This is a genomic window from Porticoccus litoralis (genome assembly GCF_030676955.1).
Classification (GTDB): domain Bacteria; phylum Pseudomonadota; class Gammaproteobacteria; order Pseudomonadales; family Porticoccaceae; genus Porticoccus; species Porticoccus litoralis.
On record NZ_JAUUUU010000006.1, the window covers coordinates 1 to 115,343 of the forward strand.

The following is a 115,343-nucleotide window of genomic DNA, read 5'->3' on the forward strand; positions in this document are numbered from 1 at the left end:
GGGTTCTACCCCGAATTTACGGACACTTTAAAGAAGGCCATAATCATGGCTAAGGAGTGTTTGTTATGTCTAAACGTAGAAAATATAGCCCTGAGTTTAAGCGGGGCGCAGTCGAGCAGCTAAATCAACCTGGTGTCACTTGCGCTCAGGTGGCTAGAGAACTGGGTATAGCCCAAAACATGCTTTCTAGATGGCGTAGTCAGATAGAAGAAGCTGGTTCAGAAGCTTTCAGTGGAACTGGTAGTCCTCGAGATCAAGAAATGGCAGCTCTCAAGAGAGAGCTATCTCGCGTTAAAAAGGAGCGGGATTTTTTACGCGAAGCGGCGACGTACTTTGCCAGGGAATCGAGCTGAAGTATCAGGCGATTCGACGTTGCTGCGGACAATATCCTGTCAGGCTTATGTGCCGCTGTTTAGGTGTTTCACCTAGTGGATATTACGACTGGTCTAAAAGACCCTTGTGTAAGACTAAGCTTGAAAATAAGCGCCTACTAAGCAAGATCGAAGATATTCATGAAGATAGTCGAGGCATTATTGGTGCGCCTAGAATGCATGAAGATTTATTGGATGATGGAGAGTCTGTTAGCTTAAATCGAGTGGCTAGAATCATGGCCACAAATGGACTGCAAGGCTGGCCTAGAAGAAAGAAGCGCAGCATGCGTGGCAAGGTGCAGATGTACTCCCCTGCAGTTGCAAATCATCTTAACCGTGATTTTTCAGCACTAGAACCAGAGACCAAATGGGTCACTGACATTACTGAGATGAAAACGGATGAGGGCAAATTGTACTTATGTGTCGTCATGGATTTATATCACAAGATAATTGTTGGTTGGTCTATGCACCATAGGCAGGACCGTCACATGGTACTCAAGGCTGTTGAGATGGCGCATTGGCAGAGACAGTCCAGCGATAAAGTCATATTGCATTCAGATCGTGGAAGTCAGTTTAGAAGCTACGTCTATCAACGATTCTTGAAGGAGAAGAATATAGTCAGTTCAATGAGCGCAGTTGGACATTGTGGTGATAATGCGGCTTGTGAGGGCTTTTTTGGAATGATCAAACGTGAACGATTAAATCATACACGTTATCCAACTCGAGATGCTGCTAAGGCAGATGTTTTTAATTACATAGAATTGTTTCATAATCCGAGGATGCGACGCCGAGTGGCTAAGCAAGATTTAAGGATTCAATCTTTATTAAACCGTCCGTAAAAACGGGGTAGAACCCGTGTCAAACACTAAGGCATTAAACGATATGTCTGTTTGGGTGATTGGAGGTTCATTTACATTAGCAATCAGACCTTATATTGAGGCCTCTTTTAGAGATGTTCGATATATCGATCATTGGCGCCATAAGTTAGACGTACTGCCATCAGAATTAGCGTTGTCTGCTGAAAAACCAGATTTAATTTTAGTTGTAAGGGTTGAACGATCATTTTAGTAAGAAACCTTTCAGTCGCCTTTCAGCTAACGTATTGATACTATTTATTTCTATTAAGCCCCTTCGCACTTACTAATGAGTGGATTAGTTAGAAACCTGTTGGAGAGTGAAAATAAATGTTATATAAATCAATGTTTTGTGCCAATGCTTTTATTCAGTGGGAATAAGTCGCAGAGCGCAGCATCGGGTAATAGAGGTTATGATGGCGCTGGTTGCCGGAGCACATCGTGATATCTGCAATTCGCGGACAGCGTATAAAAAGTTCTGACTCCTCTTCTATAAACTGCTCTTTCTGCGTGGATGATACGAACTGGACATCCATATAATCCGCCGCATCTTGGCGAGCTATAACATTTGCAATCAGCCCTGCTACCATTGATCACTACAAGGTCGCCTTGATTGGTTTGTTTGCGGGCGGTAGTGCTCACCAGGATTCATAGGAGAACCCCCATGAAGTTTTTATTGCTGGCTGCCGCCGTTCTGGGCGTGATTTATATGGTATTTATTGAAAGCAAACGTTCGCCTGGAACAGATGAGCGACCGGAGGCGGTGTATCAGAGGGAAGTTGAGAAAGTACAGAACCTCGACAAATTGATGCAGGATGCTGTGGATCAGCACGGCGAGGAAATGGATCGCATTAAGTGATTCCTGCAGCGTGATACAACCGATGACTACAAAAAACTACACCGCTTCAGATCTGGAGTGGATGTCGAAAGCCCTGCAACTGGCAAAAAAAGCCGGTGAAGCAGGGGAAGTACCCGTGGGTGCAGTATTGGTTAAAGATGGCGTCTGTGTTGGCGAGGGTTGGAATCAGCCGATTGGCTGCAGTGATCCCACCGCCCACGCGGAAATTAATGCAATACGAGCGGCAGCTGAAAGTTTGAAGAATTACCGCCTGCCTGGCACTACGCTTTATGTGACCATTGAACCCTGCACCATGTGCATCGGCGCCATACTCCATGCCCGCGTAGGCCGCCTGGTTTATGGGGCTGAAGAGCCACGGGCAGGGGCCGTTGTCAGCCAGCTGAAGCTACCGGAGTGCAGTCACTATAATCATCGGTTAGATGTTGTGGGGGGAGTGATGGCTGATCGATGTGGATCGCTGATTAGTGATTTCTTTCGGGCCAAGCGTGGGGGCAGTCAGTCAACATGCTCATAGCCCCTGATTACAGTGACAGCATGGAACCTTCATGCCAGTCACTGGCATTGGGAATGTCGAGCCGCTGATTGCGTTCCTGGCGGCGTTGTTCTTCAAGGCTATGCCAGCCCAGAACGGACTGGTAATGACGAATGTTTTTCACATAGGCGACTGGTTCGTGTCCACGGGCATAGCCATGTTTCACCGTACTGTAGTATTTCTTCTGTTGTAGTAGCGGCAGGAACTCTCTCACATCCTCCCATAGATCCGGGTTTTTACCTGAGCGATCTGTGAGTACCCGGGCATCTTCCAGGTGCCCCATGCCGACGTTATAGGCTGCAAGAGCAAGCCAGGTGCGATCCGGTTCGGTAATATCACTGGGAATACGTGATCGGGTTTCCAGAAAATATCGGGTACCACCATCAATACTCTGCATGGGGTCCAGGCGGTTATTGATGCCCATTTCCTTGGCAGTTGGGAGGGTCAGCATCATCAGGCCGCGAACCCCTGTGGGAGACGTAGCCTTATGGTTCCAGTGGGACTCCTGATAGGCGATGGCTGCGAGGAGCTGCCAGTCAAGACCATATCGAGTGGCTATTTCCTGGAACATTTCCCGGTATTTCGGTAGCCGTGTTTTAACCCGGGATATAAATAGTTGTGAGCCACCCTGGGTAAACTGGTTGGTTTGGCTCAATACTTTGGCTTTCAATTTGGCCAGCTCCCCTGAGGCTTCAAACTCTTTCAGGAAGGCATTGGCTGCATCGATAAGTGTTTGATCCCCGTGTTTTGGGAACGCCCAGGCAATGGGTTGCGGTTCCGAGAGGTTGAAGGCAGCTCGGGCCTGGGGGTAGATGCCTCGGTCAACCTGATAGGAGTTGGAATCCACCACTGCGTAATCTGTTTCGCCCGAATCCACCATAGACATCAGATCGAGCATTTCCAGGCCATCCATTTCCTGCCAGTGTAGTTCAGGGTAGTCCTTTTTCAGTTCCTGCAGACGCTCGCTGTGAGAGCTTTTGGGGATGACTAGCAGTTCTCCGTCAACGAGGTCCTCGACCTTTCTTGGGCGTTTGTTGCCGTTGCGATAAATGACTTTCTGGGAAACTTCGTAATAAGGGTAACTGAAGCGGAAGCGTTTTTTCCGTTCCGGGGTTGCCGTCAGCCCGGCAGCGGCGAAGTCTCCCAGAGGGCCGCCGATGCTGACCAGTACACCGGCAACAGAATCCCTGGCAGACACTTTCAACTCAACGCCGAGATGCTTGGCAAATGCCTTGCTAAGCCAGTATTCAAACCCACCCTGGCCCTTGGCGTTTTTAAAATAGGTCGTAGAGCCCATCAGCGTGACTACCCTTAGCTCACCCCGATTTCTGACTTCTTCCAGGGCAGTGGGAGCACGACTAGCAGTGAGCGTCATGGCGACCGTAAACAGCAGAGAGCCGTAGAGAATACGCTTTGTGGTTTTTTTGAGATGAAAATAAAAGCCTAGCATTCACCTACCCAAAAAATGTGCCAGTGACGGAAGTATGCTCTCGCTTAGACACCGCCCGCTACTGTTATTGGAGACGGGCCAACCCCTTATTTTTCTGTTCGTGAACGGGGTATCGGAAAGGTTATCACGTGTATTTACAGATTTCTCATGTTGAGGAGCTGGAAATGGTGATGAGCAACCAAATCGGGACTGCACTTCCCCTGACGATAGCCGTGCAATTCCATTACAATAGCCGCCTTTCCGTCAGTCCCAATCGAGTTTTTAACATGCAGATCTTTCGTGGCACCCCAGCACTTTCCGAGTTTAGAAAACAACAGCTGCTTCGTGAGTTACAGGAGGTTGATGCCGGGGTTGAAAGTCTCTATGCCGAGTACCTGCATTTTGCTGATTTGGAGCGTCCCCTAAGTGGTGAGGAAGCGGCGACCCTTGAATCCCTGCTTAAATACGGCCCGAGGCTAGAGCCTGAGTCATTACGTGGCCAGTTAATGCTGGTGACGCCACGTCCCGGCACGATTTCTCCCTGGTCCAGTAAGGCAACGGACATCGCACACAACGCGGGGCTGGATGCGATCAGGCGTTTGGAGCGTGGTGTGGCTTATTACCTGAGAGGCAGCCTGACACCTGGCAAACAGCAAGCGCTCAAAGCCTGTTTACACGACCGGATGGTCGAAACCGTACTCGACGCGGAGGACAATGCAGTCCAGCTGTTCAAGCACCAGCAACCCCAGCCGATGACTTCCGTTCCTGTCATTTCTCAGGGCAAACCGGCGTTGGCCGAAGCCAATGTTAGCCTGGGGCTGGCGTTGGCTGATGACGAGATTGACTACCTGGTGAACAGTTTTAATGAGCTGGGCAGGGACCCAACAGATGTCGAGTTGATGATGTTTGCCCAGGCTAATTCTGAGCATTGTCGCCATAAAATCTTTAATGCCAGTTGGACGATTAATGGCCAGGATCAGGAACTGTCACTGTTTTCCATGATCAAGAACACCTACGAGCTGGGTGGGGACAATGTTCTTTCGGCCTATGCGGATAACGCCTCGGTAGTGGTTGGCAGCACGGCGGGACGCTTTTACCCTGATCCGGACACCCAGGTTTATGGCTACAGTCAGGAAGCTATCCACCTGTTAATGAAGGTTGAAACCCATAATCACCCGACGGCTATTGCGCCTTTTTCCGGCGCTGGTACGGGCTCTGGTGGTGAAATTCGAGATGAAGGTGCGGTAGGCCGCGGTTCCAAACCAAAGGTCGGTCTTACCGGGTTCACCGTTTCCAACCTGCAAATACCGGGTTTTCTGAGGCCATGGGAACAGCCCTATGGAAAGCCGGATCGTATTGCCAGCGCGCTGGATATCATGATTGAAGGCCCCATCGGTGGCGCTGCATTCAACAATGAATTTGGCAGGCCCAACCTGTGCGGGTATTTCCGGTCTTTTGAAGAGCAATTTGATGGCGAACGGCGCGGCTATCATAAACCCATCATGATCGCCGGTGGCTATGGCAACATTCGCGCCGAGCATGTCGACAAACCGCCGTTTCAGGCGGGCTGTCAACTCATTGTACTGGGTGGCCCGGCGATGTTGATTGGCCTCGGTGGTGGTGCTGCATCGTCCATGGCATCAGGCAGCAGCGCCGAGGATCTCGATTTTGCCTCGGTACAACGCCAGAACCCCGAAATTGAACGCCGTTGTCAGGAAGTGATTGACCGCTGTTGGCAGTTGGGAGGCAGTAACCCCATTGCGTTTATTCACGATGTTGGAGCGGGGGGGTTATCCAATGCATTCCCGGAACTGGTAAAAGATGGTGGTTGCGGTGGTCGCTTTGAGCTTCGGAATGTCCCCAATGATGAACCCGGCATGTCGCCGCTTGCTATCTGGTGTAACGAGGCACAGGAGCGATATGTTCTGGCCGTCAAACCAGAAGATCTGGCCCGGTTCGAGGCTATCTGTCAGCGTGAGCGATGCCCCTATGCGGTTGTGGGTGAGGCTACGGATGAAAAGCATTTGCTGTTGAACGATACCCATTTCGCGTCTAAACCCGTGGACTTGCCCATGTCTGTGCTGTTTGGCAAGCCGCCGAAAATGCACCGTTCTGCCGAAACCCGTTCAATTCCGGTTCAGCCATTCAGCGGTCTGTCCATTAGTCTTGACGATGCTGTCGAGCGTGTACTGAGCCATCCCACGGTGGCCAGTAAAAGCTTTCTGATTACCATCGGCGATCGATCAGTAACGGGCATGGTGGCACGTGACCAGATGGTTGGGCCCTGCCAGGTTCCTGTGGCTGACTGTGCCGTCACTACCGTGAGTTACGACAGTTATGCCGGTGAGGCGATGGCCATGGGTGAGCGAACGCCTCTGGCGTTGCTGGATGCCCCGGCTTCAGGTCGTATGGCCATTGGTGAAGCCATCACCAATATCGCCGGCACCCCGATCGCCCAGCTATCTGACATCAAACTATCTGCCAACTGGATGTGTGCCGCCGGACACCCCGGAGAGGATGAAAAGTTGTTCCGCACGGTTGAAGCTGTGGGTATGGAGTTATGTCCCGCGCTGGGTATCACCATTCCGGTAGGCAAGGACTCCATGTCCATGCGCACCACTTGGTCCCAGGACGGTGAAGACAAGGCGGTGACTGCCCCTATGTCACTGATCATTTCGGCATTTGCTCCGGTGCAGGACGTCCGCAAGACCCTGACACCGGAATTGCGGGCCGATCTGGGTGAGACGGTTTTGCTTTATATTGACCTGGGTGACAATCGCAATCGTCTGGGTGGTTCCATTATCGCTCAGGTCTATAACCAGATGGGCGATACTCCGCCGGATGTGGTCAGTGCCGCAAAACTGAAAGCATTTTTTGAGCTGATTCAGTCTGCGAATCAGGCGGGGGATATTCTGGCGTATCATGACCGTTCCGATGGCGGTCTGTTCACAACACTGGTCGAAATGGCTTTCGCCGGTAATATCGGCTTGAACATCTGCCTGGATGAACAACCAGGAGATGCGTTTTCTGTTCTGTTTAATGAAGAATTGGGCGCAGTGGTACAGGTGGAGACTCACCGGGTTGAGTCCTTCAAGCAGCGCTTTATGGAAGCGGGTATTGCCGTCACCAAGGTCGCGACGCTGGATCGCGGCGACGCCATAGAGATTATGCAGGACGGGGCGTACCTGTTCAGCTCAAGCCGGGTTGAACTGTTGCGTCGCTGGAGTGAGACCAGCTACAAGATTCAGGCTCTCAGGGATAATGAGGACTGTGCCCGCCAGGAGTTTGATGGGTTGTTTTTTGACAACCCGGGTTTGAGTGCCAACCTCAGCTACGATATTAATGAGGATGTGGCGGCTCCGTTTATCAACACCGGTGTTCGCCCTGCCATAGCCGTGTTGCGAGAGCAGGGTGTAAATGGCCACGTGGAAATGGCGGCCGCTTTTGATCGTGCCGGCTTCAGTGCAGTGGATGTCCACATGAGCGACCTGCTCAGTGGTCGACATCATTTGCAGGACTACAGGGGCCTGGTGGCTTGCGGTGGTTTCTCATACGGCGATGTGCTGGGGGCGGGAGAGGGCTGGGCTAAAACCATTCTGTTCAACAGTGTTTTACGCGACCAGTTTCAGCAGTTTTTTGAGCGCCAGGATACCTTCACCTTTGGTGTCTGTAACGGTTGCCAGATGCTCTCTAACCTGAAAACACTGATTCCCGGTGCGATGCAGTGGCCTCGCTTCGTGCGCAATGTCTCGGAGCAATTTGAAGCGCGCTTCTCGCTGGTAAAAGTGAGTCCATCACCATCGATTATGCTCGCCGGGATGGAGGGGTCGTATATGCCGATTGCTATGGCCCATGGCGAAGGTCGCGTTGAATTTGGACCTGATCAGGATGTGGATGCCTTTGATGCTTCTGACCGTGTGGCGTTGCGTTATCTGGATAATTATCTGGATGTCGCCGAGAGCTATCCGGCCAACCCGAATGGTTCTATCTACGGTATTACCGGCGTTACCAGTGACGATGGCAGAGCAACTATTATGATGCCTCACCCGGAGCGGGTATTCAGAACGGTGACCAACTCATGGCACCCGGATGACTGGGGAGAAGATGGTGCCTGGATGCGCCTGTTCAGAAATGCCCGAGTTTTCGTGGGTTAATCTGTCATAGTCGGCACAACGGCATATGCTCAACAATAAAAAAGCCCGGCAATAGCCGGGCTTTTTTGTGTCTATAGCATTGTATAGACAGTATCTTTACGAGACTCCTAGCACAGCTCACCCCATCATTTGCGGCCGTGCACAGGCAGTCTTTTTACAGGCTGGAGTAATAAGCAGCCAGATCATCAATATCCGGATCGGACAATGTTTTGGCCATGCTGCTCATCACAGGGTCGCTGCGAGTGCCGTCGCGGAAGGCCTTGAGTTGTTTAACCAGGTAACCGGCTTTTTGGCCCGCCAGGTTAGGCCAGATTTCATTGCTGCTAATGCCGGCAACACCATGGCAGGCCACACAGGCCATGGCCTTGGTCTTACCCTCGTCGATGTCGCCGTCTGCCATTACTTGACCAGCGGTGACAGTCAACGCCGCGAATACCAATGTTCCAATCATTTTTTTCATGCCATTGCTCCATAACAGGGGGAATAAACTGGGGAAATTATACCCGATACTTTGCTCTGTCTACATTATCAGTCGTTAAAGAAAAACCTTTTGGGTGATTTTTTGTTGGTCTTTGATCATCAGTGTCTCATACGATGTGTGGTATAGAGTACTGCAGTGAAAAGTAGTACAGCACCGCCCTGGTGGGCCGCTGCGAGGGGGACTGGCACATGCAGCAATAGCGTAGAGATACCAAGAGAAACCTGGATAACCAACAGCGTTAGCATCAGCTTCAAGCCTCTTTTGGCATCATCCTGGATGCCGACTTGGCTGAACGCTTTCACAGCAAAAACACTGATCAGTACGATAATCAGATAGGCAAAGATACGGTGGTTAAACTGTATGGTGGTGAGGTCTTCAAAGGCAGCAAGCCACATGGGGTCTGTAGCATAAAGACCAGGTGGGAAAAAACTGCCTGCCATCAAGGGGAATGTGGGGTAGGCATGTCCAGCATGTGTACCAGCGACCAACCCTCCCGATAGAATCATCAGGAAGACCAGTACCGTCAGCGTGCTAGCGTATCGCTGTAGCCCCTGGCTGGCTGTTGGTGTGCGACTCGGATAGCGCAACCCCCACGCAACCCAGAGGATATAGGCATAGATAAAAACAGCGGTGCCCAAGTGGGCAGTCAGTCGGTATTGGCTGACTCTGGGGTTGTCTACCAGCCCGCTTTTCACCATATACCAGCCCAGCAATCCTTGAAGGCCGCCAAGTACAAACATGCCCGCCAGTTTTGGAGTCAGTCCTGCCTTGATTCGACCGGTGAAATAGAAGAACAGGAACGGAACAAGAAACAGGAGGCCAATCAGCCTGCCCAGCACCCTGTGCAGGTACTCGAACATAAAGATTTCTTGGAATTGAAACAGACTCATGCCCTTGTTGATTTTCTGGTACTCGGGGAATTGTTTGTATTTTTCAAAGACTTCCAGCCAAGCTTCTTCGCTGAGCGGTGGGATAATGCCCATCAGGGGTTTCCACTCCACCATAGAAAGCCCGGAGCGGGTGAGGCGGGTGACGCCCCCGAGTAGAATCATGGTCACAATGATGGCGGCGCAAATGATCAACCAGGTGGCGATCTGCCTGTCATAACGAGCCTGCATGTTCATAACTTCGTCTCTACGTCTTTGAGTAATCTTCAGTGGGACTGTATTTTGGCTCGGGAATGTTACCAAAACCGGCTATGTTTTGCCGGGGAATTTTGGCCGTTATGAAAAAGTTGTCGCCGCCCGACCTGGGGCTGGCTTGCCTGTCATCAGCTTATCCGGCAAAGTCCCATGACGTTCTAAGAGGAGAATAAGGTCATGCCTGAAGCTAGGATCAATGGGGTGTCCATAGCCTACGTAGATGAAGGGCAGGGGGAACCACTAATCTTGCTGCATGGGCTCGGTGTGAGTCGCAAGGATTGGGGGCCGCAAATCGATTTTTTCAGTCAATCGAACCGGGTGATTGCACCCGACTTCCGGGGGCACGGGGATTCAGACAAACCCGATGGCCCGTACAGTGTCCCGATTCATGCGGCAGATGTGATTTCCCTGATGGATGTTCTGGGTATTCCTTCAGCCCATATTGTTGGTCTGTCCATGGGTGGCATGGTGGCATTTCAGTTGGCTGTCGATGCGCCGGAGCGCCTTCTCAGCATGACCATTGTTAATTCAGGTCCGGCATTGCCCAATGACACCTTTGCCGCCAGAAAAATGCTCTGGACTCGCTTAGCAGCGATTCACCTGCTGGGCATGAAGGCCTACGGACGCAAGGTGGCTACAACCATGTTTCCCGGAGAGGGGCGGGAAGAGCTGATCGATATGTTGGCCAAACAAATTGCCTCAAACCCTAAAAAGGTATATCTAAAAAACTTGAAGTCACTGTTCGGGTGGGGCGTACTGGAACATCTGACGGCGATACAGACGCCAACACTGATGTTAACCGGTGACCGGGACTACTCTCCGGTGGCCGTTAAACAAGCGGTCGTTTCAGCAATGCAGAATGCCAAGCTGGTGGTTATAGCAGACTCCGGGCATGGCACTCCCATTGAAAAACCGGAAGAGACCAATACAGCCATTGCCGAGTTTATCCGTGGTGTTTCTCCCACAGCGTGATTTTTCGTTTGAGGTTGCTCTTCGTGGCCGTTGCCTGTTTGAAGATTTCATTTGCCCGGTAGAATCCCAGCATTTTGACATTGACCACGCTGGGCTCTATGTAGATTTCAGGCGGTGCTTTCTCGAGTTTTTCGCGAATAATGCTCTTTTGCATAATCTGGTAGGTATTGAACACGGCTTCAGATAGTGATGGCATTTTTTCCGTATCGGAACGCTCCCCGATCACATCGACCGCGATTCTCAGGTCGCAGCTGTCCGGTAGTAGATCAAAGGGCACGGGGTTCACTGCACCGCCATCTATGAGGATACGTCCGCCTACTTTAACCGGTTCAAACAGGCCAGGCAGGGACATGCTGGCACGAATGGCGGGGATTAGAGCGCCTTTATCCAGCACAACTTGCTGGCGATTCCAGAAATCGGAAGCGACAACCTTGAGTGGAATCTCCAGTTGAGTGAAACGTTTGGCTTGCACAGATTCAAACAGGTAGGAGATCAGATTTTCCACGCGAATCAGGCCACGGCCACGAAACTGAGGGCCGATAAAATCCATCCATTTGAAAATGTGTTTTTTGGTGACCAGATGCTTGATGGACTCGTTGTCCTTCAGGCTGAATTCCAGAAAAATCTCTTTGATGTCCTGTGTTGGCATCCCCGCACAGTACATGGCACCAATTAAAGCACCGATGCTGGTGCCAGTGACATAGGCTGGCTTCAGGTCCAGTTCTTCCAGCGCTTCCAGTATGAGAAGGTGGCTCACACCTTTCGCGCCACCGCCACCCAGAGCCAGACCAATTTTCTTCACAGACATTCCATCAGGTTAACCGCGTGGTTTAAGGTTCTCGTTACGGTGAAGGTTGATTCGGATCGAAATATCCGGTTTATTGCAGCCTGACCCATGATAACCGGAATGACAGCGTGGAAGACAAGCGAAAAATACATCTGCACGCCAGCTGGCTGGATGTTATGGCCGATGAATTTGATAAGCCGTATATGGCGACGCTTAGGGACTATCTGGCCGAGCAAAAACAGCAGGGCAAAATCATCTACCCTGCAGGCTCAAACTGGTTTGCAGCGTTCAATTTCACGCCATTTGATGCGGTGAAAGTGGTGATATTGGGGCAGGACCCATACCATGGTCCCAATCAGGCTCACGGACTCTGTTTTTCTGTCATGCCTGGGATAGAGATTCCTCCGTCCTTGCGCAATATCTACCAGGAATTGCATTCCGATCTGGGTTTCAAGTCACCATCTCATGGCTGTCTGGCCCATTGGGCAGAGCAGGGTGTGCTGCTACTCAATTCCACGCTGACAGTGGAGCAGGGTAACGCTGGGGCCCACCAGGGTAGGGGTTGGGAAGAGTTTACCGATCGGGCAATACATGAGCTCAATGCTCGCCGTGATGGTCTGGTTTTTCTGTTGTGGGGAAGCTATGCCCAGAAGAAAGGGGCGTTCATTGATTGCAGTCGCCATCTGGTGTTGAAAGCGCCACACCCGTCACCCCTTTCGGCTTACCGGGGATTTTTCGGCTGTCACCATTTTTCCAGGGCCAATGAGTACCTGCGTCAGCACGGGAAAAATCCTATTGACTGGCAACTACCAGCGACTGTTTCGCCAGATCAGTTAAAGCCAGAAACATCTATCGGGTGACCTACAGTTCGATAGGTGGTTGATGGCGTTTGCTCCTCAGCCAATTAAGCCCTTTCAGAATGCTTGGGTGGCCGACAATACGTCGTTCCAGTGAGAACTTGCCCGGGTAATCCATCAGCAACAGCCCCACTGCGATAGTCAACAGTCCCTGACCCGGCAAAAAAAGCATGAGTATTCCGCCGCATAACAATGCCAGTCCCAGTAGGTTTTTCCCGCAAAGCATCAGGAAGCGAATCACCGGATGTCCCTTTTTTAAGGGTGCAGGCTGTCTTTCCTGGTGCTGAAAATAGTCGGCGGGAATCAATGAAACCAGCCAGGGCAGCGCCATAAGGCTGACCACAAAGGTCACAAGGGAGATAACACTGAGCCATGTTAGCAGGGTCTGGTGTTCGTTAAGCCACTCAAGCATTGCTGCACCTATATGTTAAAAACCACATTACAATAATCATATAACTCTATAATTTATATAGAGTATGGAAGGTCATTTTTAGTGATTTCAGATCGGACTCCGTCAATTACCAGATAAGCACTGCTGATGGCCTCGTCCGTCAGAACAACCAGTAGTTCATCATTTTCACCATTACGTACGGCGGTAACCACATTGCCAATGCTCTGCCCACTGTCGGCCAGATAACAGGGTGCCCCGGGTCCGGGTAGGCTGTCCATGTGGGGGATAGTAATCCAGTACATATGCCGTTTCAGCTTGCCCAGATATTTCATGCGAGCAATGACTTCCTGCCCGGTGTAGCACCCTTTTTTGAAGCTGATGGCATCGACAGACTGCAGGTTGAGCATTTGCGGGATAAACAGGTCCGTCGTATCTGACTGAATGTGTCCTAGCCCTGCTTGTATGTCGAGCAATTGCCAGTATTCAGTACCTACCGGTGTGGCCTGATTTGATAGCGCTTGCCACGAGATTTCAGTGCCAATGGCATCGATTAGGAGTATCTGACGGCCATCGTCCAGGTTTCTGACAGCAGAGTAGTGTAAGTCGCTATCCTTAAGGTTTTTGACGCAGTTGCATAGGCCCAGCAAGGAAAACTGTTCAGTGGCGTCACTCAATGTCGCTTTGAAGAAAACAGCATATTTTTTTAAGTGCTCAAGTGTTTGTGCCACCAGGCTGCGATGTAGCTGCAGTACATAACGGTGTTCAGAGACACGATAGAGATAGAAATCGGCCAGCATCCTCCCTTTGGGGTTGCAACACGCGCCGGGTTGACTATCGCCCACCTCCAGTTTGAAAACATCGCAGGTCAATTGCCCCTGAAGAAATCGACTGGCGTCGATGCCGTCAACGACAATAAGACCTTGATGATAGAGGGGGGTTACAGTGGGCTTTCCCAGCAGTTCTTGATATTGGGTGGGTAGTTCGCCAAAACTCAGGGATAGGGATTCCTCTGAGAATACGGCAATATCGCCGAGACAGCCTTGCCAGTTAGCCATGGTTAACCCTTTGAAACACAGGGCAGATATCTTAGTGTGTTAACCTGCGCTGATCCACTATAATGGCGCCCCAACGCAATCTCGGGGGTATCAGCAAATGGATAGAAATCGACTTTTCTGGGCGAGCAGGCGAGGCATGCTAGAGCTGGACCTGGTGCTTCTGCCATTTCTCGACAAAATCTATCCCGACCTGGATGAAGAGGATAAGCAGCGTTACCATCGTCTGCTGGATTGTGAAGATCAGGATATGTTCGGATGGTTTCTGCGCAGGGAAGATCCAGAAGATCCGGATCTGCGAAGGATAGTGACTATTATTCGTGACACTCGCCCCCAAACCCGTTGAGCTCGAGATTCAACCTTCCAGGTTATTGCTGGCCTGGTTGCTGATAATTCATTTTTCTGTCGTTCTCATGTTGTTGGTTTCACCCATACCTCTGCTGATATCAGTAGGGCTGGCCATCATGGTTTGCTGTGGTGGATATCTTTGTATACAACGTTGGCATCGGCAAGGGGTTCAATACCTGGGTTGGCGAGATGGCATCTGGATGCTGGAAATGAACCAACTTACTGATGAGGTTGAACTTCAGAGTTACCTGATTTTTCCGAGCCTCATACAGCTTGTATTTCTCCGCGAAGGGCAAAGTCATCGGCTGTTCATTTTCCCAGATAGTGTTAGTCGGGAAGCACAAAGGCACTTGCGACAGAGACTGACACTGGTTGGTGTCAGTTCTTCCGAACAATCACGTTTTGAGCGGCAAAATTGATGGGCACCATAATGGTGTCCTTGGCGATATCGGACGTTTTCGGATAATCCAGCGTGTAGTGCAGGCCCCGGCTTTCGGTGCGTTGTTCTGCAGACCGGATAATCAGGTCCGCCACTAGGACCAGGTTGCGTAGTTCCAGTAGATCGCGGCTGATTTTGTAATTGGTGTAGTACTCCTGAATTTCCTTTTGCAGCAATTTAACCCTGTGGTGGGCGCGCTCCAGTCGTTTGCGGGTACGGACGATGCCGACGTAGTCCCACATGAAACGGCGTAACTCATCCCAGTTGTGAGAGATCACCACATCTTCATCGGAGTGTGTGACCCGGCTTTCATCCCATGCCCGTGCTGGTTCCGGTTCGTCGATATTTTCGATACTGTCGCGAATGGCCTGTGCAGCAGCCTGACCGTAGACCACGCATTCCACCAAGGAATTACTGGCCATGCGGTTGGCGCCGTGTAGCCCGGTAAACGCGGTTTCGCCAATCGCATACAGGTTCCAGAGGTCGGTCTGGCCACTTTTGTTGACCATGATACCTCCACAGGTGTAGTGGGCGGCGGGGACCACAGGAATGGGTTCCCTGGTGATATCAATGCCATAGCTCAGACACTTGGCCTTGATGGTGGGAAAGTGGCTTTCCAAGAATTCTTCCGAACGGTGAGAAATATCAAGAAACAGGCAATCACTACCGAGACGCTTCATCTCATGGTCAATGGCCCTTGCTACGATATCTCTGGGAGCCAGCTCACCGCTGGGGTGGAATTTGTCCATAAACCGCTCCCCATTGGGAAGCTTTAGCTGTGCCCCTTCGCCACGAAGTGCTTCGGTAATCAGGAAAGCTTTGGCGCTGGGGTGGTAGAGGCAGGTGGGGTGGAACTGGTTAAATTCCATGTTGGCAACACGGCAGCCACGGCGCCAGGCTACAGCGATGCCATCGCCGGATGCACCATCCGGGTTGGTGGTATAGAGGTACGCCTTGCTGGCACCCCCCGTAGCGAGCACCACCACTTTGGCCTGAAAAACACAGACACAGTCATTACCGTCATCCAGTACATAGGCGCCAGTACAGCGTACACGGCTGGAGTTGCTGTCGGCCTGGGTAATGAGGTCCACTACAGTGTGGTCTTCGTAGACATCAATAGAAGGATGTTGCAGCACCTGATCAGCCAATGAAGAAGAAACTTCGCGTCCTGTGGCATCCGCTGTATGCAGGATGCGACGGTGGCTGTGACCACCTTCCTGGGTGAGGTGGTAGTCGTCGTTGTCGCTGTTTAATGTGAATTTGACCCCTTGTTGGACCAGCCAGCGAATGGCCTCTGGTCCTTGTTCTACCGTATAGCGGACAGTGTCCTCGTGGCAGAGTCCCGCGCCGGCAATAAGGGTATCCTGAACATGTGACTCAATGGAGTCCTCGTTGTCGAAAACGGCAGCTATGCCTCCCTGGGCATACCAGGTGGAGCCAGATTTGAGAGCACTTTTGCTGAGAAGGGCAATGCGGTATTTGTCGGCTAATTGCAGAGCAACTGTCATGCCAGCCGCACCACTGCCAACGACCAACACATCGTGGTGGTGCGTTTTCTTCATCGACGAAACTAAGTCCTAGAATGGATAATTTGGCATGATAGTATAGCGGGCTAAAAATGAATACAGGTGCAGTTGGCATCTGCGTCCCACGAACTATTTATGATTGCGATTGTCTAGCAATTGCCTGAAGGCACGTGGGTAATTAGTGGAGCAGTTATGGAAGCCGAGCAGGCAGCAGACAGTGACAAGCTTTTAGTCGCCCGTGTTCAGAAGGGTGATAAGCGTGCCTTCGATTTGCTGGTCATGAAATACCAGTACAAAGTACATGCGATTGTCAGCCGCTATATCAAGGACTTTGATGAGGTGAACGACGTCGTACAGGAGGCGTTCATCAAGGCCTACCGAGCACTGGCAAAGTTCCGTGGAGAAAGTGCTTTTTACACCTGGCTGTATCGCATTGCCGTTAATACAGCGAAAAATTATCTGGTCGCCAAAAACCGGCGACCACCGGCCAGTGATGTGGATGCAGAAGAAGCTGATTTTTATGAAGGCAGTGAGCGCTTGCGTGACATTGATTCACCAGAAAATCTTCTATACAGAGATGAACTGGAAATCGCGGTGGACCAGGCCATAAAAAATCTACCTGAAGATCTTAGAACAGCGGTAACTTTACGGGAATTTGAGGGTCTCAGTTATGAGGAAATTGCCGAGGTGATGGATTGCCCGGTAGGTACAGTGAGGTCGCGTATTTTCCGTGCGCGAGAGGCGATTGATGAGAAAATAAGATTGTTGGAAGGCTAACCATTTTAGGTTTGAACCTTTTTATAATCTTCTGGTCTTATCAGTGACTTCCAGACTCGGTAAGCGTTGTACATGGCTAGGAAGCGATAATTGTAGTGCGCTGCTACTCGGTGTGGCAGACTAACAATAACCGCAAATAAGGCAGGTTAAGTATGAGTGACCATAACATGCGCGAAAAAGAGTCTCTTTCGGCACTAATGGATGGTGAAACCGATGAGCTGGAGTTTCACCGAACACTTAAAGTGACTTCCGAATCAGATGAGCTTCGCGACACTTGGCGTCGCTATCAACTTGCCGCTTCTGCCATGCGCAGAGACTTGCCGGTACAGATAACCGACTACTCGGCTGCTATACGGGCCGCACTCGATGATGAGCCAACACATGGAGCCCGGGCTGCAGTGTCCCGTATGGCCAAGCCTCTGGGACGTTTTGCTATAGCAGCTTCTGTAGCCGCATTAGCAGTTCTCGGTGTACAACAATACAGTCAACCCAGCGCGGTTACGGCCCCTGTAGCTTCGGTGGATGACGTACAGATGAATTTTGTTAATCCTCAACTAAGAACAGCTGCTGACTTTGGCATTCCCGCAGTCACCGCACGCAATGTCAGTGCCAGCACTGAGTCCGATGGTTACCGTTCACCCCAGCCTGTTATTGTTGTTCAAGAAGTCGTGCCCGATGATGTGACTCGCGAGCAGGTTCAGGCCTATCTCAACAAGCTGATGACACGTCATACGGAACACGCGGCATTTAATACCAATCAGGGAATGCTGCCCTTCGCACGCATGCCAGCCAGTCAGGACTATTGATTTTAAGACGTTGTATGCGTTTACCAAGGTGTTTTGTCGTTATCCTTGCCAGTGTTTTATTGCAAACACATGTATACGCCATAGAACCTGAAACCTCTGGAGGAGAACTGCTCCAGAGGATGGCTGAAGCAAACCGTCAGCTCGATTACACCGGAATATTCACTTACGAGCATGGCGGCACTCTGAAAACTGTCAAAGTTTTTCATGCTATCCAGGATGATCGCGAGGTCGAACGCCTGGTTCTCCTAAGTGGTCCCAAACAGGAAATTCTACATCGCGGCAATGATGTCAACTGCGAACATATGGGTAATGCCATATTGCGCGGTAATGCCGCCAGCCTTGCTACTATTCCTGAGCAAACACTCAACAACTACTTCAGCGTACAGATAAAATCCGACGACCGTGTGGCTGGACGGGATGTTGCAGTTCTTCATGTTGTTCCCAAAGATGAACACCGATATGGCTATGTTCTTGGGATTGATAAAGAGACTGGGTTGCTGCTGCAGTCGCTTCTGGTCGGCAACAAAAATCGTGTGCTGGAGCGTTTTCAATATGTGGATATCAATATCGGTAACACCGTGAACGCTGAAGATTTATTGGCTTCCAGCGACTCCATGCACGTTGTTTCTCCGGGCAAATCAAATTGTCTGAACAGGGGAGGCATGCCAGACAGACAATCAGGAGCATGGCGTGCAGGTTGGCTACCTCCCGGTTATACGATGGCAGGACTTGAACTCACACAGGACAACACAAGGGAAACGCTGATTTACACAGATGGTCTGTCAGTTTTCTCACTCTTTATCGACTCTGAGATGCCAGCTAATCTGCCTCAGATGCAAGCTCAGAGAGGGGCGACAGTGGCCTATCTGTCGCGGGTTACCGTTGACGGGCGCCACTACACCATATGCGTTGTCGGTGAAATACCCGTTGAAACTGCCAAGCTGGTGGCCCAATCTGTTTCCCCAAGACAGTCAACACCCTAAGTATGGCCATGACCGGCCCATAGGGCTGGGTTATAGTGCCAGATAATTTTACTGGAGTAGACGCCGCCTTGATTAAGGAAACCGGCAAAGTAGTTGCACTCGAAAATGATGGTCTCTGGGTAGAGACTGTCCAGCGCTCTGCATGCCACGTATGTGCGGTGCAAAAGGGATGTGGACAGGGTGTGTTGGCACGCTTTGTGGGAAACTCTGCAGTTATCAGGGTGTTACCCGGCGAATGTGACCTGAAAGATATCCAAGCTAATGATCAGGTCGTTATTGGTATCCCTGAAGATGTTCTGGTACGGGGGACCTTGCTACTTTATTTTTTACCCCTGTTGATGTTGGTAACAGGGGCAGTATTGGCTGCTATGTTTTCCACCTCAGACGTTTTTGTTGCTATGGGTGCCTTGCTTGGTCTACTTGGTGGAGGCTTGATCGCCAGACTACATTCGCTGATCAATAAAAATAATATACGGATACAACCACAATTGTTGGCGCACTTGCCCGCTATAGAACTGGTGTAACGTTGTCGCCATTGCCCATGCCAGTGGGAGATATTGATGTTTCATAGTTTGTTCGTCAGGTTGGTCTATGTTCTCGCCGTTTGTTTTTCAGCCGGCGCATTAGGGCACGGCTGGCCAGACTTTAACCAGCTTATTACCGAATCATCTCCCGCTGTTGTTCGCATCGACACCTATTCCGGGCAAATGGCCATGGGTGTTTCCACGTCGTCTGGCACCTATCAGGATTTTTTTGAACATGGCCCCAATCGTGACGGTAATGTTCCTGGTACGGGTTCAGGCTTTCTCATTTCAGAAGATGGCTATGTGCTGACGAATCAGCACGTTGTGCAGGATGTCGCCTATATCACTGTTAAGCTCATAGATCATCGTGTGTATGAGGCCAAGGTGGTTGGTGTTGATGCCCGATCAGATCTGGCGCTGCTTAAAATCGATGAGACAGATCTTCCTGTTCTGGAGTTTGCGGACCCTGAAACGATCAAAGTCGGGCAGTGGGTGATCGCCATTGGTGCGCCTTTTGGCCTGGATTACACAGCAAGTGCAGGAATCATCAGTGCTATAGGGCGCAGTATTCCGACAGCAGGCGGGGATAGTTATGTGCCTTTCATTCAGAGCGACGTGGCCATTAACCCGGGTAGTTCTGGTGGACCATTGCTTAATCTGGAAGGCCGGGTAGTTGGCGTCAATTCCCAGATTTTCTCCAGGCCTGGTGGAGGCTCTATTGGCTTGTCCTTTGCCATCCCTTCGAAAGTTGCCACCTCTGTCATACATCAACTGAGAACGACTGGTAGGGTGGCGCGTGGTTGGCTGGGTGTGTATGTGCAGTCTGTCGATGCGTCTTTGATGAAATCTTCAGGCCGCAACCAGAATCTCGGCGCATTTATCGCCCAGGTTCAACCAGGCAGTCCTGCAGCAGATGCGGGGGTCATGGCAGGGGACATCGTCCTTAAGTTGAATGGAGAAGCGATATTTCAGCCCGGTGATCTCCCACAGGTGACGGGCATGCTCTCACCCGGTGATAAGGTGGTTGTGGACATTCTCAGGGATGCCAAACCCATGTCTCTGGTCGTCAATATTGGTGAGTTGCCGGAACCCACCCCCTTGAATGAGGTTGAATAAAGATCAGTTTCCGGTAACAGCAAATGCCCATAGTATTCTATTCAGGTAATCGCTCATTTCATGGCGTGTCATAGGTAAATACGCTAGACTGCACGGCCTGAATTTAACCCTCGGACAAACCCTGTCCCCTAGCAGAATAAGTAGCGTGTCAGACCTCAGTCACATCCGAAATTTTTCCATCATCGCCCATATTGACCACGGAAAGTCCACCATTGCAGACCGTTTTATTCAGGTTTGCGGAGGCCTCTCAGAACGTGAGATGGCTGCCCAGGTGCTTGATTCCATGGACATTGAGCGAGAGCGCGGTATCACCATCAAAGCCCAGAGTGTGACCCTGGATTACACGGCGCGAGATGGCAAAACCTATCAGCTCAATTTTATTGATACGCCTGGCCATGTGGATTTTTCCTATGAAGTTTCCCGCTCGCTGGCGGCGTGTGAAGGGGCTTTGTTGGTCGTGGATGCCGGGCAGGGGGTTGAAGCCCAGTCAGTTGCCAACTGTTATACCGCGATTGCCCAAGGACTCGAGGTGATTCCGGTCTTGAACAAAATGGATTTGCCGCAGGCCGATCCAGACAAGGTGATTGCTGAGATAGAAGATATTATCGGCATCGATGCCCATGATGCAGTGCGCTGCAGCGCCAAAACGGGCCTAGGCATTGACGATATTCTGGAGGAGCTGGTGGCAAAAGTCCCGGCGCCGGAAGGAGATATCGATGCACCATTGCAGGCTCTAATCATTGACTCGTGGTTTGATAACTACTTGGGTGTGGTTTCTCTGGTTCGGGTCACCCAGGGAACACTCCGGGTGAAAGACAAGGTCGTTGCCAAATCGATTGGCAAGGCTCACGTGGTCGACAGCGTCGGGGTATTTACCCCGAAACATAAGGAAACCGGTGTATTAAAAGCTGGCGAAGTGGGCTTTGTCGTGGCCGGAATCAAGGACATTCAGGGTGCGCCGGTGGGTGACACTTTCACCCATAGCCAGACACCGAATGTCCCGGCCTTGCCAGGTTTTCAGAAAGTTAAACCGCAGGTATATGCGGGCATGTTTCCCGTCAGTTCTGATGATTTTGAAGACTTCCGTGATGCGCTTGCCAAGCTGACCCTGAACGATGCGTCATTGTTTTATGAGCCGGAAAGCTCTGATGCCTTGGGTTTTGGCTTCCGCTGTGGCTTCCTTGGCATGCTCCATATGGAAATTATCCAGGAGCGCCTGGAACGTGAGTACGACCTCGATCTGATCACGACGGCGCCAACTGTAGTCTATGAAATACTCAAGACCGATGGCTCCGTTATTTATATTTCCAACCCATCGGACCTTCCGGATCCCGCATATATTGACGAAATGCGTGAACCGATGTGTGAAGCCAGTATTCTGGTTCCCAAGGATTATCTCGGTAATGTCATTACCCTCTGTGTGGAAAAGAGAGGGGTTCAGAAAGACATGCAGTTTGTGGGTGGTCAGGTTTCCCTGACTTATGAACTGCCGATGAGTGAAGTCGTGATGGATTTTTTTGATCGCCTGAAATCAGTAAGCCGTGGTTTTGCCTCTCTTGATTATTCCTTTACACGCTTTCAGCCCGCACCGTTGGTTAGGCTCGATGTCATGATCAATGGCGATAAAGTAGATGCTCTTGCTGTCATCATCCATCGCAACAACTCCCAATTTAAGGGCCGTCAGTTAACGGAAAAAATGCGTGAATTGATTCCCAGGCAGATGTTTGATGTGGCCATTCAGGCTGCTATTGGCGGTCATATTATTGCCAGGACTACGGTTAAGGCATTGCGCAAAAATGTCACCGCAAAATGTTATGGTGGTGATGTGACTCGTAAGAAAAAACTGCTGGAAAAGCAGAAAGAGGGTAAAAAGCGCATGAAGCAGGTTGGTAGCGTAGAAATTCCCCAGGAAGCATTCCTTGCCGTGCTAAAAACGGATAGTTGAGGTGATTCATGGATTTTGATTTTCCACTAGTGTTATTCATTCTTGTGCTGGTTTCCGGCCTGGTTTGGTTTGCAGACCGGTGGTTCCTGTCGAAAAAACGCCTTCCCGATCAACCGGTACCTACCTGGATTGAATACAGTGGTTCTTTTTTTCCGGTATTACTGCTGGTGTTTGTACTTCGCTCATTCCTTTTTGAGCCATTCCAGATTCCTTCAGGCTCAATGATTCCAACCTTGAAGGTGGGTGACTTCATTCTCGTCAATAAATTTACCTATGGGGTACGCCTGCCAATTACCGGCACCAAAATATTACCGATGAATGAGCCCAAACGTGGTGATGTCATGGTATTTTTTCCACCGAAGGATGACCGTTATTTTATCAAGCGGGTGATTGGCCTGCCTGGTGATGAGGTGAGCGTTGTGAACAACCAGTTGTTTGTTAACGGTGAACCAGCTCAACAGGTTGCTGTAGAGGGCGCCTCGACCGATTCACGTTTTATTATCAATGATGAGGCTCTTGGCGATGTGGTGCACAGGATCCAAAAAAATATAGTTCCAGGCCCACTGGGTAGAAATTTTGCATATATTGTTCCAGAGGGACATTATTTCATGATGGGCGATAATCGTGATAACAGCAGTGATAGTCGTGTCTGGGGGCCGGTTCCAGAAAAGAATATTGTTGGAAAAGCGGTGATAATCTGGATGCACTGGGAGTCCTTGGGGACTTTACCCAGTTTCGACCGTATTGGAAAAATTCAGTAATATCCGTCGGGATGACTTTGGAGAGACGCAAATGAAGCAGCATAAGCAACAGGGCGTTACTGTATTGGGCGGGTTGTGTGTACTTGCCATTGCCGGGTTCATTATCACAGCGGGACTGAAGCTTGGTCCGTTGTATCTGGATAATTCATTTGTCAGAGCGGCCATCGAATCGTTGGCTGATGAAAATATTCATACGCTTACAGACAAACAGATCAGAAGAAAACTTGCCGATAATTTTGATATCAATAATGTCCGAGATATGGATATGAGAGATGTAAAAATCATCCGGGATAAGACCCATACTTCGGTCACCCTCGACTATGAAAAACGAATCAACTTCATGGGTAACGTTGATGTGGTCGTAAAATTCAAAAATTCTTACGATACCTCCAAATAATCCCGAGTGAATATCAATAAACAACGACTGCTCAAGCGCATAGGCTATGAATTTCAGGATCAGGGCCTGTTTGAACTTGCGTTAACGCACCGTAGTTACGGCGCCAACAATAATGAACGGCTAGAATTTCTGGGTGATGCCGCGCTTAACTTTATTATCGGCCACGCCATCTACCAGCAACTTCCCGACACGAATGAAGGTGATCTAAGCCGTTACAGAGCCAACCTTGTTAAAGGCAAGACGCTCGCTGAGGTGGGAAGGGAACTCGGTATAGGGGAACACCTGAAACTGGGTGGTGGTGAAATGAAAAGTGGTGGCCACCGCCGGGAATCGATCCTGGCAGATGCCGTTGAAGCCATTATCGGTGCAATTTATCTGGATGGCGGCATCTCAGCCTGTGAAAAGGCAGTTCTTGCATTGTTCTCTGAGCGGCTGGACACCCTGACCCAGACAAATCTCAAGGACCCTAAAACGCAGTTACAGGAACTGCTGCAATCGAGGGGGAAATCCTTGCCGGTTTACGAAGTGATCAATATTGCCGGAGAGGCACACGACCAACATTTTACGGTCACCTGCTCGGTGGATGGATTACCGACACCTACGGTGGGTGAAGGAACCAGTCGGCGATCTGCCGAGAAAAAAGCGGCCGCGGCCGCGCTGTCAGGGCTGCATCAGTGAGCGATAACGAAAATCAGAAACAAGGTCGCTGTGGTTACGTGGCCATCGTCGGCCGACCCAATGTTGGCAAGTCGACACTACTCAACCATCTACTTGGCCAGAAAATTAGTATTACATCGCGCAAGCCACAAACCACGAGGCAGAACACCCTGGGGATCAAGACCGAGGGAGAAATACAATTAATCTTCGTCGATACTCCTGGGCTCCATTCCAATCAGGACAAAGCCATTAACCGTTTTATGAATCGTTCGGCGGAGAGCGCCATTCGGGACGTGGACGTGGTGGTGTTTGTGGTAGATCGCACTATTTGGACAGAAGCTGATGAAAAAGTTGCCGAGGAAATTGTCAGAAGTAAAGCACCGGTCATCATCGCGCTGAATAAAAGTGATCGTCTGGAAAAAAAATCAGACTTGATTCCGCAATTGCAAAACCTGTCCAACCGTTTTCCCGAGGCTGAGCTGATACCGTTGTCGGCTTTACATGGACAGAATCTGAAAGAGCTGGAAGAGGCGATTATCGCGCACATTCCCGAGGGTATTCACTATTATCCTGAAGATCAGGTGACTGATCGCACCCAGCGATATCTGGTGTCTGAAATCGTCCGCGAGAAAATTACGCGACAACTGGGGGCAGAGCTACCCTATGAAGTTGCAGTGGAAGTCGAGGAATTTAAATACCAGGGAAAAATTTGTCATATCAGTGCTCTGATTCTGGTAGAACGGGATGGCCAGAAAAAAATTATCATCGGGGAAAAGGGTGCACGCCTGAAAAAAATTGGCCAGCAGGCACGTATGGATATGGAGCGTCTGCTCGAAAGCAAGGTTATGCTGAACCTCTGGGTTAAGGTAAAAAGAGGTTGGTCGGATGATGATCGTGCGTTACGCAGCCTTGGCTACGACGAGTAAACTGTTGGCAGGGCATTAATGAACACCCTGAACCTGTCCCCACGTGTCGTTCTCTTGCTTATTTCCTTTAACCGTTTGATCAGGGACATATAACCTGTGTCTGTGCAGCAAGTGGATGGAGAACCAGCGTTTGTCCTGCACACAAAAGCGTACCGGGAAACCAGTCAGTTGGTGGATCTTTTCTCTCGGCACCATGGACGCCTGAGGCTTGTTGCGCGAGGGTCTCTGCGTCGCAGCAAAGGGCGGGGTCGCACCATCGAACCCTTTACACCGTTGATTGTGGGTTGGCGAGGTAAGGGTGAACTAAAGACCTTGGCCAATGCGGAGCCGTCTGGAACGCCTCTGATACTTCGTGGCGATTGCCTGTTCAGCGGTTTCTACCTCAACGAACTGATCCTAAGACTGCTGGCGGATCACGATCCCCATGAAACCCTCTTTGATTGCTACCTGTCTACCTTGCATGCGCTATCTGAAGGACAGTATATCGAGCTGGCATTGCGCCGGTTTGAGCATCAACTGTTGTCGGATTTGGGTTATGGGTTGGCTCTGGAGCATAGCGAAGACAGTGGTGATGAGATTGACCCTGAAGGCTGGTATTGGTTCGATCCGGTAGTGGGTGTTACGTCGCCACCCCTCACTCCTTTAGAACGGGAACAGCCTAACTGCTTTAGCGGTGACTCGCTTTTGGCAATTGCCGCTGAAGACTACTCGAATCCACGTCATATTAAAGCGGCCAAGCGCTTAATGAGGCTGGCAATACAGAATTTACTTGGTGATCGTCCACTCAGAAGTCGTGAACTCTTTGCTCGCGGCCAGGTTTTAAACAGGGATTCTTCATGATCATTGCAGTTGGCACCGATATTGTTGAAATAGCCCGTATAGAAAAAGCGCTGCAACAGCACGGACGGAAATTTGCCGAACGTATTCTGTGCCCAGGCGAGCTGATTCGGTTTGATGAAGCTGCCCAGTCTGCAGCCTATCTGGCAAAGCGTTTTGCCGCGAAAGAAGCTTTGGCTAAAGCTCTGGGAACCGGCATCGGTGCTGTGTCCTGGCAGGATATGGAAACGGAAAATACAGCCAAAGGGCGGCCGCAATTCAGGTTGAGTGCTACAGCGCAACAGGTGATGAGTGACCTGGGTGCTGATGAGGCACTGTTAAGCCTTTCCGATGAGCAGCACTATGCCATCGCTTTCGTCGTGCTTTCCAAGCGTATTTGACCAGGTTACGACAAGAACCTTTTTTCAGGCCAATAGAGCTAAACAATCTTTATGATGCTACTCCCTCGGCAAGACATTGGTACAGTGCCTAGCTAGAATAAGCGCTCTTTGATGTAACGGCCCTGGACCAATTAGCAGCGGGCCGGCAACTATCCGGATGTTGAGAAAATAATGAGCTACCCGACCATTGAATCCTGTATTGGCGAAACGCCTCTCGTACGTTTACAGCGATTGCCTGGCGAAACAACCAATACCATCCTGGTCAAGCTGGAGGGTAATAATCCCGCTGGCTCCGTCAAGGACCGTCCGGCTATCAGTATGATTCAGCGTGCTGAGCAACGGGGTCAGATCCGTCCTGGCGACACATTGATTGAGGCGACCTCCGGTAATACCGGTATCGCACTGGCCATGGCGGCTGCCATCAAGGGTTATCGGATGATCCTGATCATGCCGGAAAACAGTACGGAAGAACGCAAGGCTGCCATGCGGGCTTACGGTGCCGAGTTGCTGCTGGTCAGTCGTGAGGAAAGCATGGAGGGCGCCAGGGATCTGGCCAAGGCCATGGAAGCAGAGGGTAAGGGGATCGTTCTCGATCAGTTCGGAAACCCTGATAACCCCTTGGCTCATTATGAACACACGGGGCCTGAAATATGGCGACAAAGCGAACATCGAGTGACTCACTTTGTCAGTTCCATGGGCACAACGGGCACCATTATGGGTGTTTCCCGTTATTTGAAGGAGCAAAACTCCGCTATTCAGATTGTTGGCCTGCAGCCACAGGAGGGTGCAGCCATCCCCGGTATAAGGCGCTGGCCGGAAGCTTACCTGCCGGCCATCTTTGATGCATCCCGGGTTGATCGGGTGATGGATATTTCCCAGGCTGATGCCGAGACTTGCATGCGCGATATGGCTCGCAAGGAAGGCATTTTCTGCGGAGTATCCTCCGGTGGCGCGGTTGCCGGGGCCCTTAAATTATCTGAAGAACTGGAGGATGCGGTCATTGTCGCTATTATCTGTGACCGTGGAGATCGTTACTTATCCTCGGGAATTTATCAGTCTGAATAGCCAGTAGCAGCAAGTTGCAGGCTCATCGGCCCGACGTTAAGCTGCTCACGGGCTAAATCTTGGGATACTCCCCATCAGATAATAGACTCCGGGTAAAACCAGTTAATGGTTTTAGAACCATCCATTAGGTTTACGATTATCGCGATGCTCTGGCGCAACATCCGGGCATCAGGAAACACCTCATAAGAGTTGTCTATGGTACAGGTTAGGGACCACCATCCGGTCCAGGAACAGGGCACAGTCGATATTGAACAGTGGGTTGATAGCCTGCTGAGCAAGATCGTGACAGATCGTGACGTTCGGGACGCCCTGATTACCGCCTGTGAAATAGCACAGGAAGCGGAAGAAAAATCAGGGGACGAACGCTGGACGCCGACTGTTAGCAGCTTCCGAACTGGCCTTGAAATGGCGGAAATTCTCGCCGAATTACACCTCTATGACGTGGACAGCCTGGTCGCCGCCATTCTTTATCGAGTTGTCAGGGAACGTCGGCTTTCCATTGAAAAGGTTAAACAGCATTTTGGCGCTGAAGTGGCGCAGCTGATCAGCAGTGTTCTGAAAATGGCGGTTATCAGTACCCTGCGTGCCGATGGTGAAGCAACGGTATTTGGTCACGCCGCAGCTCAGCAGGCTGCCAAAGTCAGGGAAATGCTGGTATCAATCATTGACGATGTTCGTGTCGCGCTGATCAAGATTGCCGAACGAACCTGTGCTATTCGCGCACTAAAAACCGCTACCGATGAAAAGCGTCAGCGTGTGGCCCGCGAAATTTTTGATGTCTATGCGCCGCTGGCACACCGCCTGGGTATAGGACAGTTGAAATGGGAGCTGGAGGACCTGGCTTTCCGCTACCTGGAACCCGACGAGTATATGCGAATTGCGCGTTTGCTGGACGAACGCAGGATGGACCGGCAGCGCTATATCGATGAAGTGATCGATACACTGCACAAAGAATTGGCCAAGGCAAAAATCAAGGCTGATATTGCAGGCCGAGCGAAACACATCTATAGCATCTGGCGAAAAATGCACCGCAAGGATGTGGGGTTTTCACAAATCTACGATATTCGTGCCGTGCGGGTACTGGTGCCCACTGTTGCGAATTGCTACACCGTTCTCGGTATTGTTCACAATCACTGGCGAATTATCCCCAATGAGTTCGATGACTATATCGCCACTCCGAAGGAAAATGGATATCGCTCCCTGCATACAGCAGTGATTGGCCCGAATAGAAAGGTTGTGGAAATTCAGATTCGCACCTATGACATGCACGAAGAAGCAGAATTCGGCGTTTGCTCCCATTGGCGCTATAAAGGCACCGACCTGAAAGCTTCCGCACGCAGTTACGAAGAGAAAATTGCCTGGTTGCGTCAGGTGCTTGAATGGCACGAAGAGATTGAAGACGATCAGGTCAAGGAGTTGCTCAGTCGCGACAACGCCACTGACAGAATCTATGTCTTTACCCCCGAAGGGCATGTGGTAGATCTACCCTTGGGTGCTACGCCGCTGGATTTTGCCTACCGTGTTCACACCTCTATAGGGCATCGTTGCCGGGGTGCCAAAGTGAACGGCAGGATTGTGCCGCTTAACGCCACCTTGCATACGGCGGATCAAGTGTCAGTGTTGACCAGTAAACAGGAGTCCCCCAGTCGTGACTGGTTGTCGCCAGCACTCGGTTATCTCCATACCGCGCGGGCTAGAGCCAAGGTTCAACAGTGGTTCCGCAAGCAGGACCAGGATAAAAACGCACAGGCAGGCAAGTCGATACTTGATCGCGAGCTGCGCCAGCTGAATATAGGCCGGATTGATCTCGATGCTATTGCCGTAAAGTTCAACAAGCATGGTGAAGAAGGCTTGTATGCGGCAATTGGTGCCGGTGATGTCGGTGTTGCCCAAGTTGTTAATGCGATCGTTGCGACACTTGATCTGACTAGCAAGCCCCAGAAAATTCCGGTCTTTACCCCCAGCAAAGCCAGCCGCTACGAAGAGTCCGATATATACATCTACGGAGTGGGCAATTTGTTGACGCATATTGCCCGTTGTTGCAGTCCTGTGCCCGGGGACCAGATTAGTGGTTACATCACCAGTGGGCGGGGTGTTTCGGTACACCGCAAAGATTGTGGCAACCTGTTGCGCTTGCAGAATCAGGAGCCTGAGCGGGTGCTCGAGGTTTCCTGGGGTGGCAAACCCAAGCAGGTCTATCCAGTCCGTGTCGGTATCGATTCCTATGATCGCAGCGGTTTACTTCGCGATGTGAGCGTTATTCTGGACAAGTCCGGACTCAACGTGTTGGCCATGAACTCTCGAAGCGATGAAAGCCGCAAAGGTGTCTCCGTACGTATGGAGATAACCGTTGAGGTCAGTAGTTTTGACGAGTTGAGTGCGGTGATGTCCAGACTGAGGCAGATTCCTAACGTTATCGGTGTTCAGCGGCTGGATGAAAACTGACATGTTCGATAACAAGAGTTCACTCCAGGATCTTCTCTACCTGATGAGACGCCTTCGTGACCCAGAGACAGGATGCCCCTGGGACTTGAAGCAGACATTCGCAACCATTGTGCCTTTTACCCTGGAAGAAGTTTACGAGGTTGTCGATACCATTGAGCGTGAGGATTATTCCCACCTGAAGGAAGAGCTCGGTGACTTGCTGTTTCAAGTGGTGTTCTACAGCCAGTTGGGGGAAGAGCAGGGCCTATTTAACTTCGAGCAGGTCGTATCAGCACTGACTGATAAGCTTGTCAGTCGCCATCCTCATGTTTTCCCCGAAGGTACATTGCACAGTCAACGCGATGCACGGGAAAACCCCAACGAACAAGATATCAAGCAGAACTGGGAGCGCCTTAAGCAGGGTGAACGACAGGATAAAGGTCGTTCATCGATTCTGGATGATATTCCTCGGGCATTGCCAGCCTTGAGTCGTGCGCAGAAATTGCAGAAACGGGCTGCAAACCATGGTTTTGATTGGCCGGATAGTGGTGGGGTGTGGAATAAACTGAACGAGGAAATCGACGAATTAAAAGCGGCGTTGCGGGAGCAGAATCAGGCGCTTATCGAGGATGAACTTGGTGATGTGCTGTTTACCACCGTTAATCTCGGTCGTCATCTGGGCGTCGACACAGAACTAGCTCTGCGAAATGCTTCGCGAAAGTTTGAGAAACGTTTCCAGTACCTGGAAGAAAAGCTTGCCGAATCTGGTGAGGAGGTTGTCAAGACCTCTCCACAACGTCTTGATCAGTTGTGGCGTGAGGCCAAGCTGGAGACCAGGTAACATCGGCCAAAGCCGCGTATTTGCTTGTTATCCGGGCGGATTATGTGTAAGGTTTCCGCCCTCAATCACGAGTTTGGGCAATTTGCTAATTATAATTCTACCCAGATTAAGCGGAGATCATCGATGCGTATTATTTTGTTAGGACCGCCGGGAGCGGGCAAAGGTACACAAGCCAAATACATCACTGAAAAGTTTGGCATTCCCCAGATTTCAACCGGCGACATGCTGCGCGCTGCAGTTAAGGCTGGCACCGAGCTGGGCCTGAAAGCCAAAGATATCATGGCATCAGGCGGCCTGGTCTCTGATGACCTGATTATCGCGCTGGTGAAAGAGCGCATTCAGGAGCCAGACTGTGTAAACGGTTTCCTGTTTGATGGTTTCCCCCGCACTATTCCCCAGGCTGAAGCACTGCTCAGTGAAGGCGTCACTATCGACAAAGTCATTGAAATTGATGTGGCAGATGATGAAATTGTGTCTCGCTTGAGCGGCCGCCGTGTTCACGAGGGTTCAGGTCGCGTCTATCACGTTATCCATAATCCGCCGAAGCAGGAAGGTGTGGATGATGAAACCGGCGAACCACTGATCCAACGTGATGACGATAAGGAAGACACTATCCGTAACCGTCTTTCTGTTTACCACGAACAAACTGAGCCTCTGGTCGGCTTCTATCAGGGCTTGGCTAAAACCCAACCTGACAGTGCGCCTTCTTATGCCAGTGTCAATGGTGTTGGTGCTCTGGCAGATGTTGAAGCACGTCTGGAAGAAGCGCTGGCTTGAGTTCAAGCAGTCATGCAAAATGGGCCCGATAGGGTCCATTTTTTTTGCCCAGAAATTGATAGGTTATGAATAAAAAAGCCGTTATTGTCGTTAATCTCGGAACGCCGGAAACACCGACACCGGGGGCCGTTGCGAAATTTCTGAAACAGTTCCTTTCCGACAGCAGAGTGGTGGAAGCACCCAAGCTGCTGTGGTGGTTTTTACTGCGCTTGGTGATTATCCCGTTGCGAGCCAAAAAGGTGGCACATAGCTATGGTGAAATCTGGCTGGCTGAGGGGTCGCCGCTCCGGGTTATTACCGGGCGCCAGGTTACAGCACTGCAAAATCAGCTGGACGAGGATGTCGGACTGGGAAATACCGTGGTTTGTGAAGCAATGACCTACGGAGAACCATCTCTTTCTCACACCTTCCAGAGATTGCGGGAGCAAAGTATTCAGGAGTATGTGGTGCTACCTATGTATCCACAGTATTCGGGATCGACCACCGGAGCTATCTACGACCAGTTGTCAGCTATTATTCGTCAGTCGCGGGATGTTCCAGATATCAGTGTGATCAAGTCATTTCACGATCACTCCGGATATACCGACTGTTTAGTGCAGAGTATTCGTGATTCCTGGGAAAAGAATGGGCGACACGAAAAGCTTTTGATGTCGTTCCACGGTATTCCACAGGAATATGTTGATAAAGGTGACCCCTATTACCAACACTGCCTGGGCACTGCCGAAGCAGTGGCAGAAAAGTTGTCTCTGGAAAAAGACCAGTGGGCGATGAGTTTTCAATCGCGCTTTGGCCCCAAACAATGGCTGCAGCCCTACACAGATGAACAATTGAAAACCTGGGCAACCAACGGTGTGAAGTCCATTGATATTATCAGCCCTGCATTTACGGTTGATTGCCTGGAAACACTGGAAGAATTAAATATATCTTATCGGGAGCTTTTTCTATCTGAAGGCGGTGAACATTATCATTACATTCCTTGTTTGAATGATGCTCCAGAATTTATTAAAACCCTTGCAACGCTGGTGAAAACAAAACTATTTAATTAAATTTACCGAAATCAGCTAAATTACTGTCTATATTTGATTATTTTTTGCTCCTCTGCTGGAAAATATCTTTAAATTGAATAAACTTTATACACATCAATTTTATTGATGATTATATTTTCTTTTTTTTTCAGCTTAAAGGGGACATCCAATGGCTCGAGCTCCCAAGAAAACTGCTGTTAAAGCAGTAGCAAAAACCACAACCAAAAAAACAACAGCAAGGAAAAAAGCAGAGGTCAACAAGGTAAACCCTGCAGTCGCTAAAGCTGAAAATCTTATCAGCAAGTTGGAAAAGGAGATTTCTACCCAGAGCAGCAAAGTTAGCGCTGCAAGAAAAAAACTCATGGCAGCGAGAAGTCGCGTTGCTGAAAATTCATCGAAAGCTGCCCAGTCAGCCTTGAAGAAGGCTATGCAGGAAGTCCGCTCAGGAATGACAAAGCTTGAAAACCTGAACGTAAAAAACACTCTGGCAAAAGCAGAGCTACGCGCTGCAAAAATTATGGGCCAGCTGGCTGATATGGAAGAAAAGGCAAAAGCCCGGGTCATTCAGGCAGAATCCAAACTCAAGGATAAAACCCAGGAAGAACTGGATGCGGCCAAGAAGCGTTTTGAGCAGGCCTGGTTGAAAAAACGTTCCAATGATATGGCGAGAAAGGTCAGAGAGGTTGAGCGAAGAGCGCTTTCCAGAATTAAATCTGCTGAAAAATCACTACACAAAAAAGCTCAGGCAGTGATTAAGGCTGCCGAGAAGAAAGTTGCTGCCGTGAAGGAAGCTAAAACCCCGATGCCATCTGTCCGTGGACCTGGGCGTCCCCCAAAAGCCAAGGCTGTTGAGGCAACTACCGTCAAACGTGGACCTGGTCGCCCCAGAAAGACTGCTTCGACAAACGCTGCTGCCAAGACAGCTACGGCGAAGCGCGGGCCGGGAAGACCACCCAAAAAAGTGACGGCGACTGCTACAACGACTACAGCTAAACGCGGTCCTGGAGGGCCAAAAAAATCGACAACAGGTGCCACTAAGTCCGGCGCAGGGAAATCTGCAAAGGCGGCAGTGAAACCAGCTACAACCAAACGCGCGGTCGGACGTCCTGCCAAGGCTAAAACATCTGTTGCAAAAAAACCTGTGGTAAAAAAACCAACCACAGCTAAACGTGGTCCTGGTCGTCCACCCAAGGCAGCTTCTTCAAAATCCAGTAATGCCAGCGCGACCAAAGCGACAGATACATCAACTGGAACTGAAGCGAAAAATGAAAGCGCAAGCTGAAGGGTTTGACCTCAGGTTGGCATAAACCTGCCCACTGCCAGAGGCTAATTCAGGTTACAATCCCCCGCTTTGACGGGGGATTTTTTTGTGCACACGGTTTTAGCCATCGATACGACGACCGCTGCCTGTTCAGCGGCGCTGAGTCTTCGAGGAGAGGTAATTTCTCGTTTTCGTCTGGCAAGTCGTGAGCATACCCGCCTACTGTTGCCGATGGTAAATGAGCTGCTGGAAGAGGGTGGTATTTGCCTGAATCAGCTGGATGCGTTGGCATTCACCCACGGTCCCGGATCATTCACAGGTATTCGTATTGGTTTTGGTGTTGTTCAAGGCCTGGCCTTCGGCGCTAACATTCCTGTATGCCCGGTTTCCAGTCTCGAGACATTAGCCCTCACAGGGCTTCGCAAGCAGGAGCCAGTAAAAGAGCCATGCATCGTCATGCCGATGTTTGATGCACGAATGGATGAGGTCTATTGGGCGCAGTTTGAATGGCGTGACGGCCAATTGACGAGGTTGTATGAAGACAGTTTGTCCGTACCGGAAGACCTTCCCGCCACCGCTTCCCCGCTAGCAGTCCACGGTTTTGGCGATGGGTGGAATTACGCTCAGAGAATTGCCATTTCCCCGACATTTCTTAATAGAGAAGCCTTGCCAGATGCTCTAGATGTTTTGACGCTGGCAATGCCTCAAATTGCACATGGAGCTACGCAAGCTGTAACTGACGTGCAGCCACTGTATTTGCGAGACAAGGTGACCTGGAAAAAGCGCCAGCGATTGCGAGAACAAAAATCGGAGAATGGCCGAGGGGAGTCCTGCTTGTAATGGATGCACTACAAATCGCTATCCTAGCCATTATTCAGGGCTTGACCGAATTCCTACCGATCTCCAGCTCTGCCCATCTGATTTTGCCGTCGGCAGTATTGGGTTGGTCCGATCAGGGGCTTGCCTTTGATGTTGCCGTGCACGTTGGCTCGCTGGTCGCTGTATTGTGGTATTTCAGGCGGGATGTACAGGGCCTCATAACAGGTTGGCTACGTAGCGTAACTGGTGGAGGTGGCTCACCGGAAAGCAGGTTGGGCTGGCAGCTTATTCTTGCCACCATCCCCGCTGGACTTGCGGGCCTGTTATTTGCTGATTTCATCGAGACACATCTGCGCTCAACCCTGGTGATTGCCATCACCACGATCCTCTTTGCCTTGTTATTGGGTGCTGCTGATATGTTCAGTGCCCGCAGTCGTCCACTCACCGACTTCACCTGGCGTGCTGCGTTATTTGTGGGCGTTGCCCAGGCTATCGCATTAATACCGGGTACTTCACGTTCCGGCATTACCATTACTGCAGCATTGGCGTTGGGATTTGACCGCCCAGCCGCAGCCCGTTTTTCCTTCCTGATGGCGATTCCCATTATTGTGCTCAGTGGCGGTTACAAAATGATGCAACTGACCCGTCTCGAGGAAGTCCCTTGGGGTGATATAGCCCTGGGCACTTTTTTGTCTGCTGTGGCCGCCTATCTGTGTATCCACCTTTTCCTTACCTGGATTAACCGCATTGGGATGTTGCCGTTTGTTATTTACCGCCTGCTGCTCGGTGCCGTGCTGATTATTATCATGATGAATTAGGAATTCTAATCCGTGAGCAAAGTTGCCTTTATTGGTTTGGGTGTGATGGGTTTTCCCATGGCGGGCTATCTTAGTCGTGCGGGCCATGAGGTCTGTGTCTACAACCGCACAGCGGCAAAGACGAAGGCCTGGCTTGAATGTTATCCCGGTAGGGGGGCAGAGACCGTTATCGAAGCTGTCAGAGAGGCGGACTTTGTTTTTGCCTGCGTCGGTAACGATGATGATCTGCGGGAGATCACTACTGGAGACAACGGGGCGTATTCAGCCATGCAGGAGGGCGCCCTGTTTATTGATCACACCACCGTTTCCGCCACTGTCACCAGAGAACTGGCAAAAGTGGCAGGGGATAGAGGGATTGGCTACCTGGATGCGCCGGTCTCCGGCGGTCAGCAAGGGGCCGAAAAAGGTCAGCTGACGATTATGGTTGGCGGAAATACCGATGATTTTCAACGCGCAGCGCCCTTGATGAATAGCTATGCCCGTCAGGTCACGTTGCTCGGTCCGGTGGGCTCAGGCCAACTATGTAAAATGGTCAACCAGATCTGTGTGGCCGGGTTAATTGAGGCTCTGGCAGAGGGATTACATTTTGCCCGGGCAGCAGGGCTGGATGCCGAACAGGTGATCGACGTCATATCCAAGGGGGCAGCCCAGTCCTGGCAAATGGAGAATCGCTATCAAACGATGTTGGCCGGTGAGTACAATCACGGTTTTGCTGTGGATCTGATGCGTAAGGATTTGGGGATTGTGCTCGCAGAAGCGAAGAAAAATGGCACCCGGTTACCGGTGACCAACATGGTTAATGAATTTTATGATGAGCTGCACAACATGGGTGGTGGTCGTTGGGATACATCCAGCCTGCTGGCCAGGCTGGAAAGTCAATCGGGTTAAGGCAATAGGCAGGATATAAGCCAATGAGTAGTGAACTTTTCAATCAGCAACTGCTGAAGTATATCGGTAATTCTCCCACGCCTTTTCATGCGGTCAGAAATCTCCGTGAGCTGTTGGATGATGCTGGCTTTCAGTCCTTACCAGAAGAAGATGCCTGGGAGCTGAAGAAGGGTGGGCGCTACTACATCACACGCAATGGCTCTTCCATTATCGCTTTTGTGATGGGCCAGATCCCTGTCGAGGAATCGGGTATCCGCATGGTCGGGGCCCATACCGACAGCCCGTGTCTCAGAGTGAAGCCGAAACCTGAATTGAATCGTCAGGGTTATTTTCAATTAGGTGTGGAGGTATACGGTGGTGCGTTACTGAACCCCTGGTTTGATCGGGATTTGTCTATAGCTGGCCGGGTTATCGTAGATAACGGCGAGGGCAAACTGTGTCAGGGCTTAATTGATCTGCAGCGGCCGGTGGCGGTGATTCCCAGTCTGGCCATCCACCTTGACCGGGATGCCAACAACGAACGGAAGGTGAATCCGCAAACGGATATCCCACCAGTTCTGTTCAAGGATGCTAAGAAGGACATCAAGGATTTTCGTGAAGTTCTATCCGAGGCCCTGAGCCATACCTCTACCAGTCTGGCCGGCAAGAAAATTGTCGACTATGAATTGTATTTCTATGACTGCCAGCAACCTGCCATTACCGGATGGCGAGATGAGTTTATTTCCAGTGCCCGTCTCGATAACCTGCTGAGCTGTTTTACCGGCCTAAAAGCCTTGCTGGAAAGCGGCGATCGGCAGACCACCATGTTGATCTGCAATGATCATGAAGAAGTCGGCAGTGTATCCGCCTGTGGTGCCAATGGCCCAATGCTGCAGTCACTTCTTGAGCGCCTCTACCCGCAACCGGAACGGCTGACCCGTATTATTCGCCGTTCATTGATGGTGTCAGCCGATAATGCCCATGGGGTTCATCCAAACTATGCGGATCGCCACGATGGCAATCACGGCCCGATTCTCAATGCCGGTCCGGTACTGAAAATCAACGCCAATCAGCGTTATGCCACTAATGGTGTAACGTCTGCTATTTTCCGCCAGTTGTGTGAAAAGGCTGATGTGCCACTTCAGGTTTTCGTAAATCGGACAGATCTGGGATGTGGCAGCACCATAGGCCCCATTACGGCGGCCATGCTGGGTGTCCAGACCCTCGATGTGGGTGTGCCGACCTTTGCCATGCACTCCATTCGAGAGATGGCCGGTAGCGAGGATGCGCACAATCTCTACCGTGCTCTCACGGAATTTTACAGTTATGAAGGCAGTTTGCTGGTGGAAGACATCTGAATGCACAATTTCGCCTTTATCCCCATGCTGAAATCCGTATGATGTGCGCCCACAAGACGTATTAACTGTAGATACAACCCATGAATAACAACACAGCTTCCGAAGCCGATACTGTCCTGACCGGCATAACCACAACCGGCACGCCCCACTTGGGTAACTACGTGGGTGCTATCCGACCAGCCATTGCTGCCAGCCAGAATACGGATGTTAATGCCTATTACTTTCTGGCAGATTTCCATGCGCTGATCAAGTGCCAGGAACCGGAAAAGGTCCACCAGTCGACCCTGGAAATCGCTGCAACCTGGTTGGCACTGGGTTTGAATACCGACAATGTGGTGTTCTATCGGCAGTCCGATATTCCTGAAATTCCACAGTTAACCTGGTTTCTGAATTGTGTCGCCGCCAAGGGCCTCATGAACCGTGCACATGCCTACAAAGACTCGGTTCAGAAGAATCTGGACAGTGGTGAGGACACGGATTATGGCATCACCATGGGATTGTTCTCCTACCCGGTGTTGATGGCAGCAGATATTCTCATGTTCAACGCCACTAAAGTGCCGGTGGGAAGGGATCAGATTCAGCACATTGAAATGGCCAGGGATATCGGCCAGCGTTTCAACCACATCTACGGTGAACATTTCACGTTACCGGAAGCGGTAGTGGATGACCATGTGGCGGTATTACAAGGGCTCGATGGTCGAAAAATGAGCAAGAGCTATGGCAACACGATTCCGCTTTTCCTGCCGGAAAAACAGCTGAAAAAACATATTAATAAAATCGTCACCAACCTATTGGAGCCCGGCGAACCCAAAGACCCGGATACGTCCACCGTGTTTCAGATTTGGCGCGCTTTTGCCACCAAGGAGCAAACGGATGCGATGCGTCGTGAGTTTGAAAATGGCATCGCCTGGGGTGAAGCCAAGAAACAGCTGTTCGAGTTGATCAACGAGGAACTGCGGGAGCCACGTGAGCGCTACAACGAGCTTATGGAGAACCCGGACTATATCGAAACCACGTTAAAGGCTGGCGCTGAAAAGGCGAGAGCAGTGTGTACACCATTTATGGATAAACTTAACAGGGCGGTGGGGCTGTATCCTTTAGTTTAATCAAAATCATAGTGAATCAGTTCAGCTAGGGAAGGCTGGCTATCACCTCCAGCATCGCATGGCAGAGCAGTTGCAGGTCATCTTCACTGATGATGTAGGGGGGCATCACATAAATCAGTTTACCGAATGGCCTGATCCACACCCCTCGATCAACAAATGCCTTTTGGATGGTTGCCAAGTCGACAGCCTGTTTCATTTCCACGACGCCAATCGCCCCTAACACACGAACATCAGCTACATTAGCAAAGTCGCGTGCGTGTGCCAGTTCAACCTGAAGCTGTGACTGTATGTCTTGAACTCTTTCAGACCAGTCACTGGACAACAGCAGGTCTATGCTGGCATTGGCCACTGCGCAGGCGAGGGGGTTGCCCATAAATGTCGGGCCATGCATAAAAACTCCGGCTTCGCCCTGACAGATGCCATCACTCACTTTTTCAGTGCAGAGTGTGGCTGCCAAGGTCATATATCCACCGGTAAGTGCTTTACCCAGGCACATAATATCAGGGGCAATATCCGCCCATTCACAAGCGAACAGCTTGCCGGTACGCCCGAATCCTGTAGCAATTTCATCGGCGATCAGAAGCACATCATATTGATCGCAGAGTTCACGTACACGTTGCAGGAAGTGGGGCGAATAAAAGCGCATGCCGCCCGCACCTTGCACAATCGGTTCGAGGATAACGGCGGCCAGCTCATCGCAGTGCCCTGACAATTGTGTCTCAAAATCTGTAATGTAGGCTTCGTCCCAGTCGTCATCGAATCCACAGCGCGGCGCTTGGGAAAATACCTGCTGCATCAGCACATCGTGAAAGAGGTGATGCATACCGGTAATAGGGTCGCACACAGACATCGCCCCGAAGGTATCACCGTGATAGCCATTGCGCAGACTCAAAAGACGGGTTTTTCCAGTAACGCCGCGGGATTGCCAGTACTGGAAGGCCATCTTCATGGCAACTTCGACACTGACCGAGCCTGAATCACATAAAAACACCTTCTCCAGGCCTGTCGGTGTAAGATCTACCAGCGTTCTGGCAAGCTTGGCGGCGGGTTCATGGGTGAGGCCGCCAAACATGACATGGGACACCCGTTCGACCTGCTCATGAAGCGCAGCGTTAAGGGTAGGGTGGTTGTAACCATGAATGACACACCACCAGGAAGACATACCGTCTATAAGCTGTCGTCCATCAGACAACTCAATGCGAACACCGTGTGCAGAAGTGACCTCATAGGCCGGTATCGGTGATGTCAGGGAAGAGTAGGGATGCCAAATATATTGCTGGTCAATGGCAGAAATTTGGGACCTGCTAAGTTTATTCATGGAGAGGTGATTCACAGTCCAGGGGATTGATATTGTATGATACGGAAGTTGGTGGTACCAAAGTGGATAACGACAATTAACAGATGGCTTTGATCATGGCACTTAAACCTGTTTTCATCAGTTTTATTCTTATCACGTTGTTGGGTGTGGCAAATGTACAGGCCGCGACCGATAGCCAATATTGGGCCTACTGGGATAAATCTAACGACTGGAACCGTGAGGCCATCAATCACCAAGCGTGGGATAACATCCTAAAGCACCATGTAGTAAAAAAAGAAACCGGTGTTAACCGGTTCCGTTACGGTGAATTGAATCACAGCGACAAAAAATCATTATCAAAATACATCGATACGCTGTCGGCAACCGACCCGAGAAAATACAGCCGCAAGGAGCAGCAAGCGTATTGGCTGAACCTGTATAACGCATTGACGGTGAAGGTCATCAGTGACCACTATCCGGTTAAAAGCTTTTCAGAGATCGGTTCAAAGCATTCATCAAAGGGCCCCCTGAACAGCCAATTAGTCAGCGTGACTGGACAATGGCTCTCACTGAATGATATTGAAAACCGAATCTTGCGACCCATCTGGAAAGATCACAAAGTACATTTCGGACTGAATTGTGCTGATATGAGTTGTCCCGGACTGTTGCCGGTAGCCTTTACCGGTAATAACGTGAAAGCTCTGCTGAAAGAATCGGGCAGAGAGTTTATCAACCACAAGAATGGTGTCACTCTCAAAAATGGTCGCTTGACAGCATCAAGTATGTTCAGCCAGTACAGAGAAGATTTTGCACGCGACGACAAAGCGCTGCTCAAGGTGTTTGCACACTATGCAGATGATCGGTTGGCCCTATACCTGTTAGGGTTTCAGGGAAAGATTGATTATATACACGATCGCAGTCTTAACTCTTTCTAGAATTAATCTCATAAACACTGCATATCTAATTAACAGATAACACTATTTATGGTGTAGATATGAAAAGAAAAAAAGAACAATCTATCTGGATTAGATTGTTAAGAACAATATCTTCATTGGCTCTTATCGGTGCAACTACCTACGTTATAGTTGCAGGATTTAACCTTATAGCAGCAGTGGTACTGATTTCTTCCTTTGGTGGCATAGCAGGACCAGCGGTAATGGCTGCTGATAGTGCACTTGAATGTGTTACAGGCTTTTTTGAATTGCTGTTAGACGGTATTCTTTCTATCTTCGAAATTATTGGCGATATATTCAGTTCAATCTTTGGCTAACCTGGTGTGGCAGTAATCAAAATCAAGGTCGATGACGAGCTCTAAGGGGCAAAGCTAACGCAATCGCATATAGTTTGCCCCTGAGACAGGTTTTATCGCTTTTGATTGGACTGTGTTGGTTATTCTTCAACACCGCCATGCGCTAAAGACCATTCCACAGGCGCATTAAGGAAAGACTCAATTTCCGCAATGGATTGGTTGTCCATACGGTTCTCAGCTTTACAGACATTCAATACGTCATGCCAAGTGGTCAGATAATGTAGATTTACGCCAATATCTGCCAGCTTTTCCCTTGTTCCCGGGAAGATATCGTAAAAAAAGATAACAAAAGTATCGCTGACCTCGGCACCTGCATGACGCAATGCTTCGCAGAATTTGATTTTGCTGCCACCGTCAGTGGTCAGGTCTTCCACCAATAGAACCCGTGAACCTTCCTTCAGGTCGCCTTCGATTTGTGCATCTCGGCCAAAACCCTTGGGTTTCTTGCGCACATACTGCATTGGCAGGGAGAGGCGTTCAGCAAGCCAGGCGGCAAAGGGGATACCGGCAGTTTCGCCACCTGCAACAGCATCAATGGATTCAAAACCGATATTTCTCAAAATGGTCGAAGCACCAAAGTCCATCATGGTGGCGCGAACACGTGGGAAAGAGATGATCTTGCGACAATCAATATAGACTGGGCTGGCTTTTCCTGAAGTAAGTTTGAATGGATCGTTTGGTCTGAAATTAATAGCTTCAATTTCAAGCAACATTTTTGCCGTCATTTGTGCGATCAGATCCTGGTCAGGAAAACTGTTGAAAGACATAGTAGCTCCAGTCTAATAACGGCAAGGTTACCCGTTAAAAAATTCATTAGTGATTGATATTGCAAGAAGCGCGAATTTTGCCAGAACAAGGGAGGGCAGTACAGGTTTTGCGCCATTACCAATACAGACAATATTCTTCATACGCTAAATTTAACATAATATACATTATGCGCAGTTTGGTCTGGGGCGGGTAAGACCGAAATCCAGAAGTTACTTGGCTATTGAAGCGTTATGCAGGGTCAAGACGTTTGTCAGGTTGGAACTACTCTGCTATGGATTCAATGGTTTTTAAGTGCGTGACGCCAGAAGGCGGAATTACCAGGTGCAACGGCTGTCACCAATGACGCAAGGACAAATCATTACAGTGGAGACGGCCAGCGTGAATCTCCCCATTGGTCCACAGCGTTCAGGTGGTCATAGATGAGCAACATAGTAGATGGTGTGTCGCAATTATGTGCACAAAGCATAGAAACAAACTTAAGTAGTTAATTTATCTTTTGTTATTTCAGTTAGGGCAGATCTGACTGGATGTTTATAAACATTGGATTGTATTAAGGCGTGTTCGATCATGCCCTACTTCAGACCAATATCAATAATCCTCGTTCCTTCAATGAAAAAAGTGTTCTAAGTATCTGTTTCGTAGTGTTATTGAAGGCAGCCCATATATAGAATTCATCACTGCCTGATGTCTGGGTGCCGCTCTGGGTTGTTCATACGGATAGAAGAAGGAATTCTCGCTCCCAGGAGCTGATAACACGAATAAAAGCCTCAAACTCTTCCAGTTTGACGTCAGTATAAGCCATCACAAAAAGCTCACCGAAAATTTCCTTGATCTCATCGCACTCATCCAGCGCGCGAATACCCTCCTCCAAGCTTCTGGGCAACATGATCTCTTCCTCGTAGGCGTTACCGCTGTGTGGAGGCGTAGGCTCAATACGGTTTTTGATTCCCAGGTAGCCGCAGGCAAGTGACGCAGCGACTGCCAGATAGGGGTTCACATCAGCACCGGGAAACCGGTTTTCAATTCGTCGGGAAGCTGGTGTACAGTCCGGGATGCGCAAACCCGCTGTACGGTTGTCATAACCCCAGCAGAGGTTGATGGGTGCTGACACATCTTTTGTGAAACGCCGGTAAGAGTTGACGTTTGGCGCAAAGAAGGAAATCACGCTATTTGAGTATTTCTGTAATCCACCAATGTACCAGCGGAAGTAGTCACTCTCCTCGCCCGTTTCGGTGGAAAAAATATTCTTGCCGTCTTGATCGTTAATACTCTGGTGCAGATGCAAGGCACTCCCCGGCTCATTTTTCATAGGCTTGGCCATGAAGGTGGCGTAGATATTGTGCCTCATGGCCACTTCACGGATGGTGCGCTTGAAGATGAATACCTGATCAGCAAGATCCAGCGCATCACCATGCAGAAAATTGATTTCCAGTTGTGCGGGTCCGGACTCGTGAATCAACGTATCGACATCCAGCTCCATCACGTTGCAGTAGTTATACATATCTTCAACAAAGGGCTCGAATTCATTGGCGGCATCAATACTGTAGGACTGACGGGCTGTCTCAGGACGGCCCGAGCGCCCTGTTGGCGGCTTCAGTTCAACATCTGGGTCGAGATTGCGTTCGATCAGGTAAAACTCCACTTCGGGGGCTACGATAGGATGCCACCCCTCCTGCGCATAAAGATCCAAAACCTTTTTCAGGACATTGCGCGTGGAAAGCGGATGCGGGTTGCCATCCTTGTCAAAACAGTTGTGGATGATCTGTGCTGTGGATTCGTTAGCCCAGGGCACTTTGCGAACTGCTGAAAGGTCAGGTTCCAGAATCATATCGCCATCACTGGAGCTATAGACGCCCCAAAAGCGATCACTAAAATCTCCGGTTACAGTCTGTACCAAAATACTCTCGGGCAACCGGCTCTCCTCCTTGAGAAATTTGTTCGCCGGGATAAACTTGCCACGGGCCGAGCCTGTCATATCTGGCACCAGACATTCCACTTCGCTGATATTATTGGCCTTCAGCCAATCAGCCAGCTCCTGATCTTCCTGCATAGCAAAATCCTTAAATTTACCTGCTGCATGGTAGTGTATACCTAATTATTTATTTAAATTAGCGCGATTTCTCTGTGATTGGGCCAGGTCATGACAAAACTACGTCAATATCCAGATTGCTACTATGAAGCCAGTCGACGCTACGATTTGTCGTGTCCCGTTCTGGGCGAGGATATCTCCGTTGATGTCTGTATTATCGGCGGTGGTTATACCGGTTTATCCACCGCGCTGCACTTGAGTGAAGCTGGCTGCAAGGTGGCCGTTCTGGATTCTCACCACATTGCCAGTGGTGCCTCGGGTCGCAATGGCGGTCATGTGGGCACGGGGCAACGACGCCACCAGGAGGATCTGGAAAAACTGTATGGCACAGCCATTGCCGCAAAGCTTTGGCAAGCCGGGCTGGACGCTGTGGCACTGGTTAAAACATTGATCGAGCAACATCACATCAATTGTGATCTCCAGAAAGGCATCCTGCATGTGGCTCACAAACCCCGCTACACGGCAGATTTTCGCGCAGAAGTCGATTTTCTCCAGCAACGCTATGGTTACACCCAGGCACGTGCCATTTCCAGGGATGAAGTCTCTGAGCTGCTGGGAACTTCTGTATTTTACGGCGGACTGCACGATACCGCTTCCATGCACCTCCACCCGCTAAACTATGCATTGGGTCTAGCACAGGCCTCCAAAACAGCTGGCGCGCAACTGTTCGAATACAGCCCTGTGGCGTCATACCGTAGCCAGGGGCAGGATATTACGGTTTCCACAACCAATGGCTCTACCGTCAGGGCCAAACACCTGGTGCTGGCATGCAATGGCTACCTGGGTAATCTCGAACCTCGTATATCCGGCAAGATCATGCCCATCAACAATTTTCTGGTGGCCACCGCCCCCTTGGGAGAGGGACTAGCGAACTCTCTGATTCGCAATCGTCTGGCCGTTCAGGACTCTCGTTTCGTGATTAATTACTGGCGCTGCAGTGAAGATGGCCGCCTTGTTTTTGGCGGAGGGGAAAGTTATCGGTCATCCCTGCCAAGCAATATCGCCGGCATCGTCAGAAAGCGCGTGTTGGCGATATACCCCCAACTGGAAGATGTTCCCATTGATTATGCCTGGGGTGGGAAACTGGCTATTACCCTACAGCGTATGCCTCATGTGGGTCGCCTACAGCAAAATATCCATTACGCCCATGGTTATTCCGGTCACGGTGTGCCGACAGCAACTTTTCTGGGAAAAGCCATCGCAGAGGCAATCTGCAGTAACAGTGAACAGTTTGAATTGTTTGCAGGTTTGCCTGCCAGGACATTTCCCGGCGGCACCCTGCTGCGCTGGCCAGGCATGGTGGCCGGTATGCTCTACTATTCGCTGATGGACCGGTTCTGAAGCAGGAGATATTGATAGTTCATGCGGTACTTTCTGTTTACGAAGGTTCACGCATGGTCACGAATTCTTCGGCGGCTGTCGGGTGAATACCGATCGTGGCGTCAAAATCGGCCTTGGTAGCGCCTGCTTTCATGGCGACAGCCATGCCCTGGATAATTTCCCCGGCGCTCTCCCCCACCATGTGACAACCAATCACCCGATCAGTGGAACGCTGAACGATGAGCTTCATGAAGACCTTGCCATCTCCACCACCAAGGGTTTCTTTCATAGCCCGGAACCGGCTGCGGTAAATGGACAGATCGTCGCCGTATTGTTCCCGTGCCTGAGCCTCGGTCAACCCAACTGATGCACTGTTCGGCTGGCTGAATATCGCCGTTGGAATATTGCTGTAATCCACGGCAGTGGGAGTGCCTGTGGTAAGCGTTTTGGTAAGTGCCATACCTTCGGTAATAGCTACCGGTGTCAGCTCTACACGCCCGATCACATCACCTATGGCATAGATTGAAGGTTCTGCAGTCTGGAAATAGTCATCCACCACAATTGAACCATTGTCACGGCATTCAACCGCGGTGTTTTCAAGCCCCAGCCCGTCGATTAGTGGACGACGGCCGGTCGCGTACATGACCAGGCCCGCCTCAATGCTTTCACCGTTGTTAAGCAGCGCAGCGTAGCCGTTTTCAATCGTCTCAATTTTCTCGATATCGGTTGAAAAATGTATCTTAACCCCTTGTTTTTCAATTTCTTCTTTGAGGGTATTTCGAACATCTTCATCAAATCCCCGCAGGAATAGTGGCCCTCTGTACAGTAGATGTGTTTCCACTCCCAAACCGTTGAAGATACCAGCAAACTCCACCGCAATATAACCACCACCGACGATCACAATACGTTCTGGAAGACTCTCGAGGTAAAAGGCGTCGTTAGAGGTAATGGCCAGTTCACTACCGGGAAAGCTCGGCACAAATGGAGTGCCACCAGTGGCAATAAGAATATTTTTACATTGGTAGACCCGACCGTTGACCTCGACTTCGTGTGGACCAACAACTTTTGCCCAACCTGTCACCAGTTCAACACCGGAGTTATCCAGTAGGTTGCCGTAAATACCATTGAGGCGTTCAATCTCGCGATTTTTATTGTCCCGCAACGTAGGCCAGTCAAACTCGGATTCACCCAATTGCCATCCAAAGCCCTTGGCGGCACGGAATTCCTCAGCAAAAGATGACGCATAAACAAACAGCTTTTTGGGTACACAGCCGACGTTAACGCAGGTGCCGCCGAGGTGCTGGGCCTCGGCAACCACCACGCGCAACCCCCGTTGAGCACACATACGGGCGGTACGCACCCCACCGGAGCCCGCACCGATGACAAACAGGTCAACGTCATAATTGGCCATGGGTATTCTCCTTAAAGCCGTGTTTAGCCCTTGAACCAGGACAACTGATCATGAAGTTTGACCACATCACCCACGATGATCAAGGTCGGGGCTTTGGCTTCGGCCTTACGCACGATGTCCGGTAACGTGGTCAGATTGCCGATAAATACACGCTGGCGAGCCGTTGTGCCCTTTTCCACCAGGGCGGCTGGCGTCGTGGCTGACTTGCCACGTGCAATCAGCTCCTTGCAGATGCTCTCCAAGCCACTGAGCCCCATATAGAACACCAGAGTCTGATTGGCTGACACCAGATCCTGCCAGTTGAGGTCGAGAGAATGGTCCTTTAAGTGTCCCGTGATAAAGCGCACGGACTGGGCATAATCCCGATGGGTCAGCGGAATGCCGGCATAACTGGCACAACCCGAAGCGGCGGTGATTCCAGGGACCACTTGAAATGGCACACCCCGTTCTGCCAAATGGGCAATTTCCTCGCCGCCACGCCCAAAAATAAAGGGATCCCCGCCTTTTAGGCGCAGCACTCGCTTGCCCTGCAGGGCATATTCCGCAAGTTTTTCATTGATATTTTCCTGGGTGACAGGATGATCACCAGCAGTTTTGCCCACATAGATGAGTTCGGCATCTCTACGCACCAGCGCCATTACCTCTTTCGACACCAGGCGATCGTAAAGCACGATATCGGCTTTCTGCATCAAACGCAGGGCCCGGAAGGTCAGCAGGTCGGGATCACCCGGACCACCGCCCACCAGATAGACTTCACCGACGCTGGAAGGCTGATCTTGCTCGAGGCGCTGCTCGAGACGCTGATCCGCCTCTTTTAGACGTTCTGAGTAGACCAGCTCAGCAATATCTCCCTCAAACACATTTTCCCAGAACGCTTTGCGATCAAGACCGCTGTGAAATCGGGTCTTTACTCTGTCTCGGTACTTGCCTGCCAAAGCTGCCAACTTGCCGTAACCGGATGGGATGAGTGCCTCCAGGCGAGTACGTAACATACGGGCCAACACCGGAGCATTGCCGCCACTACTGATGGCGATCTGTACAGGTGAGCGATCGACAATGGAGGGGAACACCACGGTACACAGCCCCGGACTATCCACTACGTTGACAGGAATATTGGCAGCCTGGGCAAGCTGTGAGACCTGAGCATTGACAGTATCGTCATTGGTGGCAGCTACCACCAATACCGCACCCGCAATGTCATCTTCGGCAAAAGGACGCTCCAGAAAGTTCAGAGTCTGATTTTTTGCCATTTCGCGGATGGCCTGATTGACCTGAGGAGCAACTACTTCAATGGAGGCACCAGCATCGGCCAGCTGACGCAATTTACGCAGAGCGACGTCCCCTCCCCCGACTACCAGACAGCGACGGCCGCGGAGATTGTGAAAAAGCGGCAAGAGATCCATAGCTTAAGTCTGGCCCAGAAGGAAGTGTTCAGCCAATAGCGGTCTGGCCACCCATGTAGGGTTGCAACACCTCAGGGATGGCAATACTGCCATCGGCTTGTTGATAGTTTTCCATCACTGCCAGCAGCGCACGACCCACGGCCAGCCCTGAACCGTTGAGCGTATGTAGCAACTCGGGCTTGCCGGTTTCAGGGTTGCGCCAGCGGGCCTTCAGGCGGCGGGCCTGAAAGTCACGAAAATTACTGCAGGAAGAGATTTCCCGGTAAAGTTGCTGGGATGGCAACCACACCTCAATGTCGTAAGTGCGGGCAGAAGAGAAGCCCAGATCGCCACCACAAAGAATAATGGTGCGATACGGTAAGCCGAGTTTCTGCAAGATTGCCTCAGCATGACCGGTGAGCTGCTCAAGGGTCTCAGTTGATTCTTCAGGACGGACAAATTGTACCAGTTCCACTTTTTCAAATTGGTGCTGGCGAATCATGCCCCGGGTGTCCTTGCCATAACTGCCTGCTTCGCTACGGAAACAGGGGGTATGACAGGCAAATTTAACCGGCAATTGAGCGGCGTCGATGATTTCATCCCGGAACACATTGGTCACCGGCACTTCGGCGGTAGGAATCAGGTAAAAATCCCGGTCATCCGTCAGTTTGAACAGATCTTCTTCAAATTTGGGTAGCTGCCCGGTGCCATATAGGGAATCGCTATTCACCACGTAGGGCACATTGATTTCCTGATAGCCGTGCTCCCCAGTGTGGGTGTTGAGCATAAACTGAATCAGGGCACGGTGCAGGCGGGCGATTTCGCCCTTCATGACCGCAAAGCGGGAACCGGTGATCTTGGTGGCTGTTTCAAAATCCAGCAGCCCGAGACTGGCGCCCAGATCCACATGGTCCTTTACATCGAAGTCGAATTCCCGAGGCTCACCCCAGCGACGAATTTCGACGTTATCATCCTCAGTCGCACCCTGTGGCACCACGGGGTCCGGAGTGTTGGGCACACCGCTCAGGTACGCGTCGAGTTGTTGCTGAACGCTCGCCAGTGCAGTTTCTGCCTCGCTACAGGCTAGTTTCAGGGCCTCCCCTTTTTCCTTGAGGGGCTCAATATCTTCCCCTTTAGCCTTGGCTTCACCAATGGCTTTACCCATGGACTTTGCGTAGGCATTTCGCTCAGCCTGCAGTGACTGGGCTTTATCCTGGAGCTCCTTACGGGAAGCTTCCCATTCGTTCAGTTTATCAACATCCAGGGTGAAACCTTTCACGGCAAGCGCAGCGGCAATGGTCTGTGGCTCTGAACGAACCAGTTTTGGATCCAACATGGGAGGGGAATATTCCTAAAACAATCGGGTCAATACAATGGCGCCCAGCGTTCCCGCAAGACACAACACAAGATTCAGGGCGACATAGGCGGCCGCCAACGCAAGGTGGCCATTTTGCCACAAAGCGAGGCTATCAAGCGAGAACGTAGAGAATGTGGTGAAGGCGCCAAGAAACCCCACCATCAGTAAATTGCGCAACTCTGCTGGCAGCACACCACGCTCGATAATCAGTACATAAAACATCCCCATGAGTACGGAGCCAACCACGTTCACCACCAGCGTCCCCATCGGGAATCGCCCACCCATCGTGGGATAGATCAACGCATTGACACCGAAGCGCCCCATTGCCCCCAGGGCGCCGCCGACTGCCACCATCACCCACTGCATCATTCAGCATCCTCATATCGTTTTACCGGACTCTGTTTGTCGAGGCCGCGCAAGTGATCGAGTTTTTCAGCGATCTGTTTTTCCAGCCCCCGCTCAGTCGGGAAGTAATAACGACTGTCTTTCAATTCCGGGGGAAAGTAGCACTCCCCCGGCGCATATGCACCTGGTTCGTCGTGGGCATAGCGGTATTCTGCCCCGTAATCCAGCTCTTTCATCAATTTTGTAGGCGCATTGCGCAGGTGAAGTGGTACATCATAGGTAGGCATCTGGCGGATATCAGCGCGGACACGGTTAAATGCCTGGTAGACGGCATTACTTTTTGGTGCTGCAGCCATATAAACCACCGCCTGCGCCAGGGCCAGCTCTCCCTCCGGGCTCCCCAACCGCTCTTGGGTATCCCAAGCGTTCAATGCCAAAGTGAGTGCACGTGGATCGGCAATACCAATATCTTCGCTGGCCATTCTGACAACCCGCCTTGCAATATAGAGGGGGTCACAGCCCCCATCCAGCATACGGGCATACCAGTACAGTGCTGCATCGGGCGAAGACCCTCTTACCGCCTTGTGGAGAGCGGAAATCTGATCGTAAAAATATTCGCCTCCTTTATCAAAGCGCCGAGTATCACTGACCAGCACCTCTTCAATCACTGCCCTGTCGATGGTTTTTCCCATGGCGAGGTCACTGGCAATTTCCAGCAGGTTTAAAGCCTTGCGGGCATCACCATCGGCTGCACTGGCGAGTAACTCCAGGGCATCGTCAGCAATAGATAACTGACGATCTCCAAGGCCACGTTCATCGACCAGGGCGCGGCGCAAAATTGCGATAATGTCTTTCTGTTCAAGACTTCGCAGAACGTAGACACGACAGCGGGAAAGCAGCGCATTGTTGAGTTCAAACGAGGGGTTTTCTGTGGTGGCTCCGATTAGTACTACTGTGCCATCTTCCACATAGGGCAAGAAGGCATCCTGCTGTGACTTGTTGAAGCGATGCACTTCATCGACGAATAGAATGGTCTGGCGCCCGTGGATGTCACGCTCCTCCTGAGCTTTTGCCACAGCGGCACGAATTTCCTTAACCCCAGCAAGAACAGCGGAAACTGATTCCAGATGGGCGTCAACGGAGTCTGCAATAATTCTCGCCAGGGTTGTCTTGCCAACCCCTGGGGGGCCCCAGAAAACCATGGAATGGAGCTGACCGGCCTGAATGGCCTCCCGCAGAGATTTTCCGGTATCCACCAGGTGAGCCTGACCGCTGAACTCCTCCAGCGTGCGCGGGCGCATTCTGGCCGCCAAAGGTTGCCCGATATCGCGACTGAACAGGTCCCTACTCATCGCCGATAATATCTACCCCTTCCGGGGGGATGAACATGAACTGATCAACTGTCCATGGGGGATTGCGCTGGAGATTATCAAAATGAATATCGGTTTTCTGGCCCAGTGTATCCCACAGTGCCATGGTCACGGGTGAGAGCCCCTCAAATCGAAGTGTGACTTTTTCGTAGAGGCTGTCTGCTTTATTGGGCAGTAGTGTAAACAGTGCTGACGTACCCTCTTCTTCCAGAGACACGCTATAGCTGTCTTCCAGGGCTTCCAGGTCGCCAATAAATAGAACTGCTGGCGTTTTACCGAGATCAGCATCAAATGGTTTGATGGTGACCTGCTCAAGGTCAGGATCATACAACCACAATGTTTTGCCGTTGGTGACGATCAACTGTTCAAAGGGTGCATCGGTATTCCATCTGACCCTGCCCGGCCGTGCCGCCAGCATATGTCCACTAGCCTGTTGCACAATGTCACCCTCGGCAGCATAGACCGTTTGTTCGAAGTCGGCCGAAAGGCTCTCCAGATCACTCATACGTATCCGCAGTTCACCGTCCGCCGGCTGCCCGCCCGCATAACAGATGGCAGACATCGTGAGCAATAAACCGGTGAATAATGTTCGAATCATTGCGTTAAAACCGCAGACAGTTGTTGATGGCAAGTTAATCACGCCCTGGTCCCGGAGCCAGTACTTCCCGGTTGCCATTGGTTCCCATCTCACTAACAACGCCAGAGGCCTCCATTTGCTCGATAAGTCTGGCAGCACGGTTATAACCGATACGCAGTTTGCGTTGCACGGACGATATGGAGGCTTTACGTGTTTGTAACACAAAGGCGACGGCTTCATCGTAAAGAGGGTCCGATTCTGCGTCTTCACCACCTTCTCCACCTTCAGTCGTATAGCCGGGGACCTGGATGTTACTGATAGCCACTTCATCAAGAATATCTTCAAGATATTCGGGTTCCCCGCGCCGTTTCCAGTCAGCCACTACCCTGTGCACCTCGTGGTCATCCACAAAGGCGCCGTGTACACGAATAGGGACACTGGTTCCCGGTGGCAGATATAGCATGTCTCCATGACCAAGTAATTGTTCTGCCCCACCCTGATCAAGGATGGTACGGGAGTCGATCTTTGACGAAACCTGGAAGGCAATACGTGTCGGCACATTGGCCTTGATCAACCCGGTAATTACATCGACAGAAGGGCGCTGAGTCGCCAGTATCAGGTGAATACCGGCTGCCCGGGCCTTCTGGGCAATACGTGCGATCAACTGTTCTACCTTCTTGCCAACGATCATCATCATGTCGGCAAATTCGTCAATCACAACGACGATATAGGGCAGTTTTTCCAGACTGGGGGCTACCTGCCCTTCTCCGTCTTCAGCAAACAGGCTGGCGTGCTCATCTGGCTGCCAGAGAGGGTCCGGTATCGGGTTCCCTGCTGCAGCGGCATCGGCAATTTTGCGGTTATAGCCTGCGAGGTTGCGCACGCCCATCGCAGCCATCAATTTATAGCGCCGCTCCATTTCACCTACACACCAGCGCAGACCACTGGCAGCATCTTTCATATCGGTGATCACTGGCGTCAACAGATGCGGGATACCGTCATAGACTGACAGCTCTAGCATTTTGGGGTCGACCAGTATCAGACGCACATCTTCCGGGCTGGCTTTATACAGCAAGCTCAGCAGCATCACATTGATACCGACTGACTTGCCTGAGCCGGTTGTTCCAGCCACCAGTAGGTGAGGCATTTTTGCCAGATCAGCGACCACCGGCAACCCGGAAATATCGTGCCCAAGCGCCAGGGTCAGAGAAGATTTAGCGCTTTCATAGGTTTCCGAGGATAGCACTTCACTCAGTCTGACCATTTCACGGTGTTCATTGGGGATTTCAATGCCTACCACCGATTTGCCAGGAATCACTTCAACAACCCGCACACTGACCACCGCCAGTGAACGTGCCAGATCTTTGGCAAGATTACTGATACGGCTAACTTTGACACCAGCGGCAGGCTGTATCTCAAAGCTTGTCACCACCGGGCCAGGCAATACCTCGACAACTTCAGCACTAATACCGAAATCCTGTAGCTTAAGCTCCAGTTGCTTGGACATGGCTTCCAACGATTCCTTGGAATAGCCCCGATTATGACTGCCATCATTTTTATCCAGCAGGTTGATAGCGGGTAATCCCCCGCTGACCGGTTCATCAAACAGCGAAACCTGTTTTTCCTTTTCAACACGGACGCTCGGCACTTCACGTTTTGGCAACGCCTTGATAGTGGGCGGAATCCTGCTTGCATCTTTTTCGGCTCGCTTGGCCTTCACATCCTTGCGGTGTTGCTGGGCGACTTCAGCCTGTCTGTTTTCTTCACGGCGAACCCGGTAGTTAGAAACCCCCTGCCTGAGTCTCTCAACCCCACGCAGGGTTAAGCGCCCTGCTCCATCAATTACCGCCAACCAGGACAGATCGGTAAACACGGTCAAACCGAACAGGAACACCGCTAACAGCAGCAGTGTGCTGCCCACGTAGCTGAATGCTGTTGCAGCGGCATTGGCAACAGATGAGCCAAGAATACCCCCGATACCGAAAGGCAACGGCGTCGACATCGCGCCATACTGCAGAGCCGCTAGCGAGGTTGCACACACCATGACCAACACCAGGCCCAGAATTCGCAGAGCGAAGACTAATCCATCAAATTCTGCCCCCTGCTCACGATGGGCACGGAATACATGCCAGGCCCGTACCGCCAACAGCAAAGGAAAAAGATACGCGATATAGCCGAACAAGGAGAAAAACACATCAGCCAACCATGCACCCATCGGTCCGGCGGCGTTTTCGACAACGTCGACATTTCCGGTATTGGACCAACCGGGATCGCTGGGAGAATAGTTAACAAATGCAAGTAACAAATAGGCACAAATGGCCAGCCAACTGATCAGGGCTCCTTCACGCAGAATCAATTTGACGTGCGATGGCGGGTGCCCTTCATCAGGCACCGGCTTTTTTTGAGGCTGTTTGGCTTTACTCAACGGAGAACCCGGCAGTTATACATGTGAATGCTATTGTAATGGCAGTAGATGGAAATACCAGCAACCCAAATCCGGATTAGTTCACTATATTCGGACAATAGTGAAATGCTATTTTGTCTCTTATAGACCTTTCATTATGATAGTGCCCAAATTAAAAACATCTGATCTGGAATATTAACCATGGCTGAGACACAACATCATAAACTGATCATTCTGGGGTCAGGCCCTGCCGGCTATACCGCAGCGATTTACGCTGCCCGCGCGAACCTCAATCCGGTTGTTATCACCGGGATGCAACAGGGCGGCCAGTTGACCACCACCACGGAGGTCGACAACTGGCCTGGCGATGTGGAGGGACTTCAGGGCCCCGACTTGATGGTTAGAATGCAGGCTCATGCAGAACGCTTTGACACGAAAATCATTTTTGATCACATCGAAGAAGTGGACTTCAGCAATCGCCCCTTCAAACTGAAAGGCAGCAATGAATATACCTGCGATGGGTTAATCATCGCTACAGGTGCCTCAGCACAATACCTTGGCCTGCCTTCTGAAGAAGCTTTTATGGGCCGCGGTGTCAGCGCCTGTGCAACCTGCGATGGATTTTTCTACCGCAATCAGAAAGTGGCCGTGATCGGCGGTGGTAACACAGCTGTTGAAGAGGCGCTGTATCTATCTAATATCTGTAGTGAGGTCACGCTGGTGCACCGTCGCGACAGTCTTCGCTCGGAAAAAATTCTGCAGGACAAACTGTTTGAAAAGGCGAAAAACGGCAACGTCAAATTGCTTTGGAACCATACCCTTGATGAGGTGCTGGGCGACGATGCTGGAGTCACAGGTCTGCGCCTGAAAAGCACAGAAGATGGCCAGATGTCAGAAATTGAAGTTAGCGGTGTCTTTATTGCCATTGGGCACAAACCGAACACAGATATTTTTGTCGACAAACTGGCGATGAAAAATGGCTATATCACCATTCAGAGTGGTAGCCATGGCAATGCTACCGCCACCAGTGTTGAAGGCATCTTTGCCGCGGGCGATGTGGCAGACCATGTCTACCGCCAGGCAGTTACCTCAGCCGGTTCCGGCTGTATGGCCGCCCTGGATGCTGAAAAATATCTGGATGCCATAGAGTAGACCGACTTTGCTCGAACTGACGCGACTGAATGATAACAACCCAATCTTCCCTCCCCCCGAGTATGCCTTAAGGGAACCCGACGGCCTGCTGGCCGTCGGCGGGAACCTTTCCACCAGTACGCTTTTATCCGCTTATTATCAGGGTATATTTCCCTGGTATGAGGCTGGCCAGCCTTTGTTGTGGTGGTCTCCAGACCCCCGAGCGGTTCTGTTTCCCAAGCACATCAGAATTTCCCGCTCTCTGCGAAAGAGCTGGCGTCGACGTTGTTGGGAGATACGTACGGATAGCGATTTCCAGCAAGTGATCGACAGTTGTGCATCACCTCGTAGTAGCAGTAATTCAGGCACCTGGATTACTGATGAAATGCGCCAAGCCTACCTTGCAATGCACCGCGGGGGTCATGCACACTCTGTTGAGGTTTGGGACGGTCTCCAACTAGTGGGTGGCCTCTATGGCATCATGGTGGGACAGCTATTTTGCGGTGAATCCATGTTCAGCCGTGAAAAAGATGCCTCCAAGGTCGCGCTGGTAGCACTTGCCGCGATGTTACAGTCGCAAAGCCCAGATTGCCTGATTGATTGCCAGGTCAGCAACGCTCACCTGGTTTCAATGGGTGCAGAGACGATTCCACGACGGGAGTTTCTAGCACGACTGAATAGTCTGCGCGACAAAACTATAGACTGGAGTAGTATTGATCCTGCAAATGAGTTGTCTAAGCTTATGTAGACAGAGTAAATGTGAGAAATTATAGCGATGTCACGGGATATTACGCCAGATGTTAGAGCGATCAGGCTGTTCTTAACTGAACCGCACCCTTGCAGCTACCTGGAGGGGCAAAAGGCTATTACAGCCTTTGTCGATCCTGCGATTACAGTGGATAAAACCCTATACAGCCACCTCTCCAACTACGGTTTTCGGCGCAGTGGTCGTTATATCTACGCCCCCCGTTGCAAATCATGTAACGCCTGCCTTCCTGCCAGATTGGTTGTGAATGATTTTGAGCCTAATCGGCAGCAGAATCGATGCAATAAACGCAATGCTGACCTAACGGTTAGCATTGCTAGAAGCATTGATGAAAGTGAACACTACCCTCTTTACGAGCAATACCTGGCCGAGCGTCATGCCGATGGTGATATGTACCCGCCTACAATGGCTCAATACCGTGATTTTATCAGTAGTTTGTGGGAGAACAGTCGTGTTCTGGAAGTTCGGCTCGAAGGCAAGTTAATCGCTGCAGGTGTGATTGATATTCTGAATGATGGGATTTCGGCAATATACACCTACTACTCCCCCGATCACCCGAAACGCAGCCTGGGAACCTATATGATTCTGGCTGAACTGGTTTTGGCCAGAGACGTAGGGTTACCCTACCTCTATTTAGGCTACTGGATCGCAAATAGTCCTAAAATGGCCTATAAAAAGAATTTTCAGCCTTTAGAGCTGTTAATTAATGACCGCTGGGAGCGGATGAATTGACATTGCCTGATTTTCAGGCAGAATGCGCCACTTCCTATATAAAGCAGCTGTTGGAGCATCCAAGCGGAATGGCGAAAGAAGATCATATTGAAATGGACGGGGAAGTGGTCGATACCCTGCCCAACACGACGTTCAGAGTAAAACTGGAAAACGGCCACATTGTGACCGCTCATATTTCAGGAAAAATGCGTAAAAACTATATCCGCATTCTGACTGGCGATAAGGTCAAAGTTGAATTGACCCCCTACGACCTGTCCAAGGGACGTATTACCTACCGCGCACGCTGAGTTGCCTGACTCCCTGTCAGGCAACTTCGGTTTCAGTATCTGTCTTGACCTCCAACTCGCCTGTATCTGAAACAGTCACTCTCGCTATACCGCCAGCAGAGAGACTGCCGAACAAGACTTCTTCTGCCAATGGCTTCTTGATCATTTCCTGGATCAGTCTTGCCATTGGTCGAGCACCCATCTTTTCATCATAGCCGTGTTCGGCCAGCCAATCTTTGGCCTCCTCATCAACGTCCAACTGAACACGTTTTTCGTCCAGTTGCTGTTGCAGCTGACAGAGAAACTTATCGACAACAGTGTGGATGATAGAGATGTCGAGCGGCTTGAACTGGATAATCGCGTCCAGCCGGTTACGGAATTCCGGGGTAAAGATTTTCTTGATCACTTCCATACCATCAGTCGTGTGATCTTGGGATTTGAAGCCGATAGAAGCACGGCTCATCTCCTGAGCACCCGCATTAGTGGTCATGATCAGAATGACATGTCGGAAATCCGCTTTACGGCCGTTGTTATCCGTCAGTGAGCCATGATCCATTACTTGTAGCAGTAGGTTGAAGACTTCCGGATGAGCTTTTTCAATCTCATCCAGCAGAATCACAGCATGGGGATTTTTGGTCACTGCGTCAGTCAGTAAACCACCCTGATCAAAGCCGACATAACCAGGAGGCGCACCAATCAAACGGGATACGGTATGGCGTTCCATGTATTCTGACATGTCAAAACGAACCATCTCGATGCCCATGATCTCGGCGAGCTGTTTTGATACCTCGGTTTTACCCACACCGGTAGGACCTGCAAACAGAAAAGAACCGATCGGCTTTTCACCATCTCTCAAACCGGCACGCGCCAGCTTGATAGAAGTGGACAAGGCAGTAATCGCTTCATCCTGACCAAAAACAACCATCTTGAGTTTTTCCGTCAAGCCACGCAGCTGTTCTTTGTCAGAGGCAGATACGCTTTTTGGCGGAATGCGCGCGATCTTGGAAATAATCGCTTCCACGTCACCCACACCAACTACTTTTTTGCGTTTGGATACAGGCTGCAACTGTTGATAAGCCCCCGCTTCGTCAATAACATCAATCGCCTTATCCGGCAGGAAACGATCATTGATGTGACGTGCGGAAAGCTCTGCGGCTGCTTTCAGCGCAGAATTTGTAAAACGCAGGTTGTGGTGTTCTTCAAATCGAGACTTCAGCCCCTTAAGTATACCCACGGTCTCTTCAACACTTGGCTCAGCCACATCAATTTTCTGGAAACGGCGTGACAAAGCTCTATCTTTCTCAAAAATGCCCCGGTATTCCTGGAAGGTTGTCGAACCAATACAGCGAATCTTTCCAGAAGTCAGGAGCGGTTTAAGAAGGTTGGATGCATCCATAACTCCGCCGGACGCTGCGCCCGCACCAATAATCGTGTGGATCTCATCAATGAAGAGAATCGCACCTTCCTGATCATTTAACTCGGCAAGAACACCCTTGAAGCGTTTTTCAAAGTCGCCGCGATACTTGGTGCCTGCCAGGAGGTTGCCCAGGTCCAGGGAATAAACCACGCTGTGACTCAGAGCCTCCGGCACCTGTTCCTCAACGATCAGCTTGGCAAGTCCCTCAGCAATGGCAGTTTTACCCACGCCAGCTTCACCTACCAGCAGCGGGTTGTTTTTGCGACGACGAGCCAGTACCTGGCAGACACGCTCTACTTCTGAATGGCGGCCTACCAGGGGATCAATGCCACCTTTACTGGCCTGCACATTGAGATTGGTGGTGAATTGCTCAAGCAGGCTATGGCCCTGACTTTCAGCTTCAGTTGAGACTTCTTCCTGATGGACTTCGCCATCATGTTGCTCAGATTGGTCCGCATATTTGGAAATGCCGTGGGAAATATAATTCACCACATCAATGCGGGCGACATTCTGCAGACGCAGGAAGTAGACAGCCTGACTCTCCTGTTCACTGAACAGTGCCACCAACACATTATCCCCCTGCACTTCTTTCTTGCCGGAAGACTGAACATGAAATACGGCACGTTGCAGCACACGCTGAAAACCCAGGGTTGGCTGTGTATCTTTTTCTTCGAGCTCCTCGGGAATTAACGGGGTGGTTGACTCGATGAATTCGTCAAGGTCGTGACGCAATACGTTAATATCAACACCGCAGGCACGAAGTACTTTGGCCGCTGATTCGTTATCGAGCAACGCCAACAACAAGTGTTCGACTGTCATGAACTCATGACGCCTTTCACTGGCACCTTTGAACGCCTTGTTCAGGGTTAACTCAAGCTCTCTACTTAACATACAGTCACCTATATCGTGCTTACTTAGAGATCATCATCAGCCTCAGGTTCAGTTTCACAGAGCAAGGGGTGTTCGTTGTCCCTTGCATACTGATTAACCTGAGCTACTTTTGTTTCCGCCACATCTTTTGTGTAGACACCACAAACTGCCTTACCTTCCATATGTACTTTAAGCATTACGCGAGTTGCGGCCTCCCGGTTCATTCCGAAAAAAACTTCCAGCAGCTCAACCACAAATTCCATCGGCGTAAAATCGTCGTTAAACAACACAACTTTGTAACGGCGTGGTCTCTTAAGCTCTGGGCGTGTCTCTTCGACAACAGCTTCACCTGCGTGTTGCCATTGATCCCCGTCACTTTTGTCACTCAATCGAATGTTTAAACTCATAGTTTCGTAGTGTTCAATAATCTCTTTCATCTATCTAACATTTTAATACCCTTTTTCACCCCCAATTCTACTGATAACAACTTTTTTGTGTGCTTTTTTTAAATCCCTTTCACCTTGACTTAGACCCTAATAAGTTATAGAAAATCGGTTTGGATAAAAAATATCCATTAAAAGTAGCAATCCGATCACACTAGTTATCGGTTGTTAGCAGGGCAAATTTAATAACTAGAAAGTCCAGCAAGGGGTTCTAATATGCCGTCAGGTACAGTCAAGTGGTTCAATAACGCCAAAGGATACGGATTTATTCTATCTTCAGATGGGGCAAGTGATATCTTTGCCCACTACTCTGCCATCAATATGGATGGATACAAAACACTTAAAGCAGGCCAAGAAGTCTCATACGATCTCGTTGAGGGACAAAAAGGACTGCATGCGACCAATATTGTGCCAACAGGCAACGGCGGTGATGATGGTGCGGAATCAGTGACTGAATCCATAGCCGAGCAAGAAAGTGTACATAGTTAGTGACTAAATAGTCACAAAAAAACCCCTGTTTCGAAAAGAAACAGGGGTTTTTTAATGGTGGTAACAGTTGTTACATCTTCGCAATCATGGCATCGCCAAACTGTGAGCATGACATCAGTTTCGCTCCGTCCATCAAGCGCTCGAAGTCATAGGTAACCGTCTTCTCTGAAATGGCGCCTTCCATACCTTTCACCACAAGATCAGCTGCATCATTCCAGCCGAGGTGGCGCAGCATCATTTCCGCTGACAGGATGAGAGAACCGGGGTTCACTTTATCCTGGCCGGCATATTTCGGTGCCGTACCGTGAGTTGCTTCAAAGATGGCAATGTCATCAGACAGGTTGGCACCGGGCGCAATACCGATACCACCTACTTGTGCTGCCAGCGCATCAGACAGGTAATCACCATTCAGGTTGAGAGTGGCGATAACGTCATACTCGGCGGGGCGCAAGAGAATCTGCTGCAGCATGGCATCAGCAATGACATCTTTGATGACAATGTCTTTGCCAGTATTGGGGTTTTTTATAACCTGCCAAGGGCCGCCATCAAGCGGTTGTGCACGAAACTCTTCTTTCGCAACTTCGTAACCCCAGTCACAGAATGCGCCCTCGGTAAACTTCATGATGTTACCTTTGTGCACAAGAGTGACGGAGTCTTTATCTTGGTCAATGGCGTATTGGATCGCTTTGATCACCAGACGCTTAGTACCCTCTTTGGAAACCGGCTTGACGCCGATACCACAATCTTCAGGGAAACGAATCTTAGTCACGCCCATTTCATTACGCATGAAATCGATGACCTTCTTCGCTTCGTCCGTACCTGCGCGCCACTCGATACCCGCGTAGATATCTTCTGAGTTCTCACGGAAGATACACATATCAACCTTGCCCGGCTCTTTAACCGGTGAAGGGACACCTTCAAACCAGCGAACAGGACGCTGGCAGACATACAGGTCCAGTTCCTGACGCAAAGCTACGTTCAATGAACGGAAACCACCACCTACCGGTGTAGTCAAGGGCCCCTTGATTGAGACACTGTATTCCTTGATGGCGTCCAGAGTTTCTGCGGGAAACCAGTCACCATCGTAGGTTTCAGCGGCTTTTTCACCGCAGTAGACTTCCATCCAAGAAATTTTCTTACTGCCGCCATAGGCTTTTGCAACGGCTGCATCGATCACTTTGATCATGACTGGAGTAATATCTACACCGATGCCATCGCCTTCGATGAAGGGAATAATTGGGTTGCTGGGGACGTTTAGAGAGAAATCGCTATTGACAGTAATTTTTTCACCATCAGTTGGTATCTGGATGTGCTGATATCCCATTGTTGGCTCCATAGGTAGCTAGTGCGTTTGTTTCTAGTGCATCTGTAACAGGTAACGATGATTTTTCTATTATCGTTGTACACTTCAGTATTCGCGTGGGATGCTACCATAAACCCACCTGCTCTTGTAGCTGATTTACACGAATTACGGGCATATTTCTGCTAAAAACCACATGGATCATATAACCGCCAAATTATTACTGTTCAACAAGCCCTATGGTGTTCTGAGTCAATTTACTGACCTGGATGGCCACCATGGTTTGGCTGGCTTTATCAAAGATAAAAACATCTACCCGGCGGGAAGACTCGACAATGATTCAGAGGGGCTGTTGCTGCTGACAGACAGTGGTCCTTTACAGGCCAGAATCAGCGACCCCAAGCATAAAATGACCAAAACCTATATTGCCCAGGTGGAGGGCGACATTACCGAAGAGGCTTTGGCAAACCTACGTTTTGGTGTGAACCTTAACGACGGTCCCACAAGGCGTGCCCAGGTTAAACGCATCCCGGAACCTTCCATCTGGACCAGATTTCCACCGATAAGAGCGCGCAAAAACCAGCCAACTTGCTGGATTGAGCTGCAAATTACAGAGGGCCGTAACCGCCAGGTCAGGCGCATGACCGCGGCAGTCGGCTACCCCACACTGCGACTGGTTCGCACAGCCATAGGCCCCTGGTCTTTAGGAAATCTTCAGCCAGGTGAATGGAAGGAGGAAGCAGTCAATCTTCCTGCCGTTAAATCTCCACCCGCCAGAACCTGGAAGAAAAAACCTCATGCCTGACCGCATCCACTTAACCGTAGCGACTGTGGTGAAACGTGACGATAAGTTTTTGCTCGTCAGGGAATTCAGTGATCAGAAAACTGTTTTAAACCAGCCTGCAGGGCACGTTGAGCCGGGTGAAACACCGCTGGAAGCGGCCGTCCGGGAAACGCTAGAGGAAACAGGCTGGCATGTTCGCCCCACTGCCCTGATTAGTTTTACCACTTACTTGTCTCCCACCAACGGCATCACCTATTACAGGTTGGCGATCGCTGCCGATGCCGTGGAATTTGATCCAAAGGCCACTCTGGATAGCGATATCGAAGAAGCTCTCTGGCTCGATTATGAAGAAATACTACAAAACGAGAACAGCCTGCGAAGCCCCATGGTGATGCAAGCCATTAACGACTACCTCAAGGGCCCACTTTATCCATTGGATATACTGAAAACTCCCCGGTAGAATCCGCCACCCTATGAACACACCTAAAACAGTCATTGTCGGCATGTCCGGCGGCGTAGATTCCTCCGTTACTGCCCTGTTATTGCAGCAACAGGGTTATCACGTGCAGGGGCTGTTTATGAAAAACTGGGACGAAGACGACGGCACAGAGTATTGCACTGCTCGCCAGGACCTGGCCGATGCCCAGCAGGTAGCCGATAAACTCGGGATAACACTGCACACGGCCAATTTCGCGGCCGAGTACTGGGATAATGTATTCGAGTATTTTCTCGCTGAATATCGTGCCGGGCGCACACCTAACCCCGACATACTCTGTAACCGGGAAATCAAGTTCAAAGTATTCCTCGAATATGCGCAAATCCTCGGCGCTGAGGCTATTGCCACCGGCCACTACGTGCGTCGACTGGATAGAGACGATCACAGCTATCTGTTGAAGGGGCTGGATAATAACAAGGACCAGAGCTACTTCCTGCATGCTGTGAGCGAAGCAGCTTTCAGCAAGTCTTTATTCCCCATTGGCGAGATGGAGAAACCCCAGGTGCGTGCCATTGCTGAGAAACACGGGCTGGCTACCGCCAAGAAAAAGGACTCCACGGGAATCTGTTTTATCGGCGAACGTCGCTTCAAGGATTTTCTTGAGCAGTACTTACCTGCACAACCGGGTGATATCGAGACTCCCGAAGGCAAGGTGATCGGCCAACATCATGGCTTGATGTACCACACCCTGGGTCAGAGGCAGGGCCTGGGAATTGGCGGTAGACAGGATGCCACGGATGCACCCTGGTATGTTGTGGGTAAAGATCTGGAACGAAATGTCCTCATCGCAGCACAGGGCAGCGATCACCCTCTCCTCTTCTCAAACCGTCTTAGCGCACAGGATATCCATTGGATTAACGGTATACCCGCCAGTTCAGCGCTGCGTTGCCACGCAAAAACCCGCTATCGCCAGCCTGATCAGCCCTGTACGGTAAATGTTTCAACCACTGGTGTGAATGTGCACTTTGACACGCCACAGCGAGCCGTGACACCAGGCCAGTCAGTGGTTTTTTATGACGGTGAAACATGCCTGGGCGGCGGCATCATCGAACACGCTTGGCAGGAGGCCCCCTGATGCTTTTCAGCAAACCCGATCGCAACCAGGTCATCGCTCTCGCCGGTGTATTTCAGGCCTGTCAACTCGTGGAAACCCTGGCGAAAACGGGCTCGGTCCCTTCTGATCGCTTTGGGGTCTGTATCGAAAGCCTGTTTCAACAGAACCCGGAGAACACGGAAGCTGTGTTTGGCAATTTATCCAACCTGCAGCTGGGCATTGAATCCATGCAGGAGCTGATTACCCTTCAACCCCGCAATCAGCAACCGGACACACTGCGCTACGTGGTCGGTGTTGTTTACCTGGCCAACAAATTGCGCAACAAGAAAACTATGCTCAACGTCATTGGCGAACGTCTGCAACAAGCGGGTAGGCAGGCTGAACACTTTGGTGCTGCCACCCACACTAATGTGATTGCCAACCTGGCACAGGTCTATCAGGACACTATCAGCACTTTCCGCTACCGCATTCAGGTAAACGGTTATGCCGGCTACCTGCAACAGGAAGCTATCGCCCAGCGGGTGCGCTGTCTGTTGTTTGCAGGCATCAGAGCGGCTGTGCTCTGGCATCAACTAGGGGGGCGCCGGCGGCATCTCATTTTCAACCGCCAGCAGCTATTGCAACAATTGCGTCTACTGCAGCAGGAAAGCAGCCAACCCCAGCATTAACTAGTCAATTTTTACCTGAAAAAACCATGCTATTCGGTTAAAATTCGCGCCTTTCTTCCCCACATTCAAGTTGTTACCCATGAATCTATCCAGCCTGACTGCAATTTCACCTATCGATGGCCGCTACGGCAGCAAAACCTCCACCCTGCGCATAGCCTTCAGCGAATTCGGGCTAATCAAATACCGTGTGATGGTTGAGGTACGCTGGTTGCAGCAACTGGCGTCCCACCCGGGTATTGTCGAAGTCCCCGCACTTTCCCAGGCGGCCAACAACAAGCTGGAACAACTTTTGGCAGAATTTGATGAGCGTCAGGCCTCGCGTATCAAGGACATCGAAAAAACCACCAACCACGATGTTAAAGCGGTGGAATATTTTATTAAGGAATACATTGCCGATGTGCCGGAGCTGAATGCCATCAGCGAGTTTGTTCACTTTGCCTGCACTTCGGAAGACATCAACAACCTTTCTCATGCCCTGATGCTAAAAGAGGGGCGCGACCAGGTGTTGCTGCCGGAGGTGCGGGAAGTTGCACGTCAGATCTCCTCCCTAGCCCATCAGTTTGCCGATGTGCCGATGCTGTCACGTACCCACGGACAAACGGCCTCCCCCACCACTGTCGGCAAGGAGATGGCCAACGTTGCCTATCGCCTCAACCGTCAGATCGAACAGATTGCCGGGGTGGAACTGCTCGGCAAAATCAACGGTGCTGTGGGCAACTATAACGCCCACCTTTCCGCCTATCCGGATATTGATTGGGCGGCTAATGCCGAGACGTTCATCACTGGACTTGGACTGAATTGGAATCCCTACACGACCCAGATTGAGCCACACGACTATATTGCTGAACTGTTTGATGCCATAGCTCGCCTCAATACCATATTGATCGATTTTAACCGCGATATCTGGGGTTATATCTCGCTGGGGTACTTCAAACAGAAAACCATCGCCGGGGAAGTGGGCTCGTCAACAATGCCCCACAAAGTGAATCCCATTGACTTTGAAAACTCCGAGGGAAACTTGGGCATTGCCAATGCCGTATTCGGTCATCTGGCCCAGAAACTGCCCATCTCACGCTGGCAACGGGACCTCACTGATTCTACCGTACTGCGCAACATGGGTGTCGGCTTTGGCTACAGCTCCATTGCCTACCAGTCCACCCTCAAGGGTATTGGCAAGCTGGAACTCAACCAGCAACGCCTGGCAGAGGACCTGAACAATGCCTGGGAAGTCCTCGCCGAACCTGTACAGACCGTCATGCGTCGCTACAACATTCCCGAACCCTATGAAAAACTCAAGGCATTGACTCGGGGTCAGGCCATCACAAAAGAGACCATCCAGGTATTTATCGAGACTCTGGAAATTCCTGAGTCAGCCAAAACCGAGTTGCGTCAACTGACTCCAGCGTCCTACATTGGCAATGCCATTGCGCAGGCAAAAGCACTCTGAGCCAGTCGCGCCCTAACATGCCGACACCAATACTCGGAGACCTGTCAGCAGAAGTCTTTCTTCGTGAGTACTGGCAGAAGAAACCACTGTTGGTGCGCGATGCGCTGCCGGGTTTCCAGTCACCCATTAGCCCGAATGAATTGGCAGGCTTGGCCCTGGAAGAAGAGGTTGAATCACGCATTGTAGTTGAGGCCGGTGCATCGCCCTGGGAATTGATGTGTGGCCCTTTTACGGAAAGACAGTTTGAGCAACTGCCAGAGAGCCACTGGACATTACTGGTGCAGGCGGTTGATATTTGGGTGCCGGAAGTGGCCCATCTACTTGAACATTTTCATTTTCTTCCGTCTTGGCGTCTCGATGACATTATGGTCAGCTATGCTCCCGTTGGCGGCAGCGTTGGACCCCATTTCGACTTTTACGATGTCTTCCTGATACAGGCTCAAGGTCAGCGTCACTGGCAGATCGGTCAGCGCTGTGATCAGCAAACGTCGATACTCAGCGAGACCTCTCTGCGCATTCTGAAAGAGTTTACCAAGACTGATGAGTGGGTACTCAACCCCGGGGATATGCTCTACCTACCCCCCCAAATTGCCCATTTTGGTATCGCTGAAAACGACTGTCTCACCTATTCTGTCGGTTTTCGAGCCCCTACCCTGGCAGAAATTCTTGGCGATCTGGCTACCGAACTGATGGCTCAGGGCGATTCCACCTATTACCGGGACCCACCCCTGAAACCTGAAATGGCGGGCGAACACATAGACCCGCTGTTTATCGAACAAATCCAGGGAATGCTAACCAAATTGGCAGGTGATAAAGCTTTGCTGGGAGACTGGTTTGCCCGATACATGACCGCACCCAAGTACCCGGATCTTGCCGACGAACTGGATGAAGAGCGCTGCGCTAGCGTCAACGGCAAGCAATATATCAATGGTCAACCGTCAGACTAATTTGTTTAGTCAGCGGCCACAGCCCCTCCACCCGGCCATCTACTATCTGTCACGCCGTATTGCCTGCCACTTTTCTGAGAAATAGCCTGTACCTTGCCCAACACCCTGGGAGTATTGTTGAGGGAGTGCCCCATGTTCTGTAAGAGCTTGAGCGTATCGATACTGATTCCCTGCTCATACTGGAGCATGTCAGGCCACCATTGATGATGAATACGGGGAGCCGCCGTAGCTTCGGCGACATTCATACCGAAATCAATCACATTCAGGATATTCTGCAAAACCACGGTAATGATCGTACTTCCACCAGGGCTTCCAGTAGCCAGGATCGGCACGCCGTCCTTTAGAACAATGGATGGCGTCATGGAAGACAGTGGACGCTTGCCTGCGTGAACAGCATTTGCCTCCCCGCCCAGCAAACCGTAGGCATTGGGAACACCAGGCTTGGCAGAAAAATCATCCATTTCGTTATTGAGCAAAAAACCGGCCCCTGCCACAGAAATGCCACTGCCATAGGAAAAATTCAGCGTGTAAGTATTACTCACCACATTACCCCAGCGATCGACCACTGTGAAATGGGTCGTCTGAGGGCTTTCCTCATGCATTAATTGCCCCGGCTGAACATCGGCAGAAGCAGAGGCAGCCTCTAAGTCGATATTGTCCCTAAGCCTTGCGGCATAGGACTTGTCGATAAGTTTCTCAACCGGGACATCAAAGAAATCCGGGTCGCCCAGATATTGACTACGGTCTGCATAGGCTCGGCGCATGGTCTCAACCAGAAGGTGCAAATACGACGCACTGTTGTGCCCCAGTGAGTGCAAGTCCCACCCTTCTAGGACATTGAGCATTTGGACCAGGTGAACACCACCGGAAGAAGGTGGCGGCATAGAGACAATCCGATAGCCACGGTAATCGCCAACCACTGGCTGCCTCTCCAGCACGCGGTAATTGGCAAGATCTTCTGCTGTAATCAGGCCCCCGCCCCGCTTCATCTCGGCGACAATCAGTTCAGCAGTTTTTCCCGTATAGAAGCCAGCGACACCCTGGTTGGCAATCTGCCGCAGAGTCGCTGCCAGGTCAGCTTGGCGCCAGATATCGCCCCGCTGCATTGGGCTTCCATCGGGGCGAAAGAAATATCCGGCCGACGCCCTGTCAGCACGCAAACGACCCGCCGCCTGTCCCAGGGAAAAGGCCAGCGTGTCAGAAATTAAAAAGCCTTCCTCCGCCAGCCGTATGGCAGGTGCCAACACCTGCTCGACTGTCATGGTGCCGTAGACATCCAGTGCATGGAGCAAACCGGCAACTGTGCCGGGTACCCCCGCTGCCTTGTGACTGAAACGAGACAGGTTGGCATCTGCTGACCCCTGTTCATCCAGAAACATGTCCCTGTGGGCCAAAGCAGGTGCCATCTCCCGGTAATCAATGGCCAGTGAGCGGTTCTCCTTGGCTAAATGCACCAGCATAAAGCCTCCACCACCCAGGTTGCCTGCCTGAGGCAGTGTCACGGCAAGGGCAAAACCTGTAGCGACAGCTGCGTCAACAGCATTCCCCCCCTGTTTAAGAATATCTGCGCCAACAGTACTGGCCAGAACCTCCTGAGAAACCACCATTCCCCTGGTTGATAACTGCGGATGAAAGCGGGCGCTTTGATCAATAATTGCGGGCTCAAATGCCATCGCCATCTGCAATGGAAATAACAGAAACAAAAACAGCCACTTGAGAAAAGCCTGTTTCACATCAATACTCCGCTATAAATCGAACGTAATCTTAGCATTCGACACCACTATAGGCCCCTGAAGGGCTACGATATAAAAAAATGGGAGTAATGAATGGACACAGTTGACTATTTCCCCATCGAAGTTGAGGAAGTCAGCTGGCAAAGTGCCGGCGAGCAGTTAACGGCTATTCGACACAAGGTTTTTGTCGAAGAACAAGGCGTACCGGTTGCAGAAGAAGTGGATGACCTCGACCCCACGGCCATGCACTGGATTGCCTTTGGGCCGGGCAATGTGGCCATGGCCACAGCGAGAATGCTACCAGACGGCCAGGTGGGGCGTATGGCGGTGCTAAAACCCTACCGACAGCGGGGTGTGGGTTCCTCAATAATGCGCAATATCATCCGCTATGCTATCCGTGAGGGCAAAGAACAGCTGGTACTCAGTGCTCAGTTACACGCTATTCCATTTTATGAGGGGTTTGGCTTTATATCCGACGGAAAAGAATACCTGGATGCGGGTATTCCCCATCGCACCATGGTGCTCAATCTGCATCGTTTCATGGACAACGCTCCGAAACCGTTACTGAGGGAGATTTCTGACGAGGAAAGGCAAAGAGTTGGCATTGAGGGGGTGGATGAATTTCGTGATCAGGCGGTCATGCTGGTAGAGCGGGCACAACGTGAAATTCGTATCTTTACGTTCAAGCTGGAGCCCGGCATCTATGCCAACAACCAGTTCTGTGACGCCATCTATTCATTTGCCACCAGCCACCCACTGGCCAGAGTCAGAATTTTGGTCAAAGACCTGGCCCAGGTGATTCATCAAACCCACCAGCTGCATGAGCTCTGCCTGAGGCTGCCTAGTCGCATCCAAATACGCAAACTAGAAACCAAGGAAGACTGTTTACACACGGAGTTCATGCTAGTGGATCGCACCGGGATTCTCTACAAGCAAGAGCCGGAACGTTTTGTGGGTTACGTCGTCCCCCATGCGCCGCTGGAGGCAGTGGAACTGGTTGAAGAGTTCGATAACCTCTGGGAACAGAGTGAGCTGGATCCAGACCTCAGAAGACTGCATATCTAGCAGCCCCTTGAGCAACTATCAGCGACCGTTGATATTGACCAATAAGGGGCTTTAAAAACAGTTATAGCCTGCCACCTCACCAGACAAAAAAACGCCGGGAATATAACCCGGCGTTTTTTTGTTCTCGCACCTCAGAAGTGCAATTACTGCAGTTTTGCCTTCTGGCGATAAGCATGCAGCAAGGGCTCAGTGTAACCGCTGGGCTGCTCACATCCCTTGAAGACCAGGTCACAAGCAGCGGCAAATGCCACACTGTTATCAAAATCAGGTGCCATGTTGCGATAGGCCGGATCTCCAGCGTTCTGACCATCAACCACACTGGCCATACGCTTCATGGTTTCCATGACCTGATCATCACTGCAGATGCCGTGACGCAACCAGTTCGCAATATGCTGGCTGGAAATACGCAAAGTGGCGCGGTCTTCCATTAGGCCAACATTGTTGATATCCGGCACTTTGGAGCAACCTACTCCCTGCTCTACCCAACGGACAACATAGCCAAGAATACCCTGAGCATTGTTATCCAGCTCCTTCTGAATCTCGTCGGCAGTCAACTCACCTTCCAACAGCGGGATAGTAAGAATATCGTCGACACTGGCCGGAGTGCGGTTAGCCAGTTCATCCTGAAGTGCAAAAACATCTACCTGATGGTAGTGAATGGCATGCAAGGTAGCAGCTGTGGGGGACGGAACCCATGCAGTATTGGCACCTGCCTTTGGATGACCAATCTTGGCCACCATCATATCGGCCATGTTGTCGGGGATTGGCCACATACCTTTACCAATTTGCGCACGACCCTTCAATCCGCAGGCCAGACCTACATCGACATTCTGATCCTCGTAAGCGGTAATCCATTTAAGGGTCTTCAGTTTACCCTTGGGTGCAAAGGGGCCGGCTTCCATGCTGGTATGGATTTCGTCGCCAGTGCGATCCAGGAAGCCGGTATTGATGAACACCACACGCTCGCTGGCAGCACGGATACACTCTTTAAGGTTCACTGAAGTGCGTCGTTCTTCATCCATGATGCCCACTTTCAGGGTATTGCGACCCAGGCCGAGAGCATCTTCAACCGCGTTGAACAGGCTATTGGTAAATGCCACTTCTTCGGGCCCATGCATTTTCGGCTTCACGATGTAAACACTGCCGGTTTTACTGTTTCGGAGCGAGCCATTGCCCTTCAGGTCGTGAATGGCAATCAGGCTGGTAATCATCGCGTCCATAATGCCTTCCGGCACTTCATTACCGTCGCTGTCCAGAATTGCGGGGTTGGTCATCAGGTGACCCACATTGCGAACAAACAGCAGACTGCGGCCGGGCAACACCAACGAACCACCTTCTGGCGTGGTGTATTCGCGGTCCGGGTTCATACGGCGCACGATGGTCTTGCCACCCTTTTCCAGGCTCTCTTCCAAATCGCCCTTCATCAGACCAAGCCAATTACTGTAGACCAGCGCCTTATCTTCCGCATCAACGGCAGCTACAGAGTCTTCACAATCCATGATCGTGGTCAGGGCGGCTTCCATCAGAATGTCTTTTATGCCAGCACTGTCAGAAGAGCCAATCAAACTATTAGAATCAAACTGAACTTCCATATGCAAGTTATTGTTTTTCAACAATACCACATCGGGACTTCCAGCATCGCCCTGATAACCGGCCAGCTGTTCAGGGTCGGCAAGACTGGCCTGGCTGCCATCTTTCAATGTGACCAGTAACTGCCCACCCACCACGCAATATTGGGTTGAATCCTTATGGGAGCCTTTCAACAAAGGTGCAGCGTCGTCCAGCAACTGACGTGCATAGGCGATCACTTTGGCACCACGAACCGGGTTGTAGCTTGCGGTTTTGTCTGCACCATCCGTTTCCGGCAGCACATCAGTACCATATAGTGCATCGTAAAGGCTGCCCCAACGGGCGTTGGCCGCATTCAATGCAAAACGGGCATTCATGACAGGCACTACCAACTGTGGGCCAGCCTGCATGGCAATTTCGGGATCTACATTGCTGGTGGTTATCGCGAACTCTCCATCTTCGGGCACGAGATAACCAATATCTTGCAGAAACGCTTTGTACTCCGCATGGTTGTGGGGTTTGCCAAAACGTTCGCGGTGAAAGTTGTCGATCTGTGCCTGCAACTCATCACGCTTTTTTAAGAGTTGTCGGTTTTTCGGGGCAAAATCAGCGACGATGGCGCTAAAAGACTGCCAGAAGCCATCTGCATCTACACCGGTGCCGGGAATAATGTCCTGCTTGACGAGGTCATAAATCGAACGAGCGACCTGAAGTCCACTCACTTGAACACGTTCAGTCATGATTGAGCCCTATGATTGATCTATTCGCTTAAGGAGGAATTGTAGGTACGCAAAGCTGAATTAATCAATTTTATGGATATTATGTCGGCTATTTGTTTAACAAATAATTAGTCCAATGTTCGGGCGACATCGGCAATCAGGCGACGCATCCACTGATGGGCCGGGTTATGTTGGAGCAACGGGCTCCAGGCCATGATCAGTTCAATTTCCGGTATCTCGAAAGGTGGCGGCAAGATCACTACATTAGGGTTGTCCTTCAGCAGCATGGCTGCCTTGGTAGGTAGGGTAATAACCAGATCACGCAATTCGGCGAGCCGCATCGCGGCCTGATAGTGGCGAGTAAATACACGAATACGGCGCTTTTTACCCTGCACTGCCAGGGCCTCATCCACCCAGCCCAGACGCTGCACGGCGCCAGGCTCCATACCAACGCCAACCCCCATACCAGTTTTGCTGACCCAGACGTGGCCCGTTTCCAGGTAATTGTCGAGGGTGAAATCATGACGAATGGGATTGTGCTCACTTAACAGGCAGGAAAAGGAATCTCGCCAGATGGTCATCTGGTGAAAAGATTGCGGCAGCATGTCAAAACGGTTGATGACCAGGTCAACACTACCCTGGTCAACATCCTGGTAACTGATGTCACTGGGGGTCAGTACATCAAGGGTAATATTCGGTGCTTCTGAGCGCAGCCGACGCATTAAATGCGGCAACAGAGTGGATTCGGTGTAATCACTGACGGAAATACGGAACACCCGGTCAGCCTGGGCGGCATTAAACTCCCTACGCGGCTCCACAGCTTTTTCTATGGATGCCAACACTTCACGGACGACAGGTTGTAGCTGCTCAGCGCGTTCAGTGGGCGTCATTCCATCACTGGTGCGAACCAATAAGGGGTCATTAAAAAGATCTCGCAGCCGCCGCAAACCGTTGCTCATCGCGGGCTGGCTGATTCCCAAGTTTTCAGCTGCCCTGGTCACGTTACGCTCTTTCAGCAGGACATCCAGGTAAACCAGAAGATTTAGATCGACGCTACGTATATTCATACCAAAAATACCGAAAATAAGATCTATAGATTAGCTAAATTTTAGTCCGGTGGCTAGAATTCGTTGCGTTCAATTCAATTTCTTTTCTCAATCTGGAAGGACTGATCATGTCAAACTATTCAAAAGCGATTGACGATATTGCATCCGTATGTGGTGCAAACAGCACATGGAGTGCTATTAACCCGGAATCTGCAGCTCGCATGCGCATTCAAAACCGTTTCCAAACCGGTCTTGATATTGCCAAGTACACGGCAAAAATCATGCGCGAAGACATGGCAGCCTATGATGCTGACAGTGCTCAGTACACCCAATCTCTGGGCTGCTGGCACGGTTTTGTCGGTCAGCAAAAACTGATCGCTATCAAAAAGCACCTGCAAACTACCAGCAAGCGTTACCTGTACCTGTCCGGCTGGATGGTTGCTGCTCTGCGCTCCGAGTTTGGCCCCCTGCCCGACCAGTCCATGCATGAGAAAACTGCAGTTTCTTCACTGATCGAAGAACTGTACACCTTCCTGCGCCAAGCTGACGCCCGCGAACTGGACCTGCTGTTCACCGACCTGGACGCTGCTCGCGCTGCCGGCGACAAAGCTAAAGAAGCCGAGATTCTGGACAAGGTTAACAACTTCGAAACCCACGTTGTGCCGATTATTGCCGATATCGACGCCGGCTTTGGTAACGCAGAAGCCACCTACCTGCTGGCCAAGCAAATGATCGAAGCGGGTGCTTGCTGTATCCAAATCGAAAACCAGGTTTCTGACGAGAAACAATGTGGTCACCAGGACGGTAAAGTTACTGTTCCTCACGCTGACTTCCTGGCCAAAATCAACGCTGTTCGTTACGCATTCCTGGAACTGGGTGTTGATGACGGTGTTATCGTTGCCCGTACTGACTCCCTGGGTGCTGGCCTGACCAAGCAGATCGCTGTTACCAACGAACCCGGTGACCTGGGCGATCAATACAACGCGTTCCTTGACGGCGAGTACGTCAACAGCGCTGACGACATCGACAACGGCGACGTTGTGATCAAGGCCAACGGTAAGCTGCTGAAGCCCGCACGTCTCGCTTCCGGCCTGTTCCAGTTCAAGAAAGGCACCGGTATTGACCGCGTGGTTCTGGACTGTATCACCAGCCTGCAAAACGGTGCTGACCTGCTGTGGATCGAAACCGAGAAGCCCCACGTTGGCCAGATCGCTGAAATGGTTAACCGTATCCGCGAAGTTGTTCCAGATGCGAAGCTGGTTTACAACAACAGCCCGTCATTCAACTGGACTCTGAACTTCCGTCAGCAAGTATTCGATGCCTGGAGTGAAGAAGGTAAAGACGTATCCGCTTACGATCGCGCCAACCTGATGAGCGAAGAGTACGATGCCACTGAACTGGCTCTGGCCGCTGATGAGCGTATCCGTACCTTCCAGGCTGATGCCGCTCGCGAAGCCGGTATCTTCCACCACCTGATCACACTGCCGACCTACCACACTACTGCGCTGTCTACAGACAACCTGGCTAAAGGTTACTTCGCAGAAGAAGGCATGCTGGCTTACGTGAAAGGTGTTCAGCGTCAGGAAATTCGTCAGACCATCGCCTGTGTTAAGCACCAGAACATGGCCGGTTCCGACATCGGTGACAACCACAAGGAATACTTTGCGGGTGAAGCCGCACTGAAAGCTGGTGGTAAAGACAACACCATGAACCAGTTCTAATAAACCATTCAAGTTTCACTCTATATCCCCTATAGAGTACCCTTCAGGGAGCTGGTAACAGCTCCCTTTTTTTATGTTGTCGTTTTTTATTTATTTTCAGGGCGAGAGCAGCAGCTGGCCACTCGCTTGGCGGCTTCAGAACAGCTTGAAGAGTTTGGGATTACTTAAGTATCTGGCTTTCAAGATAATTTGCCAGAGAAGTCAGTTCCTCATCAGAGAGATGATCGAACGAAGGCATTTCACGATGCCGGTCACTTCCCTTGATCCACTCCATCAACTCGTTTTGCGACTTTCGCGTCAACAACGTGGCGGGGATACGTTTAAGAAAATCGCTACGGCCAGTCCTAGGGTGACACTCGGAACAGTTCTCCTGAAAAAGCTTTTCCCCAGCTACAACTGAAGGGTCCACCTCTGCTTTTCCCTTATCGCCGCAGGCTACCAGTCCGGCAGCAACAAGTAGCACGAAAAGACTCTTGGACTTAATCATCGACCTCTCCTTAATACTGAATTATTTATCGTTATTTATTCTATTTTAAACTGTCACAGCCTGTGACATTAAGCCACTGGGTCAGTGTTTACCCGGCAAGATACGCAACAGCGTATTATCTTTCAGCACATAATGGTGGACCAACGCTGCGACTGCATGGATGGCAATCAACACATAACCAGTAATGCCAAAAATTTCATGTATCTCCTTGAAGATACCCGCCACCTCCTTGTTTTCAGCGATTAGTGGAGGAAGCGACAGACCGAAGAAGAGAATATCCTTACCCTCGCCGCTTAACACCAGCCAGCCCAGCACAAGCATCACAAACATCAGTAAATAAAGCGCCAGATGAAGCACTTTTGCCAGCTTTCAGGGGTCGGAACGATACGCGGCGAGACCTGAATCAACTTCAACAGCAGTCGCAGCCAAACCAGGCAGAAAACACTGAGCCCCAGTGAAAAGTGTCAGGCTTTAAATGCATTGCGAGGGTCACTCCCCTTCGGAAAAAATTCCCGGCACTCAATTGCGGCATACACAGCAATAATCAGCAGCAACATCAGCCAGTGCATGGCGATGGAGAGCGAGCCATAACGGTCAGCTGTATTCTTTAAACCCATAGCTATTCTCTCTTACCTATAGCATCACTTTAGATCAATGACTCACAATTGCGTTGATATCAATCAGGTGCGGAATAAATGACTGGTATATAGCAAAGCGCTGGCAGAAACCAGCACTCCGTTATTATCGGCGTACACATATTCACCAGGAACAAAGGTCACACCACCAAAAGTTACCGGTACATTCAGGTCACCAATACCCCGCTTGTCTGTTTTCAAGGGGATACTGCCCAATGCCTGAACACCAAGGTCGAGCTCTGCCAGGGCATCCACATCCCGCACACAACCAAAAATAACCAGTCCTTCCCAACCATTTTTAACAGCATTCTCAGCAATCATATCGCCAAGCAACGCTCTTCTCATGGATCCGCCACCGTCGACAACCATCACCTTGCCATGCCCGGGTTTAGCCGCGTTTTCTTTCACCAGAGAGTTATCCTCATGACACTTGATCGTGACAATTTCACCGCAAAAGCTGTCTCTGCCGCCAAAATTGGCCAGCATCGGCTCCAGCACTCTGACCAGCTCAGGGTTGTCATCACATAAATCGGGGGTAGAAAAACTCATAACTGATCCTTAGGTTTCATCAATAATAATGCCCACCTGATCGCCTTCGCTGGTCAACGTCAGGCTCACCAATGGACCAACATCTGCAACCACGTCACCACCAATAGGATGACCATTCTCCAGCTCAAACGAGATGCCGTGTTTTGGGCAGCGCAGGCAGCCCTGTTGCAAGCGACCCATAAATAAAGGTGAGCCATCGTGGGGACAGCGATTTTCAATCAGACGGGTAATACCTGCGCTGTGTAGCAGCAACAGGTCTCTGCCTGCCACGTTGACACGCCGAAGATACCCTTCTTTAAGGCGATTTTTTGACTCTAGTGGATAGAAGCTCATAGGCCGGAAAGGTTGCCATGATCAGGATAGTGTCGCAATGGTAAAAGTCGCGTCATCTAAACGTTTAAGAGCATACAACCTAGAACCTTATGTCAGACTTAAACATCGTTTTATTCTGTGAAAAGCCTGCCCCCTACCTTAGACTAACGACCATGTCTTCAGTAGATGTCCTCGATTTTCCTTACCGCCCTGATGCCGAAGCTCTGTTTGCGGAAATACGTGATCTGCCCAATGCCATCTGGCTGGACAGTGGTAAGCCGCGCAGTCTATCCGGTCGCTTCGATATCATCACCGCCCAACCCAATTGCGTACTGGAAACCAGGGGTAACGAAACGCGCATAACGACTGCCAGTGCCACACACATCAGTGGCGAAGACCCCTTTCTTCTGGCACAGGATTTACTCAACACCTCCGGGGCTATGGAACCATCTCTCAGCGCCTATCCGTTTGTCGGTGGTCTCGCCGGGTTCTTCGGCTACGATCTGGGTCGCCGCATAGAAGCATTGCCTGACTCACTGCCAAAAGTCGATGGTTTCCCAGATATGCATCTTGGCTATTACACCTGGGCGTTGGTGTTAAATCACTCATCACAAAAAGGCTGGTTGATCTTTCAGTCAAATTGCTCGCAAACCTTGCGGGCGGATATCAAAAAACGCTTGAAACAGGCCCCGGAAGAGAGCAGCGATCCCGGCTATCGCTCTGAATACCTCTTCACCCCATCCGCAACCAGGGATGAATATTTTGACGCCATCAGCAAGATTAAAGCGTATATCCGCCAGGGCGACTGCTATCAGGTTAACCTGGCACGCCATTATTCGGCGCCCTTTGATGGCGACAGCTGGACGCTGTACCGGCAATTGCGTCGGGTTCTACCCTCTCCCTACAGTTGCTATTACCAATGGGGAGATCCGCAACAGGCCATCTTGAGCCTGTCACCGGAACGCTTTCTTAAACTGTCCATGGGGCAAGTGGAAAGCAAACCAATTAAGGGAACAGCGCGACGAGGTAAGACTGTCGAGGAAGACCAACAGAATGCCATAGAGTTGATGAACAGCGCCAAGGATCGCGCCGAGAACCTGATGATTGTCGACCTGTTGAGAAATGATCTCGGCAAAACCTGCGAACCGGGCTCCATACGGGTGCCCAAGCTGTTTGGGCTGGAAAGTTTTCCCAATGTTCACCACCTGGTCAGCACGGTCACCGGCAAACTTCGGGGAGGCGAAAGCCCCTTAACCCTGCTGCGCGGTTGTTTTCCTGGAGGTTCCATTACTGGAGCACCCAAAAAGCGCGCCATGGAAATCATTGAAGAACTCGAGTCCTGCCGACGATCACTGTACTGCGGCAGTATTGGTTATATCAGTGCTACGGGAAGAATGGACACCAACATCGCTATTCGCACACTGCTGGCCGATGCGGAAACGCTCCACTGCTGGGGTGGTGGCGGTATTGTTGCGGATTCGGTCGCCGAAAACGAGTTTCAGGAAACCCTGGACAAAATCCGCATCCTTATTCAAAGCAACGGTGACTAACGATTAGCCACCGCCTGGGAGGTTATAGGGTCAAATCGCGCTGACTGGCTTTAATAAACTCTTTTTTCAAATCTTCAAATGTGTGTACAGCGGGAAACTGCGGAAATTCATCAATGACATTCTGTGGTGCATGAAACAGGATGCCGGCATCCGCTTCCGCCAGCATGGTAGTGTCGTTATAGGAATCACCCGCAGCAATGGTGCGGTAATACATACTTTTGAAACCCACGATAGCCTGGCGCTTGGGGTTTGCCTGGCGAAGCCTGTAGTTAGTCACCCGGCCATTGCCATCGGTTTCCAACTTGTGGCATAGCAATGTCGGGAACCCCAACTGACGCATCAAGGGTTGGGCAAACTCATAGAAGGTGTCGGACAGAATCACTACCTGAAATCGCTCCCGCAACCAGTCGACAAAGTCCCGGGCGCCATCCAGGGGAGAAAGCGTAGCAATCACTTCCTGTATCTCGTTCAGGCCAAGACCATTTTTTTCGAGGATATCCAACCGATAGCGCATCAAGACGTCGTAATCCGGTTCATCACGAGTGGTCCGTTTCAGGGCTTCAATACCCGTTTTTTCCGCAAAGGCAATCCAGATCTCAGGAATCAGAACACCCTCAAGGTCTAAACATGCGATTTCCACAGTACTATCCTCATTTATCAGGCCTAGAAAAGCCGCGCCACTCTAACCATTTCAGGGCATTGGCGCAACAGACTGATACCACAGCGGGCTAATAGCCGGATGGATGTAGATTATATTTTCTGATTATTTTTCCTTTAGTTAAGGCTTTGCTATTATGCGCGGCCTCAACTGTTGAACCCTTTAAATTTAGAGAACAACGAGCAAAACCCATGGCAGAAAACCGTTTAAATACTGTCGATCTTGACAGCGAACTCTCTCAAAAATCTCCCCAGGAAATTATCGAGTACGCCCTGGACACATTCGACAACATCGCTATCTCATTCAGCGGTGCTGAAGACGTGGTATTGATCGACATGGCGCACAAGATCAATCCGGACAAAGTGCAGGTATTTTCACTTGATACCGGACGTCTACACGCCGAAACCTACCGTTTTATCGAGAAAGTACGCGAGCATTACGGCATTGAGATCGATGTGGTTTTCCCCGACTCCAATGCAGTCAACCAGTTGGTGCGGGAAAAGGGTCTCTTCAGCTTCTACAAGGATGACCACAAGGAATGCTGTAGCATCCGCAAAATTGGTCCCCTGCGACGCAAACTACTAACCGTTGATGCCTGGATTACCGGACAGCGTCGCGATCAAAGTCCTGGCACACGCACCTCCATTCCTGCCATTCAGGATGACAAGGCCTTTGCGCGCCCGGACGACAGTCTTACCAAATTCAATCCTTTGGCCAACTGGTCATCCCAGCAGGTGTGGGAATATATCCGCAGCAACAATGTACCCTACAACGAGCTGCACGATCAGGGCTATGTCAGTATCGGCTGCGAACCTTGCACTCGTCCCACCGGCCCTGGCCAGCATGAACGCGAAGGCCGCTGGTGGTGGGAAGAAGCCACACAAAAAGAGTGTGGCCTGCACGCGGTTAACATCAAGCAATAAGCGGAGTTATCGATGAAAATCACCCTCGTCAAAAAGATCAAACAGGATGGCAGCCTCTGCAAGAAATGCGAGGAAGTGCAGCAGAAGATGGAAGCTGCCGGCCAGATGGCCTTTATTGACGAGGTTTTGATTGCCGATGAACGCGACCCCTCTTCCCCCGGCATGGAGCTTGCTTCACTCTACCAGGTGGAACGTGCGCCTTTCTTTGTGGTGGAGCGCGACGGTCAGCCCGCTGAGATTCATACCGTCTATTTCAAGTTCGTCAAAGAAGTTCTAAATCAGAAAACCCAGGAAAAAGACGAGCTGAAGGAAATTCTTAACGATAATCCGGATCTGGATTTTATCTGAACACACGCTACAACAGGAGGGATCACCCCTCCTCACTTATCAGTTACAACTCAGGTAGCTCGACCGTACTGAAAAACTTCTCAAGATCATCCTTGGCGTGAATGCCACAGGCCTCATCAATCCGGTCCCGGGTCAGGTGGGGTGCAAATAACTCGATAAAATCATACATGTAACCGCGGAGATACGTGCCCCGTCGGAAACCAATACTGGTCACGCTGGATTTAAACAGGTGCGTTGCATCCAGAGCCACCAAGTCAGTGTCTTTGGCTTCGTCATAGGCCATATGCGCCACAATGCCGATGCCCAGCCCCAGACGAACATAGGTTTTGATGACATCTGCATCCGTGGCCGTAAATACCACACGGGGAACAAGACCGCGATCGTTAAACGCCTCATCCAGCCGGGAACGACCGGTAAACCCGAAGACGTAGGTCACCAGCGGATAGGTAGCTACATCTTCCAGCGTGAGCTTGGAATTTTGTGCCAAGGGATGATCCCGGGGCACCAGAATACAGCGATTCCACCGGTAACAGGGCATCATCAGCAGGTCGTGAAATAGCTCCAGAGCTTCCGTGGCAATAGCAAAATCCACTGCGCCGTCTGCAGCCTGTTCTGAAATCTGCATGGGTGTCCCCTGGTGCATATGCAGGGAGACATCGGGGTACTTATTAATAAACGATTCAATCACGGACGGCAGCGCATAGCGCGCCTGTGTATGGGTGGTGGCAATGGACAGACTGCCACGTTTAGGGGCGTTATGTTCCTGTGCCAGTTGCTTGATGCTTTCAACCTTGCGCAGGATATCACCGGCAACATTCAGTATTTCCTCACCTGCGGGTGTTACCCGTGTCAGGTGCTTGCCGCTACGGGAGAAGATTTCCACACCCAGCTCATCTTCCAACAGACGTATCTGTTTGCTGATTCCCGGTTGCGAGGTGTAAAGGCTTTGCGCGGTGGCGGAGACATTCAATTCATGATGAGCTACTTCCCAGATATAGCGCAATTGCTGTAATTTCATGGTCCCACCCAACTAGACTGCAATGGTCTAAAAATATAAGAAACTATTCCTTTGAAGAATAGATTTAAATTGCTAGAGTTGCCAGCCAAATTTGGGGTACACGGAACCATTGGATTTTGCTGGATTTTTTTCTATATATCCTGTCGGGGGCATTTGTCGGACTGATCGTGGGACTGACGGGCGTGGGCGGCGGTTCGCTCATGACGCCACTTCTGATATTGCTCGGTATTCCCTACAACATTGCCATCGGAACAGATCTACTCTATGCCGCAGTGACGAAAGCTGGAGGGGTTGTCGCCCACGCCAAACAGAAGAGTGTGCAATGGCGGCTGGTTGGGTTCCTCGCAGCAGGCAGCATCCCAGCTTCGCTGATCACAGCGCAACTACTGAGCTCAGTGTTCACCGATGCTGACGAGTACAAGGAAATTCTCACCACCAGCCTCGGTGTGATGTTGATCATCACTGCTGCGGTTATTCTGTGCAAACGGATGTTGCGTGACACCTCCGATCGGCCACATGGCGCCGTCGGTACTTTCTTTCAGGTACATGCAACCAAAGTCACTTTTGTCGCCGGAATATTCCTCGGTGTGTTTGTGACCCTGTCATCCGTGGGTGCCGGTGCATTCTGTGCTGCCCTGTTAATGATCCTGTTCCCGCGCCTTCCTGCCCTTCATATTGTAGGGACCGATATTGCTCACGCGGTTCCTCTGACCCTCATCGCCGGGTTAAGCCACCTCATCATCCTTGGGAACGTGGACTTGGTGCTGCTCGGCTCACTGCTCATTGGTTCTCTGCCCGCCATTCACGTCGGTACAAAACTCGCCGCTAGGCTGCCAAGTGGTGTCCTGCAGTCCATTCTCGCCTTTCTGTTATTCGGGCTTGGAATCAAGTTCAGTCTATTTTAGGACGACGATTCACCGTCCGGGTTGGAATGAGGGTTGGCACGAGGATTGGCAATGCCATGGGGAACATGGCCAGTTGCCACATGACTTTTAGCCGATTCGCAGTGGGCCTGTTGGTCGTCGAAAAACACATCGGCGCCGTAGGACTTAAGAAAAGAACCCTTATCCAACCCCCCGAGAAACAGGGATTCATCGATACGAATATCCCAGGCTCGCAGGGTTCTGACGACGCGCTCGTGGGCAGGCGCAGAGCGGGCTGTTACCAATGCCGTGCGTATGGGGCAGGTTCGAGGTGGAAACTCTGCCTGTAGGGCATGCAGCGCTTGCAAAAAGTTTTTAAACGGGCCTCCGCTCATGGGCTGCTTGGCCGATGCCTTCTCGCTCTGAGTAAAGGCCGCCAGCCCTCCCTCCTTGAACACCCGTTCGGATTCGTCAGAAAACAGAACCGCATCGCCGTCAAAAGCAAAGCGCAACTCATCATCCTTGCGATCCCTTGAGCCTGAAGAAATCAGAGTTGCTGCCGCCACGCCATTGTCCAGTGCGTTACAGACATCCTCGGCATTGGTGGACAGAAACAGGTGGCAACCAAAAGCGGACACATAGCGGTATGGACTTTCACCACCACAGAAAGCGGCGCGGGTAATATTGAGTCCGTGATGCTCGATGGAATTAAATACCCTTAACCCAGTATCCGCAGAATTGCGTGACAACAGGATCACTTCCACACGGGGCTCACCCTCGAGCTTTTCGTTAATGCGCAACAGTTTTTTTACCAGAGGAAAAGCTTCACCCGGTTCCAGCAGTTCATCTTCATGTTCCACCTGGTAGCGGGAATAGGCTTCCAGCCCTTCTTGCTCGTATACCTGGTGACTTTCATCCAGGTTAAACAGTGCCCGCGATGAAATCGCGATCACCAGTTTGTCACCAAAGTTTTTTGACACTACTCTGACCTCAACACGGCGGCGGAATACGGCATCTCTTTACCTGGTTAATTTAATGGCAATACCTGCAAAGCTCAAACAGCAAATGGAGTCCCAGTTAAATGCAACCATTAAGCGGGCAAGCCCGGTTTCCGGTGGTGATATTGCCACAACCTTCACAATAAGAACCGATGCAGGCCAAAGCTATTTCCTCAAGTTTGGGGAAAACCTTCCCCCTGATATGTTCAACGCTGAAGCAACGGGGCTGAGGAGAATTGCGACAGCAGCCTGTATTAGAACACCAACTATCATTGCGGAGACCGACAATTACCTGATACTGGAACTGATCACGGAAGCGAAACCAACAGATCACTACTGGATAAACTTCGGCCACCAACTGGCGCAATTACATACCCATACATCCGAATACTTTGGCTTTGTGCAAAATAACTACTGCGGAGCAACACCGCAGCCTAACCCAAGGGATAAAAATGGCTATCACTTTTTCGCCACTCAGCGCCTCAACTACCAGGCTGAACTGGCCTTAGAGAGGGGGCTGCTGAATATTGGGGATGTAGACCTGATCGAACGAATCAGCAGCCGACTGCCCGAGCTGGTCCCGCTTCAACCACCTTCCCTGCTCCACGGCGATCTCTGGTCTGGCAACCAGCTATGCGATGAGTTCCAGCAACCCGTGCTCCTTGATCCGGCCTGTTACTACGGCTGGGCTGAAGCGGAAATCGCCATGACACTGCTGTTTGGAGGGTTTGATAAGCGTTTTTACCAAGCCTACCTGGAAATCAACCCACTTGAGCCGGGTTGGCAAGAGCGCTCCGGTATCTACAACCTCTATCACCTGCTCAACCACCTCAACCTGTTTGGCCGTGGCTATTATTCCCGGGTGAATAACATCATCAACCGATATCGCTAGCGCCTTTCGGAAAAATACTCGCGGGTTAAAGAAAAGATGACTGGGCTGAGCAGCAACAACCCGACCAAGTTCGGTATCGCCATCATGCCATTGAGGGTATCAGCAATACTCCACACCAGGCCCAGCTTGAGCGTGGCGCCTACATAGACCGCAATTACCCACAACACCCGGAATGGCACTATCACTTTGACCCCGAACAGGTATTCAGCGCAGCGTTCCCCGTAGTAGCTCCAGCCAAGAATTGTGGTAAAAGCAAACAGGGCCAGGCACAGCGATACCACGTGATCGCCAAATGGCAGTACCGAATTGAATGCCAGATTGGTCAGTGCTGCACCCTGCTCACCACTATTCCAGGCCCCCGTGGTTATGAGCACCAGTCCTGTCAGCGTACAAATCACCAGGGTATCGATGAACGTGCCGAGCATGGCGATAGTGCCCTGTCTCACCGGGTTGTCAATTTCCGCCGCCGCATGGGCGATGGGGGCGCTGCCGAGCCCGGCCTCATTGGAAAAAATGCCTCTCGCCACACCCATACGCAGCGCCAGCATGATAGTGGCGCCGGCAAAGCCACCGCCCGCTGCCACCGGGGAAAACGCGCTCTTAACAACAAGCAATAACGCCTCAGGAATAGCACCGATATTTATTGCCAGAATACTCAGGGTGACAACCAGATACAGCAACGCCATAAATGGCACCAGCTTACCCGCCACACTGGCAATGCGGCGGATGCCGCCAAGCAGCACCAATCCCACCAACACCGCCATCAATATCCCGGATAGCCATTCCGGCACATTAAAGCTGGTGCGCAGTGCATCCGCCACGGAATTGGCCTGGACAGTATTGCCGATGCCGAACCCAGCCAGGGTGCCGAACAGGGCGAAACACAAGGCAAGCCAGGCCCACCGCGGGCCCAGGCCATTGCGGATGTAATACATAGGGCCACCCACTTTCCGGCCACGCTCATCGGTTTCACGGTAGTGAACTGCCAGCACTGCCTCACTGTATTTCGTGGCCATACCCACCAACGCCGTACACCACATCCAGAACAGCGCACCGGGGCCGCCAATACCCACTGCCGTCGCGACACCCACAATATTACCGGTGCCCACCGTCGCGGATAGTGACGTCATCAAGGCGTTAAAGGGACTGATATCGCCCTCACCACTACCCCGTCGCCCAATGAAAAGCTGTCGAAAACCGTAACCGATTTTACGGATACTCAAGCCACGTAGGCCGATGGTCAGATAGAGGCCGGTGCCAAGAATCAGAACCAGCATGACCGGCCCCCATACAAATCCGTTAATCGTATTGACGATGTTCTGTAGCATCATGGCATTAACTCGGCTCTGCTCTCAGTTATCTTATTATTGATCCCGCACGGGCAGGGACAAACCCAGCTGCTGCCGTTGCGGAAACAACCCAAACAGCCCGCCGGTATGGATAAACACCAGATCACTGTCGGAAGGGAAACTACCCCTCTCAAGTTCCTTTAACATCCCGTAAAAGGCCTTGCCGCTGTATACCGGGTCGAGAATAATGCCCTCTAGAGCAGCTACACGGCGAATGGTAGCAAACACTTCTTCTGTTGCCCGACCGTAACCTGGACCAATATATTGATCATTCACATGCACAGACAGTGCATCCACGTTCAATGTCTGCCGATAACGCAGCGTCCAGTCTGTTATATCTTCACGAATTTTTTGCTGAAAATAGGCTTCATCATCACAGACGGCAAAACCCACTACCGGCACATCGAGGTTGTGCAGTGAACAGCCCAGGGTCAAACCGGCTTGGGTACCGCCGGAACCAGAGGCGCAGACGATGGCCTCCGGTGTTATCCCCCGCGCTTTGAACTGTGCTGACATTTCCTCAACACAGTGGATATATCCCCACGCACCAATGCCGTCACTGGCTCCTGTGGGTATGGCAAAGGCCTGGCGTCCCTCTCGACGATAGTGCTCCACCCAGTGGTCAAACAGCGTTGACAGCTGTTGATATTCGGAAAGTGGGTAGACAGTAATCTGCGCACCCGCCAGGCTGTCCAGCAGCAGGTTGCCGTCTAACTCCTCCGGTGTCTCACCACGGAGAATCAGATGGACTTTAAGCCCAAGCTGGGCACCCAGAATTGCCGTAGCACGACAATGATTGGACTGTAATCCACCACAGGTAATGATGGTATCGGCACCCTCTGAAAGGGCCTGTGCCAGGGTGAATTCCAGTTTTCGAACCTTGTTGCCACTGATGGCACAGCCCGTCATATCATCCCGCTTGATCCAAATGCGGGTACCAACTTCTGCAGACAGTCGGGATAGTAGCTGCAATGGCGTTGGTGTCTGAGCGAGTTCCAGCCTTTGGGGATAGGAAATCATAGGCAAAAGAAAGGCCGCATCAGCGGCCTATTCTCATCAGATCTCTTTGATCGTGCCTTTGGGCAATACAGCGTGAACTGCAGCCCGCTGGAATTTCAGTTCAACGTTATTCCCGGCAACCAACACCAGGTAATCGTCGTCGAGCTTACTGATTTTCCCTAGCATGCCGCTGTTCATCACGACCTCATCACCCTTGCTCAGTGATTTGGTCAGTTCTTGATGTTCCTTCTGGCGTTTGCGCTGGGGACGGATAATCAGGAAATACATAAAGATAAACAACCCGCCGAACATCAGCAGCGTCACAATGGGGTTGGGTTCGCCGGCTGGCGCTGGTGCGGCCATAATGACCTGGGACAAATCAAGAGACATTCAATTACCTCAATTTTGTGTGTTATTCAGGAAAGGGGCGACTTTAGCGCGATCACCGCGGTTACTCAAACCAGATTTTCTTTAATCCAGCCAATGACGTCGTCATGATGGGTTTTCGTCTTCACTTTATCCATCACCAGCGCGATTTTGCCCTTTTTATCAATCACAAAGGTGGTGCGTAATACTCCCATGAACTCGCGGCCCATAAATTTTTTCAGCCCCCAACAGCCATAGGCTTCGGTGATGGCATGATCTTCATCAGAGAGAAGATCAAAATTAAGATCCTGCTTATCTTCAAAGCGAGCCAGCCGCGGAAAAGGATCAGGGCTCACACCGAGAACAACCGTATCCAGATCAGCGAATGCTTTTTTAGAATCCCTGATACCGCACGCCTGAACGGTGCAACCGGGCGTCATCGCCTTGGGGTAAAAGTACAGCACCACGTTTTTACCTTTGAAATCACTCAACTTGATAGTTTCACCACGCTGGTTTTGCAAGCTGAACTTAGGTGCGGCTTTGCCCACTTCCGGAAATGCCATGGGGGTCTCCTTGTGATCAATGAATTAGCAGGGGTGAACTTTAGCAAAAAATCAGAAGCTGGTGCGAAGATATGGGTCGTGACTAGAGACCTGCAGGTGCATCTTGTTTTTCAGCACTCCCGCCAAGCGAAAACGATCTGATCGACTGAGAAAGGAACCCAGGTGGTAGCAATGGCCCAGGGCCACCAGGTCAATGTCTGGCAGACTCATAGGGCGGGATGGGCGATCCACAAGAATACGGATGGACTGTTCCGGGAAATGAAGATATAGATCGGGGGTTTTTTTGCCCCTCTCCAGTTTCAAAACACCATTTTCCAGGGTCAGGACTTCCTGGCAATCCAGTTTACGCAGGGTCAGATGCATGGCGGCGGCCAGCGCAGCAATTTCCAGCCCGGCAAATGGCAACACCAGCCATGCACCCTTTAGGGCAAAAATTGCGGCCGTTACCAACAGGATTGAGGAAGCTCCGAGCAAAACCAAGAGATTACCGTTCCAGTCCATCGAACGGTTAGGCGTCAGCACCAATTGCAGGGCGTGGTTTGTCAGAGTATGTAGAGTAACCATGGCTTTACCTGTTTGCAGTTTAGACCATTTGATAACTCCGGAGCACTACCTAAATGATGTTGATAAAAACAAAAAAGGCGCCCGATGGGCGCCTTTTTCTAACAGGAATAGAATCCCTTAGGGAAGCAGGTGGCTCACTGCATCGCGCTCTTCAGCCAGCTCTTGTTCAGTAGCGGCCATTCTGTCGCGAGAGAAGTCATTCACTTCAAGTCCTTGAACAATTTCCCAGTCGCCATTTTTGCAAACACAGGGATAGGAGTAGATCAAGCCTTCAGCAATGCCGTAGCTGCCGTCGCTGTATACGCCCATGCTGACCCAATCGCCTTCGGCAGTACCGAGAGCCCAGCTGCGCATATGAGCAATAGCCGCATTGGCAGCAGAAGCCGCAGAGGAAGCACCGCGAGCTTTAATGATAGCCGCGCCACGTTGTTGTACTTCGGGGATATAGGTGCCTTCGTACCAAGCCTGATCAACCATATCGATAGCGGTTTTGCCATTGACCGTAGCGTGGTGCAGATCGGGGTACTGGGTTGAGGAGTGGTTACCCCAAATGGTCATTTTCTTGACATCATTGATGGTAGTACCAGTCTTCTGAGCCAGTTGAGTCATGGCACGATTGTGGTCCAGACGGGTCATGGCAGTGAACTGACGGGGGTTGATGTTCGGCGCATTACGCTGAGCAATCAGGGCATTGGTGTTGGCAGGGTTACCGACCACCAATACTTTAATGTCTGGGGAAGCGTTATCGTTAATTGCCTTACCCTGAACGGAGAAGATCGCGGCGTTGGCTTCCAGCAGATCTTTACGCTCCATGCCGGGACCACGTGGACGTGCACCTACCAGCAGTGCGTAATCGGCATCTTTGAACGCCACATTGGGATCATCCGTTTGAACAATGCCCGCCAGCAGTGGGAATGCACAATCATCCAGTTCCATTGCCACACCTTCCAGTGCACCAAGAGCAGGAGTGATTTCCAGCAATTGCAGGATAACCGGCTGATCTTCGCCGAGCATTTGACCAGCGGCAATGCGGAACAACAGGGAATAGCTGATTTGGCCAGCGGCGCCGGTAACGGCTACACGTACAGGTGCTTTCACGATAGGTCTCCAAGACAAGTTGTTAACTAGATGGGTCGGCCATTATAAGGAAAAGCTAGAAAATTTCACTCGCTGAATCAGATTGTGGGCATCCGGCTGGTGAATACCAACTGGTTACACCTGGTCGTCTGGTGAATAAAGCGCCAGACCGGCATTCTGGACGATCTGGTTGACCGGCACAGAGACGTATTCGTACTGGTAGTAATCAGTGGTCAAAAGCTCTCCATCCCAGGCAACCAGGTCCAGATCGATAGTCCGAGGACCTGACTTAATTGCCCCCCTCACCCGCCCCAGACGGTCTTCAACCGACTTCAGGTAACAATTAAATGACTCCCGGTCCATTGCCGTTTCCACTAGGTAGGCCGTATTGAGAAAATCAGGCTGGTACTGGAAGCCTACCGGCGCAGTTTCAATGACATCTGCACTTGCCAGAAGCCGGGTTTCCTCTGCCAGAATTTCACGGGCCTGACGTAGGTGTTCATGTGGATCAATATTCGACCCCCCTGAAATGATGGCCTGGTGCAGAGACTCTAAAGCTTCTGTCACGACCCACTCCCCGGTACGTAGTCTTCTGCATTGAGTCCACGCTGGTTAATGCTTTCTCCTCCATCGACGTAAAGTACCTGGCCGGTGACAAACTCGTTTTGCAGGAGGTAATTCATGGCGGCTACCAGCTCTGACACATGACCCTGGCGACCCGCAGGAATCCCCTGGACACGCCAGGCAATGTAATCTTCCGTGCGATTGCTTCCCGGTAGAACAACCCCCGGGGCAATGCCATTCACACGAATATTAGGGGCAAACTCCGCCGCTGACAGTGTCGTTAACTCCGCTAGGGCTTTTTTCGAGAGCAGATAAGCTGCGTAATTGTTCTGTTGAAAGGCAATCTTATTATCAATGATATTGATTATGGCCCCTCGCTGAACCACTGAGGCAAAACGACCAGACAACAAAAACGGGGCGAAAAAGTTGACCTCGAACTGCTGTTTCAACAGTGCAGGCGTGGTCTCGGCTATCTTGGCTGCTGTATATGCTGAGGCGCAGTTAATTAAGAGCTGAAGTGCCGGAAAACGCTCCACCACCTCGTCAACAAGAGTATTTACCCCTTCACCGGCCAGGTCGCATTGAAATCCCTGACAGTGCACACCAAGGGCGGTTATCTCGTCAATGGCCGCCTCAGCCTCGGACTTTGAGTGGTGGTAATGCAAGGCGATATCAAAGCCCTGCATAGCCAGAGCTCGGGCAAAGGCCAGCCCAAGCCTTGTGGCGGCGCCAGTGACCAAGGCTGCCGGTCTCAGATCAATCTCTGTCATGTTGCGACTCCGATTTTGGGTGCCATCATTTCATTCTGAAACACCGGCTGCAAGCCAGGCATTGGAGCAAAATGTGTCATAGCGCAAAACATTTCAGTACTACCGAGGTCTAATAAAGGAGATTTTTGCTACACTGCGATTTCCATATGAGTGACGAGAAGTTGTCCCCCTAATGTCCTATATCCCACGCGTTATTGCCTGCCTGTCCTTTTCTATCTTTGCCTTGCTGGTGTCAGCAGAGGTGCAATTTGACACTGAGCAGCCGGAAACAGCTGTTGAAATTGTCGATGAACTCATCAACAAACACTACCGCAAGCAGGACCTGAACGATGAACTATCAAAACAGTTCCTCTACAAATACATCGACAACCTGGACCCGGCAAAAAGCTACCTGCTGCAGACTGATATCAACGAATTCCAGCGCTGGGAAACAGAACTCGATGACATGCTGAAACGCGGAGACCTGACTGCCGGCTTTGTTATTTTTAATCGTTACATCAAGCGGGCCACCGAGCGCCTACAGGCCAATATCGACCTGCTTGAGAGCGACTACCAGTTTGACCTTAATCAGGACGAGCAATTATCCATAGACCTTGATGAGCTGCCCTGGCCCAAGACCATGGCAGAAGCTGACGAACTCTGGCGGAAACGCCTAAAAGAAGCCTATCTGAGATTGATCCTGAGCGACAAGGAGCCCCAGGCAGCCCGGGATCTGTTGATCAAGCGTTACAGCAATCTCAGCAAGCAGCTGTCGCAGCGCGATAACGAAGATACATTCCAAGTGTTCATGAACTCGCTCGCCGCCTTGTACGATCCCCACACGACTTACATGTCACCCCGCTCCATGGAAAACTTCCGCATTGCCATGTCCCTGTCACTAACCGGTATCGGAGCAGTTCTGCAATTTGAAGATGAAAATACCAAAGTAGTCAGAGTGGTGCCCGGCGGACCAGCTGACAAACAGGGTATTCTGCAGGCCGGTGATGTTATTGTCGGCGTTGGACAGGATCAGGAGGAAATTACCGATGTCATCGGCTGGCGCCTCGATGACGTGGTCGACCTGATACGCGGTCCGAAAGACAGTACCGTACGCCTGGAAATTATCCCCGCCACCGGCGAGTCCGCCGGAACAAACCGGGAAATTGCCATTATCAGAGACAAAATACAGCTTGAGGAGCAGGCAGCCAACTCCGAAATCATCGAAGTCAACACTGATGTGGGCAACTACAAGCTTGGCGTTATCACCGTGCCCACCTTCTATCTGGACATTGAAGCCTACTACAACCGTGACCCCAACTTTAAAAGCAGCACACGGGATGTAATGCGCCTCTTGGGCGAACTTGATGAACAGAAAGTCGATGGCATTATTCTCGATTTGCGCAACAACGGCGGTGGTTTCCTACAGGAGGCCACCACGTTAACTGACCTGTTTATCGACCCAGGTCCGGTCGTTCAGGTGCGCTATTCCAACCAGATGATTTCCCGCAACCATCGTTCACATGCCGACGCCTATTACCGCGGTCCTCTCGTGGTGTTGATTAACCGTCTCAGTGCCTCGGCATCGGAAATTTTTGCTGGCGCAATTCAGGATTATCAGCGCGGACTGGTGATCGGTGGCCAGAGCTTCGGCAAAGGCACGGTACAGGTCCAATTACCGGTTCGCCAGGGCCAACTGAAGCTGACCGAATCCAAATTCTACCGGGTTTCCGGCAACAGCACTCAGCACTTGGGCGTTGTACCGGATATAGAACTGCCCTCCTACTTCGATACTGAAAAAGTCGGTGAAAGCGCCGACGAAAATGCGCTGCCCTGGGACCAGATTAATGCCGTCCCCCACCGCCGCTATAACTTCACGGATATCCCCCTGGAAACACTGAAGGAGCGCCACGTCTATCGTCAATCAAAGGACCCCGACCTTGTCTATCTGAACCAGGAATTGTCTTTGCTCCGGGAGCGTCGTAAGGAAAACAGCATTTCACTCAATGAATCCGTGCGCCGGGACGAAATGGCCAAGTACGATACCACCCTACTGACCATTGAAAATCAGCGCCGACAGTCGAAAGGACTGGAACCCTACGCCACCATTGAGGAATGGCGGGAATCCCGCAGCCCTGAGGATGACGACACACGGGACCTGTCAGAACGCGACCCGTTACTCTATGAAACAGGCAATATTCTGGCGGATTACCTGAGCCTGCTAGCACCCAAGTCACTGCTGGCCAACCAGCCCTGATCAGCAGTCAGGCAACTGCCGTGAAAATCGTCTCTTTCAACGTCAATGGCCTCCGTTCTCGCCTGCACCAACTGCAGGCGTTAACCGAGGAACACCAACCGGACATCATTGGTCTTCAGGAAACCAAGGTGGCGGATGACCTGTTCCCCATTGAGGACATCAATGCTCTGGGATATGAAGCCATTTTTCATGGCCAGAAAGGTCACTATGGCGTCGCACTACTCTACCGAATGCCCCTGAAACATTCGATGGCAGGTTTTCCCCATGATGGTGAAGACAGTCAGAAACGACTGATTTATGGATGCTTCGAATATCAGGGGCAACCGCTGCATGTGTATAACGGCTATTTTCCCCAGGGAGAAAGCCGCGATCACCCGACTAAATTTCCGGCCAAACGCCAATTTTATGCAGACCTTTTCGAGCACCTCAGAAAACATCATCATCCCGAAGAACAAATTGTTGTCATGGGTGACATGAATGTCGCTCCCCTGGATACAGATATCGGCATTGGTGACAACAACCGCAAACGCTGGTTGCGCACAGGAAAGTGCTGTTTTCTACCGGAAGAGCGGGAATGGCTGGAACAATTCAAACACTGGGGTTTGAAAGACAGCTTTGATCATTTACACCCCGGCAACCAGCCACCACTTTACAGTTGGTTTGACTACCGCAGTCGAGGTTTTGAACAGGCCGATAAACGCGGCTTGCGTATCGACCTTATGTTGGTATCAGCCTCTCTGTTGTCCCGAACCACCGATGTCGGCATCGATTACCACATCCGCGGCATGGATAACCCCTCTGACCACTGCCCCATCTGGTTAACCACTGACAATTAATTTCCTTATCGCTGTCAACCAATGACGATCTGATCCGTTTTTAGGGTTACACGCGAATGAGGGAATACCCATGAAAAAACTCGCTATTATTGGTCTTTTGACAACCTCTCTGGCCTTGGGGGCTGCACCTGCTCTGGCGAGGGACTACGACGGAGGCAAACTGTTTTCCTCTGATCACCACCGCTATGAACACCGCCATGAACGCCGAGAGCATCGTAACGATCGTCGCAATGAGCATCGCGATGACTATCGAAGAGACAAGCATTATGACAAACGCCGTTATGATGATCGCTATTACCATCGCTTCAGCTACAGTGACCGGTATCGTCACGAGGTAAAACACCATTACAAGCACTATCGATGTGGCTACCACCCCGGTTCGCGGGCTCATCATAACCACAACCATTACTATGACAGTCGCACTGGTGAATACCTGGCCATCATCGGCGGAACCATACTGCTGACGGAAATACTCCATGGCCACCATTGATTGAATGGCAGACAGCTGTGTTGCAGAATCCCTGTGGCAGTCTCAAAACCAACAGTGAAAGGAGTACTGTTCTGACACGAGAACCCCTGGAAACTTTCCTGTTGTCCATTGAGCGTAGGGCATACGCTATAGCCATGGCATCCCTGGGCAATAGAGAGGATGCACTGGACGTGGTTCAGGAAGCCATGGCACAACTCGTGATCAGCTATGCTGACAGGGCAGAAGAACAGTGGCGTCCCCTGTTCTACCGAATTTTGCAAAACAAGGTGACCGACCTGCAGAGAAAAAGGAATATCCAGGGACGTTTTAAAGGCTGGCTTTCCCGATTTCGCAACCGGGAAGATGGCTCGGAAGATGATACTGACCCCCTGGATTTGGTACCTGGCCCGGACCACCAGGCGCCTCACCATCAGCATGAGCAGGATAGGCAGATGGCGAAGTTGCAAGACGCGCTTACATCACTACCCGAACGTCAAAAGCAGGCCTTTATGCTGCGTTGTTGGGAAGGCCTGGATACAGCGGAAACTGCAATCGCTATGAAATGCAGTGAAGGCAGCGTTAAAACGCACTATTCCAGGGCTATACATCGCCTGAGAGAACTACTGGGAGATCATTGGTATGAATGACTTTGAAAGACAAATGCAGCAGGTTCTGCGTCGTTCAGAGCGAGATATCGACGACCAGACAATCCAGGAACTTGCCAGCGCCCGCTCGGCCGCGCTCAGCGCCAGAAACAAACAACGGGTACCCCGCTTTTTTGTACCTGCCACCGGCATGGCACTGGCATCGATTCTTGCCGTGGTTCTGATTATGTCACCGGACATGATGGAACGGACAAACACCAGTGGCGGACAGGAAGAAGTTCTACTGGGTGAAAGTATGGATCTTTACGAGGACATGGATTTTTATTACTGGCTGGCCCGGGAAGACAGCAATTTACAAGGTTAATCTATGAAATTGATCAACAGCAAAGTTACTTTTCGCATCGGCAGTACTGTCATGCTAATGCTGACAATGCTGTTTTCTCCAGCACTACTGGCCAGTCAACAGCCTGTCGGCAATTCCTGGTCGCAGCGTGCTGACCCAGCGGGGGCCCGCCATAACACGCAACCCCCTTGGGAGGCGCGTCATGTTCCCCACGCTGTGATCGCTGATAACGGGGAGTACCGCAAAAACAAACAAGGCACCGATAAGCACTGGAAGGACAAAAACTCAAAAGACAAAAGCTGGCAAGATAAAGATCGCAAGCGGCGTTTTGAAGCACTCTCTCCGGAGGAGCAGGAAAAAATCCGTGAGCGCCGCAAAGCTTTTAAAGCACTGCCCCCTGAAGAGCAGGAACGTATCGAACGGGCAAGAGAAAAGTTTCGTAATCTCCCCCCCGAGCGCCGGGAGGAAATCCGCGAAAAATGGCGCAATATGAGTCCGGAGCAGCGCAAGGAATACCATCGCAGGATGGAGAATGACGAGCGCAATCGAAACTATCAGTAGTCCCGCTGTTAACAGACATAAAAAAACCGGCCATCTGGCCGGTTTTTTTACGCCCTGATCTCAGAGCTTGCTATTCAGTTCAGGCAGGGCCTCGAACAGATCAGCAACCAGACCATAATCAGCCACCTGAAATATCGGGGCTTCTTCGTCCTTGTTGATCGCCACAATGACCTTGCTGTCTTTCATACCGGCAAGATGCTGGATCGCTCCGGAAATACCTACGGCAATGTACAGATCAGGAGCGACGATTTTGCCGGTTTGACCAACCTGCATATCGTTGGGAACAAATCCCGCGTCCACTGCCGCTCGGGAGGCACCAACAGCTGCGCCCAACTTATCAGCCAACTCTTCCAGAACATGGAAACCTTCACTGCTACCCATCCCGCGACCACCGGAAATCACCACGCGAGCGGAAGTAAGTTCAGGACGCTCTGATACGGCCAGTTCTTCACCAACAAAACTCGAGTTGGCGGCATCATGAACGCTGCCCACAGTTTCAATAGATGCATTACCGCCTTCCGCAGAAGCCGGATCAAACGCCGTGGAACGAACGGTCAGCACCTTGATACTGTCACTGCTTTGAACCGTAGCAATCACATTACCCGCATAAATCGGGCGCTTGAAGGTGTCGGGACTGACCACAGCACTAATATCGGAAATACTTTGCACATCCAGCAATGCTGCAACCCGCGGAACAAGGTTTTTACCTGTCGTCGATGCCGGCGCCAGCACATGGCTGTAATCACCTGCGAGCTCGGCCACTAACGGGGCAACATTTTCCGCCAGTTGATGCCCATAAGCTTCATTACTCGCCAGAAATACCTTGCTGACACCAGCCAGTTTTGATGCCTGTTCCGCCACGCCGTCACAACCGTGCCCGGCAACCAGAACAGCAATATCACCGCCTATGGCCTGTGCGGCGCTCAGGGTGTTCAACGTCGCCGGTTTCAACTGGCTGTTATCGTGTTCGGCAATAATCAGAATACCCATCAGATCACCTTCGCTTCATTTTTCAGTTTGTCGAGCAATTCATCCACACTGGCAACCTTGATACCGGCTGCACGTTGAGCTGGAGCTTCCACGTTAAGCAGTGTGACCCGGGGAGCAGTATCAACACCCAAAGCCTCCGGCGTAGTGGTATCTAATGGCTTCTTTTTCGCTTTCATAATGTTCGGCAGCGAGGCATAGCGGGGTTCATTCAGTCTCAGATCCGTGGTGACAATCGCGGGCAGCGACAGCCCCAGAGTCTGAAGACCACCATCAATCTCACGTGTGACTTCTGCCTTGCCAGCACTCAGGGTTAGTTGGGACGCAAAGGTTCCCTGAGGATAACCCGTCAGAGCACCTAGCATTTGTCCAGTCTGGTTGTTGTCGCCGTCAATGGACTGTTTACCCATTAATACCAGGTCGGGAGACTCCTGCTCACAAACCACTTTCAGGCACTTGGCTACTGCCAACGGCTCCAGATCAGCGTCCGACTGAATAAGAATGGCCCGGTCAGCACCCAATGCTAAGGCCGTTCGCAACTGTTCCTGGGCCTGCTGGGGGCCAATAGAGACAGCGACGATTTCAGTTACATCACCTTTCTCTTTCAACCTGACCGCCTCTTCCACAGCAATCTCACAGAAAGGATTAATAGACATTTTGACGTTGTTGAGGTCAACACCGGCGCCATCGGCTTTTGGCCGTACCTTGACGTTGTAGTCCACAACGCGTTTGACAGCGACAAGTACTTTCATGAAATACCCTTTGAAAATGGTCGGTTAGCTTTGAAGGGGCGTAATAATGCCGCTCCAATGGTGCCAAATCAAGGCAAACCGGGGGTTTTGTGTTTACCAAGGCTGACCCATCAGTACTGACCATCTGGTCCTAATTCCGCGTGGCACCGAAAGGTCAGACCAGCTAAAATTCACGCTTCTCAAAATCAGAGCCTTCCAGCCAATCCAAGTAGCCCAAGGAGACATCGGTGGAACGTGAATATATGGATTACGATGTAGTCATCATTGGTGCCGGTCCGGCAGGCCTAGCAGCCGCCTGCAGACTCAAGCAGATCAACCAGGATCTGTCTGTCGTCGTCGTGGAAAAAGGCTCCGAAGTGGGTGCACATATCCTTTCCGGTGCGGTACTAGAGCCCCGCGCTCTCAACGAACTCTTTCCCAACTGGCAAGAACTGGGCGCACCAGTTACTACGGCAGTCAGTACAGATAACATTTATGTGTTTTCTGAAAACAAGGGCATAAAAGTACCATCCCTGTTTGCGCCGAAAACCATGCACAACCACGGCAATTACATTATCAGCCTGGGTAACCTGTGCCGCTGGCTGGCTGAGCAGGCCGAGAATCTGGGGGTTGAAGTCTTTCCAGGTTTCGCGGCGGCTGAAGTGCTGTATGCCGAAAACGGCTCTGTGGCGGGGATGATCACCGGGGATATGGGCGTGGATGTCAACGGCGAACACAAAGACGCCTACATGCCTGGCATGGAGCTGCGTGGTAAATACACCTTTTTTGCGGAAGGCTGCCGGGGACATCTGGGCAAACAGCTCATCGAACACTTCGAACTGGACCGCGAGGCACAGCAGCCACAGCACTATGGTATTGGGATCAAGGAGCTCTGGCGGGTTCCCCCGGAAAACCACCATTTGGGCTTAGTGGTTCATTCTGCAGGCTGGCCCCTGAATGAAAGCGACTCTTCAGGTGGCGGGTTCCTCTATCACCTGGAAGATAACCAGGTGGCATTGGGGTTAATTACTGACCTCTCCTACTCAAACCCCCATGTCAGTCCATTCGATGAATTTCAGCGTTATAAGCACCACCCTGTCATCAGGCAGTACCTGGAAGGTGGCGAGCGTATTGCCTATGGAGCCCGGGCACTCGTCAAGGGTGGCCTGCAATCTCAACCTAAAATGACCTTTGCTGGCGGTCTGTTGATTGGCGACAACGCTGGCACACTCAACTTTGCCAAGATCAAGGGCATTCACTGTGCCATGAAATCCGGCATGGTTGCTGCAGAAGTGACTGCCGCTGCCATTGCGGCCGATCGTGCTGGTGACGAGCTGACAGAATACACCACCAGCTACAAGGACAGCTGGGCGTACAAGGAACTCTATCAACAGCGCAACTTTGGGCCCGCCCAGCACAAATGGGGCAATATTCTGGGCTCAGCCTATGCCTTTATTGATATCAATATTTTCAACGGCAAACTACCCTGGACCCTCACCGATCCAGTGCCAGATCACAGCAAAATGATTCCGGCTCGCGATGCCAAGAAAATCGTTTATCCAAAACCGGACAACAAGTTGAGTTTTGACAAGTTGTCCTCTGTCTTTCTTTCCAACACCAACCACGAGGAAGCACAACCCTGCCACCTCAAGTTGAAGAATGCAGATATTCCCATCAGCCACAACCTGCCCCTCTACGATGAGCCCGCACAGCGCTACTGCCCTGCCGGGGTGTATGAAGTCGTAGAAGACAGCAATGGCGGTCCCCGTTTTCAGATCAATGCCCAGAATTGTGTGCACTGTAAAACCTGTGACATCAAGGACCCGAGTCAGAATATCACCTGGGTAACACCGGAAGGCTCTGGTGGTCCAAACTATCCAAATATGTGATAAAACAATAAATTAACCACTTTATCTAATCTATATTATTGGATTTTTCGGACGTACAGATACAGACGTTTGTTCCACTAGGACAAACGTCTATCAGGAATAAATAGAGAATGGCCAAGATGGCCAGGCGTTGAAAAAGAACCCGGCGCGTAGTTGGTTACGGGGCTAACGGGTAGTTAGCCCTGTCGTCTAGGATGGCTTCTGGCCCCGCAGCTGCCCCAGGTTACCCATGGTGATGCCAATATTGGCGACAAAGCGCAGGAAGTCCTCTTTATCTTCAAGGTCTGCGCCATAGCTGACATTGAAGTAAGCCTCCACTGCACCCTGTGCGAGGGCCCAACAGGCCAGATAGTGATAGCTGGGCGGTACATCTTCAAGAATGCCTTTATCAATCAGCTTGGCAATCATGTTATTCAGGGCATCGACATTGGAACGTCGCAGGCTATGTAGCTCCAACATTTTGTCAGCCACTTCTTCGTTATCTTGTAACTTAACTTCCAGTAACTGCACCAACCTGTCGAGGGCAGGATTGGCCAACCGGGCCTTGAAGTAGGATCGTGCGGCAGCCCCGGGATCACCAGAGTCTGTGGCTTCAATGCCTATTCTCAGGTTTTCAGTGATATTGCGCTCATAGTCGAGCACGATGCGCATGAGAATTTCGGTTTTGGTAAGGAAGTGCTTGTAGACGGTGCCCTTGCCGACACCGGCCTCTTTGGAGATGGCTGAGACGGTGACCTTGTCGATGCCGTCGCGAATCAACAGGTATAACGCCTTTTCAATAATGCGTTCTTCGCGGGCCAGAAAGCGCTTTTTCTTGGCACGAATTTTATCGGTACTATCACTAGATGACCTTGGCATTAAACGCCCCATCCGTTCCAAAAGTGGAGGCAAATTGTGTTCTGAAAACCCAAACCCTGTCAATGGTCACGTAGTTACCATGCATGGACAGTAAAACGGAGAGTGATATAATGCGCGCCGCCGGTGTGTAGCGCAGCCTGGTAGCGCACTTCCTTCGGGAGGAAGGGGTCGGAGGTTCAAATCCTCTCACACCGACCAGATACAAAAAAACCCACGTTATCGTGGGTTTTTTTATGTGCTTTAAGTGTACCTCTCCACCCTATTGCCCCTGAAGATCCTCAAACAATTTAGGATCAGAGTAGCGTTCGGGCTCACGGTAGCTGGTATAAGTGCCAAACAATTCGCCCCAAAGATTCTTCGATGAGCAGTGAAAATATCGGGCATTTATCGCCTGTGCTGCCTCCCGGCAACTTCCTTCCGTGAGATAGCCTGTGCCTTCCAGCGTTGGCTCTTCATCAAATGGACTTTGTTTAACGATCAGGTCGTACTGCGGATAAAACATATACACGACGACCAGCACAATAATGACCAGTACCGCTTTCATCCGAACACCTCCCGTATCGTAAAAATCCAGTATAAATGGCAATTAGCGTTACCGCTTCAAAGTCGCTCATCCCTCAAGCGGAACCAAATCACAAACACGGCTATGAAACACGCTGCAGCTCCCATTTCAAAAGCCAACAGGGATCTGTAGTCCCACACCAGTCCGCCCAACCAGGAACCGATAGCACCACCCAACCCCAGGCAAAAAGCGCTGTAAAGCGCCTGCGCCTTTCCCTGGTTGCCTGGCTCAAACAGTCGCCTTATGCAATCGATACCGGCAGAGTGATAAGCACCGAAAGTGAAGGCATGGAGAGTCTGAGCCAACATCAACAGCCACAACAGTTCCGGGAAATATCCAATCGTCAGCCAACGCAGTGTAGCCAGCAACAGGCAGACAGACATGATTAAACGCACACCAAAGAGCGGTAGCAGGCGATGCATAACGATAAACAGAACTACTTCGGCCACTACACCTACTGACCAGAGCACACCGATGACTCCCCGGCTATATCCCTGGGTTTCCATATAGATACTGAAAAAACTGTAGTAAATGCCGTGTGAAAACTGCATCAGCATACCTGCCACAAAGAATGCGGCAACCGCAGGCTGGCGCAAGACGGCGAGAAAGGGCTGTGAGGCACGCTGATGTTTCTGTTGATGGGGTGTTGGCACCGCCAGGCTGGTGATAAAAATGCCGGCTAACAACAAAAAGCCGATCAATGGCAGGCTATCAATACTATAGGCATCAAACCAGGCGCCGCTGCCCAGAACAAAGATGATAAATCCGATGGAACCCCACAACCTGACCCGGCTGTAGTTTTCGGGGGTTTCGCGAAGAAAGCTGGTGGTGACCACCTCCTGTTGTGGCAATACGGCATTCCAGAAAAAACTGTAGCCAATCATCACCATGGCCACGACCCAGAATTTCTGGCTTAAAAAGATTCCTGAAAAACATACACAGGACAACAAGGCGCCCACACGGATAATGAGCAGCCGTTGACCCGTATGGTCTGCCAGCCATCCCCACAGGTTGGGGGCAACCACTTTGGTCGCCATGGGAAGCGCCAACAGCAAACCGATATCAGCGGCAGAAAAACCCAGAGATTTGAGATACAGGGACCAGTAGGGAAACAGCGCCCCCAACAGGCCGAAAAAGCAAAAGTAGAACGCCGACAAGCGCCAGTATGGAACCGGCTCAGAGCCCTCCTGCTGCATAGGGTATCAGCTGCCTTTACCGGCGGGGATCGGCTCCAGTCCAGTATCCACGTGCATATTCTGTGCACGGTGGCGCATCAGGTGATCCATAAGGGTAATCGCCAGCATGGCCTCTGCGATTGGGGTGGCCCGTATACCCACGCAGGGATCGTGACGCCCGGTCGTCACCACTTCAATGGGGTCACCGTGAACATCCACAGACTTTCCAGGAATACGCAAGCTACTGGTGGGCTTTAACGCCAGGTGAGCAATAATGTTCTGACCAGATGAAATACCGCCCAGAACCCCACCGGCATGATTCGACAGGAAACCTTCCGGGGTTATTTCATCCCGATGCTCGGTTCCCTTCTGGGCTACCGCATCAAACCCTGCCCCGATTTCAACGCCTTTCACAGCGTTGATACTCATCAGGCTGTGGGCAATCTCGGCGTCGAGGCGATCAAAGATGGGTTCACCCAGACCCGGGGGCACGTTGCTGGCAACCACGGTTATCTTTGCCCCTACTGAGTCGCCGTCCTTTTGCAACTGCTGCATGTAGGCTTCCATTTCAGGCACTTTGTCCGGATCGGGGCAAAAGAAGAGGTTGTTTTCCACCTCATCGAACAGTACTTGTTCTGCCTTGATGGGGCCAAGCTGGGAGAGGTAACCGCGCACTTCAATACCGGCAATCGCTTTCAGGTATTTCTTGGCAATTGCACCTGCTGCAACCCGCATGGCGGTTTCACGGGCTGACGAGCGTCCACCACCGCGGTAATCGCGAATGCCGTACTTTTGAAAATAGGTGTAATCCGCATGGGCCGGGCGGAACTGGTCCTTGATATTGGAGTAGTCCTTGGAGCGCTGATCCGTGTTTTCGATGATCAGGCCGATAGGACAACCAGTTGTTTTACCTTCAAACACGCCGGACAGGATTTTCACCTGATCCTGTTCACGACGCTGGGTAGTGTAACGGGACTGACCAGGTTTGCGACGATCCAGATCGCGCTGCATATCCTCTTCGGTCAACGGCAACCCGGGAGGACAGCCATCCACGATACAACCCAAAGCCAGACCGTGGCTTTCGCCAAACGTTGTTACGGTGAAAAGTTTGCCTATGCTATTGCCCGACATAAGATTCCCAGTTCCAGTTAACAGAGGCCACAGTGACACGCAGGTCTATCTGCATGTGCCCCGCAAAGAGGCGAATTTTATACGAAGCTACCGGCGATGTCTCACGCCGGACAGAGCACAGAGCGATATTCTCGGAGTTGGAGCGCCGTCAGCATAAAAACCCCATGACCGCCGCGCTCAAGTTCCAGCCACAGGAATGGCACCTGGGGATAGGCCTCTTCCAGTGCTTCCCAGGAGTTTCCCACTTCCACGATCAACACACCCTCATCAGTGAGATGGCTTTCAGCCTGAATCAGCAATCGGCGCGTAAAATCGAGCCCATCATTACCCGATGCCAGCCCGATTGGGGGTTCATGGTGATATTCATCCGGCATGGATGCGATATCCTGAGCATCGACATAGGGTGGATTACTGACAATCAGGTCAAAGCGCTGTGACCCCAGTCCATCAAACAAGTCTGACTCAATGGCAGTAACTCGTTCTTCCAGGGCATAGCGAGCAATATTTTTTTCTGCCACAGCAAGTGCTTCTTGAGAAATATCACTCAATGTGACTGCTGCTCCCTCCAGATAAAGTGCACATGCAATGCCTATACAACCACTACCGGTGCAGAGATCAAGAATTGTCTTTGGAGGTTGTGACAACCAGGGATAGAACTCATTCTCAATAAGCTCTGCTATGGGAGACCGGGGCACCAGTACCCTTGAATCTACCCAAAAAGGCACGCCAGCAAACCAGGCCTCGCCAATCAGATAGGCTGCCGGTATGCGCTCCGTGATACGACGCTCAAAAAGGGCCTTAATACTGCACCATTCGTCTTCTGTAAGCTGACGCTCCTGAACGGATGGATCAACATCCCAGGGTAACGACAGGCAATGCAAAACCAGGGACAGCGACTCGTCCCAGGCATTGTCTGTGCCGTGGCCAAAATACAGGCTGGCAGCGTCAAACTGCTCGGCTCCGTAACGAATAGCCTCGCCCAAAGTACAGGGATTTTCCGGTGTATTATTCATCGCGCTATTGTAACCAGCAGCACCACAAATGGCTTTACGTTTCTGAGTCCCTGACGTAGGGTTATGCACCGAATACTTCATGTTGGAACCGAGACAAACTGTGAATATTGCCGACTGCTACACCCAAATCCTTGAGTCCATTGGCGAGGACGTATCACGTCCGGGACTGGTAGACACCCCTCAACGCGCCGCCAAAGCATTTGAGTTTATGACCAAAGGTTATCACCAGAAATTGGAAGACGTTATCAACGGCGCCCTCTTCCCATCTGACGCCAATGAAATGGTGATCGTGAAAGACATCGAGCTCTATTCCTTGTGTGAGCACCACCTACTGCCATTTATTGGTAAATGTCATGTCGCTTATATTCCGGACGGCGTTGTTCTCGGTCTGTCCAAAGTTGCCCGCATTGTCGACATGTTTGCCCGCCGCTTGCAGATTCAGGAAGCGTTGGTCACGCAAATTGCGAATACCATTGAGTCCGTCACCGGCGCCCAGGGCGTGGCCGTCATCATTGAAGCCAAACACATGTGCATGATGATGCGCGGCGTGGAAAAACAGAATTCCCTGATGAAGACCTCGGCCATGGTGGGGGTATTCCGGGAAAATCAGGCTACACGCAATGAATTCCTGTCGCTTATTGGTTGCTGAACACGGATCTACTCAGGGTTGGGTGAGCCACCGCAGCTCTGCAGCACCTCGCCCGAAAGCAATAGCATCGAGACAAGCCAGGCTACTCGTGGTCATGGACCAACCGAGTCCTGGCCGGTCAGTGAGATATTCCAGCATCTTGCCAATCAAGGGCTGATGGCTCAGCAGTAAAAGAGAGGGAACCCGGAGCTTGTCCACACAAGCCTCTACCGCGGATAAGCGGGCTTCTGAACGCAGCACATCCTCAAACAGCAAATCACCCTGGTAAGACAGCGTTTCCTGCACAACACTGAGCGTTTGCCGGGCGCGTAGAACCGGGCTGCAAAGTATCAGGTCGAGGCTCTGTAAGTCGTCCAAATGTTGCTCGAGAACAGCTCTGGTCCCGTCATGCCCGTGTTGTGACAACGCCCTTTCACCACGGACCTGGTCATAGGGAGCGTCACCGTGACGCAACAGGTAAATCAGCACCACTAGGCCTTGGGGTTATCCTCGGGATTATCCTTTTCTCCCTCAGAAGGCGTGATAAACGAAGGCACATCTTCAGAGCTACTGACAGAGGTTGTCGTAGGTTTTACATCTTCCCTGCTTCTCCCGGGCTCTTGAGGCTCAATAACCTGCGTCTCCGGCCAATCTGTAAACGGATAGGGTTTCTCGTCACTGTTATAGGTCAGAAATAGAAAAGCCTGTAACGCCCACTTGGACACACCCTGCCCTAGCTCCAGCAGTGACGTGTTCGGTTTGGCCGTCACAAGGACAAAAACAAACTGCAGCACAGCGACCGCGAGAATAACCAGCCGTGCCAGCACCAGCAACAGAGCAAACAGGATCATGTAGAGCAGTCGCATCCAGGTATCGGGATTTAACAGGTTCGCTTTTGTTTCGTCATTCATGGCATTCACTCCGCAAAAAATTCCACATCGGTACTCTGTTCTGCCAACATCAAACTACTCAGTACTTCGCTGACTGGCCGCTGGTTGAACATAGTTTCATACAGTGCACTGACCAACGGCATGTAGATACCCAGCTGCTCGGCTTCTTCCTTGATAATCCGGGTGGTATTGATGCCTTCAGCAACCTGACCGACCTTCGCCACAGCTGCCTCCAGCCCCAGGCCTTCACCAAGGGCATAACCCACCTGAAAATTACGACTGAGTGGCGATGTGCAGGTAACAAACAAATCACCAACACCACTGAGGCCAAGAAAGGTCATGGGATTGGCACCCAGTTTAGCGGCGAAACGGCTCATTTCAGCCAGGCTACGGGTAATCAGCACGCTGATGGTGTTTTGGCCCATATGCATTGCTGCGGCCATGCCCGCGGCAATCGCGTAGATATTTTTTAAGGCCCCCGCCAGCTCAACGCCAAAACGGTCCCGATTGGCGTAAACACGAAAATATCGGGATCCCAACAAACATTGAACAGTTTTACACAGTTCACTGTCATCACTGGCGATAACCGTGGCGGTGATGGCCTTTTTAGCGATTTCCTTGGCCAGGTTAGGGCCGCTGATGACCCCTACCCTAACTTGGGGCAGCTCCTCCTCCAGAATTTCACTCATCAGCTTGAAGGTGTTGGCTTCAATACCCTTGGCGGTACTGATCGCTATGGTCCCCGGGGGAAGAAAAGGTTTTGCCTGATGGGCGATATCACGGAATGCCTTGCTGGGTACGGAAAAAAAGACGACCTGACAACTTTGTAGTGTCTGTTCCAGGTCACTTGAGAATTTCAGATTGTCATCCAGCCGGTAACCCGGCATGTAATTGACATTTTCATGCAGCCGGGCGCACTGTTCAACGTTGTCCCTGTCACGCATCCACAGGGTGACGTCATGACCGTTGGCTGAAATCATATTGGCGATGGCAGTACCAAAACTGCCACCGCCAAGAACGGCTATTTTTGTTACTGTTGCCATGTATCTACTTCGCGGTGAATCACCCAAAGATTATAGGTTGAATCACCGCCAGGAAGCTACGCGGCACCTTCAAACAACAGCTGGTTAAGTCGTTTCACAAATAAAGCTGGGTTTTCCAGTTGTTCACCCGCCGAAAGAACAGCCTGGTCATAAAGCAAACCTGTCAATTCAGCAGAGCGCTGTTCATCACTCTCACTCCCCAACTGACGAACCAGCGGATGCGAAGCATTAATTTCAAGTACAGGCTTGTCGACAGGCATTTTCTGACCAGCAGCTTCCATCATCTTTCTCATGTGGGGGCTCAGGGCATCTTCCGCATAAACCAGGCAGGCTGGGGAGTCTGTAAGACGACGCGTCTCCCTAACGCTCTCCACCTTATCCTTCAGGAGGTTGCTGATTTTCTCAATAGCCTCTGTTGACGAAGAGTCATTTTTATCGGCTTTGTCTTCAGTGTCGGCAAACAGGCTCTCCTCAAGCTCACCCTTGGTAATATCTTTCAGTTCTTTGCCTTCAAACTCAGCGACATGGGCGATGGTCCACTCGTCAAGACGGTCAGTCAGCAACAGGACCTCAATATCATTCTTACGGAAAGCCTCCAGATAGGCACTGTTGCGGGCACTGGTCAGATTGTCTGCCACCAGGAAATAAATTTTTTCCTGGCCATCTTTCATCCGCGAGACGTAATCCGCCAGGGAATCTGTCGCTTCATCACCCTCGGTTTTGGTGGTGACGAAACGGAACAGACCGGCAATGCGTTCCTTGTTGGCGAAATCTTCAGCGGGCCCTTCTTTCAACACGGCGCCAAATTCGCGCCAGAAAGTACGGTAGTCGTCAGACGATTCCTTAGCCATTTTTTCCAGCATATCAAGGATACGCTTCACCAGCGCAGAGCGGATGCTATCCACTGCGGGGCTGTGTTGCAGAATTTCCCTGGACACATTCAACGGCAGGTCGTTTGAGTCCAGCACACCGCGAATGAAACGCAGGTAGGAAGGCAGGAATTGTGAGGCATCATCCATAATGAATGTGCGCTGAATGTACAGTTTCAGACCCCTGGAGACTTCGCGGTTGTAAAGGTCAACCGGCGCATGGCCTGGCACATATAGCAGACTAGTGTAGTCGAGCTTGCCTTCTACGCGGTTGTGACTCCACGCCAGGGGTGTCACAAAGTCATGGCAGATATGTTTGTAAAATTCCTGGTATTCATCATCCTTGATCTCACTGCGTGGGCGTGTCCAAAGTGCCGTCGCGTTATTGATTGTGTCGTAGTCGTAGGTCGGCTCATCGGAGTCTTTATCCTGCTCATCCGCACGTTTGCGAAGCGCCACGGGAATACCGATGTGATCAGAATATTTTTTTACGATGCTGCGAACTCTCAATTCGCTGGCAAATTCCAGTGCGTCGTCCTTGAGATACAAGGTGATGGTTGTGCCACGATCCTGCTTTTCAATATCTTCGATGGTGTATTCGGCCTCGCCTTCACAAGTCCAGCGCACGGCCTGGTCAGCAGCCGCTCCCGCACGGCGGGTTTCCACCACCACTTTATCGGCAACGATAAATGCCGAGTAAAAACCCACACCAAATTGACCAATCAGCTGTGCATCTTTTTTCTGATCCCCAGACAAACCCTGCAGGAACTGTGATGTGCCGGACTTGGCGATGGTCCCCAGGTTCTCGACAACCTCCTCCTTGGACATACCCACACCGTTATCGTGGATGGTAACGATGCCGTCATCCGGGTTGAGGTCGATGCGGATACGCAGGTCACTGTCATTGTCATACAGCGAGGCATCAGCCAGGGCTTCAAAACGAAGTTTATCAGCCGCATCCGACGCATTGGATATCAGTTCACGAAGAAAGATTTCACGATTGCTGTAAAGCGAATGAATCATTAAGTGAAGCAATTGCTTGGCTTCAGTTTGGAAACCGTGGGTCTCGACTGTCATGGCTATCAATGTCTCCCTTATCTGTGTTTATTAGGATGAAACAAAGGTGGGGACAAGTACGCCAAATTCAAGCTCAAAGGTAAAAAAAGTACGCCAGCCCCATCAGCTGATCTACTCCATAATCAAAAAAGGCGGCCCGGAGGCCGCCTTTTTTCGATGACACCAGCCAGATTACCAGCCAGTGATTTCCTTCAGGCCATCACCAATGTCTGCAAGACTGCGAACAGTCTTCACACCAGCATCTTCCAGGGCCTTAAATTTATCATCAGCAGTACCCTTGCCACCGGCAATGATGGCACCAGCGTGACCCATGCGTTTGCCTGCAGGTGCCGTAACACCAGCGATATAGGAAACTACAGGCTTAGTGACATTTGCCTTGATGTAAGCCGCAGCTTCTTCTTCAGCGGTACCACCAATTTCACCAATCATCACAATGGCTTCTGTCGCAGGGTCTTTCTCGAACATCGCCAGGATGTCGATAAAGTTAGAGCCGGGAATCGGGTCACCACCAATACCGACACAAGTAGACTGACCAAAGCCGTAGTCCGTAGTTTGTTTCACGGCCTCGTAAGTCAGAGTTCCGGAGCGGGAAACAATGCCGACCTTACCTGGCAGGTGGATATGACCGGGCATAATGCCGATCTTACACTCACCGGGAGTGATCACACCCGGACAGTTGGGGCCAATCAGGCGCACGCCAAGCTCATCGCATTTGACCTTACACTCCAGCATATCCAGAGTCGGAATACCTTCTGTAATGCAGACAATCAACTTAATACCAGCATTGGCCGCTTCCAAAATCGAGTCCTTACAGAATGGTGCAGGCACATAGATCACTGAAGCTTCGGCGCCGGTTTCGGCAACGGCATCAGCGACTGTGTTGAAGACAGGAAGGCCGAGGTGCGTCGTACCACCCTTACCGGGGGTAACGCCACCCACCATCTGCGTGCCATATTCAATGGCCTGCTCGGTGTGGAATGTGCCCTGTCCGCCAGTAATACCCTGGCAGATAACTTTGGTTGATTTGTTGATAAGGATAGACATTACTGGTTGCCCTCCGCTGCTTTTACCACTTGCTGGGCTGCATCAGTCAGGCTGGTTGCGGCGATGATGTTCAAACCGCTATCTGCCAGAATTTTTGAGCCCAGTTCAGCGTTGTTACCTTCAAGGCGGACCACAACCGGTACTTTTACGCCCACTTCTTCTACTGCGCCCATCACACCTTCAGCGATCAGATCACAGCGCACGATGCCGCCAAAAATATTGATCAGTACCGCTTGAACTTTCTCGTCTGAAAGAATGATCTTGAATGCTTCAACAACACGCTCTTTCGTCGCACCACCGCCCACATCGAGGAAGTTGGCTGGTTGACCGCCGTGGAGTTTGACAATATCCATGGTGCCCATGGCCAGACCAGCGCCATTGACCATACAGCCAATATTGCCATCGAGGGCCACGTAGTTCAGATCCCATTTCGCAGCGTGTGCTTCACGGGCGTCATCCTGAGATGGATCGTGCATATCCTGCAGCTTGCGCTGACGATACATGGCATTCCCGTCAATATTGATCTTTCCGTCCAGGCAGTGGAGGTTGCCTTCATCGGTAATAACCAGAGGGTTAATTTCCAGCAAGGCCAAGTCGTAATCCTGGAACAATTTTGCCAGTCCCAGGAACAGTTTGGTGAACTGCTTGATTTGATCGGAGTTCAGTCCCAGCTGGAAACCCAGTTCACGTGCCTGGTAGGGTTGTGCTCCGGTCAGAGGGTCGATAACAGCCTTGAGAATTTTTTCTGGTGTTTCTTCAGCCACCTTCTCAATCTCAACGCCACCTTCAGTAGAGGCCATAAATACGATGCGACGGGTAGATCGATCGATAACAGCACCCAGATACAGTTCCTGAGCAATATTGGTACATGACTCAACCAGAATGCGACTGACGGGCTGTCCGTTAGCATCTGTCTGGTAGGTCACCAAACGATTGCCCAGCCACTGGCGTGCAAATTCTTCAATTTCCGCCTTTGAGGTGACCAGTTTGACGCCACCTGCCTTGCCGCGACCACCGGCATGCACCTGGGCTTTAACAACCCAGCGATCGCCGCCGATGATATCGGCCGCAGCAACAGCCTCGTGCACGGTTTCCGCCGCTACACCCTGCGACACCGGAAGGCCGTACTCAGCAAAAAGCTGCTTTGCCTGATATTCGTGTAGGTTCATACTCTAAATCCCCGTAGCTGCTTTCATTGGATGGATAAAAAAACTCCGCAGGCCAGCTGTACCCGCGGAGTTCATAAGACACTGTTACTTGCGCTTTTTGCGATTTGGAATGTGGATCGCGTGGCCATTAACCGCCAGTGCGGCTTCATGGACTGCTTCCGACAAGGTCGGATGACCAAATACAGTCATACCGATATCTTCAGCGCTGGAACCAAATTCCATGGCAATTGCGACCTGTTGGACCAGGTCAGCCGCACTGGGGCCAACGATGTGACAACCCAGAATGCGGTCAGTCTCAGCATGGGCGATCATTTTCACCATACCTTCGGTTTCATCCGCTGCGAGTGCTCGGCCACTGGCAATGAATGGGAAAATACCAACGTTATAGTGTTCCCCCGCCTGTTTCAGCTGCTCTTCTGTCTTGCCAACAGCCGCAATTTCAGGGTGGGTGTAAATAACGTTAGGAATAATATCGTAGTTCATCTGTGTCTTCTGGCCGGCGATACGCTCTGCAACCATGACGCCCTCTTCTGAGCCTTTGTGGGCAAGCATTGGGCCACGTACCACATCACCAACAGCCCAGACACCCGGCGCATTGGTTGCGCATTGTTCGTTGACAAAGATAAAGCCGCGCTCATCGAGATTTACACCACTGTCTGGAGCCAGCAGGCCCTCGGTGTAGGGACGACGTCCCACACAGACAATCAGCTTGTCAAACGTTTCCTGTGCTTCCTCGCCCTCACTGTTCTGGTATGTGACGACCACTTCCTTGCCCTTCACCTCACTGCCCGTTACACGGCAACTGAGACGGATATCCAGCCCCTGTTTGGTGAAGATCTTTTGGGACTCTTTGGCAATTTGCTGGTCCATAATGGACAGAAAATCTGACATAGCTTCGAGCAGTACCACGTTACTGCCAAGGCGGTTCCAGACACTGCCAAGCTCCAGGCCAATAACGCCTGCGCCAATTACGCCGAGCCGCTTGGGCACTTCTGTCAGCTCCAGCGCACCGGTGGAATCAATGATGGTCTTGCCATCAATAGGTGCAACGGGGATATTGATTGGCTGAGAGCCAGTGGCAATGATCACATTATCCGCTGACAAAACTTGGGTTTTACCATCGTGATCCGTGAACTCGACCTGGCGACCTGCCAGTAGCTTTCCAGTGCCAAACAGAGACGTCACACCATTGCTTTTAAACAACCCAGCGATGCCACCGGTGAGTTGTTCAACGATTTTTGCCTTCCGGCCAATCATCCCTTTAACGTCGATACCCACTTTTCCGGTGGCGATACCATGGGTGGACAATGACGTTTTTGTTTCATGATATTTATAGGAACTGTCCAACAGCGCTTTTGACGGGATACAGCCCACATTCAGACAGGTGCCGCCATTAACACCCTGCCCTTTACTGTTCTGCCACTTCTCAATACAGGCCGTCTTCAAGCCAAGCTGGGCCGCTCTGATCGCTGCCACATAACCGGCAGGACCGGAGCCAATCACAATCACATCATATTTATCGGACATCACTTATCCTAATAATTTCAATAAATTAGTAATTAAATTTCAAGTAGAATCTTAGCGGGATTCTCAATCATTTCCTTGATGGCCACGAGGAACTGAACTGCTTCTTTACCATCGATCAAGCGGTGATCGTAGGAAAGCGCCAGATACATCATCGGCCGTACGACAACTTGGCCATTCTCCGCTACCGGACGCTCCTGGATTTTGTGCATACCCAAAATGGCCGTCTGTGGCGGATTGAGAATTGGCGTCGAAAGCAGAGAACCAAATACGCCTCCATTGGTGATGGTAAATGTGCCGCCAGTCATGTCTTCAATTGTTAGCTTGCCGTCACGGGCCTTGCCACCAAACTCGGCGATGGTGCTCTCGATCTCCGCGATACCCATATTATCAGCGTCGCGAAGTACCGGAACCACTAGACCTTTGTCGGTGGAAACAGCAACACCAACATCTTGATAACCATGGTAAACAATATCATTTCCATCAATAGAAGCGTTTACTGAAGGGAAACGTTTCAGTGCTTCGGTGGCCGCTTTCACAAAGAAACCCATAAAGCCGAGGCGTGTGCCATTGTGGACCTTGGTAAAGGTGTCCTTGAATTCAGAACGCAGGGCCATAATGCGATGCATGTCCACTTCATTGAACGTGGTCAGCATGGCAGTTGTCTGGGTAACCTGAAGTAAACGGTCTGCAATTCTAGAGCGCATACGTGTCATGGGCACACGCTTCTCAACACGCTCACCAGCTGCTACTGCAACTGCTTCCTGTACTGGCTGTGCGGGCGCTGGCGCAGCAGGTGGCGTGCTGGGAACTGCTGGAGCCTGCCAACCTACGACATCTTCTTTGGTAATGCGGCCGTCTTTACCCGTACCGGTAACTTGCTGCAGGTCAATGCCCTTCTCTTCAGCAAGTTTGCGCGCTGCGGGGCTGGCGATGGTGTCACCGCCAGCCTCATCATCTGTCGATGCTTCTTCAGCTGCGGCTGCCGGCGCAGCAGCCGAAGCGGACTCAACAGCTCCAGCCACTACCTTGGCAATGACTTCATTGCTGAGAACCACATCGCCCTCACCCTTGAACACTTCCTGCAAAGTGCCATCGGCAGGGGCTACCACTTCCAGCACCACCTTATCGGTCTCGATATCTACGAGCAGTTCATCCCGAACTACGGTATCACCGGGTTGTTTATGCCATGTAGCAATATTCCCTTCCTGAACAGATTCGGGGAATGTAGGCGCCTTAATTTCAATGCTCATTTTTTATCATTTCCTTGGTCGAGGATGGCCCTCTGGCCACTTAAAAACTCAAAGCTTCATTAACAAATTTTGCCTGCTCTTCGAGGTGAGTAGACATGTAACCTGCAGCGGGAGCAGCTGACGCGGCTCGTCCGACATAACGTAAAGGCAGAGATGGTTGATAGTTGTCGATCACTGCTCGCATATGGTGCTGACTGTTATACCAAACACCCTGGTTGATCGGGCACTCCTGACACCAGATGACCTCCTCCAGGGAAGAGTACTGCTTAAAGACCTGCAACAGCACCTCATCAGGGAAGGGGTAGAGCTGTTCAATACGCACTATGGCGATGTCATTAATATCGCGGGCCATACGCTCTTCCAGCAGATGGTAGTACACCTTCCCCGAGCAGAGAATCAGTCGACGTGCCTTTTTCGGATCAATTTCGCTATCACCGATAACCGTTTGGAACTCTCCATTGGCCAGGTCTTCCAGAGATGAGGTGGCCAGCTTGTGTCGCAAAATCCATTTCGGGCTCATGACAATCAACGGACGACGCATGGGCCTGATTGCCTGACGACGTAACAGATGGAACATTTGGGCAGGTGTAGTAGGAATACATACCTGAATATTGTGCTCTGCGCACAACTGCAGGTAGCGCTCCAGGCGCGCCGAAGAATGCTCGGGGCCCTGGCCTTCATAGCCGTGTGGCAACAGCATGGTTAGACCACACAAGCGTCCCCACTTGTGCTCGCCACTGGTAATGAACTGGTCAATGACAACCTGGGCGCCATTAGCAAAGTCACCAAACTGGGCCTCCCAAATTACCAGACCTTTCGGAGCAGTAGTGGCATAACCGTATTCAAAACCGAGAACAGCTTCCTCAGAGAGGAAAGAATCATAAATATCAAACAAAGGCTGATCTTCAGACATGTGTTTGAGAGGCGTGTAAGTTTCGCCATCTTTCTGGTTGAAAACCACTGCATGTCTATGGGAGAAGGTGCCCCGGCCGATATCCTGACCCGTCATTCGAACCGGGTAACCTTGCTCCAACAGAGTCCCATAGGCCAGTAACTCGCCCATGCCCCAGTTAAGTTCGAGAGCACCGCCAGCCATTTTGCGTCGATCGTCGTAGATTTTCTCTACTTGCCGCTGAATAACAATCCCTTCAGGAATGTGACAGATCCGGTTAGCCACCTCTTTTAACGCAGGCAGCGGGTAGCCGGTATCAGCGGGCGTTGTCCACTCGTGCCCCAGGTAAGGAGTCCAGTCTACAAACAATGCCTCATCCGGCTCGGAAACCAGCTTGTTAACGACATTCTCTCCACGATCCAGGGTATCCCGATAGGCAGTCAACATGTTCGCTGCCTCATCTTTAGTGAGAATACTTTCGCTGACCAGCTTGTCCGCATATAGCTCACGGGTGGTTTTATGCTTTTTGATGATTTTGTACATCAAAGGCTGGGTCGCCGAGGGCTCATCCGTCTCGTTGTGACCACGACGCCGGTAACAAACCAGATCAATGACAATATCTTTCTTGAACTGGTAGCGGTAGTCCATGGCGAGGAAGGTACAGAACATCACCGCATCAGGGTCATCACCATTGACATGGATAATGGGTGCCTGAACCATCTTAGCGATATCTGTACAGTATTCGGTAGAGCGACAATCTTCCCGTCGACTGGTGGTGAAACCTACCTGGTTGTTGATGACGAGGTTAACGGTACCGCCTGTTTTATAGCCCCGGATCTGGGACATTTGCAGGGTTTCCATCACCACACCCTGACCAGCAAAAGCCGCATCACCATGAACGAGAATGGGTACTACCTTGTTGCCTTCCGGATCTACCCTGCGGTCTTGTCGAGCGCGAGCAGAACCCTCAACCACCGGCGATACGATTTCAAGGTGAGATGGGTTAAAGGCCAATGCCATGTGCACTTCACCACCCGGCGTCATCACGTTGGAGGAAAAGCCCTGGTGATATTTCACATCACCGGATGTGTCCACATGGCGCTTGCCTTCGAACTCTGCA

At 51.1% G+C, this 115,343-nt stretch carries 115 protein-coding genes, 1 tRNA gene and 1 pseudogene (1 of these 117 running past the window's edge); 62 read left to right on the top strand and 55 right to left on the bottom strand.

The window, feature by feature from the left end:
• Positions 1-65 precede the first annotated feature (65 nt).
• The 4 genes and pseudogenes from Q8A57_RS09775 (at position 66) to tadA (ending at position 2,598) form a co-directional block, all read left to right on the top strand.
• Positions 66-1,221, top strand: a pseudogene (locus Q8A57_RS09775) (IS3 family transposase).
• Between the two features lie 5 nt (positions 1,222-1,226).
• Entirely contained in the window at positions 1,227-1,439 is a 213-nt protein-coding gene (locus Q8A57_RS09780; protein WP_305170924.1) for a hypothetical protein, read from the top strand.
• Between the two features lie 450 nt (positions 1,440-1,889).
• Positions 1,890-2,084 carry a hypothetical protein gene (locus tag Q8A57_RS09785; protein WP_305170925.1) on the top strand — a complete coding sequence of 65 codons (195 nt, stop codon included), beginning with the start codon at positions 1,890-1,892 and terminating at the stop codon, positions 2,082-2,084.
• A 22-nt stretch (positions 2,085-2,106) separates the two neighbouring features.
• Positions 2,107-2,598 (top strand): tRNA adenosine(34) deaminase TadA, encoded by a 492-nt coding sequence (gene tadA / locus Q8A57_RS09790; protein ID WP_305170926.1) that lies wholly within the window; start codon positions 2,107-2,109, stop codon positions 2,596-2,598.
• A gap of 7 nt (positions 2,599-2,605) precedes the next feature.
• On the opposite strand, the gene mltF is transcribed toward tadA, so the two are convergent.
• Positions 2,606-4,066 (bottom strand): membrane-bound lytic murein transglycosylase MltF, encoded by a 1,461-nt coding sequence (gene mltF, locus Q8A57_RS09795; RefSeq protein ID WP_305170927.1) that lies wholly within the window; start codon positions 4,064-4,066, stop codon positions 2,606-2,608.
• 266 nt (positions 4,067-4,332) lie between these two features.
• Between mltF and purL the strand changes: the two genes are divergently transcribed.
• On the top strand, positions 4,333-8,199 hold the full coding sequence (gene purL, locus Q8A57_RS09800; protein ID WP_305171043.1) for a phosphoribosylformylglycinamidine synthase: 3,867 nt from the start codon (positions 4,333-4,335) through the stop codon (positions 8,197-8,199).
• A 154-nt stretch (positions 8,200-8,353) separates the two neighbouring features.
• On the opposite strand, the gene Q8A57_RS09805 is transcribed toward purL, so the two are convergent.
• Positions 8,354-8,659 carry a c-type cytochrome gene (locus tag Q8A57_RS09805; RefSeq protein WP_305170928.1) on the bottom strand — a complete coding sequence of 102 codons (306 nt, stop codon included), beginning with the start codon at positions 8,657-8,659 and terminating at the stop codon, positions 8,354-8,356.
• Positions 8,660-8,778: 119 nt separating this feature from the next.
• Positions 8,779-9,804 (bottom strand): COX15/CtaA family protein, encoded by a 1,026-nt coding sequence (locus Q8A57_RS09810; RefSeq protein WP_369427809.1) that lies wholly within the window; start codon positions 9,802-9,804, stop codon positions 8,779-8,781.
• A gap of 195 nt (positions 9,805-9,999) precedes the next feature.
• Between Q8A57_RS09810 and Q8A57_RS09815 the strand changes: the two genes are divergently transcribed.
• A complete protein-coding gene (locus Q8A57_RS09815; RefSeq protein ID WP_305170929.1) occupies positions 10,000-10,794 on the top strand; it encodes an alpha/beta fold hydrolase in 795 nt (264 codons plus the stop codon).
• On the opposite strand, the gene Q8A57_RS09820 is transcribed toward Q8A57_RS09815, so the two are convergent.
• Positions 10,766-11,602, bottom strand: a complete 837-nt coding sequence (locus Q8A57_RS09820) for a patatin-like phospholipase family protein (RefSeq protein WP_305170930.1) — start codon at positions 11,600-11,602, stop codon at positions 10,766-10,768. The genes Q8A57_RS09815 and Q8A57_RS09820 overlap by 29 nt on opposite strands.
• A gap of 107 nt (positions 11,603-11,709) precedes the next feature.
• On the opposite strand from Q8A57_RS09820, the gene ung reads away from it, so the two are divergent.
• Entirely contained in the window at positions 11,710-12,441 is a 732-nt protein-coding gene (ung, locus tag Q8A57_RS09825) for a uracil-DNA glycosylase (protein ID WP_305170931.1), read from the top strand.
• A 1-nt stretch (position 12,442) separates the two neighbouring features.
• On the opposite strand, the gene Q8A57_RS09830 is transcribed toward ung, so the two are convergent.
• Both Q8A57_RS09830 and ygfZ read right to left on the bottom strand, forming a co-directional pair.
• Positions 12,443-12,850: a PGPGW domain-containing protein gene (locus tag Q8A57_RS09830; RefSeq protein ID WP_305170932.1), complete on the bottom strand. Its 408-nt coding sequence runs from the start codon at positions 12,848-12,850 to the stop codon at positions 12,443-12,445.
• Positions 12,851-12,903: 53 nt separating this feature from the next.
• Complete coding sequence (gene ygfZ, locus Q8A57_RS09835; RefSeq protein WP_305170933.1) at positions 12,904-13,884, bottom strand: CAF17-like 4Fe-4S cluster assembly/insertion protein YgfZ; 981 nt, start codon at positions 13,882-13,884, stop codon at positions 12,904-12,906.
• A 97-nt stretch (positions 13,885-13,981) separates the two neighbouring features.
• Here ygfZ and Q8A57_RS09840 point away from each other — a divergent pair, with 97 nt between their 5' ends.
• Both Q8A57_RS09840 and Q8A57_RS11135 read left to right on the top strand, forming a co-directional pair.
• On the top strand, positions 13,982-14,227 hold the full coding sequence (locus Q8A57_RS09840) for an FAD assembly factor SdhE (RefSeq protein WP_305170934.1): 246 nt from the start codon (positions 13,982-13,984) through the stop codon (positions 14,225-14,227).
• Entirely contained in the window at positions 14,202-14,648 is a 447-nt protein-coding gene (locus Q8A57_RS11135; RefSeq protein ID WP_369427810.1) for a protein YgfX, read from the top strand. Before Q8A57_RS09840 ends, Q8A57_RS11135 begins: the two co-directional genes overlap by 26 nt.
• Here Q8A57_RS11135 and nadB read toward each other — a convergent pair.
• A complete protein-coding gene (nadB, locus tag Q8A57_RS09845) occupies positions 14,608-16,230 on the bottom strand; it encodes an L-aspartate oxidase (RefSeq protein ID WP_305170935.1) in 1,623 nt (540 codons plus the stop codon). The genes Q8A57_RS11135 and nadB overlap by 41 nt on opposite strands.
• A gap of 156 nt (positions 16,231-16,386) precedes the next feature.
• Here nadB and rpoE point away from each other — a divergent pair, with 156 nt between their 5' ends.
• The 23 genes from rpoE to Q8A57_RS09960 all read left to right on the top strand — a co-directional run bounded on the left by rpoE (position 16,387) and on the right by Q8A57_RS09960 (position 38,664).
• Positions 16,387-16,971, top strand: a complete 585-nt coding sequence (gene rpoE, locus Q8A57_RS09850; RefSeq protein ID WP_305170936.1) for an RNA polymerase sigma factor RpoE — start codon at positions 16,387-16,389, stop codon at positions 16,969-16,971.
• Between the two features lie 152 nt (positions 16,972-17,123).
• Complete coding sequence (locus Q8A57_RS09855) at positions 17,124-17,777, top strand: sigma-E factor negative regulatory protein (RefSeq protein WP_305170937.1); 654 nt, start codon at positions 17,124-17,126, stop codon at positions 17,775-17,777.
• 14 nt (positions 17,778-17,791) lie between these two features.
• Positions 17,792-18,760 carry a MucB/RseB C-terminal domain-containing protein gene (locus tag Q8A57_RS09860; RefSeq protein WP_305170938.1) on the top strand — a complete coding sequence of 323 codons (969 nt, stop codon included), beginning with the start codon at positions 17,792-17,794 and terminating at the stop codon, positions 18,758-18,760.
• 35 nt (positions 18,761-18,795) lie between these two features.
• Positions 18,796-19,284 carry a SoxR reducing system RseC family protein gene (locus Q8A57_RS09865; protein WP_305170939.1) on the top strand — a complete coding sequence of 163 codons (489 nt, stop codon included), beginning with the start codon at positions 18,796-18,798 and terminating at the stop codon, positions 19,282-19,284.
• Between the two features lie 36 nt (positions 19,285-19,320).
• Entirely contained in the window at positions 19,321-20,400 is a 1,080-nt protein-coding gene (locus Q8A57_RS09870; RefSeq protein ID WP_305170940.1) for a S1C family serine protease, read from the top strand.
• Between the two features lie 145 nt (positions 20,401-20,545).
• A complete protein-coding gene (lepA, locus tag Q8A57_RS09875; protein WP_305170941.1) occupies positions 20,546-22,345 on the top strand; it encodes a translation elongation factor 4 in 1,800 nt (599 codons plus the stop codon).
• A gap of 8 nt (positions 22,346-22,353) precedes the next feature.
• Positions 22,354-23,106 carry a signal peptidase I gene (lepB, locus tag Q8A57_RS09880; protein WP_305170942.1) on the top strand — a complete coding sequence of 251 codons (753 nt, stop codon included), beginning with the start codon at positions 22,354-22,356 and terminating at the stop codon, positions 23,104-23,106.
• A 31-nt stretch (positions 23,107-23,137) separates the two neighbouring features.
• Positions 23,138-23,503 (top strand): DUF4845 domain-containing protein, encoded by a 366-nt coding sequence (locus tag Q8A57_RS09885; protein ID WP_305170943.1) that lies wholly within the window; start codon positions 23,138-23,140, stop codon positions 23,501-23,503.
• 6 nt (positions 23,504-23,509) lie between these two features.
• Positions 23,510-24,181, top strand: a complete 672-nt coding sequence (rnc, locus tag Q8A57_RS09890; protein ID WP_305170944.1) for a ribonuclease III — start codon at positions 23,510-23,512, stop codon at positions 24,179-24,181.
• Positions 24,178-25,086, top strand: coding sequence for a GTPase Era (era, locus tag Q8A57_RS09895; RefSeq protein ID WP_305170945.1), 909 nt, complete (start codon positions 24,178-24,180; stop codon positions 25,084-25,086). Before rnc ends, era begins: the two co-directional genes overlap by 4 nt.
• Before the next feature lie 96 nt (positions 25,087-25,182).
• A complete protein-coding gene (gene recO / locus Q8A57_RS09900) occupies positions 25,183-25,926 on the top strand; it encodes a DNA repair protein RecO (RefSeq protein ID WP_305170946.1) in 744 nt (247 codons plus the stop codon).
• Positions 25,923-26,303 (top strand): holo-ACP synthase, encoded by a 381-nt coding sequence (gene acpS, locus Q8A57_RS09905; RefSeq protein WP_305170947.1) that lies wholly within the window; start codon positions 25,923-25,925, stop codon positions 26,301-26,303. The genes recO and acpS overlap by 4 nt, the downstream gene beginning before the upstream one ends.
• A gap of 171 nt (positions 26,304-26,474) precedes the next feature.
• On the top strand, positions 26,475-27,368 hold the full coding sequence (gene cysM, locus Q8A57_RS09910) for a cysteine synthase CysM (protein ID WP_305170948.1): 894 nt from the start codon (positions 26,475-26,477) through the stop codon (positions 27,366-27,368).
• A gap of 195 nt (positions 27,369-27,563) precedes the next feature.
• On the top strand, positions 27,564-29,813 hold the full coding sequence (gene relA / locus Q8A57_RS09915; RefSeq protein ID WP_305170949.1) for a GTP diphosphokinase: 2,250 nt from the start codon (positions 27,564-27,566) through the stop codon (positions 29,811-29,813).
• A gap of 1 nt (position 29,814) precedes the next feature.
• Entirely contained in the window at positions 29,815-30,633 is an 819-nt protein-coding gene (gene mazG / locus Q8A57_RS09920) for a nucleoside triphosphate pyrophosphohydrolase (protein ID WP_305170950.1), read from the top strand.
• 123 nt (positions 30,634-30,756) lie between these two features.
• Entirely contained in the window at positions 30,757-31,410 is a 654-nt protein-coding gene (gene adk / locus Q8A57_RS09925; RefSeq protein ID WP_305170951.1) for an adenylate kinase, read from the top strand.
• A gap of 65 nt (positions 31,411-31,475) precedes the next feature.
• On the top strand, positions 31,476-32,456 hold the full coding sequence (gene hemH, locus Q8A57_RS09930) for a ferrochelatase (protein ID WP_305170952.1): 981 nt from the start codon (positions 31,476-31,478) through the stop codon (positions 32,454-32,456).
• Positions 32,457-32,604: 148 nt separating this feature from the next.
• The gene (locus Q8A57_RS09935; RefSeq protein ID WP_305170953.1) at positions 32,605-33,717 is read left to right on the top strand and encodes a hypothetical protein; all 1,113 of its coding nucleotides are present in this window, start codon (positions 32,605-32,607) and stop codon (positions 33,715-33,717) included.
• 87 nt (positions 33,718-33,804) lie between these two features.
• Positions 33,805-34,536, top strand: a complete 732-nt coding sequence (gene tsaB, locus Q8A57_RS09940; RefSeq protein WP_305170954.1) for a tRNA (adenosine(37)-N6)-threonylcarbamoyltransferase complex dimerization subunit type 1 TsaB — start codon at positions 33,805-33,807, stop codon at positions 34,534-34,536.
• Positions 34,536-35,333, top strand: a complete 798-nt coding sequence (locus Q8A57_RS09945; protein WP_305170955.1) for an undecaprenyl-diphosphate phosphatase — start codon at positions 34,536-34,538, stop codon at positions 35,331-35,333. Before tsaB ends, Q8A57_RS09945 begins: the two co-directional genes overlap by 1 nt.
• Before the next feature lie 12 nt (positions 35,334-35,345).
• The gene (locus tag Q8A57_RS09950; RefSeq protein WP_305170956.1) at positions 35,346-36,221 is read left to right on the top strand and encodes an NAD(P)-dependent oxidoreductase; all 876 of its coding nucleotides are present in this window, start codon (positions 35,346-35,348) and stop codon (positions 36,219-36,221) included.
• Positions 36,222-36,244: 23 nt separating this feature from the next.
• Positions 36,245-37,558, top strand: a complete 1,314-nt coding sequence (locus tag Q8A57_RS09955; protein WP_305170957.1) for a M18 family aminopeptidase — start codon at positions 36,245-36,247, stop codon at positions 37,556-37,558.
• Positions 37,559-37,638: 80 nt separating this feature from the next.
• Complete coding sequence (locus Q8A57_RS09960) at positions 37,639-38,664, top strand: tryptophan--tRNA ligase (protein ID WP_305170958.1); 1,026 nt, start codon at positions 37,639-37,641, stop codon at positions 38,662-38,664.
• Positions 38,665-38,689: 25 nt separating this feature from the next.
• Here Q8A57_RS09960 and bioA read toward each other — a convergent pair whose 3' ends face one another.
• Positions 38,690-39,982, bottom strand: a complete 1,293-nt coding sequence (bioA, locus tag Q8A57_RS09965) for an adenosylmethionine--8-amino-7-oxononanoate transaminase (RefSeq protein ID WP_305170959.1) — start codon at positions 39,980-39,982, stop codon at positions 38,690-38,692.
• 95 nt (positions 39,983-40,077) lie between these two features.
• On the opposite strand from bioA, the gene Q8A57_RS09970 reads away from it, so the two are divergent.
• Together Q8A57_RS09970 and Q8A57_RS09975 are read left to right on the top strand one after the other, a co-directional pair.
• Complete coding sequence (locus Q8A57_RS09970; RefSeq protein ID WP_305170960.1) at positions 40,078-40,896, top strand: DUF547 domain-containing protein; 819 nt, start codon at positions 40,078-40,080, stop codon at positions 40,894-40,896.
• A 59-nt stretch (positions 40,897-40,955) separates the two neighbouring features.
• Complete coding sequence (locus Q8A57_RS09975) at positions 40,956-41,231, top strand: hypothetical protein (protein WP_305170961.1); 276 nt, start codon at positions 40,956-40,958, stop codon at positions 41,229-41,231.
• A gap of 119 nt (positions 41,232-41,350) precedes the next feature.
• Here the strand turns inward: Q8A57_RS09975 and Q8A57_RS09980 are convergent, their stop codons facing one another.
• Complete coding sequence (locus tag Q8A57_RS09980; protein ID WP_305170962.1) at positions 41,351-42,037, bottom strand: orotate phosphoribosyltransferase; 687 nt, start codon at positions 42,035-42,037, stop codon at positions 41,351-41,353.
• A gap of 710 nt (positions 42,038-42,747) precedes the next feature.
• On the bottom strand, positions 42,748-44,088 hold the full coding sequence (locus tag Q8A57_RS09985; protein WP_305170963.1) for a glutamine synthetase family protein: 1,341 nt from the start codon (positions 44,086-44,088) through the stop codon (positions 42,748-42,750).
• Positions 44,089-44,178: 90 nt separating this feature from the next.
• Between Q8A57_RS09985 and Q8A57_RS09990 the strand changes: the two genes are divergently transcribed.
• The gene (locus Q8A57_RS09990) at positions 44,179-45,468 is read left to right on the top strand and encodes an NAD(P)/FAD-dependent oxidoreductase (RefSeq protein WP_305170964.1); all 1,290 of its coding nucleotides are present in this window, start codon (positions 44,179-44,181) and stop codon (positions 45,466-45,468) included.
• 37 nt (positions 45,469-45,505) lie between these two features.
• On the opposite strand, the gene gorA is transcribed toward Q8A57_RS09990, so the two are convergent.
• From gorA to Q8A57_RS10025, 7 genes are read right to left on the bottom strand one after another with little or no spacing between them, the layout of a single operon-like run.
• A complete protein-coding gene (gene gorA / locus Q8A57_RS09995; RefSeq protein WP_305170965.1) occupies positions 45,506-46,858 on the bottom strand; it encodes a glutathione-disulfide reductase in 1,353 nt (450 codons plus the stop codon).
• Between the two features lie 23 nt (positions 46,859-46,881).
• Positions 46,882-48,261: a siroheme synthase CysG gene (cysG, locus tag Q8A57_RS10000; protein ID WP_305170966.1), complete on the bottom strand. Its 1,380-nt coding sequence runs from the start codon at positions 48,259-48,261 to the stop codon at positions 46,882-46,884.
• Between the two features lie 28 nt (positions 48,262-48,289).
• On the bottom strand, positions 48,290-49,576 hold the full coding sequence (gene serS / locus Q8A57_RS10005) for a serine--tRNA ligase (RefSeq protein WP_305170967.1): 1,287 nt from the start codon (positions 49,574-49,576) through the stop codon (positions 48,290-48,292).
• 15 nt (positions 49,577-49,591) lie between these two features.
• The gene (gene crcB / locus Q8A57_RS10010; RefSeq protein WP_305170968.1) at positions 49,592-49,966 is read right to left on the bottom strand and encodes a fluoride efflux transporter CrcB; all 375 of its coding nucleotides are present in this window, start codon (positions 49,964-49,966) and stop codon (positions 49,592-49,594) included.
• Entirely contained in the window at positions 49,963-51,294 is a 1,332-nt protein-coding gene (locus Q8A57_RS10015) for a replication-associated recombination protein A (RefSeq protein ID WP_305170969.1), read from the bottom strand. Before Q8A57_RS10015 ends, crcB begins: the two co-directional genes overlap by 4 nt.
• On the bottom strand, positions 51,287-51,910 hold the full coding sequence (gene lolA, locus Q8A57_RS10020) for an outer membrane lipoprotein chaperone LolA (protein WP_305170970.1): 624 nt from the start codon (positions 51,908-51,910) through the stop codon (positions 51,287-51,289). The genes Q8A57_RS10015 and lolA overlap by 8 nt, the downstream gene beginning before the upstream one ends.
• A gap of 34 nt (positions 51,911-51,944) precedes the next feature.
• Entirely contained in the window at positions 51,945-54,281 is a 2,337-nt protein-coding gene (locus tag Q8A57_RS10025; protein ID WP_305171045.1) for a DNA translocase FtsK, read from the bottom strand.
• A 213-nt stretch (positions 54,282-54,494) separates the two neighbouring features.
• On the opposite strand from Q8A57_RS10025, the gene trxB reads away from it, so the two are divergent.
• The 4 genes from trxB to infA all read left to right on the top strand — a co-directional run bounded on the left by trxB (position 54,495) and on the right by infA (position 57,209).
• Positions 54,495-55,445 carry a thioredoxin-disulfide reductase gene (gene trxB / locus Q8A57_RS10030; RefSeq protein ID WP_305170971.1) on the top strand — a complete coding sequence of 317 codons (951 nt, stop codon included), beginning with the start codon at positions 54,495-54,497 and terminating at the stop codon, positions 55,443-55,445.
• Between the two features lie 7 nt (positions 55,446-55,452).
• Positions 55,453-56,172, top strand: a complete 720-nt coding sequence (gene aat, locus Q8A57_RS10035) for a leucyl/phenylalanyl-tRNA--protein transferase (protein WP_305170972.1) — start codon at positions 55,453-55,455, stop codon at positions 56,170-56,172.
• A gap of 27 nt (positions 56,173-56,199) precedes the next feature.
• The gene (locus Q8A57_RS10040) at positions 56,200-56,922 is read left to right on the top strand and encodes an arginyltransferase (protein ID WP_305170973.1); all 723 of its coding nucleotides are present in this window, start codon (positions 56,200-56,202) and stop codon (positions 56,920-56,922) included.
• A gap of 68 nt (positions 56,923-56,990) precedes the next feature.
• Positions 56,991-57,209 carry a translation initiation factor IF-1 gene (gene infA, locus Q8A57_RS10045; RefSeq protein WP_305170974.1) on the top strand — a complete coding sequence of 73 codons (219 nt, stop codon included), beginning with the start codon at positions 56,991-56,993 and terminating at the stop codon, positions 57,207-57,209.
• Between the two features lie 16 nt (positions 57,210-57,225).
• On the opposite strand, the gene clpA is transcribed toward infA, so the two are convergent.
• Both clpA and clpS read right to left on the bottom strand, forming a co-directional pair.
• Positions 57,226-59,496: an ATP-dependent Clp protease ATP-binding subunit ClpA gene (clpA, locus tag Q8A57_RS10050; RefSeq protein WP_305170975.1), complete on the bottom strand. Its 2,271-nt coding sequence runs from the start codon at positions 59,494-59,496 to the stop codon at positions 57,226-57,228.
• A gap of 23 nt (positions 59,497-59,519) precedes the next feature.
• Positions 59,520-59,912 (bottom strand): ATP-dependent Clp protease adapter ClpS, encoded by a 393-nt coding sequence (clpS, locus tag Q8A57_RS10055; protein ID WP_305170976.1) that lies wholly within the window; start codon positions 59,910-59,912, stop codon positions 59,520-59,522.
• A gap of 222 nt (positions 59,913-60,134) precedes the next feature.
• Here clpS and cspD point away from each other — a divergent pair, with 222 nt between their 5' ends.
• The gene (cspD, locus tag Q8A57_RS10060) at positions 60,135-60,407 is read left to right on the top strand and encodes a cold shock domain-containing protein CspD (RefSeq protein WP_305170977.1); all 273 of its coding nucleotides are present in this window, start codon (positions 60,135-60,137) and stop codon (positions 60,405-60,407) included.
• A gap of 70 nt (positions 60,408-60,477) precedes the next feature.
• Here cspD and icd read toward each other — a convergent pair whose 3' ends face one another.
• Positions 60,478-61,731, bottom strand: coding sequence for an NADP-dependent isocitrate dehydrogenase (gene icd, locus Q8A57_RS10065; protein WP_305170978.1), 1,254 nt, complete (start codon positions 61,729-61,731; stop codon positions 60,478-60,480).
• A 172-nt stretch (positions 61,732-61,903) separates the two neighbouring features.
• Between icd and Q8A57_RS10070 the strand changes: the two genes are divergently transcribed.
• The 6 genes from Q8A57_RS10070 (at position 61,904) to Q8A57_RS10095 (ending at position 67,103) form a co-directional block, all read left to right on the top strand.
• Positions 61,904-62,512, top strand: coding sequence for a pseudouridine synthase (locus tag Q8A57_RS10070; RefSeq protein ID WP_305170979.1), 609 nt, complete (start codon positions 61,904-61,906; stop codon positions 62,510-62,512).
• Positions 62,505-62,951, top strand: coding sequence for an NUDIX hydrolase (locus Q8A57_RS10075; protein WP_305170980.1), 447 nt, complete (start codon positions 62,505-62,507; stop codon positions 62,949-62,951). The genes Q8A57_RS10070 and Q8A57_RS10075 overlap by 8 nt, the downstream gene beginning before the upstream one ends.
• 13 nt (positions 62,952-62,964) lie before the next feature.
• Entirely contained in the window at positions 62,965-64,062 is a 1,098-nt protein-coding gene (gene mnmA / locus Q8A57_RS10080; RefSeq protein WP_305170981.1) for a tRNA 2-thiouridine(34) synthase MnmA, read from the top strand.
• A complete protein-coding gene (hflD, locus tag Q8A57_RS10085) occupies positions 64,062-64,709 on the top strand; it encodes a high frequency lysogenization protein HflD (RefSeq protein ID WP_305170982.1) in 648 nt (215 codons plus the stop codon). The genes mnmA and hflD overlap by 1 nt, the downstream gene beginning before the upstream one ends.
• A gap of 79 nt (positions 64,710-64,788) precedes the next feature.
• Positions 64,789-66,156: an adenylosuccinate lyase gene (gene purB / locus Q8A57_RS10090; RefSeq protein ID WP_305170983.1), complete on the top strand. Its 1,368-nt coding sequence runs from the start codon at positions 64,789-64,791 to the stop codon at positions 66,154-66,156.
• A 17-nt stretch (positions 66,157-66,173) separates the two neighbouring features.
• Complete coding sequence (locus Q8A57_RS10095; protein ID WP_305170984.1) at positions 66,174-67,103, top strand: cupin domain-containing protein; 930 nt, start codon at positions 66,174-66,176, stop codon at positions 67,101-67,103.
• Positions 67,104-67,108: 5 nt separating this feature from the next.
• On the opposite strand, the gene ggt is transcribed toward Q8A57_RS10095, so the two are convergent.
• Positions 67,109-68,836: a gamma-glutamyltransferase gene (ggt, locus tag Q8A57_RS10100; protein ID WP_305170985.1), complete on the bottom strand. Its 1,728-nt coding sequence runs from the start codon at positions 68,834-68,836 to the stop codon at positions 67,109-67,111.
• Between the two features lie 93 nt (positions 68,837-68,929).
• Here ggt and Q8A57_RS10105 point away from each other — a divergent pair, with 93 nt between their 5' ends.
• A complete protein-coding gene (locus Q8A57_RS10105) occupies positions 68,930-69,901 on the top strand; it encodes a GNAT family N-acetyltransferase (RefSeq protein ID WP_305170986.1) in 972 nt (323 codons plus the stop codon).
• Positions 69,902-70,044: 143 nt separating this feature from the next.
• On the opposite strand, the gene Q8A57_RS10110 is transcribed toward Q8A57_RS10105, so the two are convergent.
• The gene (locus Q8A57_RS10110; protein WP_305170987.1) at positions 70,045-72,210 is read right to left on the bottom strand and encodes a malate synthase G; all 2,166 of its coding nucleotides are present in this window, start codon (positions 72,208-72,210) and stop codon (positions 70,045-70,047) included.
• 107 nt (positions 72,211-72,317) lie between these two features.
• A complete protein-coding gene (locus Q8A57_RS10115) occupies positions 72,318-73,256 on the bottom strand; it encodes a LysR family transcriptional regulator (protein WP_305170988.1) in 939 nt (312 codons plus the stop codon).
• A gap of 107 nt (positions 73,257-73,363) precedes the next feature.
• On the opposite strand from Q8A57_RS10115, the gene Q8A57_RS10120 reads away from it, so the two are divergent.
• Entirely contained in the window at positions 73,364-74,956 is a 1,593-nt protein-coding gene (locus tag Q8A57_RS10120; RefSeq protein WP_305170989.1) for an isocitrate lyase, read from the top strand.
• Between the two features lie 160 nt (positions 74,957-75,116).
• Here the strand turns inward: Q8A57_RS10120 and Q8A57_RS10125 are convergent, their stop codons facing one another.
• From Q8A57_RS10125 to Q8A57_RS10145, 5 genes are all read right to left on the bottom strand, one after another.
• The gene (locus tag Q8A57_RS10125; protein WP_305170990.1) at positions 75,117-75,443 is read right to left on the bottom strand and encodes a c-type cytochrome; all 327 of its coding nucleotides are present in this window, start codon (positions 75,441-75,443) and stop codon (positions 75,117-75,119) included.
• A gap of 81 nt (positions 75,444-75,524) precedes the next feature.
• On the bottom strand, positions 75,525-75,773 hold the full coding sequence (locus Q8A57_RS10130; protein ID WP_305170991.1) for a cytochrome b: 249 nt from the start codon (positions 75,771-75,773) through the stop codon (positions 75,525-75,527).
• A 134-nt stretch (positions 75,774-75,907) separates the two neighbouring features.
• On the bottom strand, positions 75,908-76,060 hold the full coding sequence (locus Q8A57_RS10135; RefSeq protein ID WP_305170992.1) for a cytochrome b: 153 nt from the start codon (positions 76,058-76,060) through the stop codon (positions 75,908-75,910).
• 63 nt (positions 76,061-76,123) lie between these two features.
• Positions 76,124-76,627, bottom strand: coding sequence for a ribonuclease E activity regulator RraA (gene rraA / locus Q8A57_RS10140; protein WP_305170993.1), 504 nt, complete (start codon positions 76,625-76,627; stop codon positions 76,124-76,126).
• A gap of 9 nt (positions 76,628-76,636) precedes the next feature.
• Positions 76,637-76,960, bottom strand: coding sequence for a Rieske (2Fe-2S) protein (locus Q8A57_RS10145; RefSeq protein WP_305170994.1), 324 nt, complete (start codon positions 76,958-76,960; stop codon positions 76,637-76,639).
• A 152-nt stretch (positions 76,961-77,112) separates the two neighbouring features.
• Here Q8A57_RS10145 and pabB point away from each other — a divergent pair, with 152 nt between their 5' ends.
• Complete coding sequence (gene pabB / locus Q8A57_RS10150; protein WP_305170995.1) at positions 77,113-78,489, top strand: aminodeoxychorismate synthase component I; 1,377 nt, start codon at positions 77,113-77,115, stop codon at positions 78,487-78,489.
• A 22-nt stretch (positions 78,490-78,511) separates the two neighbouring features.
• Here the strand turns inward: pabB and thrH are convergent, their stop codons facing one another.
• Positions 78,512-79,129, bottom strand: a complete 618-nt coding sequence (thrH, locus tag Q8A57_RS10155) for a bifunctional phosphoserine phosphatase/homoserine phosphotransferase ThrH (RefSeq protein ID WP_305170996.1) — start codon at positions 79,127-79,129, stop codon at positions 78,512-78,514.
• 209 nt (positions 79,130-79,338) lie between these two features.
• On the opposite strand from thrH, the gene Q8A57_RS10160 reads away from it, so the two are divergent.
• Both Q8A57_RS10160 and Q8A57_RS10165 read left to right on the top strand, forming a co-directional pair.
• A complete protein-coding gene (locus tag Q8A57_RS10160) occupies positions 79,339-80,070 on the top strand; it encodes a phosphoadenylyl-sulfate reductase (protein WP_305170997.1) in 732 nt (243 codons plus the stop codon).
• A 12-nt stretch (positions 80,071-80,082) separates the two neighbouring features.
• Positions 80,083-80,418, top strand: coding sequence for a hypothetical protein (locus Q8A57_RS10165; protein WP_305170998.1), 336 nt, complete (start codon positions 80,083-80,085; stop codon positions 80,416-80,418).
• A 43-nt stretch (positions 80,419-80,461) separates the two neighbouring features.
• Here the strand turns inward: Q8A57_RS10165 and cysB are convergent, their stop codons facing one another.
• On the bottom strand, positions 80,462-81,436 hold the full coding sequence (gene cysB, locus Q8A57_RS10170) for an HTH-type transcriptional regulator CysB (RefSeq protein ID WP_305170999.1): 975 nt from the start codon (positions 81,434-81,436) through the stop codon (positions 80,462-80,464).
• Positions 81,437-81,552: 116 nt separating this feature from the next.
• Between cysB and Q8A57_RS10175 the strand changes: the two genes are divergently transcribed.
• Complete coding sequence (locus tag Q8A57_RS10175) at positions 81,553-82,341, top strand: sulfite exporter TauE/SafE family protein (protein ID WP_305171000.1); 789 nt, start codon at positions 81,553-81,555, stop codon at positions 82,339-82,341.
• On the opposite strand, the gene Q8A57_RS10180 is transcribed toward Q8A57_RS10175, so the two are convergent.
• On the bottom strand, positions 82,338-83,279 hold the full coding sequence (locus Q8A57_RS10180; protein ID WP_305171001.1) for a 5'-nucleotidase: 942 nt from the start codon (positions 83,277-83,279) through the stop codon (positions 82,338-82,340). The two genes, Q8A57_RS10175 and Q8A57_RS10180, sit on opposite strands and share 4 nt — an antisense overlap.
• Positions 83,280-83,334: 55 nt before the next feature.
• On the opposite strand from Q8A57_RS10180, the gene Q8A57_RS10185 reads away from it, so the two are divergent.
• Positions 83,335-84,189, top strand: a complete 855-nt coding sequence (locus Q8A57_RS10185; RefSeq protein ID WP_305171002.1) for a fructosamine kinase family protein — start codon at positions 83,335-83,337, stop codon at positions 84,187-84,189.
• Here Q8A57_RS10185 and Q8A57_RS10190 read toward each other — a convergent pair.
• The 8 genes from Q8A57_RS10190 to Q8A57_RS10225 form a co-directional block, all read right to left on the bottom strand.
• Positions 84,186-85,517: an alanine/glycine:cation symporter family protein gene (locus Q8A57_RS10190; RefSeq protein WP_305171046.1), complete on the bottom strand. Its 1,332-nt coding sequence runs from the start codon at positions 85,515-85,517 to the stop codon at positions 84,186-84,188. The genes Q8A57_RS10185 and Q8A57_RS10190 overlap by 4 nt on opposite strands.
• A 36-nt stretch (positions 85,518-85,553) precedes the next feature.
• A complete protein-coding gene (locus Q8A57_RS10195) occupies positions 85,554-86,564 on the bottom strand; it encodes a 1-aminocyclopropane-1-carboxylate deaminase/D-cysteine desulfhydrase (RefSeq protein WP_439651672.1) in 1,011 nt (336 codons plus the stop codon).
• 30 nt (positions 86,565-86,594) lie between these two features.
• Positions 86,595-86,927 (bottom strand): preprotein translocase subunit YajC, encoded by a 333-nt coding sequence (gene yajC / locus Q8A57_RS10200; RefSeq protein WP_305171004.1) that lies wholly within the window; start codon positions 86,925-86,927, stop codon positions 86,595-86,597.
• 65 nt (positions 86,928-86,992) lie between these two features.
• A complete protein-coding gene (gene bcp / locus Q8A57_RS10205; RefSeq protein ID WP_305171005.1) occupies positions 86,993-87,466 on the bottom strand; it encodes a thioredoxin-dependent thiol peroxidase in 474 nt (157 codons plus the stop codon).
• Between the two features lie 51 nt (positions 87,467-87,517).
• Entirely contained in the window at positions 87,518-88,030 is a 513-nt protein-coding gene (locus Q8A57_RS10210) for a DUF2244 domain-containing protein (protein ID WP_305171006.1), read from the bottom strand.
• A 117-nt stretch (positions 88,031-88,147) separates the two neighbouring features.
• Positions 88,148-89,128, bottom strand: coding sequence for a malate dehydrogenase (locus Q8A57_RS10215; RefSeq protein WP_305171007.1), 981 nt, complete (start codon positions 89,126-89,128; stop codon positions 88,148-88,150).
• A gap of 114 nt (positions 89,129-89,242) precedes the next feature.
• A complete protein-coding gene (folK, locus tag Q8A57_RS10220) occupies positions 89,243-89,674 on the bottom strand; it encodes a 2-amino-4-hydroxy-6-hydroxymethyldihydropteridine diphosphokinase (RefSeq protein ID WP_305171008.1) in 432 nt (143 codons plus the stop codon).
• Positions 89,671-90,441 carry an SDR family oxidoreductase gene (locus Q8A57_RS10225; protein ID WP_305171009.1) on the bottom strand — a complete coding sequence of 257 codons (771 nt, stop codon included), beginning with the start codon at positions 90,439-90,441 and terminating at the stop codon, positions 89,671-89,673. The genes folK and Q8A57_RS10225 overlap by 4 nt, the downstream gene beginning before the upstream one ends.
• A gap of 172 nt (positions 90,442-90,613) precedes the next feature.
• Between Q8A57_RS10225 and Q8A57_RS10230 the strand changes: the two genes are divergently transcribed.
• The 6 genes from Q8A57_RS10230 to Q8A57_RS10255 all read left to right on the top strand — a co-directional run bounded on the left by Q8A57_RS10230 (position 90,614) and on the right by Q8A57_RS10255 (position 95,488).
• Positions 90,614-92,674: a carboxy terminal-processing peptidase gene (locus Q8A57_RS10230; RefSeq protein ID WP_305171010.1), complete on the top strand. Its 2,061-nt coding sequence runs from the start codon at positions 90,614-90,616 to the stop codon at positions 92,672-92,674.
• Positions 92,675-92,694: 20 nt separating this feature from the next.
• Positions 92,695-93,510: an exodeoxyribonuclease III gene (gene xthA / locus Q8A57_RS10235; protein WP_305171011.1), complete on the top strand. Its 816-nt coding sequence runs from the start codon at positions 92,695-92,697 to the stop codon at positions 93,508-93,510.
• Between the two features lie 70 nt (positions 93,511-93,580).
• The gene (locus Q8A57_RS10240) at positions 93,581-94,000 is read left to right on the top strand and encodes a hypothetical protein (protein WP_305171012.1); all 420 of its coding nucleotides are present in this window, start codon (positions 93,581-93,583) and stop codon (positions 93,998-94,000) included.
• A 17-nt stretch (positions 94,001-94,017) separates the two neighbouring features.
• Positions 94,018-94,626, top strand: a complete 609-nt coding sequence (locus Q8A57_RS10245; RefSeq protein WP_305171013.1) for an RNA polymerase sigma factor — start codon at positions 94,018-94,020, stop codon at positions 94,624-94,626.
• On the top strand, positions 94,619-94,948 hold the full coding sequence (locus Q8A57_RS10250) for a hypothetical protein (RefSeq protein ID WP_305171014.1): 330 nt from the start codon (positions 94,619-94,621) through the stop codon (positions 94,946-94,948). The genes Q8A57_RS10245 and Q8A57_RS10250 overlap by 8 nt, the downstream gene beginning before the upstream one ends.
• A 3-nt stretch (positions 94,949-94,951) precedes the next feature.
• Entirely contained in the window at positions 94,952-95,488 is a 537-nt protein-coding gene (locus Q8A57_RS10255) for a DUF3106 domain-containing protein (protein ID WP_305171015.1), read from the top strand.
• Between the two features lie 60 nt (positions 95,489-95,548).
• Here Q8A57_RS10255 and Q8A57_RS10260 read toward each other — a convergent pair whose 3' ends face one another.
• Both Q8A57_RS10260 and Q8A57_RS10265 read right to left on the bottom strand, forming a co-directional pair.
• Positions 95,549-96,478 carry an electron transfer flavoprotein subunit alpha/FixB family protein gene (locus Q8A57_RS10260; RefSeq protein ID WP_305171016.1) on the bottom strand — a complete coding sequence of 310 codons (930 nt, stop codon included), beginning with the start codon at positions 96,476-96,478 and terminating at the stop codon, positions 95,549-95,551.
• Positions 96,478-97,227, bottom strand: a complete 750-nt coding sequence (locus Q8A57_RS10265; RefSeq protein WP_305171017.1) for an electron transfer flavoprotein subunit beta/FixA family protein — start codon at positions 97,225-97,227, stop codon at positions 96,478-96,480. The genes Q8A57_RS10260 and Q8A57_RS10265 overlap by 1 nt, the downstream gene beginning before the upstream one ends.
• Positions 97,228-97,469: 242 nt before the next feature.
• Here Q8A57_RS10265 and Q8A57_RS10270 point away from each other — a divergent pair, with 242 nt between their 5' ends.
• Positions 97,470-99,095, top strand: a complete 1,626-nt coding sequence (locus tag Q8A57_RS10270) for an electron transfer flavoprotein-ubiquinone oxidoreductase (RefSeq protein ID WP_305171047.1) — start codon at positions 97,470-97,472, stop codon at positions 99,093-99,095.
• A 189-nt stretch (positions 99,096-99,284) separates the two neighbouring features.
• On the opposite strand, the gene Q8A57_RS10275 is transcribed toward Q8A57_RS10270, so the two are convergent.
• Entirely contained in the window at positions 99,285-99,953 is a 669-nt protein-coding gene (locus Q8A57_RS10275; RefSeq protein ID WP_305171018.1) for a TetR/AcrR family transcriptional regulator, read from the bottom strand.
• Positions 99,954-100,074: 121 nt separating this feature from the next.
• Here Q8A57_RS10275 and Q8A57_RS10280 point away from each other — a divergent pair.
• A tRNA-Pro gene (locus tag Q8A57_RS10280) sits at positions 100,075-100,151 on the top strand.
• Positions 100,152-100,212: 61 nt separating this feature from the next.
• Here the strand turns inward: Q8A57_RS10280 and Q8A57_RS10285 are convergent.
• The 4 genes from Q8A57_RS10285 to prmB form a co-directional block, all read right to left on the bottom strand.
• On the bottom strand, positions 100,213-100,497 hold the full coding sequence (locus tag Q8A57_RS10285) for a hypothetical protein (protein ID WP_305171019.1): 285 nt from the start codon (positions 100,495-100,497) through the stop codon (positions 100,213-100,215).
• A 56-nt stretch (positions 100,498-100,553) separates the two neighbouring features.
• Positions 100,554-101,711, bottom strand: coding sequence for an MFS transporter (locus Q8A57_RS10290; protein ID WP_305171020.1), 1,158 nt, complete (start codon positions 101,709-101,711; stop codon positions 100,554-100,556).
• A 6-nt stretch (positions 101,712-101,717) separates the two neighbouring features.
• Positions 101,718-102,821, bottom strand: a complete 1,104-nt coding sequence (aroC, locus tag Q8A57_RS10295) for a chorismate synthase (RefSeq protein WP_305171021.1) — start codon at positions 102,819-102,821, stop codon at positions 101,718-101,720.
• 101 nt (positions 102,822-102,922) lie between these two features.
• Complete coding sequence (gene prmB / locus Q8A57_RS10300) at positions 102,923-103,834, bottom strand: 50S ribosomal protein L3 N(5)-glutamine methyltransferase (protein ID WP_305171022.1); 912 nt, start codon at positions 103,832-103,834, stop codon at positions 102,923-102,925.
• Positions 103,835-103,940: 106 nt separating this feature from the next.
• Here prmB and folE point away from each other — a divergent pair, with 106 nt between their 5' ends.
• A complete protein-coding gene (gene folE / locus Q8A57_RS10305) occupies positions 103,941-104,483 on the top strand; it encodes a GTP cyclohydrolase I FolE (RefSeq protein ID WP_305171048.1) in 543 nt (180 codons plus the stop codon).
• Between the two features lie 12 nt (positions 104,484-104,495).
• Here folE and Q8A57_RS10310 read toward each other — a convergent pair whose 3' ends face one another.
• The 9 genes from Q8A57_RS10310 to Q8A57_RS10350 all read right to left on the bottom strand — a co-directional run.
• A complete protein-coding gene (locus tag Q8A57_RS10310) occupies positions 104,496-104,951 on the bottom strand; it encodes a SixA phosphatase family protein (RefSeq protein ID WP_305171023.1) in 456 nt (151 codons plus the stop codon).
• A gap of 2 nt (positions 104,952-104,953) precedes the next feature.
• The gene (locus tag Q8A57_RS10315) at positions 104,954-105,373 is read right to left on the bottom strand and encodes a DUF4389 domain-containing protein (RefSeq protein ID WP_305171024.1); all 420 of its coding nucleotides are present in this window, start codon (positions 105,371-105,373) and stop codon (positions 104,954-104,956) included.
• A gap of 5 nt (positions 105,374-105,378) precedes the next feature.
• Entirely contained in the window at positions 105,379-106,395 is a 1,017-nt protein-coding gene (locus Q8A57_RS10320) for an NAD(P)H-dependent glycerol-3-phosphate dehydrogenase (RefSeq protein WP_305171025.1), read from the bottom strand.
• Positions 106,396-106,451: 56 nt separating this feature from the next.
• A complete protein-coding gene (htpG, locus tag Q8A57_RS10325) occupies positions 106,452-108,341 on the bottom strand; it encodes a molecular chaperone HtpG (protein WP_305171026.1) in 1,890 nt (629 codons plus the stop codon).
• A gap of 171 nt (positions 108,342-108,512) precedes the next feature.
• Positions 108,513-109,385 carry a succinate--CoA ligase subunit alpha gene (gene sucD, locus Q8A57_RS10330; RefSeq protein ID WP_305171027.1) on the bottom strand — a complete coding sequence of 291 codons (873 nt, stop codon included), beginning with the start codon at positions 109,383-109,385 and terminating at the stop codon, positions 108,513-108,515.
• Positions 109,385-110,554, bottom strand: a complete 1,170-nt coding sequence (sucC, locus tag Q8A57_RS10335; protein ID WP_305171028.1) for an ADP-forming succinate--CoA ligase subunit beta — start codon at positions 110,552-110,554, stop codon at positions 109,385-109,387. Before sucC ends, sucD begins: the two co-directional genes overlap by 1 nt.
• 84 nt (positions 110,555-110,638) lie before the next feature.
• The gene (gene lpdA, locus Q8A57_RS10340) at positions 110,639-112,081 is read right to left on the bottom strand and encodes a dihydrolipoyl dehydrogenase (protein ID WP_305171029.1); all 1,443 of its coding nucleotides are present in this window, start codon (positions 112,079-112,081) and stop codon (positions 110,639-110,641) included.
• 32 nt (positions 112,082-112,113) lie between these two features.
• Positions 112,114-113,331, bottom strand: coding sequence for a 2-oxoglutarate dehydrogenase complex dihydrolipoyllysine-residue succinyltransferase (odhB, locus tag Q8A57_RS10345; RefSeq protein ID WP_305171030.1), 1,218 nt, complete (start codon positions 113,329-113,331; stop codon positions 112,114-112,116).
• Positions 113,332-113,371: 40 nt separating this feature from the next.
• Positions 113,372-115,343, bottom strand: the 3' portion of a protein-coding gene (locus Q8A57_RS10350; protein ID WP_305171031.1) for a 2-oxoglutarate dehydrogenase E1 component. Its footprint extends 860 nt past the window's final position; 1,972 of the gene's 2,832 nt are visible here — the last part of the coding sequence; its start codon lies off the right edge, out of view; it ends in the stop codon at positions 113,372-113,374.

Coding starts and splice junctions, on each gene's coding strand:
- Q8A57_RS10275 (WP_305171018.1), bottom strand. CDS start 99,953: ATGCCAAGGTCATCTAGTGATAGTACCGATAAAATTCGTGCCAAGAAA.
- bioA (WP_305170959.1), bottom strand. CDS start 39,982: ATGAATAAACTTAGCAGGTCCCAAATTTCTGCCATTGACCAGCAATAT.
- odhB (WP_305171030.1), bottom strand. CDS start 113,331: ATGAGCATTGAAATTAAGGCGCCTACATTCCCCGAATCTGTTCAGGAA.
- Q8A57_RS10320 (WP_305171025.1), bottom strand. CDS start 106,395: ATGGCAACAGTAACAAAAATAGCCGTTCTTGGCGGTGGCAGTTTTGGT.
- Q8A57_RS10285 (WP_305171019.1), bottom strand. CDS start 100,497: ATGAAAGCGGTACTGGTCATTATTGTGCTGGTCGTCGTGTATATGTTT.
- cysM (WP_305170948.1), top strand. CDS start 26,475: ATGAGCTACCCGACCATTGAATCCTGTATTGGCGAAACGCCTCTCGTA.
- Q8A57_RS10225 (WP_305171009.1), bottom strand. CDS start 90,441: ATGACAGAGATTGATCTGAGACCGGCAGCCTTGGTCACTGGCGCCGCC.
- mazG (WP_305170950.1), top strand. CDS start 29,815: ATGTTCGATAACAAGAGTTCACTCCAGGATCTTCTCTACCTGATGAGA.
- pabB (WP_305170995.1), top strand. CDS start 77,113: ATGTCTTCAGTAGATGTCCTCGATTTTCCTTACCGCCCTGATGCCGAA.
- sucC (WP_305171028.1), bottom strand. CDS start 110,554: ATGAACCTACACGAATATCAGGCAAAGCAGCTTTTTGCTGAGTACGGC.
- Q8A57_RS10110 (WP_305170987.1), bottom strand. CDS start 72,210: ATGACTGAACGTGTTCAAGTGAGTGGACTTCAGGTCGCTCGTTCGATT.
- Q8A57_RS10130 (WP_305170991.1), bottom strand. CDS start 75,773: ATGTTTGTGATGCTTGTGCTGGGCTGGCTGGTGTTAAGCGGCGAGGGT.
- Q8A57_RS09935 (WP_305170953.1), top strand. CDS start 32,605: ATGGCTCGAGCTCCCAAGAAAACTGCTGTTAAAGCAGTAGCAAAAACC.
- rraA (WP_305170993.1), bottom strand. CDS start 76,627: ATGAGTTTTTCTACCCCCGATTTATGTGATGACAACCCTGAGCTGGTC.
- Q8A57_RS09885 (WP_305170943.1), top strand. CDS start 23,138: ATGAAGCAGCATAAGCAACAGGGCGTTACTGTATTGGGCGGGTTGTGT.
- Q8A57_RS10260 (WP_305171016.1), bottom strand. CDS start 96,478: ATGGGTATTCTGATTATTGCCGAACACGATAACAGCCAGTTGAAACCG.
- sucD (WP_305171027.1), bottom strand. CDS start 109,385: ATGTCTATCCTTATCAACAAATCAACCAAAGTTATCTGCCAGGGTATT.
- Q8A57_RS10240 (WP_305171012.1), top strand. CDS start 93,581: ATGAAAAAACTCGCTATTATTGGTCTTTTGACAACCTCTCTGGCCTTG.
- Q8A57_RS10230 (WP_305171010.1), top strand. CDS start 90,614: ATGTCCTATATCCCACGCGTTATTGCCTGCCTGTCCTTTTCTATCTTT.
- cysB (WP_305170999.1), bottom strand. CDS start 81,436: ATGAAATTACAGCAATTGCGCTATATCTGGGAAGTAGCTCATCATGAA.
- Q8A57_RS09990 (WP_305170964.1), top strand. CDS start 44,179: ATGACAAAACTACGTCAATATCCAGATTGCTACTATGAAGCCAGTCGA.
- relA (WP_305170949.1), top strand. CDS start 27,564: ATGGTACAGGTTAGGGACCACCATCCGGTCCAGGAACAGGGCACAGTC.
- Q8A57_RS09805 (WP_305170928.1), bottom strand. CDS start 8,659: ATGAAAAAAATGATTGGAACATTGGTATTCGCGGCGTTGACTGTCACC.
- mltF (WP_305170927.1), bottom strand. CDS start 4,066: ATGCTAGGCTTTTATTTTCATCTCAAAAAAACCACAAAGCGTATTCTC.
- bcp (WP_305171005.1), bottom strand. CDS start 87,466: ATGGCATTTCCGGAAGTGGGCAAAGCCGCACCTAAGTTCAGCTTGCAA.
- Q8A57_RS10315 (WP_305171024.1), bottom strand. CDS start 105,373: ATGAATGACGAAACAAAAGCGAACCTGTTAAATCCCGATACCTGGATG.
- mnmA (WP_305170981.1), top strand. CDS start 62,965: ATGAACACACCTAAAACAGTCATTGTCGGCATGTCCGGCGGCGTAGAT.
- Q8A57_RS10255 (WP_305171015.1), top strand. CDS start 94,952: ATGAAATTGATCAACAGCAAAGTTACTTTTCGCATCGGCAGTACTGTC.
- tadA (WP_305170926.1), top strand. CDS start 2,107: ATGACTACAAAAAACTACACCGCTTCAGATCTGGAGTGGATGTCGAAA.
- Q8A57_RS10265 (WP_305171017.1), bottom strand. CDS start 97,227: ATGAAAGTACTTGTCGCTGTCAAACGCGTTGTGGACTACAACGTCAAG.
- purL (WP_305171043.1), top strand. CDS start 4,333: ATGCAGATCTTTCGTGGCACCCCAGCACTTTCCGAGTTTAGAAAACAA.
- Q8A57_RS09785 (WP_305170925.1), top strand. CDS start 1,890: ATGAAGTTTTTATTGCTGGCTGCCGCCGTTCTGGGCGTGATTTATATG.
- Q8A57_RS10160 (WP_305170997.1), top strand. CDS start 79,339: ATGGCAGAAAACCGTTTAAATACTGTCGATCTTGACAGCGAACTCTCT.
- Q8A57_RS10040 (WP_305170973.1), top strand. CDS start 56,200: ATGTCACGGGATATTACGCCAGATGTTAGAGCGATCAGGCTGTTCTTA.
- Q8A57_RS09955 (WP_305170957.1), top strand. CDS start 36,245: ATGAGTAGTGAACTTTTCAATCAGCAACTGCTGAAGTATATCGGTAAT.
- Q8A57_RS09815 (WP_305170929.1), top strand. CDS start 10,000: ATGCCTGAAGCTAGGATCAATGGGGTGTCCATAGCCTACGTAGATGAA.
- gorA (WP_305170965.1), bottom strand. CDS start 46,858: ATGGCCAATTATGACGTTGACCTGTTTGTCATCGGTGCGGGCTCCGGT.
- Q8A57_RS10270 (WP_305171047.1), top strand. CDS start 97,470: ATGGATTACGATGTAGTCATCATTGGTGCCGGTCCGGCAGGCCTAGCA.
- nadB (WP_305170935.1), bottom strand. CDS start 16,230: ATGAAGAAAACGCACCACCACGATGTGTTGGTCGTTGGCAGTGGTGCG.
- cspD (WP_305170977.1), top strand. CDS start 60,135: ATGCCGTCAGGTACAGTCAAGTGGTTCAATAACGCCAAAGGATACGGA.
- Q8A57_RS10070 (WP_305170979.1), top strand. CDS start 61,904: ATGGATCATATAACCGCCAAATTATTACTGTTCAACAAGCCCTATGGT.
- icd (WP_305170978.1), bottom strand. CDS start 61,731: ATGGGATATCAGCACATCCAGATACCAACTGATGGTGAAAAAATTACT.
- Q8A57_RS10015 (WP_305170969.1), bottom strand. CDS start 51,294: ATGAGTAGGGACCTGTTCAGTCGCGATATCGGGCAACCTTTGGCGGCC.
- yajC (WP_305171004.1), bottom strand. CDS start 86,927: ATGTCTCTTGATTTGTCCCAGGTCATTATGGCCGCACCAGCGCCAGCC.
- purB (WP_305170983.1), top strand. CDS start 64,789: ATGAATCTATCCAGCCTGACTGCAATTTCACCTATCGATGGCCGCTAC.
- Q8A57_RS09980 (WP_305170962.1), bottom strand. CDS start 42,037: ATGTCTTTCAACAGTTTTCCTGACCAGGATCTGATCGCACAAATGACG.
- rpoE (WP_305170936.1), top strand. CDS start 16,387: ATGGAAGCCGAGCAGGCAGCAGACAGTGACAAGCTTTTAGTCGCCCGT.
- acpS (WP_305170947.1), top strand. CDS start 25,923: ATGATCATTGCAGTTGGCACCGATATTGTTGAAATAGCCCGTATAGAA.
- Q8A57_RS09840 (WP_305170934.1), top strand. CDS start 13,982: ATGGATAGAAATCGACTTTTCTGGGCGAGCAGGCGAGGCATGCTAGAG.
- Q8A57_RS10125 (WP_305170990.1), bottom strand. CDS start 75,443: ATGATTAAGTCCAAGAGTCTTTTCGTGCTACTTGTTGCTGCCGGACTG.
- Q8A57_RS09985 (WP_305170963.1), bottom strand. CDS start 44,088: ATGCAGGAAGATCAGGAGCTGGCTGATTGGCTGAAGGCCAATAATATC.
- Q8A57_RS10250 (WP_305171014.1), top strand. CDS start 94,619: ATGAATGACTTTGAAAGACAAATGCAGCAGGTTCTGCGTCGTTCAGAG.
- lepB (WP_305170942.1), top strand. CDS start 22,354: ATGGATTTTGATTTTCCACTAGTGTTATTCATTCTTGTGCTGGTTTCC.
- Q8A57_RS10190 (WP_305171046.1), bottom strand. CDS start 85,517: ATGCTACAGAACATCGTCAATACGATTAACGGATTTGTATGGGGGCCG.
- crcB (WP_305170968.1), bottom strand. CDS start 49,966: ATGATGCAGTGGGTGATGGTGGCAGTCGGCGGCGCCCTGGGGGCAATG.
- Q8A57_RS10210 (WP_305171006.1), bottom strand. CDS start 88,030: ATGGTTACTCTACATACTCTGACAAACCACGCCCTGCAATTGGTGCTG.
- lpdA (WP_305171029.1), bottom strand. CDS start 112,081: ATGTCCGATAAATATGATGTGATTGTGATTGGCTCCGGTCCTGCCGGT.
- prmB (WP_305171022.1), bottom strand. CDS start 103,834: ATGAATAATACACCGGAAAATCCCTGTACTTTGGGCGAGGCTATTCGT.
- infA (WP_305170974.1), top strand. CDS start 56,991: ATGGCGAAAGAAGATCATATTGAAATGGACGGGGAAGTGGTCGATACC.
- trxB (WP_305170971.1), top strand. CDS start 54,495: ATGGCTGAGACACAACATCATAAACTGATCATTCTGGGGTCAGGCCCT.
- adk (WP_305170951.1), top strand. CDS start 30,757: ATGCGTATTATTTTGTTAGGACCGCCGGGAGCGGGCAAAGGTACACAA.
- Q8A57_RS10105 (WP_305170986.1), top strand. CDS start 68,930: ATGGACACAGTTGACTATTTCCCCATCGAAGTTGAGGAAGTCAGCTGG.
- Q8A57_RS10290 (WP_305171020.1), bottom strand. CDS start 101,711: ATGCAGCAGGAGGGCTCTGAGCCGGTTCCATACTGGCGCTTGTCGGCG.
- Q8A57_RS09855 (WP_305170937.1), top strand. CDS start 17,124: ATGAGTGACCATAACATGCGCGAAAAAGAGTCTCTTTCGGCACTAATG.
- Q8A57_RS10185 (WP_305171002.1), top strand. CDS start 83,335: ATGGCAATACCTGCAAAGCTCAAACAGCAAATGGAGTCCCAGTTAAAT.
- Q8A57_RS10095 (WP_305170984.1), top strand. CDS start 66,174: ATGCCGACACCAATACTCGGAGACCTGTCAGCAGAAGTCTTTCTTCGT.
- Q8A57_RS09860 (WP_305170938.1), top strand. CDS start 17,792: ATGCGTTTACCAAGGTGTTTTGTCGTTATCCTTGCCAGTGTTTTATTG.
- Q8A57_RS10115 (WP_305170988.1), bottom strand. CDS start 73,256: ATGAATATACGTAGCGTCGATCTAAATCTTCTGGTTTACCTGGATGTC.
- aroC (WP_305171021.1), bottom strand. CDS start 102,821: ATGTCGGGCAATAGCATAGGCAAACTTTTCACCGTAACAACGTTTGGC.
- Q8A57_RS10135 (WP_305170992.1), bottom strand. CDS start 76,060: ATGGGTTTAAAGAATACAGCTGACCGTTATGGCTCGCTCTCCATCGCC.
- hflD (WP_305170982.1), top strand. CDS start 64,062: ATGCTTTTCAGCAAACCCGATCGCAACCAGGTCATCGCTCTCGCCGGT.
- serS (WP_305170967.1), bottom strand. CDS start 49,576: ATGTTGGATCCAAAACTGGTTCGTTCAGAGCCACAGACCATTGCCGCT.
- Q8A57_RS09970 (WP_305170960.1), top strand. CDS start 40,078: ATGGCACTTAAACCTGTTTTCATCAGTTTTATTCTTATCACGTTGTTG.
- Q8A57_RS10165 (WP_305170998.1), top strand. CDS start 80,083: ATGAAAATCACCCTCGTCAAAAAGATCAAACAGGATGGCAGCCTCTGC.
- lolA (WP_305170970.1), bottom strand. CDS start 51,910: ATGATTCGAACATTATTCACCGGTTTATTGCTCACGATGTCTGCCATC.
- Q8A57_RS09810 (WP_369427809.1), bottom strand. CDS start 9,804: ATGAACATGCAGGCTCGTTATGACAGGCAGATCGCCACCTGGTTGATC.
- Q8A57_RS10120 (WP_305170989.1), top strand. CDS start 73,364: ATGTCAAACTATTCAAAAGCGATTGACGATATTGCATCCGTATGTGGT.
- Q8A57_RS09945 (WP_305170955.1), top strand. CDS start 34,536: ATGGATGCACTACAAATCGCTATCCTAGCCATTATTCAGGGCTTGACC.
- Q8A57_RS09870 (WP_305170940.1), top strand. CDS start 19,321: ATGTTTCATAGTTTGTTCGTCAGGTTGGTCTATGTTCTCGCCGTTTGT.
- Q8A57_RS09975 (WP_305170961.1), top strand. CDS start 40,956: ATGAAAAGAAAAAAAGAACAATCTATCTGGATTAGATTGTTAAGAACA.
- htpG (WP_305171026.1), bottom strand. CDS start 108,341: ATGACAGTCGAGACCCACGGTTTCCAAACTGAAGCCAAGCAATTGCTT.
- Q8A57_RS09960 (WP_305170958.1), top strand. CDS start 37,639: ATGAATAACAACACAGCTTCCGAAGCCGATACTGTCCTGACCGGCATA.
- Q8A57_RS09830 (WP_305170932.1), bottom strand. CDS start 12,850: ATGCTTGAGTGGCTTAACGAACACCAGACCCTGCTAACATGGCTCAGT.
- ygfZ (WP_305170933.1), bottom strand. CDS start 13,884: ATGGCTAACTGGCAAGGCTGTCTCGGCGATATTGCCGTATTCTCAGAG.
- Q8A57_RS10075 (WP_305170980.1), top strand. CDS start 62,505: ATGCCTGACCGCATCCACTTAACCGTAGCGACTGTGGTGAAACGTGAC.
- hemH (WP_305170952.1), top strand. CDS start 31,476: ATGAATAAAAAAGCCGTTATTGTCGTTAATCTCGGAACGCCGGAAACA.
- cysG (WP_305170966.1), bottom strand. CDS start 48,261: ATGGATCTCTTGCCGCTTTTTCACAATCTCCGCGGCCGTCGCTGTCTG.
- clpS (WP_305170976.1), bottom strand. CDS start 59,912: ATGAAAGAGATTATTGAACACTACGAAACTATGAGTTTAAACATTCGA.
- Q8A57_RS09820 (WP_305170930.1), bottom strand. CDS start 11,602: ATGTCTGTGAAGAAAATTGGTCTGGCTCTGGGTGGCGGTGGCGCGAAA.
- Q8A57_RS10145 (WP_305170994.1), bottom strand. CDS start 76,960: ATGAGCTTCTATCCACTAGAGTCAAAAAATCGCCTTAAAGAAGGGTAT.
- clpA (WP_305170975.1), bottom strand. CDS start 59,496: ATGTTAAGTAGAGAGCTTGAGTTAACCCTGAACAAGGCGTTCAAAGGT.